The organism is Lysinibacillus sp. GJ-1 (assembly GCF_021166035.1).
In the GTDB taxonomy this organism is placed as follows: Bacteria; Bacillota; Bacilli; order Bacillales_A; family Planococcaceae; genus Lysinibacillus; species Lysinibacillus sphaericus.
Genome location: NZ_CP088912.1, coordinates 3,802,427 through 3,917,769, shown reverse-complemented (window position 1 = coordinate 3,917,769; position 115,343 = coordinate 3,802,427). Strand labels below are relative to the sequence as shown.

Annotated in this window: 99 protein-coding genes, 1 tRNA gene, 1 other RNA gene, 6 pseudogenes and 1 riboswitch (1 of these 108 cut by a window edge); of the genes and pseudogenes, 90 read left to right on the top strand and 17 right to left on the bottom strand. The window is 36.8% G+C overall.

What is annotated here, in order from left to right; translation table 11 throughout:
* On the top strand, positions 1–581 hold the 3' portion of the coding sequence (locus LO754_RS19400) for an ABC transporter ATP-binding protein (RefSeq protein WP_229387674.1). 169 nt of this gene lie to the left of the window's left edge; the window shows 581 of its 750 coding nt (coding positions 170–750); its start codon lies beyond the left edge, outside the window; the stop codon is at positions 579–581.
* Positions 565–1,749: an ABC transporter permease gene (locus LO754_RS19395; RefSeq protein WP_024362288.1), complete on the top strand. Its 1,185-nt coding sequence runs from the start codon at positions 565–567 to the stop codon at positions 1,747–1,749. The genes LO754_RS19400 and LO754_RS19395 overlap by 17 nt, the downstream gene beginning before the upstream one ends.
* A 74-nt stretch (positions 1,750–1,823) precedes the next feature.
* Here the strand turns inward: LO754_RS19395 and LO754_RS19390 are convergent, their stop codons facing one another.
* Together LO754_RS19390 and LO754_RS19385 are read right to left on the bottom strand one after the other, a co-directional pair.
* Positions 1,824–2,984, bottom strand: a complete 1,161-nt coding sequence (locus LO754_RS19390; protein ID WP_024362287.1) for an amidohydrolase — start codon at positions 2,982–2,984, stop codon at positions 1,824–1,826.
* Positions 2,985–3,006: 22 nt separating this feature from the next.
* The gene (locus LO754_RS19385) at positions 3,007–3,525 is read right to left on the bottom strand and encodes an antibiotic biosynthesis monooxygenase family protein (protein ID WP_108031271.1); all 519 of its coding nucleotides are present in this window, start codon (positions 3,523–3,525) and stop codon (positions 3,007–3,009) included.
* Between the two features lie 233 nt (positions 3,526–3,758).
* On the opposite strand from LO754_RS19385, the gene hemE reads away from it, so the two are divergent.
* From hemE to hemY, 3 genes are all read left to right on the top strand, one after another.
* Positions 3,759–4,811 (top strand): uroporphyrinogen decarboxylase, encoded by a 1,053-nt coding sequence (gene hemE, locus LO754_RS19380; protein WP_231785060.1) that lies wholly within the window; start codon positions 3,759–3,761, stop codon positions 4,809–4,811.
* Between the two features lie 127 nt (positions 4,812–4,938).
* Positions 4,939–5,859 carry a ferrochelatase gene (hemH, locus tag LO754_RS19375; protein WP_024362284.1) on the top strand — a complete coding sequence of 307 codons (921 nt, stop codon included), beginning with the start codon at positions 4,939–4,941 and terminating at the stop codon, positions 5,857–5,859.
* A gap of 14 nt (positions 5,860–5,873) precedes the next feature.
* On the top strand, positions 5,874–7,298 hold the full coding sequence (gene hemY, locus LO754_RS19370) for a protoporphyrinogen oxidase (RefSeq protein WP_231786357.1): 1,425 nt from the start codon (positions 5,874–5,876) through the stop codon (positions 7,296–7,298).
* A gap of 309 nt (positions 7,299–7,607) precedes the next feature.
* Here the strand turns inward: hemY and LO754_RS19365 are convergent, their stop codons facing one another.
* The 3 genes and pseudogenes from LO754_RS19365 to LO754_RS19350 form a co-directional block, all read right to left on the bottom strand.
* The gene (locus LO754_RS19365) at positions 7,608–8,438 is read right to left on the bottom strand and encodes a collagen-like domain-containing protein (protein ID WP_231785059.1); all 831 of its coding nucleotides are present in this window, start codon (positions 8,436–8,438) and stop codon (positions 7,608–7,610) included.
* A 483-nt stretch (positions 8,439–8,921) separates the two neighbouring features.
* Positions 8,922–9,642 (bottom strand): annotated as a pseudogene (locus LO754_RS23900) (collagen-like domain-containing protein); the annotation flags it as partial.
* A gap of 315 nt (positions 9,643–9,957) precedes the next feature.
* Positions 9,958–11,043 (bottom strand): glycosyltransferase, encoded by a 1,086-nt coding sequence (locus LO754_RS19350; RefSeq protein ID WP_024363865.1) that lies wholly within the window; start codon positions 11,041–11,043, stop codon positions 9,958–9,960.
* A gap of 183 nt (positions 11,044–11,226) precedes the next feature.
* On the opposite strand from LO754_RS19350, the gene LO754_RS19345 reads away from it, so the two are divergent.
* From LO754_RS19345 to LO754_RS19320, 6 genes are all read left to right on the top strand, one after another.
* Positions 11,227–12,195, top strand: coding sequence for a YncE family protein (locus tag LO754_RS19345; protein WP_229387670.1), 969 nt, complete (start codon positions 11,227–11,229; stop codon positions 12,193–12,195).
* Positions 12,192–12,875: a response regulator transcription factor gene (locus LO754_RS19340; protein WP_024363867.1), complete on the top strand. Its 684-nt coding sequence runs from the start codon at positions 12,192–12,194 to the stop codon at positions 12,873–12,875. Before LO754_RS19345 ends, LO754_RS19340 begins: the two co-directional genes overlap by 4 nt.
* Positions 12,872–14,260: a HAMP domain-containing sensor histidine kinase gene (locus LO754_RS19335; RefSeq protein ID WP_231785058.1), complete on the top strand. Its 1,389-nt coding sequence runs from the start codon at positions 12,872–12,874 to the stop codon at positions 14,258–14,260. Before LO754_RS19340 ends, LO754_RS19335 begins: the two co-directional genes overlap by 4 nt.
* Before the next feature lie 3 nt (positions 14,261–14,263).
* On the top strand, positions 14,264–14,773 hold the full coding sequence (locus LO754_RS19330) for a FixH family protein (protein WP_024363869.1): 510 nt from the start codon (positions 14,264–14,266) through the stop codon (positions 14,771–14,773).
* 123 nt (positions 14,774–14,896) lie between these two features.
* The gene (locus LO754_RS19325; protein ID WP_024363870.1) at positions 14,897–15,466 is read left to right on the top strand and encodes a TetR/AcrR family transcriptional regulator; all 570 of its coding nucleotides are present in this window, start codon (positions 14,897–14,899) and stop codon (positions 15,464–15,466) included.
* A gap of 102 nt (positions 15,467–15,568) precedes the next feature.
* Positions 15,569–17,755 carry a YhgE/Pip domain-containing protein gene (locus LO754_RS19320; protein WP_231785057.1) on the top strand — a complete coding sequence of 729 codons (2,187 nt, stop codon included), beginning with the start codon at positions 15,569–15,571 and terminating at the stop codon, positions 17,753–17,755.
* Between the two features lie 395 nt (positions 17,756–18,150).
* Here the strand turns inward: LO754_RS19320 and yhfH are convergent, their stop codons facing one another.
* Positions 18,151–18,276 carry a protein YhfH gene (gene yhfH, locus LO754_RS19315; protein ID WP_069514604.1) on the bottom strand — a complete coding sequence of 42 codons (126 nt, stop codon included), beginning with the start codon at positions 18,274–18,276 and terminating at the stop codon, positions 18,151–18,153.
* Positions 18,277–18,418: 142 nt separating this feature from the next.
* Here yhfH and lplA point away from each other — a divergent pair, with 142 nt between their 5' ends.
* The 30 genes from lplA (at position 18,419) to LO754_RS19170 (ending at position 46,912) form a co-directional block, all read left to right on the top strand.
* Entirely contained in the window at positions 18,419–19,411 is a 993-nt protein-coding gene (lplA, locus tag LO754_RS19310) for a lipoate--protein ligase (RefSeq protein WP_024363872.1), read from the top strand.
* A gap of 220 nt (positions 19,412–19,631) precedes the next feature.
* The gene (locus tag LO754_RS19305; RefSeq protein ID WP_024363873.1) at positions 19,632–20,336 is read left to right on the top strand and encodes a response regulator transcription factor; all 705 of its coding nucleotides are present in this window, start codon (positions 19,632–19,634) and stop codon (positions 20,334–20,336) included.
* Complete coding sequence (locus LO754_RS19300; protein WP_024363874.1) at positions 20,336–21,319, top strand: sensor histidine kinase; 984 nt, start codon at positions 20,336–20,338, stop codon at positions 21,317–21,319. The genes LO754_RS19305 and LO754_RS19300 overlap by 1 nt, the downstream gene beginning before the upstream one ends.
* 11 nt (positions 21,320–21,330) lie before the next feature.
* A complete protein-coding gene (locus LO754_RS19295) occupies positions 21,331–21,762 on the top strand; it encodes a hypothetical protein (RefSeq protein ID WP_024363875.1) in 432 nt (143 codons plus the stop codon).
* A gap of 12 nt (positions 21,763–21,774) precedes the next feature.
* Positions 21,775–22,551 carry an ABC transporter ATP-binding protein gene (locus LO754_RS19290; protein ID WP_024363876.1) on the top strand — a complete coding sequence of 259 codons (777 nt, stop codon included), beginning with the start codon at positions 21,775–21,777 and terminating at the stop codon, positions 22,549–22,551.
* Positions 22,523–24,463 carry an FtsX-like permease family protein gene (locus LO754_RS19285; protein ID WP_024363877.1) on the top strand — a complete coding sequence of 647 codons (1,941 nt, stop codon included), beginning with the start codon at positions 22,523–22,525 and terminating at the stop codon, positions 24,461–24,463. Before LO754_RS19290 ends, LO754_RS19285 begins: the two co-directional genes overlap by 29 nt.
* Before the next feature lie 141 nt (positions 24,464–24,604).
* Complete coding sequence (locus LO754_RS19280) at positions 24,605–26,152, top strand: fatty acid--CoA ligase family protein (RefSeq protein ID WP_107895448.1); 1,548 nt, start codon at positions 24,605–24,607, stop codon at positions 26,150–26,152.
* Between the two features lie 308 nt (positions 26,153–26,460).
* The gene (locus tag LO754_RS19275) at positions 26,461–27,108 is read left to right on the top strand and encodes a VTT domain-containing protein (protein ID WP_370510660.1); all 648 of its coding nucleotides are present in this window, start codon (positions 26,461–26,463) and stop codon (positions 27,106–27,108) included.
* 498 nt (positions 27,109–27,606) lie between these two features.
* Positions 27,607–28,836, top strand: coding sequence for an EAL and HDOD domain-containing protein (locus LO754_RS19270; RefSeq protein ID WP_024363880.1), 1,230 nt, complete (start codon positions 27,607–27,609; stop codon positions 28,834–28,836).
* 285 nt (positions 28,837–29,121) lie between these two features.
* Entirely contained in the window at positions 29,122–29,970 is an 849-nt protein-coding gene (locus LO754_RS19265) for a YitT family protein (protein ID WP_231785056.1), read from the top strand.
* A 50-nt stretch (positions 29,971–30,020) separates the two neighbouring features.
* A complete protein-coding gene (gene cccB, locus LO754_RS19260) occupies positions 30,021–30,347 on the top strand; it encodes a cytochrome c551 (RefSeq protein ID WP_108031049.1) in 327 nt (108 codons plus the stop codon).
* Positions 30,348–30,574: 227 nt separating this feature from the next.
* Positions 30,575–31,510, top strand: a complete 936-nt coding sequence (gene hprK / locus LO754_RS19255) for an HPr(Ser) kinase/phosphatase (protein ID WP_024363883.1) — start codon at positions 30,575–30,577, stop codon at positions 31,508–31,510.
* Positions 31,511–31,547: 37 nt separating this feature from the next.
* Positions 31,548–32,369, top strand: coding sequence for a prolipoprotein diacylglyceryl transferase (lgt, locus tag LO754_RS19250; protein WP_231785055.1), 822 nt, complete (start codon positions 31,548–31,550; stop codon positions 32,367–32,369).
* Positions 32,370–32,381: 12 nt separating this feature from the next.
* Entirely contained in the window at positions 32,382–33,023 is a 642-nt protein-coding gene (gene ppaX / locus LO754_RS19245) for a pyrophosphatase PpaX (RefSeq protein WP_231785054.1), read from the top strand.
* Between the two features lie 4 nt (positions 33,024–33,027).
* Entirely contained in the window at positions 33,028–33,570 is a 543-nt protein-coding gene (locus LO754_RS19240; RefSeq protein WP_024363886.1) for an acyltransferase, read from the top strand.
* Between the two features lie 651 nt (positions 33,571–34,221).
* Complete coding sequence (locus tag LO754_RS19235) at positions 34,222–35,394, top strand: ATP phosphoribosyltransferase regulatory subunit (RefSeq protein ID WP_024363887.1); 1,173 nt, start codon at positions 34,222–34,224, stop codon at positions 35,392–35,394.
* Positions 35,387–36,010 (top strand): ATP phosphoribosyltransferase, encoded by a 624-nt coding sequence (hisG, locus tag LO754_RS19230; RefSeq protein WP_024363888.1) that lies wholly within the window; start codon positions 35,387–35,389, stop codon positions 36,008–36,010. The genes LO754_RS19235 and hisG overlap by 8 nt, the downstream gene beginning before the upstream one ends.
* A gap of 89 nt (positions 36,011–36,099) precedes the next feature.
* Positions 36,100–37,374, top strand: a complete 1,275-nt coding sequence (gene hisD / locus LO754_RS19225) for a histidinol dehydrogenase (RefSeq protein WP_024363889.1) — start codon at positions 36,100–36,102, stop codon at positions 37,372–37,374.
* 4 nt (positions 37,375–37,378) lie between these two features.
* Positions 37,379–37,978 carry an imidazoleglycerol-phosphate dehydratase HisB gene (hisB, locus tag LO754_RS19220; protein WP_024363890.1) on the top strand — a complete coding sequence of 200 codons (600 nt, stop codon included), beginning with the start codon at positions 37,379–37,381 and terminating at the stop codon, positions 37,976–37,978.
* Entirely contained in the window at positions 37,975–38,607 is a 633-nt protein-coding gene (hisH, locus tag LO754_RS19215) for an imidazole glycerol phosphate synthase subunit HisH (RefSeq protein WP_231785053.1), read from the top strand. The genes hisB and hisH overlap by 4 nt, the downstream gene beginning before the upstream one ends.
* Positions 38,601–39,362: an imidazole glycerol phosphate synthase subunit HisF gene (gene hisF / locus LO754_RS19210; protein ID WP_231785052.1), complete on the top strand. Its 762-nt coding sequence runs from the start codon at positions 38,601–38,603 to the stop codon at positions 39,360–39,362. The genes hisH and hisF overlap by 7 nt, the downstream gene beginning before the upstream one ends.
* Positions 39,359–39,976, top strand: a complete 618-nt coding sequence (hisIE, locus tag LO754_RS19205; RefSeq protein ID WP_024363893.1) for a bifunctional phosphoribosyl-AMP cyclohydrolase/phosphoribosyl-ATP diphosphatase HisIE — start codon at positions 39,359–39,361, stop codon at positions 39,974–39,976. The genes hisF and hisIE overlap by 4 nt, the downstream gene beginning before the upstream one ends.
* 90 nt (positions 39,977–40,066) lie before the next feature.
* The gene (locus LO754_RS19200) at positions 40,067–41,245 is read left to right on the top strand and encodes a tetratricopeptide repeat protein (RefSeq protein WP_435892042.1); all 1,179 of its coding nucleotides are present in this window, start codon (positions 40,067–40,069) and stop codon (positions 41,243–41,245) included.
* Positions 41,229–41,582: a hypothetical protein gene (locus LO754_RS23820; protein ID WP_435892041.1), complete on the top strand. Its 354-nt coding sequence runs from the start codon at positions 41,229–41,231 to the stop codon at positions 41,580–41,582. The genes LO754_RS19200 and LO754_RS23820 overlap by 17 nt, the downstream gene beginning before the upstream one ends.
* Positions 41,583–41,687: 105 nt before the next feature.
* The gene (gene trxB / locus LO754_RS19195) at positions 41,688–42,632 is read left to right on the top strand and encodes a thioredoxin-disulfide reductase (RefSeq protein WP_231785051.1); all 945 of its coding nucleotides are present in this window, start codon (positions 41,688–41,690) and stop codon (positions 42,630–42,632) included.
* 531 nt (positions 42,633–43,163) lie between these two features.
* On the top strand, positions 43,164–43,631 hold the full coding sequence (locus tag LO754_RS19190; protein WP_231785050.1) for an NUDIX hydrolase: 468 nt from the start codon (positions 43,164–43,166) through the stop codon (positions 43,629–43,631).
* Between the two features lie 9 nt (positions 43,632–43,640).
* Positions 43,641–44,528: an RNase adapter RapZ gene (rapZ, locus tag LO754_RS19185; RefSeq protein WP_029747357.1), complete on the top strand. Its 888-nt coding sequence runs from the start codon at positions 43,641–43,643 to the stop codon at positions 44,526–44,528.
* Positions 44,529–44,532: 4 nt separating this feature from the next.
* Entirely contained in the window at positions 44,533–45,504 is a 972-nt protein-coding gene (locus LO754_RS19180) for a YvcK family protein (protein ID WP_231785049.1), read from the top strand.
* Positions 45,505–45,594: 90 nt separating this feature from the next.
* Positions 45,595–46,542, top strand: a complete 948-nt coding sequence (gene whiA, locus LO754_RS19175; protein ID WP_024363899.1) for a DNA-binding protein WhiA — start codon at positions 45,595–45,597, stop codon at positions 46,540–46,542.
* Between the two features lie 112 nt (positions 46,543–46,654).
* Positions 46,655–46,912 (top strand): HPr family phosphocarrier protein, encoded by a 258-nt coding sequence (locus tag LO754_RS19170; RefSeq protein ID WP_024363900.1) that lies wholly within the window; start codon positions 46,655–46,657, stop codon positions 46,910–46,912.
* 168 nt (positions 46,913–47,080) lie between these two features.
* Here LO754_RS19170 and clpP read toward each other — a convergent pair whose 3' ends face one another.
* Positions 47,081–47,668, bottom strand: coding sequence for an ATP-dependent Clp endopeptidase proteolytic subunit ClpP (clpP, locus tag LO754_RS19165; protein ID WP_024363901.1), 588 nt, complete (start codon positions 47,666–47,668; stop codon positions 47,081–47,083).
* 305 nt (positions 47,669–47,973) lie between these two features.
* Here clpP and LO754_RS19160 point away from each other — a divergent pair.
* The 4 genes from LO754_RS19160 (at position 47,974) to LO754_RS19145 (ending at position 50,867) form a co-directional block, all read left to right on the top strand.
* A tRNA-Arg gene (locus LO754_RS19160) sits at positions 47,974–48,048 on the top strand.
* 506 nt (positions 48,049–48,554) lie between these two features.
* Entirely contained in the window at positions 48,555–49,349 is a 795-nt protein-coding gene (locus tag LO754_RS19155) for a basic amino acid ABC transporter substrate-binding protein (protein ID WP_024363902.1), read from the top strand.
* 94 nt (positions 49,350–49,443) lie between these two features.
* Positions 49,444–50,148, top strand: a complete 705-nt coding sequence (locus LO754_RS19150; protein ID WP_024363903.1) for an amino acid ABC transporter permease — start codon at positions 49,444–49,446, stop codon at positions 50,146–50,148.
* Complete coding sequence (locus tag LO754_RS19145) at positions 50,145–50,867, top strand: amino acid ABC transporter ATP-binding protein (protein ID WP_108031045.1); 723 nt, start codon at positions 50,145–50,147, stop codon at positions 50,865–50,867. Before LO754_RS19150 ends, LO754_RS19145 begins: the two co-directional genes overlap by 4 nt.
* Positions 50,868–50,923: 56 nt before the next feature.
* On the opposite strand, the gene LO754_RS19140 is transcribed toward LO754_RS19145, so the two are convergent.
* Positions 50,924–51,538, bottom strand: coding sequence for a spore coat protein (locus tag LO754_RS19140; protein WP_024363905.1), 615 nt, complete (start codon positions 51,536–51,538; stop codon positions 50,924–50,926).
* A 157-nt stretch (positions 51,539–51,695) separates the two neighbouring features.
* Between LO754_RS19140 and LO754_RS19135 the strand changes: the two genes are divergently transcribed.
* The 19 genes and pseudogenes from LO754_RS19135 to ssrA all read left to right on the top strand — a co-directional run bounded on the left by LO754_RS19135 (position 51,696) and on the right by ssrA (position 71,262).
* Positions 51,696–52,277: a LemA family protein gene (locus LO754_RS19135; RefSeq protein ID WP_229387655.1), complete on the top strand. Its 582-nt coding sequence runs from the start codon at positions 51,696–51,698 to the stop codon at positions 52,275–52,277.
* The gene (locus LO754_RS19130) at positions 52,277–53,035 is read left to right on the top strand and encodes a TPM domain-containing protein (protein WP_231785048.1); all 759 of its coding nucleotides are present in this window, start codon (positions 52,277–52,279) and stop codon (positions 53,033–53,035) included. Before LO754_RS19135 ends, LO754_RS19130 begins: the two co-directional genes overlap by 1 nt.
* Positions 53,036–53,275: 240 nt before the next feature.
* Positions 53,276–55,552 carry a S9 family peptidase gene (locus LO754_RS19125; protein ID WP_229387651.1) on the top strand — a complete coding sequence of 759 codons (2,277 nt, stop codon included), beginning with the start codon at positions 53,276–53,278 and terminating at the stop codon, positions 55,550–55,552.
* A gap of 166 nt (positions 55,553–55,718) precedes the next feature.
* Positions 55,719–55,946, top strand: coding sequence for a glutaredoxin family protein (locus LO754_RS19120; RefSeq protein WP_024363910.1), 228 nt, complete (start codon positions 55,719–55,721; stop codon positions 55,944–55,946).
* 368 nt (positions 55,947–56,314) lie between these two features.
* Positions 56,315–56,437, top strand: coding sequence for a hypothetical protein (locus LO754_RS23535; RefSeq protein ID WP_255313811.1), 123 nt, complete (start codon positions 56,315–56,317; stop codon positions 56,435–56,437).
* A 247-nt stretch (positions 56,438–56,684) separates the two neighbouring features.
* Positions 56,685–57,713 (top strand): sugar-binding transcriptional regulator, encoded by a 1,029-nt coding sequence (locus LO754_RS19115; protein WP_231785047.1) that lies wholly within the window; start codon positions 56,685–56,687, stop codon positions 57,711–57,713.
* A gap of 37 nt (positions 57,714–57,750) precedes the next feature.
* On the top strand, positions 57,751–58,767 hold the full coding sequence (gene gap, locus LO754_RS19110) for a type I glyceraldehyde-3-phosphate dehydrogenase (protein WP_024363912.1): 1,017 nt from the start codon (positions 57,751–57,753) through the stop codon (positions 58,765–58,767).
* A 421-nt stretch (positions 58,768–59,188) separates the two neighbouring features.
* Positions 59,189–60,373: a phosphoglycerate kinase gene (locus LO754_RS19105; protein WP_025220485.1), complete on the top strand. Its 1,185-nt coding sequence runs from the start codon at positions 59,189–59,191 to the stop codon at positions 60,371–60,373.
* 55 nt (positions 60,374–60,428) lie between these two features.
* Complete coding sequence (tpiA, locus tag LO754_RS19100) at positions 60,429–61,190, top strand: triose-phosphate isomerase (RefSeq protein ID WP_025220484.1); 762 nt, start codon at positions 60,429–60,431, stop codon at positions 61,188–61,190.
* Complete coding sequence (gene gpmI, locus LO754_RS19095) at positions 61,183–62,724, top strand: 2,3-bisphosphoglycerate-independent phosphoglycerate mutase (protein WP_231785046.1); 1,542 nt, start codon at positions 61,183–61,185, stop codon at positions 62,722–62,724. Before tpiA ends, gpmI begins: the two co-directional genes overlap by 8 nt.
* Positions 62,725–62,726: 2 nt before the next feature.
* Positions 62,727–64,019: a phosphopyruvate hydratase gene (gene eno, locus LO754_RS19090; RefSeq protein ID WP_024363916.1), complete on the top strand. Its 1,293-nt coding sequence runs from the start codon at positions 62,727–62,729 to the stop codon at positions 64,017–64,019.
* A 258-nt stretch (positions 64,020–64,277) separates the two neighbouring features.
* Positions 64,278–64,505, top strand: coding sequence for a preprotein translocase subunit SecG (secG, locus tag LO754_RS19085; RefSeq protein WP_024363917.1), 228 nt, complete (start codon positions 64,278–64,280; stop codon positions 64,503–64,505).
* A 205-nt stretch (positions 64,506–64,710) separates the two neighbouring features.
* Positions 64,711–65,457 (top strand): alpha/beta hydrolase, encoded by a 747-nt coding sequence (locus LO754_RS19080; RefSeq protein WP_231785045.1) that lies wholly within the window; start codon positions 64,711–64,713, stop codon positions 65,455–65,457.
* Positions 65,458–65,494: 37 nt separating this feature from the next.
* A pseudogene (rnr, locus tag LO754_RS19075) lies at positions 65,495–67,938 on the top strand (ribonuclease R).
* A gap of 61 nt (positions 67,939–67,999) precedes the next feature.
* The gene (gene smpB, locus LO754_RS19070) at positions 68,000–68,467 is read left to right on the top strand and encodes an SsrA-binding protein SmpB (protein ID WP_024363920.1); all 468 of its coding nucleotides are present in this window, start codon (positions 68,000–68,002) and stop codon (positions 68,465–68,467) included.
* A 92-nt stretch (positions 68,468–68,559) separates the two neighbouring features.
* The gene (locus LO754_RS19065; RefSeq protein ID WP_231785043.1) at positions 68,560–68,760 is read left to right on the top strand and encodes a hypothetical protein; all 201 of its coding nucleotides are present in this window, start codon (positions 68,560–68,562) and stop codon (positions 68,758–68,760) included.
* A 19-nt stretch (positions 68,761–68,779) separates the two neighbouring features.
* On the top strand, positions 68,780–69,319 hold the full coding sequence (locus tag LO754_RS19060) for an RNA polymerase sigma factor (RefSeq protein ID WP_024363921.1): 540 nt from the start codon (positions 68,780–68,782) through the stop codon (positions 69,317–69,319).
* The gene (locus tag LO754_RS19055) at positions 69,300–70,664 is read left to right on the top strand and encodes an anti-sigma factor (RefSeq protein WP_231785042.1); all 1,365 of its coding nucleotides are present in this window, start codon (positions 69,300–69,302) and stop codon (positions 70,662–70,664) included. The genes LO754_RS19060 and LO754_RS19055 overlap by 20 nt, the downstream gene beginning before the upstream one ends.
* A 242-nt stretch (positions 70,665–70,906) precedes the next feature.
* Positions 70,907–71,262, top strand: a transfer-messenger RNA (tmRNA) gene (gene ssrA / locus LO754_RS19050).
* A gap of 990 nt (positions 71,263–72,252) precedes the next feature.
* Here ssrA and LO754_RS19045 read toward each other — a convergent pair.
* Both LO754_RS19045 and LO754_RS19040 read right to left on the bottom strand, forming a co-directional pair.
* Positions 72,253–72,549 (bottom strand): recombinase family protein, encoded by a 297-nt coding sequence (locus tag LO754_RS19045; protein WP_231785041.1) that lies wholly within the window; start codon positions 72,547–72,549, stop codon positions 72,253–72,255.
* 16 nt (positions 72,550–72,565) lie between these two features.
* A complete protein-coding gene (locus LO754_RS19040) occupies positions 72,566–72,703 on the bottom strand; it encodes a recombinase family protein (RefSeq protein ID WP_231785040.1) in 138 nt (45 codons plus the stop codon).
* 604 nt (positions 72,704–73,307) lie between these two features.
* On the opposite strand from LO754_RS19040, the gene LO754_RS19035 reads away from it, so the two are divergent.
* The 6 genes from LO754_RS19035 to LO754_RS19010 all read left to right on the top strand — a co-directional run bounded on the left by LO754_RS19035 (position 73,308) and on the right by LO754_RS19010 (position 78,762).
* Entirely contained in the window at positions 73,308–73,673 is a 366-nt protein-coding gene (locus LO754_RS19035; protein ID WP_231785039.1) for a type II toxin-antitoxin system RelE/ParE family toxin, read from the top strand.
* 266 nt (positions 73,674–73,939) lie between these two features.
* On the top strand, positions 73,940–74,224 hold the full coding sequence (locus LO754_RS19030; protein WP_231785038.1) for a helix-turn-helix domain-containing protein: 285 nt from the start codon (positions 73,940–73,942) through the stop codon (positions 74,222–74,224).
* A 554-nt stretch (positions 74,225–74,778) separates the two neighbouring features.
* Positions 74,779–74,922 carry a hypothetical protein gene (locus LO754_RS19025; RefSeq protein WP_231785037.1) on the top strand — a complete coding sequence of 48 codons (144 nt, stop codon included), beginning with the start codon at positions 74,779–74,781 and terminating at the stop codon, positions 74,920–74,922.
* A gap of 748 nt (positions 74,923–75,670) precedes the next feature.
* Positions 75,671–77,308, top strand: coding sequence for a DUF2075 domain-containing protein (locus LO754_RS19020; RefSeq protein WP_231785036.1), 1,638 nt, complete (start codon positions 75,671–75,673; stop codon positions 77,306–77,308).
* Between the two features lies 1 nt (position 77,309).
* Positions 77,310–77,648 carry a nucleotide pyrophosphohydrolase gene (locus LO754_RS19015; protein ID WP_231785035.1) on the top strand — a complete coding sequence of 113 codons (339 nt, stop codon included), beginning with the start codon at positions 77,310–77,312 and terminating at the stop codon, positions 77,646–77,648.
* Positions 77,649–77,934: 286 nt separating this feature from the next.
* Positions 77,935–78,762 (top strand): hypothetical protein, encoded by an 828-nt coding sequence (locus tag LO754_RS19010; protein ID WP_231785034.1) that lies wholly within the window; start codon positions 77,935–77,937, stop codon positions 78,760–78,762.
* Positions 78,763–78,944: 182 nt separating this feature from the next.
* Here the strand turns inward: LO754_RS19010 and LO754_RS19005 are convergent.
* A pseudogene (locus LO754_RS19005) lies at positions 78,945–80,128 on the bottom strand (IS3 family transposase); the annotation flags it as partial.
* 260 nt (positions 80,129–80,388) lie between these two features.
* On the opposite strand from LO754_RS19005, the gene LO754_RS19000 reads away from it, so the two are divergent.
* From LO754_RS19000 to LO754_RS18980, 5 genes are all read left to right on the top strand, one after another.
* Positions 80,389–82,149, top strand: coding sequence for a DUF2075 domain-containing protein (locus LO754_RS19000; protein ID WP_231785033.1), 1,761 nt, complete (start codon positions 80,389–80,391; stop codon positions 82,147–82,149).
* Positions 82,150–82,537: 388 nt separating this feature from the next.
* Positions 82,538–83,011, top strand: coding sequence for a DUF1643 domain-containing protein (locus LO754_RS18995; protein WP_231785032.1), 474 nt, complete (start codon positions 82,538–82,540; stop codon positions 83,009–83,011).
* 210 nt (positions 83,012–83,221) lie between these two features.
* Positions 83,222–84,520: a DUF7834 domain-containing protein gene (locus LO754_RS18990; protein ID WP_231785031.1), complete on the top strand. Its 1,299-nt coding sequence runs from the start codon at positions 83,222–83,224 to the stop codon at positions 84,518–84,520.
* Positions 84,521–84,523: 3 nt separating this feature from the next.
* A complete protein-coding gene (locus tag LO754_RS18985; protein ID WP_231785030.1) occupies positions 84,524–86,308 on the top strand; it encodes a GmrSD restriction endonuclease domain-containing protein in 1,785 nt (594 codons plus the stop codon).
* 49 nt (positions 86,309–86,357) lie between these two features.
* On the top strand, positions 86,358–87,131 hold the full coding sequence (locus tag LO754_RS18980) for an alpha/beta hydrolase (protein WP_231785029.1): 774 nt from the start codon (positions 86,358–86,360) through the stop codon (positions 87,129–87,131).
* A 337-nt stretch (positions 87,132–87,468) separates the two neighbouring features.
* Here LO754_RS18980 and LO754_RS18975 read toward each other — a convergent pair whose 3' ends face one another.
* Positions 87,469–89,118: a Sau3AI family type II restriction endonuclease gene (locus LO754_RS18975; RefSeq protein WP_231785028.1), complete on the bottom strand. Its 1,650-nt coding sequence runs from the start codon at positions 89,116–89,118 to the stop codon at positions 87,469–87,471.
* A 377-nt stretch (positions 89,119–89,495) separates the two neighbouring features.
* Between LO754_RS18975 and LO754_RS18970 the strand changes: the two genes are divergently transcribed.
* Positions 89,496–91,307 carry a GmrSD restriction endonuclease domain-containing protein gene (locus tag LO754_RS18970; protein WP_231785027.1) on the top strand — a complete coding sequence of 604 codons (1,812 nt, stop codon included), beginning with the start codon at positions 89,496–89,498 and terminating at the stop codon, positions 91,305–91,307.
* A 96-nt stretch (positions 91,308–91,403) separates the two neighbouring features.
* Positions 91,404–92,255, top strand: coding sequence for an HNH endonuclease (locus tag LO754_RS18965; protein ID WP_231785026.1), 852 nt, complete (start codon positions 91,404–91,406; stop codon positions 92,253–92,255).
* A 399-nt stretch (positions 92,256–92,654) separates the two neighbouring features.
* Here the strand turns inward: LO754_RS18965 and LO754_RS18960 are convergent, their stop codons facing one another.
* Complete coding sequence (locus tag LO754_RS18960; protein ID WP_231785025.1) at positions 92,655–94,118, bottom strand: Sau3AI family type II restriction endonuclease; 1,464 nt, start codon at positions 94,116–94,118, stop codon at positions 92,655–92,657.
* 154 nt (positions 94,119–94,272) lie between these two features.
* Here LO754_RS18960 and dcm point away from each other — a divergent pair.
* From dcm to LO754_RS18935, 6 genes and pseudogenes are all read left to right on the top strand, one after another.
* Positions 94,273–95,523 (top strand): annotated as a pseudogene (dcm, locus tag LO754_RS18955) (DNA (cytosine-5-)-methyltransferase).
* A 267-nt stretch (positions 95,524–95,790) separates the two neighbouring features.
* On the top strand, positions 95,791–97,617 hold the full coding sequence (locus tag LO754_RS18950; protein ID WP_231785024.1) for a P-loop NTPase fold protein: 1,827 nt from the start codon (positions 95,791–95,793) through the stop codon (positions 97,615–97,617).
* A 66-nt stretch (positions 97,618–97,683) separates the two neighbouring features.
* A pseudogene (locus tag LO754_RS23815) lies at positions 97,684–97,800 on the top strand (IS3 family transposase); the annotation flags it as partial.
* Between the two features lie 118 nt (positions 97,801–97,918).
* On the top strand, positions 97,919–98,491 hold the full coding sequence (locus LO754_RS18945) for a branched-chain amino acid aminotransferase (RefSeq protein ID WP_231785023.1): 573 nt from the start codon (positions 97,919–97,921) through the stop codon (positions 98,489–98,491).
* A gap of 86 nt (positions 98,492–98,577) precedes the next feature.
* Positions 98,578–99,090: a hypothetical protein gene (locus tag LO754_RS18940; protein WP_231785022.1), complete on the top strand. Its 513-nt coding sequence runs from the start codon at positions 98,578–98,580 to the stop codon at positions 99,088–99,090.
* A gap of 129 nt (positions 99,091–99,219) precedes the next feature.
* Positions 99,220–100,074, top strand: a complete 855-nt coding sequence (locus tag LO754_RS18935; protein ID WP_231785021.1) for an MBL fold metallo-hydrolase — start codon at positions 99,220–99,222, stop codon at positions 100,072–100,074.
* Positions 100,075–100,135: 61 nt separating this feature from the next.
* Here the strand turns inward: LO754_RS18935 and LO754_RS18930 are convergent, their stop codons facing one another.
* Positions 100,136–101,314, bottom strand: coding sequence for a nucleoside transporter C-terminal domain-containing protein (locus LO754_RS18930; protein ID WP_231785020.1), 1,179 nt, complete (start codon positions 101,312–101,314; stop codon positions 100,136–100,138).
* A 360-nt stretch (positions 101,315–101,674) separates the two neighbouring features.
* Here LO754_RS18930 and LO754_RS18925 point away from each other — a divergent pair, with 360 nt between their 5' ends.
* The 3 genes and pseudogenes from LO754_RS18925 to LO754_RS18915 all read left to right on the top strand — a co-directional run bounded on the left by LO754_RS18925 (position 101,675) and on the right by LO754_RS18915 (position 104,041).
* On the top strand, positions 101,675–102,382 hold the full coding sequence (locus LO754_RS18925) for a DNA alkylation repair protein (RefSeq protein ID WP_231785019.1): 708 nt from the start codon (positions 101,675–101,677) through the stop codon (positions 102,380–102,382).
* Positions 102,383–102,510: 128 nt separating this feature from the next.
* A pseudogene (locus tag LO754_RS18920) lies at positions 102,511–102,960 on the top strand (N-acetyltransferase family protein).
* A 214-nt stretch (positions 102,961–103,174) separates the two neighbouring features.
* Entirely contained in the window at positions 103,175–104,041 is an 867-nt protein-coding gene (locus LO754_RS18915; protein ID WP_229387552.1) for a M23 family metallopeptidase, read from the top strand.
* A gap of 70 nt (positions 104,042–104,111) precedes the next feature.
* Here LO754_RS18915 and LO754_RS18910 read toward each other — a convergent pair whose 3' ends face one another.
* On the bottom strand, positions 104,112–104,483 hold the full coding sequence (locus LO754_RS18910; RefSeq protein WP_231785018.1) for a hypothetical protein: 372 nt from the start codon (positions 104,481–104,483) through the stop codon (positions 104,112–104,114).
* Positions 104,484–104,810: 327 nt separating this feature from the next.
* Between LO754_RS18910 and LO754_RS18905 the strand changes: the two genes are divergently transcribed.
* Complete coding sequence (locus LO754_RS18905; protein WP_108031011.1) at positions 104,811–105,107, top strand: hypothetical protein; 297 nt, start codon at positions 104,811–104,813, stop codon at positions 105,105–105,107.
* 96 nt (positions 105,108–105,203) lie between these two features.
* Here LO754_RS18905 and LO754_RS18900 read toward each other — a convergent pair whose 3' ends face one another.
* Positions 105,204–111,008, bottom strand: a complete 5,805-nt coding sequence (locus tag LO754_RS18900; protein ID WP_231785017.1) for an NPCBM/NEW2 domain-containing protein — start codon at positions 111,006–111,008, stop codon at positions 105,204–105,206.
* Between the two features lie 205 nt (positions 111,009–111,213).
* Positions 111,214–111,300, bottom strand: a riboswitch (cyclic di-GMP riboswitch).
* Between the two features lie 273 nt (positions 111,301–111,573).
* Between LO754_RS18900 and LO754_RS18895 the strand changes: the two genes are divergently transcribed.
* The 3 genes from LO754_RS18895 to LO754_RS18885 all read left to right on the top strand — a co-directional run bounded on the left by LO754_RS18895 (position 111,574) and on the right by LO754_RS18885 (position 114,532).
* A complete protein-coding gene (locus tag LO754_RS18895) occupies positions 111,574–112,572 on the top strand; it encodes a hypothetical protein (RefSeq protein ID WP_231785016.1) in 999 nt (332 codons plus the stop codon).
* Between the two features lie 237 nt (positions 112,573–112,809).
* Positions 112,810–113,844: an ABC transporter permease gene (locus LO754_RS18890; protein ID WP_231785015.1), complete on the top strand. Its 1,035-nt coding sequence runs from the start codon at positions 112,810–112,812 to the stop codon at positions 113,842–113,844.
* A 1-nt stretch (position 113,845) separates the two neighbouring features.
* Complete coding sequence (locus LO754_RS18885) at positions 113,846–114,532, top strand: ABC transporter ATP-binding protein (RefSeq protein WP_231785014.1); 687 nt, start codon at positions 113,846–113,848, stop codon at positions 114,530–114,532.
* 310 nt (positions 114,533–114,842) lie between these two features.
* Here LO754_RS18885 and LO754_RS18880 read toward each other — a convergent pair whose 3' ends face one another.
* Positions 114,843–115,292, bottom strand: a complete 450-nt coding sequence (locus LO754_RS18880; RefSeq protein WP_024364203.1) for an AraC family transcriptional regulator — start codon at positions 115,290–115,292, stop codon at positions 114,843–114,845.
* Positions 115,293–115,343: the final 51 nt, after the last annotated feature.

Sequence of the window (115,343 nt, the reverse complement as noted above, 5' to 3'; positions counted from 1 at the left end):
AAGGCGACATTCGTCTAAATGGCGTAACGTTAAAAGAAAACACGGACAAGTATCGAACAGCATTTTCATATATTCCTGAAACACCAGTTTTATATGATGAGTTAACATTGCGTGAACATTTGGCATTAACCGCGATGGCCTATGGTTTAGATGAGGCTACACTCGCGGCCCGTTCTGAACTATTGTTAAAAGAATTTCGAATGGAAAAGCGTTTAAACTGGTTTCCATCGCATTTCTCTAAAGGGATGCGACAAAAAGTAATGATTATGTGTGCGTTTTTAGTTAATCCAAGCCTCTATATTATAGATGAGCCGTTTGTTGGGCTCGACCCGCTTGGTATTCAATCATTGCTAAATCAAATGGATACAAAGAAAAAAGAGGGGGCATCGATTTTAATGTCCACGCACATTTTATCGACGGCCGAAAAACATTGTGACCGCATTATCTTATTGCATGAAGGAAGAGTGCGAGCGCAAGGAACGATGGCTGATTTACGTAAAGCATTTGCAATGCCTCATGCAACGTTAGATGACCTCTATATTGCTATGACGAAGGAGCGGGACCATGAAGAACATGCGTGATGTATGGTCCTCGCGCTTCATGCACTATATCAGTGAAGTACAAAAATATATGCAGTTTATTTTCACTGGACATATAGCGATTGTACTTGTATTTCTTGTTGGCGCTGGGGGCTATCAATATAGTGAATGGTTGAAAATCGTTGAAACAGATTTTCCGGCGGAAGGGCTCATTGCTTTAATAATCGGTATACTATTAGCATTTAGCCGCCCAACAACATTATTGCGCGAGCCTGACCAAGTATATTTATTGCCATTAGAATCAAAAATGTCACAGTATTTTAAAAAGGCGCTAGCGTGGACATTTTGGTCACAAGTTTGGATTGTGGCAATTGTTTATATCATTAGTATTCCGTTAATAAAAGCTGTCACAGAATTAACAACCTTTAATATTTGGTCAATATTTTTCATTGTCATCGCCTTGAAATTTGTAAGTGTGCAGGGAGAATTTAGTTATCGTTATAGTGAACGTGGTCACTACATATGGGTCGATCGATTAGTACGCGCTATCGTATGTGGTGTAACCGTCTATATGGGGCTTCAAATGCAGCTTCTTTTAGCACTCCTTGTGGCGGTCATCGGATATGTCTATGTATGGGTGTTTCGTAAAAAATGTGCGAATGAGCCTGTACCATATGAACATTTTGTAAAACTAGAACAAAATCGCATGATGAGTTTCTACCGTTTTGCAAATTATTTCACAGATGTACCCCATCTGCATGGAAGTATTAGACGGAGAGCGTGGCTTGACTGGTTTTACAATTTTATTCCCTACCAAAAGGGCAATGCTCAAAAGTATTTAGTGTTCCGTACGTTTATTCGTACAGACGATCATTTTTATTTATGGCTTCGCTTAACGGTTATCTCAGCCGTAATTGCAGCCTTTGTCAATATCCCAGTGGTAACATGGATTGTGGCGGGTGCACTTAGCTTTGCTACGACGGTTCAGCTAAAGCAAGCTTTAATAGCTAGCGGAGAATTCCGTATGGACATGCTGTATCCATTGCCAGAAAATGCACGTAAAGTTGCCGTTCAGCAACTAGTGCGCCTGACTATGATTGCCCAAGCTGTCATTGTTGGTCTTTGTGGCGTGACACAGCCGATGTTTTATGTGACACCAATCATTATCTTTGTAATAAGTGAATTGACTGCCAAGATGTCTAAGTCTTAAAAAAGGATGTTTGTTTGTGGCAATGTTAAAAAGCTCATTTTCCCTATTTTTCGTAGGTAAAATGAGCTTTTTGTTTATTTTACATATTGATATTCGAGCGCAGCGTTTAACATAACTTTTGCTGCGACAAGCATACCTTTTTCATCAATATCAAATTTTGGATGATGATGTGGTGCATATTCAGTAGGAGCTGCTCCTGTGAAGAAAAATGTCCCTGGCTTTTCCTCTAAGTAGTAAGCGAAATCTTCACCGCCCATTGTAGCTGGTATTTCAACAACATCGCAAATATCTTGCGCGATATCTCGAACAAAATATGTTTCTTTTTCATGATTGACAATTGCTGGATAGCCTCGACGGTAATCAAGTTCTATCGTGCAATCTTGAGCAATTTCAGTGCCATGTACAACCCGTTTAAATTCACGTTCCATCGTTTCACGTACCTCTTTGTCAAAAGTACGGATTGTTCCATTTAAATAGGCTGTATCTGCAATAATGTTATCAGCATTCGAAGCAACGAATGAGCCAACTGTAAGAACTGCTGACTCAGTTGGCGCTACACGGCGTGCCACAAGTTGTTGCAAGTTCATAACAAGTTGGGAGCCAATCACAATAGCGTCTTTTGTTTGATGAGGGTGTGCGCCATGGCCACCTTTACCTTGAATTTTCAGTTCAAAACTATCAACTGCCGCCATTAATGGACCAACCCGGTAGCCAATCATACCTGTTGGATGATTGGATGATAGGTGTGTTCCAAATATAGCATCAACCCCGTTCAGTGCACCTGCTTGTACCATACCGATAGCACCACCTGGATCGGCTTCTTCAGCATGTTGATGAATCAGCACATATTCTCCTGCTAAGTCATCGCGCATTTCCCATAACAGTTTTCCTATGATTAATAATGTAGCGGTATGCCCATCATGACCACAAGCATGCATAACACCAGCTACTGTCGATTTGTAAGGGACGTCCTTTTCATCTTGGATAGGAAGTGCATCAAAATCTGCACGTAAGGCAATTCTTTTACCAGGTTTGTTCCCTTTAATGCGCGCGATAAGTCCGTAGCCGCTAACATTTGGTTCAACAGGGACACCAAGCTTTTGATAATATTGCATAATATAATTGGCTGTTTCTTGTTCTTGGAAGCTTAGTTCTGGATGCATATGTAGATGGCGGCGAATCGCCACCATTTCTTCAAAATGAGCATCAATTTTTTCAAGTAATTGTTGATTCATAAATAAGTGCTCCTTTTAAAAATTAAGCCTCTTCTTCTTCTTGAGGGGCAACGCTATATGTTGAAACATAGGAAGCGGCAGAAAAAATATTTTGTTGTCGCACGCCAGTCGGCTCTTCACGTTGGGCATGAGCTGTTTTATAGGCTTGTGAGCTTTTCCATGCTTCAAATGAGTGTGGTCCATTCCATTGTGTCATGACAATATACGTGTCACCATTCAATGGACGTAGTAGTCGGAACGCCACAAAACCAGGCTCGTCCTCAATTGCACGTGCGCGATTTAAAAAACGATGTTCAAATACAGGACGACCTTCATCAGTAACGGGAATATTGTTGAAGACAAAGAAGCCGCGTTCTTCTAATTCGTTTACAGAATCCAATACTTCGAATTTACGTGGGGTTGCAAAAACAGATTTTCCTTCCGTTTCATGTATAAGCACAGAATTTCCTTCTCCATGCAATAAAATCATATGCTCATCAGGGTACTTATTTTTCACCTGTTCCATAAATTCTCCTGTGCCAGAAGTTAAATAAATATACATTATTTTGCCCTCCTTATGAATAGCTAAAATTGCGTGATTAACTCCATTTAAGTGCAAGTCGAACGCTTTGTCAAAAAAGAAGGCGCGTAGAAAGAACAATTTTATGACATTTCATGAGGAAAACTATACAATAGCAGAGGAAGCGTTTACTATTGAAAACGGATATCAATAATAATGGAATAAACAAGTGATTTTTTAAGATTTGAATTTCATCGAGGGGAAGGAAATAATCAATGACAACACTTTTTAATGATACACTTCTACGTGCTGCACGAGGAGAAAGGACTGAACATACACCAGTCTGGTATATGCGACAGGCAGGTCGTTCTCAGCCAGAATATCGTGCAATTAAAGAAAAATATTCATTAGAGGAAATTACACATCAACCTGAGCTTTGTGCGTATGTAACACGTTTACCGGTAGAAAACTACAATGTGGACGCTGCAATTTTATATAAAGATATCGTAACGCCACTACCAGGTATCGGGATAGATGTGAAAATTAAAGCGGGTGTAGGCTCAGTTATTTCTAATCCAATTCGCTCAGTAGCAGATGTAGAAAAATTAGGTGAGTTCAATGCAAAGGAACATACACCTTTCGTATTAGAGACAATAAAATTACTAACAGAAGAACAGCTTAATGTACCATTAATTGGATTTGCAGGAGCGCCATTTACATTAGCGAGCTATATGATTGAAGGTGGACCTTCTAAAAACTATAATAAAACAAAATCATTTATGGTTTCAGAACCACAAGCATGGTTTGCGTTAATGGATAAATTAGCAGATATGATTATTGCGGACGTTTCTGCACAAGTAGAAGCAGGTGCTAAAGCGATTCAAGTATTTGACTCATGGGTAGGTGCTTTAAGTGTTGAAGATTATCGTGTCTTTATTAAACCAGTTATGACACGTATTTTCGGCGAGTTAAAAAAAGAAAATGTACCACTTATTCAATTCGGTGTAGGTGCAAGCCATTTAGTAAAAGAGTGGAATGATTTACCAATAGACGTAGTAGGCTTAGATTGGCGCTTACCGATTAAAGAAGCGCGTGCAAAAGGTATAACAAAACCAGTACAAGGAAACTTAGATCCTTCATTATTACTTGCTGATTGGTCAGTAATTGAAAAACGCACAAAAGATATTATCGATCAAGGCTTAGAGGTGCCAGGTCATATCTTTAATTTATGCCATGGAGTATTCCCAGAGGTTGATCCAGCCGTATTAAAACGTTTAACAACACTTATTCATGAATATAGTGCCCAACAAATTCAAGCACGTTCATAAATATCAACAGTGAAAAAGAGCACATTTTAAATCACACAATTACACTTTATTATGGTGTAGTTGGTGCTAGCGTATAGAAATCAGACAAAAAATATAGTTTAACTATTATTTAGAGGTGAAAAGGACTATGAAAAAAGTTAAAGGTTTATTAGTGATGGCATATGGTACACCCTATAAAGAAGAAGATATTGAACCGTACTACACACATATTCGTCATGGACGTAAACCGTCTGACGAGCATTTAGAAGATTTACGCAGTCGCTATGAGGCAATTGGTGGTTTATCACCACTGGCTGCTGCAACAGAAGCACAGGCTGAAGCTTTGTGTGCACGTTTAAATGAAGTGCAAGATGAAGTAGAATACAAGTTATTTATTGGTTTAAAGCATATTCATCCGTTTATTGAGGATGCAGTGGAGGAAATGGTCGCTGCGGGCATTAAAGAAGCCGTATCAATCGTCTTAGCACCACATTTTTCAACATTCTCTATTAAATCATACAATGGCCGCGCAGCGGAAACAGCAGGTGACCGCCTAACAATTACATCTGTTGAGTCTTGGTATGATGAGCCTAAGTTTATTGAATATTGGAAGGGGAAAGTGAACGAAACATTCGATGCTATGTCTGCTGAAGAACGCGAGAAGGCTTGCTTAATCGTATCAGCGCATTCACTTCCAGTAAAAATTAAAGAACTAGGCGATCCTTACGAAGACCAATTAATTGAAACAGCTCGCCTAATTCAAGAAGCGACGGGTGTGAAAAATGTAGAAGTCGGCTGGCAATCAGCAGGACAAACACCAGAACCATGGTTTGGTCCAGATGTGCAAGATTTAACACGTGATCTTTATGAGCAAAAGGGGTACCGTTCATTTGTTTACACACCAGTAGGATTTGTAACAGAACATTTAGAGGTACTTTATGATAACGATTATGAATGTAAAGTGGTTTGCGATGAGTTAGGTGCTAACTATTATCGTCCTGCAATGCCAAATACACATCCATTATTTATTGATGCGATGGTAGATGCCATTCATAAAAAATTAAGCTAAGCGAAAAGAAAGTGATGATGTTGGTGACTCAAAAAAGACGAAAGGTAGTTGTTGTTGGCGGTGGTATTTCAGGCCTTACAGCTGCGTTCTATATGCAAAAACAAGCGCGTACAAAAGAATTGCCGGTAGATATCGTACTTGTCGAGTCGTCATTACGTCTTGGCGGAAAAATCCAAACGCTTAGAAAAGACGGCTTTATTATCGAGCGTGGACCAGAATCCTTTTTCGATCGTGAAAATCATGTACAAGCACTGGCAAAAGAGCTTAGTATTGAACATGAGATGATTACCGGAGATTCAGGACCGACTTATGTAGCTGTAGGAAGTAAATTGTACCCTATTCCGAGCAGTCTGATGTCAGGAGCAACGCCACATATCTCGTCATTCATTACATCTGGTTTGTTTTCACTTAGTGGGAAAATTCGTGCAGCGGGAGATTTTATTCTCCCGCGTTCTGCACGGGATGACGACCAGCCATTAGGTGAATTTTTTCGAAGAAGATTTGGCGCAGAGGTTGTAGAAAACCTAGTGGAACCTTTACTTGCAGGAACCTTTGCAGGGGATATTGAACAGCTAAGTATGCGCTCTATATTTCCACAGCTTTACGAATTGGAGCAAAAATATCGTAGTTTGCTTTTCGGTATGAAGAAATCAGGGACAAATTTTCTAAGTTACAATCAGATAACGAAGGATAAGGGAATTTTTCAAACCTTTGAAAATGGGCTTGAGACACTTATCGAAAAGTTAGAAGAATCTCTACTTCCAGGGACAGTCATGAAAGGTGCGAAAGTAGAACAAATTGATCATGGTAAAGATGGTGCTGTGCAAGTCGTACTAAATAATTTTTCACATATAACAGCAGATGCAATTATTATCGCAACGCCATTTAATGTGGCACAAAAAATGTTTAGTAAGCATCAACTCTTGACTGAGTTAAATACGATGAAAGCCGCAACTATTGCTACAGTGACGATGGCATTTAAAAAAGAGCAACTTGGAGACTTAGATGCACTTTCGTTTTTTGTCTCTAGAAATAGTGATTTTTCAATAACATCTTGTACGTGGATTAATCGAAAATGGCCGAATACTACCCCTGAAGGCTATGTATTATTACGTAGTTATATTGGTCGTGTCGGTGATGAAACAATAGTTGCCTTATCTGATTCAGAGATTGAAAAGACAGTATTACAAGACTTAAAGAATACAATAGGGCTAGACGGTGAACCCGTGACAACCGTTGTCTCTCGTTGGAAAAACGCTATGCCACAATATACTGTTGGACATGAAGCGAAAATTGCTCGTGTAAAGGAAGAACTTTATCAACACTTTCCAACAGTAAAACTTGCAGGTAGCTCTTTTGAGGGGATTTCAATTCCAGAGTGTGTAGAGCAAGGCTGTAAAGTGGCAAATGAAGTTTTAAGTGATATGTTTAAACAGTAAAAGAGTAGTGCAAATTTACATTTGTACTACTTTTTTTGATAGGATTTTTTTAAGTATTTGTTTAAGTAATGATAGTAGCAATCATTGAAAGCACTTTTTTTGTTCTTCACAGTGTTGGATTACTTAAATGTTGAAATAAAGAAAGGGCGCTTTAAAATTAGCATGGCAATTTTAAGGCGCCAAATAATTAGTATTTATTGAAAAGAAACTGCAATGTTAATCAGGATGGGAGCACAATGGATTAGTAGATTTCCATCTTTCTTAAAAGTAATAGGAGTTGTTGAACATAGAATAGACTATGTCTAGCGATTAAGAAATTCTGTGGCATGACCAAACAATACCACCGGAGTTAGCGCCCCCTAAGGTCAATGCAATGCTTAAGCCATTTGCATCATAAAATAAATCAATCAAATCGCCTGCATTCAAATTGACTTCTCCTGCTAATGTTACAGTACCATTACCGAGAACTGCTCTAATAGTTAATAGGGTAACAGCTAAATTTAATACTGGGAATAAACCGTTTATTAAATTAGTTGTAGTATTTCTACGAATTGTAAATGAGGGGTTAACACCTGCACCAATGCCAAGACTGATGGCAGCTACTGTTGAGTAGTTGATAGTTGCTTCAAAGCAATATCTTCCAGTTGTTGGGACTGTGAATATACCAGTTGTTGGGTTAAATGCTGGTGTTGTGAAATAAGGTGAAGCTACACTCCAGTTAGTTAAAGTAGTAGAGTTACTAACCGCTAGAGTATTTAAAAATGCAGAGAAGCCTTCTGTAAAAGCTGGCCCAGTAGGTCCTGTTGGCCCTGTTGCACCAGTAGGTCCCGTCGGTCCGATAGCACCTGTCGCGCCGGTTGCACCAGTAGGTCCTGTTGGTCCAATAGCACCTGTCGCGCCGATTGCACCAGTAGGTCCTGTTGGTCCAATAGCGCCGGTAGCGCCAGTGATACCCGTCGCACCAGTAGGACCGGTAGCTCCACGGTCTCCTTCTTCACCAGTAGGTCCCGTCGGTCCACGAGCCCCAGTGATGCCCGTCGCGCCCGTAGGTCCTGTTGGTCCGATAGCGCCAGTGATGCCAGTACCAGTAGGTCCGGTAGCGCCCGTGATGCCCGTCGCACCAGTAGGTCCGATTACCAATATCGCCTGTAGCGCCCGTGATGCCCGTCGCGCCCGTAGGTCCGGTCGCCGATGTCGCCTGTAGCGCCCGTAGGTCCTGTTTACCGATGTCGCCTGTAGCGCCCGTAGGTCCGATTACCGATGTCGCCTGTCGCACCAGTGATGCCCGTCACGCCCGTAGGTCCGATTTACCAATATCGCCTGTAGCGCCCGTGATGCCCGTCGCGCCCGTAGGTCCGATTACCGATGTCGCCTGTCGCACCAGTGATGCCCGTCACGCCCGTAGGTCCGGTTGGCCGATGTCGCCTGTCGCACCCGTGATGCCCGTCGCGCCCGTAGGTCCTGTTGGTCCGATATCGCCAGTGATGCCCGTCGCGCCTATAGGTCCGGTCCCGATATCGCCTGTCGCACCCGTGATGCCCGTTGCGCCCGTCGCGCCAGTACCCAGCAGGTCCGATATCGCCAGTGATGCCCGTCGCACCCGTAGGTCCGGTCGGTAATATCGCCTGTAGCGCCAGTGATGCCCGTAGCGCCCGTAGGTCCGGTCGGCCGATATCGCCTGTAGCGCCAGTGATGCCCATCGCGCCCGTCGCGCCAGTTGGTAATATCGCCCGTAGCACCAGTGATGCCCGTAGCGCCCGTAGGTCCGGTCTGCCGATGTCGCCTGTAGCACCAGTGATGCCCGTAGCGCCCGTAGGTCCGATTGGTAATATCGCCTGTCGCGCCAGTGATGCCCGTTGCGCCCGTAGGTCCGGTCTACCGATGTCACCTGTAGCGCCCGTGATGCCCGTCGCGCCCGTAGGTCCTGTTGTACTGATGTCGCCTGTAGCACCAGTGATGCCCATCGCGCCCGTAGGTCCTGTTACCCAATATCGCCTGTAGCACCAGTGATGCCCGTCGCGCCCGTAGGTCCGATTGGCCGATGTCGCCTGTAGCACCAGTGATGCCCGTCACGCCCGTAGGTCCTGTTGGTCCGATAGCGCCCGTGATGCCCGTCGCGCCCGTAGGTCCTGTTGGTCCGATAGCGCCCGTGATGCCCGTCGCGCCCGTAGGTCCTGTTGCCGATGTCGCCTGTAGCACCAGTGATGCCCATCGCGCCAGTAGGTCCTGTTGGCCCAATATCGCCTGTAGCACCAGTGATGCCCGTCGCGCCAGTCGCGCCAGTGGCCCCAGTAGCCCCCGTTGCGCCCGTAGGTCCTGTTGGTCCAGTAGTCCCTGTTGTACCAGTAGGTTTAATAGGCCAAATAGAACAGTTTTGCTCTGGTCTATTAATGCAACGGCATGGATAACTATTACATCTCTTGCAAATGTTATTTAAAATAAAATCGTGGAAATTCATTTATTCACCTCCTCTCTCAAATATCCTATTCATAAAAATGATAGAGGAAGTGGACGGTTAACTACTTTGCTTATTCATATAAGCATTATAAATTGTGTACTAGCTAATCACTATGATCTTATAGGGGAAGAAGCTTAGGAGATAAAGAAGACTTTCTTATAAGAATTGCATTTCCTGATTTTCATAAAGTTTAATAGTAATCTAAGCGTTGTCATTCATCTTTTTTAACAATTGCTCAAAGTAAGTTTTGTTGTGTAAGATTTTTTCATCGTTCGGTAAGTAGCCTCGTGCCAATTCATTATGGGTATTGGCTAATTCGTATTGTTGTAAACGGTCATAGAGGACGCAAAGTTGTATATGAGGTAACCACGTGGTAAAAGTTGTATTTAGAAATGGAGCGTTTGGTTTTGTTTTTATTGTCAATGCTTGTTCATACCAAAAGATTGCCTCCTGATTTTTCCCTTGCTCCATAAAATGATGGCCAAGCCTACAGCATGCCTCTGGACGTGGGATGTCATATTCAAAGCTTCTTAAAATAGAACTTACATTATTTTCTTTATCATTTAAAGTCGAGTAACAATCTGCTAGTTTAAAACAGGATTGAATATTATCTTCTACCCAACCACGTTTTGATGTTAAAAAAAGTTCATAGTAAAAGATTGCATCCTCAATTTCATTATGATCTAGTAATTCATTGGCATAATAAAATGTGTCACGTGGAGTTAATGCTTCACCTGATTGAAGGAGTTTTCTATAAATGGTAATATTCCGCTGGTGGTCATGATGAAGTGGTAAGTGGCTAATAGCGACATCACTTTCGTAAAGATGTCCACTAACCTCTAAATATTCATGAACTGCACCAATCCATTGAAATTGCTTATCTCTTTTAACTAATCGATATCTTCTTAAAAGAGAGTTCACTTTTCCTTCAGCATCAAAGCTTAAATAATAATTCATCGAGACAGCATCAATTTCAGGGGCTAAAGATTCCTTTAAGGCTTTAAATTTCTCCTGATCTTCCGCCAATAACACATCATCAGCGTCTAACCAAAGAATATAGTCCTGTGTAGCTTGTTGGAATGAAAAATTTCGCGCTTGGGCAAAATGATGCACCCACTCAAATTCAAAAATACGATCAGTAAACTGTTTTACAATTTTCTTTGTATTGTCGCTAGAGCCAGTATCAACTATATTTATTTCATCCACTAAATCTTTTACTGATTCAAGACATCTGGCAATGACATCTTCTTCATTTTTCACAATCATACATAAACTAATGGTTACCATAATGTGATTCCTCCTTACGATAATCTTTGTAGTATATGTGTTAATAGGCATTTTTGCGATGCTTAAGTCTTTTGCTATTGATAGTAAAGACGCGCTGTTATCGGCTGGGAATGTGTCATAAATTTACCTTTCAAGTTTCACGCAGATTTCACAAATGTGAAGTATAGTTAGAGGGCAGAGGTGATGATTTTGAAAAAATGGGCATTCTTCATTTTTTCTTTTATACAAATTATTTGGTTAGTAGGGTGTACAGAGAAATCTTTTGAGCCAATTGAACGTAATCAGAATTTTATAGCGTCTCTCAATATTCAAGAACCATCGCTTGATTTTATTGATGATCAAGGTGGAGTTTTTGCATCTTGGACATTTGACAAAGCGTATACAGGCGCAATACTCCTCGATAAGGACCAAATTTTACTATATGGTCATCAATTAGATGAAATAGATGTTTTTGCACTTTCGACAGGTAAAAAGCTCTATTCAAAAAAAGTAGAAATTGGCACGACCAATGTGTATTATGCGCCGAAGTTCAAACAATTTTTTGTTACGAATAGTAAGATGAATACAGTGACAAGCTTTGATGTGGAAGGCAATGAACTTGCTTCACAGCGGCTTGGCAATTATCCGATGTCGATGGCAACGTATAAAGATAAGCTTTATGTGGTGAACTATAAAGACACGAAACTATCAGTGTTATCCATTAAAGATTTAACGATAGAACAACAGTGGCCAATAGAAAAATCGTCACATGGGATTGTCATTATTGAAGAGACAAATGAGTTATGGATTGGTGGACACGGTGAAGGAAGCAAACCGAATAGTTCGGTGAAACGTTATGATCTTACAACGGGTGCTGTTCATGGTGAAATAGAAATGCCTTTAATGCCAGTAGGTTTAACAAAGACGAAAGATAATGTGTTAGTGGTCAGCCATGGGCATAATGAATTATATGTCGTTGATTTTAATGGTACAGTGAAATGGCATAAAGAGGTAGGGGCCAACCCATTTGTTGTAAATCAGTTTAAGAATAATATTGTTGTAGCTGGCTATGACGACCACACATTATATTTTATAAAAGACGGTCAGGTACAAAAAACAGTTGATGTTGGTAAAGGTGCATTTCAACTGTTAGTAAGGGAGGAAGAAAAGTGACAACAGTATTAATTGTTGATGATGAGCAAGATATGCGTAATTTAATCGAGATGATGCTCAATAATTCCAAGTTCGAGACCTTTACAGCTGCAAATGGAACGGAGGCGTACGATATTATTGTGCGGGAAAAAATCGACTTAGTTCTATTAGATGTAATGATGCCACATGAAGATGGTTTTACAGTTTGTCAAAGTATTCGTGCGATGTCGAATGTTCCTGTAATTTTCTTAACGGCACGAGATGCGAATGAGGATAAAGTAAAGGGGCTGACACTCGGTGGAGATGATTATATCGTAAAGCCGTTTACAAATGATGAACTGGTGGCACGAATGCATGCTGTATTAAGAAGAAGCGGTTCTAATATAACCGATTTGCAGCAAAAAATTGTTGTCTTTGGGTCCATTAAATTAGATGAGATTTCTCGGAAAGTTTCAGTTGAAGGGAAAGTAATCCCGTTAACTTTAAAGGAATTTGAATTATTACATTTATTTATGAAAAATCCAGGCAATGCCTATTCACGTGAACAATTGTTAGAGCGTATTTGGGATATAGATTATTTAGGGGGAACAAGAACGGTTGATACCCATATAAAAACATTACGCTTGAAGCTTGGAAAGGAAGCGGCAGGGTATATTCAAACCGTTTGGGGAGTCGGCTACCGCTTTGACCCTGGCGAATGAAAAAGATTTCCACACGTATTTGGCTACTAATATTTGCATTTTTGATTATTACAGTTGTTTTTATGTACGTACTGACTGATTTTTTATATGAACAGCTTTATGTGGAAGATACAGAAAGCATGATGATCGAGGTCGGTACAAAGTTACAAACAATGTATACGAGTGGCAAAGTGACAGATGAATTTATTGCTGATATTGAACATTATAATAATTATTCTAATTTAAATATTTTTGCTGTTAGAAATCCACGTGAGCTTAGTGCATGTGTTCCGTTTGATATTGATTATGAAACATTGATAGGTGCAGAAGAACGAGAACAATTGCTAGAAGGTAATTATGTGCAAAAGATTGGCTATGAGCCTCGGTTCGATCGACAACTTATTTCAGTTGTATTGCCTTTAGTAGATCAAAACAGGTTAGAGGGCATTATTTATATTTACTTCCCATTAGCAAAAATCAGTGAGTTAGCAAGTCAAGAAGTCATTTTCTTATTTTTGAGCGCATTTGTCTTTTTGATTGTGATGAGCTTCTTTGTATATAAAGGTATTCAACGTATTATGCGTCCATTAAATAACTTACAAAGAGCGGTGGAGCAAATGTCGTATGGTCATTATGAAACACGAGTGCCGGTTAAATCTAGTGATGAAATAGGTAAACTATCCAGTACTTTTAACGGTATGGCGGAGGCTATACAACGTGAAGATGAAGTACAAAAAACATTTTTAGCAACTGTTTCTCATGAATTACGAACACCTATTAGCTATGTAAAAGGGTATAGTGAAGCAATGCAAAATGGTATTATTGCAGAAGAGCAAAAACAAGAGACTATTCAGTTGATCGTGCGAGAAGCAAATCGTATGGAACGTTTAACAAATGAGCTTCTTCAACTTGCTCGGATGGAAAATGAACAGAAGGATATTGCCCTTTATCCGATTCCACTTGCAGAAACATTACGAGAAGTACGAAAAATTTTAATGCATCAAGCTCAAAAAAAGAATATTACGTTGCATCTTAATGTAGATGATGAACTAATTGTCAAAGCGGATGAAGTGAAGCTTAAGCAAATATTTATTAACATTATCGAAAATGCTATTAATTACTCTTATGAACAGTCAAAAGTGGACATTGTGGCAGTTGAAAATAATGGAAATGCACTTATTACGATAAAGGATGATGGCATTGGTATACCGCTGGAAGATTTATCGCATGTGACAGAGCGTTTCTATCGTGTTAATAAAGCGCGTAGTCGTGCAGATGGTGGCAGTGGCTTAGGTCTATCTATAGTGGAACAATTATTAAAGCAGTTACATGGTAAAATTGAAATCGAAAGTGAATTAGATAAAGGTACAAAAGTAAAGATTACGATGCCGTTAATGGAGGAATAGAACATGAAGAAATGGATTTTGACATTGTTAGCTGTACCCGCATTATTAGTTGGGTGTGGGGAAAAGAAAGAACCGGCTACAACTTCCACATTAGAGGAGCCTCAAATGTTGGAAGTAGAAATTTTAACGTCAAAAGAAGTAGCAATAAATGCTCCGATAGAGCTAGCTGCTCACGTTACCCAAGGTAAAGAAAATATTGATGATGCAATCGTAGAATTCGAAGTGTGGGAATCAGGTAAACGTGATGAAGGTCAAATGTTAGAAGGTAAATTAGAGAAAGATGGCGTCTATAAAGCTCAGACAACATTCGATCATGACGGCGTATATTATATGTTTGCTCATACTACAGCTAATGGCATTCATAATATGCCGAAACAGCAAATTACTGCTGGTACACCTGATATGACAAAAGTAATTCAAGAAGATGAAAAAGCCAATATGAGCATGCCAAATCAGGGTACAGATTCATCAGAGGACACAGAGCAACAAGAAAATGAAAAAAATCATCATTAAAAGCTTGCATTATTTTTAAAATAGGAATATTATAATGACCAGATGACCGAAATGGTTTTCTGGTCATTATTTAATTTCAGTGTACAAAAGGTGTACATAACTTAACAGGAAAGGATGTCACAAATGGATCGTAGGCAGGAAATTATTGAAGCAGCTGCAAAATCATTTACGTTGTTTGGCTACAAGGCAACGACGATGGAACAAGTGGCGAAAATTGCGAATGTCGGTAAAGGAACGATTTATACATTCTTTGCAAATAAAGAAATTTTATTTCAAGAGATTGCGATGTCACTTGTACGTGAGATGAAGGCGGAAGCGGATGCAGTGTTGGATGTATCAGCAAGCTTTATGGATAATGCGCATCATGCTTTGATGAAAATGCTACAGTTCCGTGAGAAGCATCTTTTATTTGCGAAGTTAATAGAAGAAGAAAAAGAATTACGTACGCCAGCGGTCAAACAAGTTCTAATTCGCATTGAGTCTGAAATATTATCTTATATGGCAACATTAATTCAACGACGAATTGATAAAGGTGAAATTCGAGATTGTGATGCGGAGTTAGTAAGCTACCTGTTATTAAAAGCGTATTTAGCGTTCGTAGTAGATTGGCATGAGCTACATGGCGACATGATTCCAGAAGAGAAGATACTAAATCTTTTTAAGGAGACAATCTTTCGAGGGCTCGTTCTTTAAGAAAAAATCTACAAATTTTACACATGATGAAGTTTGCGATTTTTTTGCAGTAAAATGACCAAATGACGTTTTCGGTCAATTAGTATAGGAGTGAGAAAAAATATGATTAAAGCTGAATGGCTGAAAATCCTTAAAACAAGAAAAATGCTTGTTTCAATAATCGCTGTTCTATTTATTCCGGTCATGTATGCAGGCATGTTTTTATGGGCGTTTTGGGATCCATATGCAGGCATGTCTAATTTACCGGTAGCGATTGTTAATGATGATAAGGGTGCAGAAATGGATGGAGTGAAGTTAGACTTAGGAGATACCTTAGTCGATAAACTCGTCGATAGTAAGCAATTTGACTTTATAGAAGTGTCAAAAGAAGAAGCGGAAAAAGGATTAAATGGTCGAGACTATTACATGATTTTAGAAATCCCAACAAATTTCTCAGAGCATGCTACGACTTTACTTGATGACAAACCTTCTAAATTAGTCATGAATTATATTCCGAATGAAGGCTTGAACTTCTTAGGAGCACAAATTGGCGAAACAGCAATGGATCGCATTCGTGCGGAAGTAAATACGCAAGTTTCTGCTACATATGCAGAGAAATTATTTGATTCTATTGCCACATTAGGAGATGGCTTTACAGAAGCAGCTGATGGTTCTGTTAAGTTAGACGAAGGCGCTAAAAAAGTAGCAAATGGAGCGAAAGATTTAAAAGGATATTTAGAACAGTTAGCTTCTAGCACAATTGAACTTTCTGATGGTACAGATAAAATTACCAAAGGTGCAACGCAAGCAGCTAATGGTGCTAACGACTTATCAACTGGTCTTGTGAAATTAGAAAATGGTACAGTGCAGTTACAGCAAGGTGCACAGCAGGCAGCTGCAGGTGCAACAAGTCTTCAACAAGGTCTATCTCAATACACACAAGGTGTAGCGAAAGTAGAAGCAGGCCTAACAACAATAACTGAAAAACAACAGCAAATTATTGCTGGTGCAACATCTGTTGCTGAAAATGCTGGTAAGCTAAACAGTTCAGCAAATCAGTTATCTAATGGTTCTGCACAAGTAGAAGCGGGTATTGTGGCTCTAACAGCACAGTTAAAAAGTACAATTGATGCAATGCCAGCAGAGCAAGCCGCTGCTTTAAAGCAAACGTTAGCTGAGCTACAAGCTGGTAGTACCAATGTGCACAATGGTTTAAATGCATTAGCAGCAGGTACTGAAAAATTACAAGCTGGTGCTAACCAAGTTAGCGGTGGTGCATCACAAATTGCTGCAGGTCAAAAAGATGTTTTAGCTGGTGCAAATGCATTAGCAGCAAAAAGCAATGAACTAGTTCAAGGTGCACAAAGCCTTCAAGCTGGTAACGCCACTCTTGCTAGTAAACTAGGTGAATTACATGCAGGTGTAAACACAGCTGTTGCTGGTTCACAAACATTAGCTTCAGGATTAAATGACTTAGCGAGTGGTACAACAACATTGAATAAAGGTACTTCAACACTTGCTTCAAAATCTGGCGAGTTAGCAGAAGGCTCTGCAACACTTGCTGATGGGTCAACTGAACTTGCCGATGGTACAGCGACACTATCTAGCAAATTAGGTGAAGCTAGTGAAAAAGCAAACGAAGTACATGCAAATAATGACACATATGATATGGTCGGTAGTCCGGTTGAAGTAGAAAAAGAATCAATCAACCATGTTCCAAACTATGGTACAGGTTTCGCACCTTACTTTATTTCACTTGGATTATTTGTTGGAGCACTGCTAATTTCAATCGTATTCCCACTTGTAGAACCTGCAATTCGTCCGAAAAATGGCGCATCATGGTTTACAAGTAAAGTGACAGTCCTTGCATTCGTAGGTTTAGTGCAAACATTATTAACAGTAGCCATTGTAAAATGGGGCTTAGGTCTTGAAGTACAAAATTTAGGTTACTTTGTACTAACGGCGTTACTAACAAGTTATGTGTTCCTAGCTTTAATTCAAATGTTAGTTTCTATTTTCGGTGATCCAGGTCGTTTCATTGCCATTGTTGTACTGATTTTACAACTTACAACAAGCGCGGGTACATTCCCACTTGAACTGATTCCGTCACCATTGCAAGTATTTAATAAATTATTGCCAATGACATATACTGTTCAAGCATTTAAAGCAAGCATCTCAACAGGCGATATGACGTATTTATGGCAAAACTATGGTATGTTATTTGGCTACCTAATTGTGTTCTTAGTCATTACTTTTGGTTATTTCATGTTATTACACACAAAACGTTACTCAAAAGTAGCGGAAGATTAAAAACACTTTGCACCCATCATTTACTTGGTGGGTGTTTTTTAGTGCCAGTCACTCAAACAATTTAGTACCTAGCATAATATAGGCTCCTAAATCGTAAAAATCCACTTCGCTTTTCGCGGGCACAGTGTAAGCAACAACCCTCGCTGTCGCGCGGTTTGTTACGTCTTACAACTTGCGCTGTTCCCGCCCTAATGTCATGGCTGGCGCATATGCAAAGTGCCAGTCACTCAAACAATTTCAGTTTAAATGTAAAACAGCAGCTGATATGAGCGTATCAGCTGCTGTTTTGTGTAAGTGTAAGAGATTTAATTAATGGTTCATCATAAATGTATGATGAGTGGTGTCATTATTAGTTCGTGTGGGGCACGAAATGACGTTACAGCATAGGCAAATGCTTATAGGCAGTTACATTTTTCACAAGTGTTGCTGTAGCATTCGCTTTGTTCTTCGATCTTTTCACCGCATTCTGTGCATTGTTTTGCAGGTAAGTTCTTGAAAAATTCAACTACGTTTTCTAACATTGTGGACTCCTCCTTTAAGTTCATCTGTACTATTACTGTTTTATTATTTTCTAGTGTATTATAACAGATGCGTTTCGTCAACACAAAATGCCTAATTTACGTTAAAATAAAATATGGATATTTTGTGAAGGAGGAAACGACTATGATTTTCGTTGATAATAAAGGGATTCATGATCCACGCATTAACCTTGCCATTGAGGAGTATTTACTAAAGACAATGGATGTAGAGAAGGAACCGGTGCTGTTATTTTACATAAATCAGCCATCTATTATTATTGGTAAGAACCAAAATACGATTGAAGAGATTAATACAGATTATGTTGAAGATAATGGTATCATTGTTGTGCGCCGCCTTTCTGGTGGGGGTGCGGTGTATCATGACCTTGGAAACTTGAACTTTAGCTTTATTACGAAGGACGATGGCGATAGCTTTATGAATTATAAAAAATTCACACAGCCAGTTGTCGACGCGCTTGCAAAAATGGGCGTAAATGCGGAGTTATCGGGTCGTAATGATATTTTAGCTGAAGGGCGTAAAGTATCTGGTAACGCGCAGTTTTCTACTAAAGGTCGCATGTTTAGTCATGGGACATTACTGTTTGATACAGAAATAGATGCAGTTGTATCTGCATTGAAAGTAAAGAAAGATAAAATTGAATCAAAGGGTATTAAATCCATTCGTTCACGTGTAGCAAATATTTCTGAGTTTTTAAAGGATAAAATGACCGTTGAAGCATTCCGCTTAGAAATTTTAAAATCTATTTTCGGTGGAGAAGAAAACATTCGCTATCATGAGCTTTCAGAAGAAGACTGGGCAAATATTCATCAATTATCTGCTGAACGCTATCAAACTTGGGAATGGAACTACGGGAAATCCCCTCGCTTTAATATTCAAAAAACACATCGTTTCCCTTCAGGCGGGATTGACATTCGCTTAGAAGTGAATCATGGTGTGATTGAAGAAGCACATATATTTGGTGATTTCTTCGGTGTAGGCGATATTGCAGATGTTGAGCAACGCTTAGTTGGTACAAACTATGATCGTGCTGCGATTGCGATGTCATTAGCGGATATCAATATCCCAACATACTTTGGAGGCATTTCTACAGAAGAGTTTTTACAATTAATTTATTAACAGTAGACAAAAAATAGTTGGCTAATGCCTTTTCCTAAAAAAGATATTTTAGCCTAACTTGGCGTATAATGTAGGCGGTAATACTGTGGAAAAATTAAAGTCTAAACATGATGGAACCGTTGAACTTGAAGTTACCAATATATTCACAATAAATAGGGCACGCGCAATTAGGGCGCGTAGCCTTTTTTTGGTACAATATATGATAGAAAGGAGTGTCATTATGGAGAAGCATCGAATATTTATTGTCGAGGATGATGTGAAAATTGCATCATTGCTTGCAGAAACACTGAGAAAATATCAATACGAAGTGGAAACGATTCAAGAATTTGAACACTTAATAGAAGAATTTACAGCCTTTAATCCACATATGGTATTGCTTGATATAAATTTACCTGCGTATGACGGCTATTACTGGTGTCGTCAGCTACGTCAACATACAACATGTCCCATCATTTTCATTTCAGCGCGCTCTGGCGAAATGGATCAAATTTTTGCGCTTGAAAATGGGGGTGACGATTTTATTACAAAGCCATTTAATTACGAAATCGTTCTCGCTAAAATCCGTAGTCACTTGCGTCGTACATATGGAGAATATGCCGCTAGACAAGAAGAACGGACGATTAAACAAGGACAGCTTGTACTGCATTTAGAGCGTATGGAGCTGCACAAAAATGATTTAGAAATTCCATTACAGAAAAAAGAATGTATTATTTTAGAATTGTTAATGGGCCATGCACCCAAAGTAGTAACACGTGAGCAACTGCTAGAGGAGCTATGGGACGATCAAGCATTTGTCGATGAAAATACGTTAAATGTGAACATGACACGCGTTCGCAAGAAGCTAGCCGATTATCATATTGCCTCAACAATTGAGACGGTTCGTGGAGCAGGCTATCGTTTTATATTAAGTGCGGGTGAGTTGTAATGGGCTGGAAATTATTTTTACGTGATTATGCAACATTTTTTATTTTTCAACTGATTTTAGTCGGTTTTATTATGGTGTTGTACTGGCTCGATGGCTTTCGTAACGTCGATACGGCTATTTATTCTGTAAGTATTAGCTTAGTATTACTATGCTCTTTTTTACTTATTCGTTATTTAATGCGCCAAAGTTATTTGGGTAAAATATTACATCTTCCAAAATCAATGGAAGATGTGTTACAAAAAAATGCCAAAACACCAGAAGCGGTGCAAGTAGAAAAATATATGCATGAACTGTACCGACTGTATCAGCATGAGCTTCATTCCTTGTATGCTAGCCAAAAGCGCCACGATCAATTTATGAATCAATGGGTACATCAAATGAAAACGCCTATTTCTGTCATTGAGATGCTATTGCAGGATGAACGCCCTCTTGATAAAAAGAATGTGCAAGAAGAAATAGATCGTTTACGTAGAGGATTGGATATGGTGCTTGTTAACGCGCGTCTAGAAAACTTTGAAGAGGATATGCAAGTCGAACAAATTCCGTTAAAAACAATTGTTACTGCAACTGTTAATGAAAATAAACGTTTATTTATTACGAATCGTGTTTTTCCAGAAATCCATATTGAGGACGATATTATCGTAGCAAGTGATTCAAAGTGGCTTCGATTTATCATCGGGCAATTTGTAACAAACGCAGTTAAATATACATTTGAAGAGAATAAAAAGATCGTGATGTCTGCTATTAAACAAGATGATCATATTCAGTTAGCGATTTGTGATGAAGGAATTGGTATTCCCGCTTCTGACCTTTCACGTGTGACCAAAGCCTTTTTTACAGGTGAAAATGGGCGTAAAACTGGAGAATCCACAGGTATGGGCTTGTATTTAGCAAAGGAAATCTGCGGAAAACTAGGGCATCAATTGGACATTACATCAGAAGTAGGCAAAGGGACGATTGTCACCGTGACATTTACAAATTAGGGGGAGCAGAAATGGGAGAAGTACGGATTGAAGACTGGGTATTAAATATTGAATTAGATAAAACGAAGGAGTTGTACGCGTCACACACAGAACTATGTGATTGTTTGTTTTGTGAAAATTTCCGTCAGGCAAGCTTATTCCTACAAGATGAAGTTGTGCATTTTTGTGATGCACTTGGGCTAAACTTACATAAACCAAGTCTCCTAAATGCTTTCCCAGTTGAAGGCGAGCAAGTGATGTATAGTGGGCACTATGCAGTTTATGGTGAAATAATTGAAGGTGAGTTAGATGCATGGGATGTCGTAGTTGGAGAGCATTGCTTTAGTCTAGTGCAAGAAGAAGCGAAGAATGCTTCAGCCGAAATAGAACCACACTTTCAAATTGGCTTTGAGGTGGTATTCAATTGGCTTTTACCAAAATCTATGGAATTAATCGAGAAATAAGGTGAACAAAGTATGCCTATTTTAGAAATAAAGGATGTTACGAAAGTATATGAGGGCAAGGTGACGCATCGTGCACTCAATCAATTAAGCTTTGAGGTTGAACAAGGCGAGTTTTTAGCAGTAATGGGTCCATCAGGAAGCGGCAAGACGACGTTATTAAATATTATTTCTACGATTGATGAACCAACGAGTGGGGAAATCATTTTAGATGGCATGAACCCGCATAAGCTAAATGCTACTGAGCTTGCTTATTTTAGAAGAAGACAACTCGGCTTTGTATTTCAGGATTTTAATTTATTGCATATGCTTACGGTTGAAGAAAATATTGTATTGCCGTTAACGCTCGATCAGCAGCCGTTAGAAGTAATGGAGGAGCGTCTTGCAGGTATTGTAGAAAAGCTTGATTTAACGTCCTTTTTGCATAAACGTCCCAATGAAATTTCAGGTGGACAAGCACAGAGAACCGCCATTGGACGGGCACTGATTCACAATCCGAGCCTTATTTTAGCTGATGAACCAACAGGGAATTTAGATTCGAATTCCTCGCGTGATGTCCTTGAACTATTAACAAAAATTAATAAAGAAAAACAAACGACAATCGTGATGGTGACACATGATCCAATCGCCGCAAGTTATTGTGATCGTGTGCTCTTTATTAAGGATGGGGAATTTTTCAATGAGATTTATCGTGATGATCGACGTCAAATGTTTTTCCAACGAATTTTAAATGTATTGAGCTTACTAGGAGGAGGGCAAGTAGGTGACCTTTCGACAATTCGCTTACCGTAATGTCGTACGGAACAGCCGTATTTACGGTGCCTTTTTTATGGCAAGCTTTTTTTCTGTGGCTGTATTTTTTATCTATTCAATGCTGATGTTTCATCCAGATATTGAACGAGGTATTTTAGGAGAAGTATCGTTAGTCGGCATGATTGGTGCAGAAATCGTACTTGTCCTCTTTACTTTGTTCTTTTTATATTATTCCATGAGTGCCTTTTTAGAGGCGAGATCCCATGAGTTCGCTATATTATTGCATCTTGGGATGGAAAAGCGCCAAATGAACAAACTTGTCTTTTTAGAAACGATGATTATTGGCTCTGGTTCGATTATTGTGGGCATTATTTTTGGCTTCTCATTTTCAAAGTTTTTCTTTATGATTGTTCGAGAAATTTTACATTTAGAGAATTTACCGCTCTATGTATCTTGGCAACCTTTTTTACTTACGATAGGCGTCTTCACAAGTGCTTTTGTGGTTATTTCGTTTATTAGCGTATATTTTACACGTGAGAGAAAATTGCGAGATTTAATCAAAGGGAATGATTATTTAACTAGTGTGGCTAGTTATTCAAAGATTCGCGCAACATATGGTGTTATTTTGATTTTAGCAACGTATGCATTGGCAGTTATTGTTTCCCATACGACGATGATAGGTTTAACTTTATTGATTCCTTTCTCGGCAACATTTGGAACGTATTATTTTTTTAGTGATTCAGTACCGTTCTTTTTAGAAATTGCTCGTGGGAAACGTAAATTTCATTGGCGACGTTATCGCTTATTATCTTTAGCCGAGCAGACACATATTATGATGGATAATGTGAAAATGTTCTTCGTTGTTACAATGGTTTCGACACTGGCGTTTTTATCAGTCGGTGTTTTAGCTACAATGTCTTCTTATACGACGCAATATGACCGATTAAATCCATTAGGGCTTATTTATAAAGGAGATATTAATAATCCGTTTGAGGCTGAGCATATCAATTCTTTGCGTATGCAGTTAGAAGACAAGGGTTTATCCTATCATTTATCCCGTTTTCTTGTTGTCAAGCAAACATCCTCCTTTACACACAATGAGGTGGAAGTATTCCGCGAATCTGATATGAATGTTTTGTTGTCTTCTTTTAACTATCCGTTAATTGATTTGGCGTCTGGTGAAGCAGTGTTTATACCATATTCCGAAGAGTCTTTGAAGAAACTTAAAAATATAGTAGTCCATACAATTTTAGAAGAAAACGAAATTCCAATTACCATTGATAGTGTATATCCTAAAATCGTATTCCCAGGTTCCATTGTTAGTGTAAACTCAATTGTGATCAGTGATGAAGACTTTGGGAAGCTTGTAAAGCCGATTACTAGTAAGGACGCTTTGCAACCCGTCTATCATTTATTTACATTCGATATTCCACAGTGGATGGAGACGAAGGAAATTGGCAAGGACATAGTGGATGATGCCTCAACGGAATATTTTTATAGTATAAAAAAGGGCAAGCATAGCCCATTTTATTTTGAAAATGCAGGATTAAATTATTCTTATATATTAGCTACCTACTCATTATTTACATTAGTTGGTGTTTTAGTGGCCACTGTATTTTTACTAGCTGCTGGTAGTTTTATTTACTTTAAATTGCATACCTCACTTGAACGAGAAAAGCGGAAATTTGATGTGTTAAAACGCATGGGCTTAACAGATATTGAGTTGAAAAAGCTAGTCAACCGTCATTTATTCCCACAATTTTTCTTACCGTGGGGCGTTGCTATGATGCACAGTGGCTTTGCTTTCTTTATGGTACAAGGCATTTTAAAGGACATTGCCAATATTTCAATTGTTAAAGAAGTGTTCTTTGCATTTGGCTTTTTTGTCCTAATACAGGTTATCTATTTTTACTTAATTCGTTGGCGTTACATCTCCCATATCCGTTCTTAAAAATACGTACAAAAGAGAAAAAAGTGAATTTTTTAAAGGTAATATTGACACGAAATAAAAAGTTTCATTGTTTTTTAGATATATTTCTTATATAATATTACTGAATAACGATTCATTTTATACGATAAGGGGATGGTGTAATTGAATTTAGTTTCATGTGTTCGTCAACAAGCAGCAGAGCAGCCGGAAAAAATTGCGTATCATTTTATGGGGAAAGATACTTCATATGGGGAATTTGAGCACACAGTTGGCCGTTTTGCACAGGGGTTACAAGATTTAGGGGTACAAAAAGGGGACCATGTGGCGTTTTTACTCGGCAACACGCCACATTATTTAATCGCTTTATATGCAACGATGCGTCTAGGAGCAACAGCAATTCCTGTGAATCCAATCTATACGCCAGATGAGATATCTTATATTTTACGAAATGGCGATGTTAAGGCGGTTATTGCACTTGATGCATTGCTTCCATTAGTAGAAGTAGGTGTACAGGCATTCCCAGAAGTAGTGACATTTGTCGTTTGTGAAACAACAGCAGATGTAGCTGAAAAAATAGCGGCTTTATCGGAAGAGGCAAAAGCGAAAACACATTTATTTTCGCATATTGTTGCAAGTGCCACTGGATCGTTAGAACCGGTAGACATCGCACAAGATGATACGGCTATTATATTATACACTTCGGGAACAACAGGCAATCCAAAAGGTGCCATGCTGACACACGGAAATGTTTATTCAAATGCACGTGATGTCTCAACGTATTTAGGGTATCAAGCAAATGATCGAATTATTGCAACATTACCAGTTTTCCACGTGTTTGCATTAACAGTCGTAGTCAATGCACCATTGATTAGTGGAGCAACCGTTTTACTTACACCTCGCTTTAGCCCAAGTGAAATTTTCACATTGGCGAGAGAGCAACAGGCGACTGTCTTTGCGGGTGTGCCTACGATGTATAACTTTTTGTATTTATTACCAGAAGGCAAACCGGAAGATTTTTCAACAATTCGTTTAGCCATTTCAGGGGGCGCATCATTACCGGTTGCACTATTACATAATTTCGAGAAGAAATTTAATGTACGTGTATCAGAGGGCTATGGTTTATCAGAAGCTTCACCGGTAACATGTTTCAATCCATTAGACCGTGAGCGAAAAGCTGGCTCTATCGGTACATCGATTAATAACGTTGAAAATAGAGTGGTCGATGTTAATGGTATAGATGTTCCTGTCGGTGAAGTTGGTGAGTTAGTTGTTCGTGGTCCAAATGTCATGAAAGGCTATTATAAAATGCCTGAAGAAACGGCGATGGCAATTCGTGATGGTTGGCTTTACACAGGGGATCTTGCAAAAGTTGATGACGAAGGTTATTTCTATATCGTCGATCGCAAAAAGGATATGATTATTGTTGGCGGTTATAATGTTTATCCGAGAGAAGTAGAGGAAGTTCTATTTGCTCATGATAATATCGTAGAGGCGGCAGTTGTTGGCTACCCAGACCCTAATTTTGGTGAAGCAGTACATGCATATATCGTACTCAAGGAAGTAGCGGCTACGACAACAGATGATATTTTGGCATATTGTGCAAAGCATATGGTGAAATATAAAGTGCCAAAAGTTGTGGAAATATTAGATGAGCTTCCCAAAAATACAACAGGTAAAATTTTGCGTCGTACTTTAAAAGAAAAAGTATAAACGAATTAATAAGTCAGGCCCACCACAAAAAAATTTGTGGTGGGCTTGTTGGTTTTGGAACAGCTGCCTTTTAAATTATCAGAATTGTTTGGGTGTCTGGCACTTACGGTGAAATAAGTTGAGTGCATTGAGCTGGAGTGATAAAATCAGTCATGTGTAATCCTTCTACATACTTTAAAAGGGCTTGTCATATAGTAGGGGAGTAGTAACTTGTATACTTTGTTGTATTGTTTTGGAACCCTTTTGTGCGCAACAACGTCCAAGCTATTAAGAAAAATTAAATTGAAAGAGAGCATACAAAACCAATGATAGGACTCATCCAAGAGTTAATAAGTTTTATAATGCATATTGATGTGCATTTGGAAGAAATCATTCGTGATTTTGGTAATTGGAGTTATCTTATTCTATTTGCCATTGTCTTTGTTGAAACAGGTGTCGTGATTTTCCCATTTTTACCGGGTGACTCATTACTTTTCGCAAGTGGTACATTAACAGCTGCAATGGGCGCCTTTGACTTATGGATACTAATTCCTGTATTTTTGGCAGCAGCAATTTTAGGGGATACAATGAATTACCATATCGGTCATAAAGTTGGGACATCGATTCCTCCGAAAAGTTTTTTAGGTCGGATTGTTAAAAAAGAACGTATGGAAGCAGCGGAGAAATTTTTTAACACGCATGGTGGCAAAACAATTGTAATTGCTCGTTTCATGCCTTTCATTCGTACGTTTATTCCGTTTGTTGCAGGGGCAAGTAAGATGCATTATAGCTACTTTTTACTGTACAACATCGTAGGCGCTGTTTTATGGGTATTCAGCTGTACACTCCTTGGATATTTCTTTGGTAATATTCCAATTATTAAAGATAACTTCTCAGTAGTGCTTATTTTAATCATAGTTATCTCAGTTATTCCGGCTGTTATTGGCGCTTTTAAATCTAAATTTGGTGGGAAATAAAAAGATGCCTCAGATAACATTTGCAGGCTGACACTAAAAGAAAATTATGTTAAGCATCATTTACACAGGCTAGCCCTACCACTATTTTTGGTGGTAGGGCTTTTTGTTATTTCCATGGTAGGAGGAAAATCTATGTTAACTTTAAAAAATCTCAACTATAGTGTCCGGCATCAATATGAAATATAAAATCTTAAAAATTTACTATCACAATGCAAAAATGTAGGATGCTATTGTCCAACCTGTTACTTTTGAAAAATCAGTATAACACCCTTTTTAGTAAATGTTGCGCAAGGTAAGCAAGTAAAAAGTAAAAGCAAATTTTTAATATAGATGCATAAAGTAGTAATGCTTTATCTTTTTTAGTCATAAAATGTAAATTATATAGGTAAATGCTAGTTTCTCAATAAGAAAAATTTATTATAGTGTTGAAAAAATAAGCGTAAGGTAATGAAAAGTGCTATAATAATTACTAGAAAATGGTGAATTGGAGGCAACGAAATGGAAGTATTCATCGGAAGACAGCCAATCTTTAATCTTCATGAACAGGTCGTTGCATATGAGTTGTTATATCGAAACAAAAATGTAAATTCATTTCCTGATGTCGATTCAGATGCTGCAACAGTGGATGTGTTAGTGAACTCATTTTTATCAATTGGTATTGAAGAGGTAACGAAAGGTAAGCCTTGTTTTGTTAATTTTACGGAAAACTTGCTTATGAGTTCAATCGATGAATTTTTAGATCCTTCGCAAGTAGTAATCGAGATTTTAGAAGATGTACCACTAACACCAAATCTAGTTAAGCGTGTCATTGAGCTGAAGTCGCATGGGTTTAAAATAGCGTTAGATGATTTTATTTTAAAAGGAAATGTACCAATATATGATACGCTTTTCCCGCATATTGATTTAATTAAAGTGGATTTCTTAATATCTTCTTTAGTTGAAAGAATGGAAATAGAAAATATGGTAAAGGAAAATTTCCCCCATATTAAATTGCTTGCGGAAAAAGTGGAAACACAAGAGCAATATAGAGTCGCCAAGCATTCAGGCTATGAGTTTTTTCAAGGTTACTTTTTTGAGCAACCTCAAATCATTAAAGCGATGGATATTCCCGCAAATGCCATCCAATATTTTCATATAATTTCGCTCTTAAAGGAAGAAGAACCGAACGTTCATCTGTTAGCAGAAAATATTGAACGGGACATATCGTTGACGTATAAATTATTACAAATGATTAATAATTCTAGTAAACGTTCAAAATCGAAAATACGCTCCATTAAGCAAGCCATTTTATTACTTGGCTTAGCAAATCTTCGCAAGTGGATTTATTTACTAGCTCTGCGTGAATTCGATGGTAGGGCAGATACAGATCTTTTTCAAGAGTTGATGCAAACATCTTTGTTCAGAGCAAAGGTTTGTGAAAAATTAGCCAAACGCAATTATAAGCAAAACTTTTCTGAATACTTTTTAGTTGGGATGTTTTCGTTAATTGATGCGATCTTACAAAGACCGATGAATGTTATTTTGCAACAATTACCTTTCTCAGAGGCGATTACAGAAACAATATTAGGTGGTCAAACAGAGATGACACCTTATCTTGAATTTAGTATTGCGCTTGGAAAATTAGATTGGCAACGATTAGAAGAATTAGCACCACAAATTAATATTGAAATGGCAAGTATTGATCTTTTATATAATGAAGCACTAGAATGGGCAGAAACATCATTATAATTAGGGAAAACGACAGCTTATAGGAGTTGTAGCAAGAGGCGACTCCTAAAAGGTATTCCGCACGCAAAAAAGAGGTATGTGTCCTTACAGTGCGGAAAGTGCACCTGTAGCGGACATCAACGGCTGAGAAAAAGTGTTAGATTGATTGGGATCAATCTAGCACTTTTTCTCATTTATTCCAACTACTTTCTCTTTATCAAGATGAAGTTCTCAACGTGAAAACTATTTGCTATAATCATGTCGTCATCTTTAGAAAAATCTGATAGTTGAAGTGGGCGTGAGGAAATGAATCAAACACAAGATGTAAGGGCAAGTATTGTGGAATATGTTTATGTGATTATTGGTGCCGCAGTTGTGGCAATAGGTTTTAATGTATTTTTACTACCAAATCAAGTAGCGTCAGGTGGAGTTAGTGGCATAAGTACCATTTTACATGGTTTATTTGGCTGGAATCCTGGCATTGTACAATATGCATTTAATATCCCATTGTTTCTAGCAGGAGTAATAATACTTGGTAAAAAGTTTGGCGTCAAATCTTTTATTGGGACAATAACATTACCGTTGATTGTGTTATTGACAAATCACTGGGAGCCGTGGACAGATAATCCTTTACTTGGTGCGCTTTTTGGCGGAATTGTTGTAGGCTTAGGAATAGGACTTGTCTTTAAGGGGAATGCTTCTACTGGTGGCACTGATTTACTAGCCCAAATTATTACAAAGTATACCGGATTATCGCTTGGTACAAGTGTACTATTAATTGATGGAATTATCGCAATTAGTGCGGCAATTGTTTTTGACTTAGAAAAAGGGCTCTATGCGTTAATTGGACTGTACGTCACAACGAAAACGATTGATATTATCCAGTTAGGTTTTAGTCAATCAAAAATGGTTTATATTATTACGTTAAAACAAGATGAAGTGCGTGATGCGATATATGCTGAAATTGATCGTGGTGTGACAAAGTTACCTGCAATTGGCGGTTATACAGGAGAAGCACGACCCGTTTTAATGGTCGTTGTCTATCAAACAGAGTTCACAAAGCTGAAACAACTCATTAAAAACGTTGATCCATCAGCGTTTGTCATCGTTTCTGATGCTTATGAGGTGTTAGGTGAAGGTTTCAAACGTGCATAATTTTGGTATAATAGCTTGGAAAGATATTCATTTACTTAGGAGGGGTACTAATGAAAAAAGCAATGTTAACATTAGTGTTCGGTTCAGCGATTTTCTTAGCAGCATGTGGTGGTGGCGGAGATAAAGCAGCTACAGATAACAAAGATACTGCTGCTGAACCAGACGGTAAAGCAATCGCAATGAAATCATGTGTTTCTTGTCACGGTGGCGAGCTACAAGGTATGGGGAATACACCTGCACTAAACAATGTAGGTTCTCGTTTATCTGAGCAAGAAATTTTAGACGTAATTAACAATGGTCGTGGGGCTATGCCACCTGGACTTATTAAAGGTGCAGATGCTGAAGCCGTTGCAAAATGGTTGGCTACACAAAAATAATACAATGAAAAAAAACTAGCGGTTCTGGAGACCGCTAGTTTTTCTATTTTTATCATGTGCATAAGCTTTCTGAGATAGTTTTACATTTGTTATGTACAACCTTTAACTAGAAGTAAGTATAATAGTGTTACTAATCATCATGCACACAAGTGTAAATTCATTTCTTTTATACATAGGCATGCTAAAATAAAACAATATTCAATTCGTTTGAATGGAGGCTGCAAATATTGGTCGTAGTATTGACAAGAGATGTAATGGAAAAATTTAAGCTAGAGTTATTAGGCGGCGAGGAAGGTATAGGAAGAACAATTACCACAAGTGATATTTCTAGACCGGGGCTTGAAATGGCTGGTTATTTTACGCATTATCCTGCTAATCGAGTACAGCTACTAGGGAAAACAGAGCTTTCCTTTTTTGAAATGTTACCAGCGAATGTTAAACTTGAGCGTATGCGATTGCTATGTTCACAGGATACGCCTGCTATTATTATTTCGCGTGATTTAGAAGTACCAGATGAGCTTATTCAAGCTTCAAACGAAAAGCATGTACCTGTATTTAAAACTCACATGACAACAACGAAATTTTCGAGTAGGTTAACCAATTATTTAGAGGGACGTTTAGCACCTATGACAGCGGCACATGGTGTGTTAGTCGATGTATATGGCATCGGTGTGCTTATTATCGGAAAAAGCGGGGTTGGGAAAAGTGAAACAGCTCTTGAACTAGTAAAAAAAGGGCATCGATTAGTTGCAGATGATTGTGTGGAGATCCGTCAAGAGTCGGAGAACTTTTTAATAGGGAGTCCGCCACCGCTGTTAGAGCATTTATTGGAAATACGAGGTATTGGTATTATCGATATCATGACACTGTTTGGGGCAAGTGCTGTACGACCATATAAACGTATTACCTTAATTATTGAGCTAGAAATATGGGATCCAGACAAGGTTTATGATCGTTTAGGTTTAGAAGAAGAAAAAATGAAAATCATTGATACGGAACTAACAAAACTCACAATTCCAGTACGACCTGGACGAAATGTATCTGTAATCATCGAAGTAGCGGCGATGAATTACCGTTTGAAGAAAATGGGTGTCAATGCAGCGGAAGAGTTTTCAAGACGCTTAGATGAAGTCATTGCTTCATCAGATGAGTTAGATGATTAATGGAAAACGGATTGTAACATATTGAGAGGAGCATAAGATGGATTTATTACTATTAGACATTAACCCGGTCGCCTTTCATTTAGGGCCAATACCTGTACGATGGTACGGACTTTTAATTGTGTCGGGGATAATATTAGCATATTTTGTTGGACAACGAGAGGCGGTAAAACGCGGATTACCTGAGGATTTTCTAGCTGACTTATTATTATGGGCAGTGCCGATTTCCATCGTTTGTGCGCGCATCTATTATGTTTCTATGCGTTGGGATTATTATAGTGAAAATCCAGGCAATATTATTGAAATTTGGAATGGTGGTATTGCGATTCATGGTGCGTTATTAGGTGCATTTGCGACGGCTTACATATTTACGCGGATAAAAGGGGTAAGCTTTTTACGAGTAGCTGATATTGCAGCACCAAGTATTTTGATTGGTCAAATTATTGGTCGTTGGGGCAACTTTATGAATCAAGAAGCATTTGGCGGCCCGGTGTCACGTTCATTTTTAGAAAACCTGATGCTACCGGATTGGATTATTAATCAAATGTACATTGAAGAACTAGGCACATATGTACATCCTACATTTTTATATGAGTCTGTTTGGAACTTCATCGGTTTATTAATATTACTGGTATTACGTAAAGTGAATCTAAATCGCGGTGAAATTTTCTTTAGCTATTTAATATGGTATTCAATTGGTCGCTTCTATATAGAAGGTTTACGTACGGATAGTCTTTATTTAGTAGGAGACTTGCGTTCGGCTCAGGTTGTTTCCATTATCGGCATTGTGATAGGTCTTGCGGCAATTATTTACCGCAGATTGAAGGTAAAGCCTGCTGTGAAATATTTGGACAATAAGTAAGGAGTGGAAAGTATGGCTGTAAAGGCATTGCTTTTTGATTTTGATGGTACACTATTAAATACAAATGACTTAATCATACAATCATTTATGCATGTGTTAGAAGAGAGATTTCCCGGGCAATATTCGCCAAAAGATTGCTTGAAATTCATGGGTCCGTCATTAAAACAGACATTTAGTGTTTTAACGCCAGGAGAAGAAGATGAAATGATAGCAAAATACCGCGCTTGGAATGAACCGCATCATGATGAGCTTGTCACAGAGTTTCCTGATGTTGTGTCAACTTTAGAGCAATTAAAGTCAATGGGGATTAAATTAGCCATCGTCTCAACAAAGCGCAATGCGATGATTGACCGAGGGTTGAAGATCCTAGGTGCTAGTCATCTATTTGAGGTGATCGTGGGAACTGATGATGTCCAACATGTGAAGCCTGATCCAGAGCCAGTTTTACTTGCTCTTACACGTCTTGGTGTCGCAAAGGAAGATGCCATTATGATTGGTGATAATTCACATGATATTGAAGCTGGACACAATGCGGGTGTAAGAGCTGCGGGTGTCGCATGGTCAATTAAAGGGGAGCAATATTTACAGCAGTTTAATCCAGAATATCTATTGCACCATATGAAAGATTTACTTGCTATTGTGAAAGAGGGGTAAAGGCATGGCGCGTAAAACGGAAAGATATCGTGTCGAAGGAGCAAATTCGCTATGGAATGTATATGATACGGTGTCCTTTTGGAAGGTGATGAAGTGCTTCATTGTCATTCAAATTGGACGCTTCACACCTTTTTTACGCGTGAAGAACTGGCTGTATCGCACTTTTTTAAAAATGAAGATTGGTGACCAAACGTCTTTCGCTTTAATGGTCATGCCAGATACGATGTTCCCAGAACGTATTCATGTCGGCAATAATACAGTGATTGGCTTTAATACGACAATTTTAGCGCATGAATATTTAATTGAAGAGTATCGTTTAGGAGATGTTCATATTGGCAATGAAGTAATGGTTGGTGCCAATTCAACCATTTTACCAGGAGTGACAATAGGTGACGGTGCTATTGTGTCTGCGGCAACACTCGTACATAAGGATGTACCAGCAGGTTGTCTAGCAGGTGGCAATCCGATGCAAATTATTTACACTGCGGAACAGATGGCGGAGCGTAAACGAAGTGAAGTTGTCCAATGGTGCACGCCGAAAAAGTAAAGAAGATGAAAAGTGTTAGATTGACTGCAAATCAATCTAACACTTTTTTGCTATGGCGTTATTGTACGCTACGGCGGTGCTTTCCGCTCAGCACAGTAAGCCGCAACCCTCGCTAACGCGCAGAATGCCAGCGTCTTACGTTGTGCGCGTTCTGTGCAGGAGTCACCGCCTTCGCTACCAACAACTAGTGAACACTTCTAATTTATTGCAAAAGCAAGAATAGCTAAGTTCTCCATATAGCGAAAATTTATGAACACCTTTCCTCTGTTCTTTAAATTTTTTAGTAATGTCCCAACCTCTTTTTTTGCTATGCCGTTATTGTACGCTTCAGCGGTCCTTTCTACTCAGTACACTAAGGCTGCAACCTTCAACTCATTTCGCTTGCAATTATTATATTTTTAAAGCAAGAACCAAGAACAGCTAAATTTAAAGTAATGTCCGCATTTTGATGTCCCCTACATAAGTGAGGCAATAGTCTCGATAAACATTTCACTTTGTGTAAATAGGTGTATAATTAACAGAAGTATTGAAATTATTTGTGAATTTAATGTGTAAAACATTGACTGAACTGAAGGAATGAGTTAAAATACTTTCATATTCTAATTCTCTAATACTCTAGTGAATTAAAGTGAAACGTAAGGAAGTGTCCACATGTCGTCGATTAAAATGTTCGAAAAGCCACTTGGTATGCGTGATAAATTTCCGCAAATTTATGAAAAAGTAGAAGCTGTAAGACATACAGGTCGAAATTTTTTACGCTCAAGAGGCTATGAATTTATCAAAACGCCTACAGTAGAGTATTTCGATACGGTAGGGAAAGCATCTGCAATTTCCGATGCGCATTTATTTAAGCTTGTAGATAGTCAGGGCAATACGCTCGTCCTACGTCCTGATATGACAACACCGATTGCTCGAGTAGCCACTTCAAAATTATTGAAAGAAATGATACCGCTGCGCTTAGCTTACTTTGCAAGTGTATTCCGTGCACAGGAAACAGAAGGTGGACGTCCCGCAGAATTTGAGCAAATGGGTATTGAGTTAATTGGTGATCATTCCGTGTTTGCGGATGCAGAAGTAATTGTTACAGCAATGGAGTTATTAAAACAATTTGGATTAGAAAATTTCAAAGTCACAATAGGACATGCAGGTGTCTTGAATTGTATTTTACAGGACTATACAGAAAGCATCGAACAAGAAGATGTCCTGCGTACACTGCTTGTACAACGTAACTATGTAGGCTTTGAGGAGGCAGTTGCATCATTTGATTTACCAAAAACAAAATCAGATGCATTGTTACAGTTTATTGAAGAGGCAATGACCTTAAAGGAAATTCGTGATATTGAAAAATATGTGCGTAAAAATGACGCATTAGAATATATGCAACAACTTGCAAAATTATTAGAAGTCGCTGATCTTGCACAGTATGTCGCGTTTGATTTTACTCTTTCAAGCCATATGAGCTATTACACAGGTATGTTATTTGAAGTATTTGCTTCAGGCAGTGGTTTCCCATTAGGAAATGGTGGCCGTTACGATGGTTTGCTTGAAGTATTTGGATCAAAGGTCGGTGCTACAGGCTTTAGCATTCGTGTAGATAGATTATTAGAAACGATTACTGCACAAGCTTCGGACAAGGAAGAAGCCATTGTGGTGCTATTCGAGGAAGAAAATTTTGAAGAGGCTCTAGAAAAAATAGAGGCTTTAAGAGCAGCGGGTAAACAAGCGACTTTACAGTTGAGAAGTAGTTTAGTTGATGAAGCAGCCTTTTTAACGCATTTTACAAAGGTAGTTGTTGTTGGACAGGAGGAAATTCGCGGTGAATGAATTAACCATTGCTATGCCGAAAGGGCGCATTTTTGAAGAGGCATACCAAATGCTTATTGAAGCGGGCTTTAATTTACCAGAAGAGGTTGAAATGTCGCGTAAATTAATGATCGAAATCCCAGAAGAAAAAATTCGTTTTATTCTAGCGAAACCTATGGATGTACCTGTTTATGTTGAGCACGGTGTAGCCGATATTGGAATTGCTGGAAAAGATGTTTTACTGGAGCAACAGCGCGTGGTACATGAGCTTCTTGATTTGAAAATAAGTACTTGCTATATTGCTTCAGCTGGCTTACCGAATACGACGATGAACGAACTTGCGCCACGCATTGCGACGAAGTATCCGAACATTGCGATGAAGTATTATAAAGGGATTGGCGAACAAGTAGAAATTATTGAATTAAACGGGTCGATTGAGCTTGCGCCAATGATTGGTTTAGCAGATCGTATTGTGGATATCGTATCGACTGGACGTACGTTAAAAGAAAATGGCTTAGTTGAGTATGAGTATATTACAGAAGTTTCCTCACGCTTAATTGCCAATCCCGTAAGTTACCGCATGAAAGGTGACCGCATAATCGATTTGGTGAAACGTTTAAAGAAGTGTGTCGACTAATGAATGTTGTTTCATCGTAATAACTGCAAAGACGCAAGTTGCGAAAAGGAACTGCACGAATAGCTAGAAATTTAAAGGAGACTTTTTCCATGAAAATCACAAAGTTAGCAAAAGGTATTTCCTTGAAACGACCACTTGAAGGTGGCAACGAAGAACAATTAAAAATTGTACGACAAGTATTGGCAGATGTGCGAGCACAAGGTGACAGCGCAATACGTACATATACAGAAAAATGGGATGGCTTTGCTCCAGACAATTTACGTGTTACAAAGGCAGAGATTAAAGAGGGAGTAGAGGCAATCGACGCGCAATTATTTGCAGATTTAACAGAAGCTGCCCACAATATTCGCGTTTATCATGAGCAACAAAAACGTTCTGGCTATCGTTTGGAATTAGCAGATGGCTCTTGGCTTGGGCAACGGATTACCGCACTCGATGCAGTAGGTCTTTACGTTCCTGGAGGAACAGCGGCCTATCCTTCTTCCGTGTTGATGAACGTTATTCCTGCTCAAGTAGCGGGTGTTGAGCGAATTGTTATCACATCACCTGCGGGGCGTGACGGGAAATTACCTGCTGGTGTACTTGCCGCCGCTCATATATTAGGTGTGGAAGAAGTATATAAAATTGGTGGGGCACAGGCAATTGCAGCACTTGCCTATGGAACGGAAACAATTCAAGCCGTCGATAAAATAACTGGTCCAGGTAATATTTACGTTGCACTTGCTAAACGCGAAGTATTTGGTGAGGTCGCGATTGATATGATTGCTGGACCAAGTGAAATTGCCGTAATCGCAGATGATACAGCTTTTGCAGATGAGGTAGCTGCAGACCTATTATCACAGGCAGAACACGATAAGATGGCCTGTGCTATTTTAGTGACAACGTCTGAGCAACTTGCTCACAATGTGGCGCTGGAAGTAGAAAAACAATTAGCGACTTTACCACGTGAAGAAGTAGCACGTGCCTCAATCGAAAATTTTGGCGCGATTTATATTGCTGAAACGATGTCAGATGCAGTGGAGGCAATTAATTCATTAGCCCCTGAGCATTTAGAAATCGTGACCAAAAATGCCGAAGCGGTGGCAGAGCAAGTGCGCCATGCAGGTGGTATTTTCATCGGTCGATATAGCTCCGAGCCTGTTGGAGATTATTTTGCTGGCACAAACCATGTGCTACCAACAAACAGCACAGCGCGTTTTGCAAGTGGCTTAAATGTGGATGACTTCGTAAAAAAATCGAGTATCGTTTATTATACTGAAAAAACTTGGGCAACGAACGCCCCGAAAATTGCACGCTTAGCTCGGATGGAAGGCTTAGAGGGCCATGCTCGTGCTGTAGAATCTCGTGGATGGGAAAAGGAGTAATACGATGACAGAACAGAAACGCTACGCAAAGGTAGAACGCAAAACAAATGAAACACAAATTTCAGTTGCCATTGAGTTAGATGGCGAGGGCAAGGCGGATATCCAAACAGGTGTTGGCTTTATGGATCACATGCTGGATTTATTTATTAAACATGGTCTATTTAATGGCACAATTCAAGCGAATGGTGATACGCATATTGACGATCACCATACAACGGAAGACCTTGGCATTGTATTAGGACAAGCCATTCGTCAAGCGCTCGGCGATAAGAAAGGTATTAAACGTTATGGTAATGCCTTTGTACCAATGGATGATGCACTGGCACAAGTTGTTGTCGATTGTTCAAATCGTCCACATTTAGAGTATCGTGTGCCTGAACTAAAAGAGAAAGTAGGAACTTTTGATACGGAGTTAGTGCATGAGTTTTTATGGAAATTTGCGCTTGAAGCAAGAATGAATGTCCACGTTATCGTACCGTATGGTCATAATACACACCACATTATCGAAGCTATTTTTAAAGCATTAGCTCGTGCCATTGATGCGGCAGTTGAAATTGATCCTCGCGTTAAGGGTGTACCTTCCACAAAGGGGCTGTTAACGTGAAAATAGGTGTGATTGACTATGGGATGGGTAATTTATTTAGTGTTGAACAAGCACTAAAACGACTTGGCTGTGAAGTCATTGTAACAGCACAAGAACAGGAACTAGATGAAGCTGATGCCCTGTTACTGCCAGGTGTGGGCGCTTTTCCCGATGCTATGAAACGTTTAGCTGAAACAAAATTAGATTGCTATTTACAAAAGGTACAAGCGGAAAATCGACCATTGCTCGGTATTTGTTTAGGCATGCAGTTATTATTTGAGGAAAGCGTAGAGGTGACACCAACGAAGGGACTAGGTTTCTTCAAAGGCAGCATTCAACGTTTTAGCGGCATTCAAGGGGAGCAATCTTATCGAGTACCTCATATGGGGTGGAATGAATTAATTGTGATGAATCGACCAGCATGGCTCAAAGACGAGGCACCTGCCGATCACGTTTATTTTGTCCATTCTTTTTATGCGACGAATATTGAACCGACAGAACTAGTGGCCTATGCTGACTACCATGGCATTGAAGTCCCAGGGATTGTTGCCAAAGGCTCGATCACAGGTATGCAATTTCATCCTGAAAAATCAGGTGAGTTAGGCGTGTACTTATTAGAACAATGGTTAAAAGGGGTGGCGGCGTGCTAACGAAACGTATTATTCCATGTCTTGATGTGAAGGAAGGACGAGTTGTTAAAGGTGTACAGTTCGTATCATTACGTGATGCAGGAGATCCGGTAGAGCTTGCAAAGTTTTATGATGAACAAGGTGCAGATGAGCTTGTTTTCCTAGATATCTCAGCATCGCATGAAGGCCGTGACACAATGGTCGATGTAGTGCGCCAAACTGCGGCGACACTAGCCATTCCATTTACTGTTGGTGGCGGTATTCGCTCGTTAGAGGATATGAAGCGTATTTTACGCGCAGGTGCTGACAAAGTATCTGTTAATACTTCTGCCTTAGAACGCCCAGCGCTGATTAAAGAAGGTTCTGACTATTTCGGAGCACAATGTATTGTTGTTGCAATTGATGCGCGCTATAGTGAAGAAGACGGCACGTGGATGGTCTATACACACGGTGGTCGCAACAAAACATCTTGGCAAGTAATAGAGTGGGCAAAAGAAGCTGTCCGCTTAGGTGCTGGCGAGATTTTATTAACAAGTATGAATCAAGACGGTGAAAAATCTGGCTTTGATTTAGCTTTAACGAAGGCTGTACGACAGGCCTTGACAGTCCCAGTCATTGCAAGTGGTGGTGCAGGGAATGCCGAACATTTTTACGAAGTATTAGCGGACGATGTAGATGCAGATGCAGCACTTGCAGCATCCATTTTCCATTACAAAGAAACGAGTGTAGCGCAAGTAAAACAATACTTACGTGAAAAAGGAGTGGCAGTAAGATGATAGAGAACATTAAATTTGACGATAAAGGTCTTGTTACAGCAGTTGTGCAAGATGCCAATACAAAAGAAGTATTAACTGTAGCTTATATGAATAAAGAATCATTAGAAAAAACATTAGAATCAGGCGAAACTTGGTTTTACTCACGTTCTCGTGAAGCGCTTTGGCATAAAGGAGCGACGAGTGGTAACGTACAAAAAGTAGTGTCCATTAAAGCCGACTGTGATGGCGATGCATTAGTTGTAGAAGTACTTCCTGCTGGTCCCGCATGCCACAATGGCACAACATCTTGCTTTACGACAGTACTGCAAGAAAAAGCAAAAGTTGGTTCGGTTAGTATTATCCCTGAGCTAGTCAAAGTCATTGAAAAGCGTGAGCAAGATATGCCTGAGGGTGCATATACTACATATTTATTCGATAAAGGCATCGATAAAATTTGTAAAAAAGTTGGGGAAGAAGCAACAGAGGTAGTTATCGGTGCAAAAAATCGTGATGCAGAAGAAGTAAAATGGGAAGCGGCTGATTTAATTTACCACTTACTAGTTTTACTGCAAGAACAAAAAGTAAATGTTTTTGACGTATTACATGTGTTGGAAAAACGTCACGAGGAGAAATAACAGCATATCGCTTATTGTATGGTATAATATGAGTTACTGTAAAAAGGAACGTATAATGCGTTCCTTATTTCTTGTTTCGGAGGAAATATTTTGGAAAAGAAACGTCAAAAAGAGAAGCAAACGAATGTCGTATCGTTCATTCCAACAGGCGACTATTATTATAAAAAATCAATTCAAGCGATGAATAGTGGTCAAATGGATAAAGCCTATAAATACTTACAACGTGCTGTAGATTTAAGTCCAGATGATCCTATGATTTTATTGCAATTAGCGATTGTAGAGTTAGAAGGTCAAGGTTTTGAGGAAGCCTATGATCTGCTTCGTCGTGCCTATCAATTAGACCCAAATGAGCCAGAAATTATTTTTTATATGGCTGAGGTATCAGGATGTGTCGGCATTATTCAAGATGCCAAACGCTTTGCAGAGCAATACTTAGAAATGGAACCTGAGGGTGCATATGCGGATGAAGCGGCAGAAATATTAGACTTTGTTGCTTTTGAGCACAATGAATATGAAGAGCTGGAAGGCAGTGGCGAGGATTTATATCGGCAGGAGCAAGCACGTCGTTGCATGGAAAAGGGTGACTTTCCAGAAGCAATCAATATTTTAGAACAATTAGTAGAAGATAGACCGGAATTTTGGTCAGCATACAATAATTTAGCTTTAGCTTATTTTTATGTAGGTGAAGCGGAACAGGCTAAAGCGATTTTGAACACGGTTTTGCGTGAGAATAAAGGGAATCTCCATGCATTGTGTAATCTAACGGTTATTGCCTACTATGAGAAAAATGATGAGGAATTAAATGCTCTTTTAGAAGTATTGGTGAAAATTCAACCTTATGCTTGGGATCATCGTTACAAATTGGGCGCAACGCTTGCACTGATTGGTCAATATGAAACTGCATTTAAATGGCTACGAAGCATGCAGAAGCGTGGTTATTTAGGAGATCCAGGGTTTTACTTTTGGTTATCTCATGCGGCCTATTTTTCTGGTTACGATGATATTGCCAAAAATGCTTGGGAGCAGTTGCTTGAGTTAGATCCAGATAAAGAAGGTTTTGAACCTTGGCGTCAGCAGGAAAATACATATGAGCTTGACGCATTAGAGCATGATCGTGACTTCATTGTAGCGAAGCTTGAAAGTGAGTATATAAGTGATCGTTTATTTGGCTTATTTTTATTACGAGGAACAGCGCATAAGCAGGAAATCATTGCGCATCCTAAATGGATAGATGTAGAGCAATTTGGTGCTTTTGAAAAGCTTTTTTAGCTTATGCACTTACCATCAGTTTGATGAGAAAAACAAAGTAGAGGCAAGTTTTTTAAGAGCCGTACGTGTACCCGAGATTTTGTTGGAGCACTATGGAAAGTTGACGACAATCGTCGCACCAATGTTCCAAATGTGGTTCGTGCTTTGTGAACAAGCACTTAGTCAAAATTATCGCTTTACAAATCCGGCTGCTATTGCAGGTGCAAATGACTTTTTATTCCGCTCATCTCGCATGTTGAAGGTGACGAAAAAAGAAATCGCAGAGCAATATGGCATATCTGTAGCAACATTATCGAAATATATAGATGAAATATTAATGTACTTACCAACGAGTTAAATTGAAGTTGTGAGCAACTTAGTTGAATAACTTCATGCTTTCACATACGATGAACATACTGAACGTTATTATAAAAAAGTATTACGAGTTTAGGAGGAAGTAAGTATGTCAGAAGAAAAAATTTATGATGTTGTAATTATTGGTGCAGGTCCTGCCGGAATGACTGCGGCTGTTTATACATCACGTGCAAATCTTTCAACATTAATGATTGAACGTGGTATCCCTGGTGGACAAATGGCGAATACGGAAGAAGTAGAAAACTATCCAGGATTTGATACTATTTTAGGGCCTGAGCTATCTACTAAAATGTTCGAGCATGCGAAAAAATTTGGTGCTGAATATGCTTACGGTGATGTCTCAGAAATCATTGATGGTGAAGAATATAAAACGATAAAATCAGGTACTAAGGAATATAAAACACGCTCAATTATACTTTCTACTGGTGCAGAGTATAAAAAAATGGGTGTACCTGGTGAAAAAGAGCTTGGTGGACGTGGTGTCAGCTATTGTGCTGTATGTGATGGTGCATTCTTTAAACAAAAAAATCTCGTTGTCGTAGGTGGCGGAGATTCTGCTGTTGAAGAAGGTGTGTATTTAACGCGTTTTGCTGATAAAGTAACAATTGTTCACCGTCGTGATAAATTACGTGCACAAAAAATTCTACAAGATCGTGCATTTGCAAACGACAAAATTGATTTCATTTGGAATGCAACAGTGAAAGAAATTAACGAAGCTGATGGTAAAGTAGGCAGCGTTACATTGCAATCAACTGTCGATGGCACAGAATCTGAATTTGCGGCTGATGGCGTATTTATTTACATTGGGATGTTGCCATTAACAAAACCTTTTGAATCACTAGGCATTTTAAATGAAGCTGGTTATATTGTGACTAACGACAATATGGAAACAAATGTACCAGGTATTTTTGCTGCTGGGGATGTGCGTGAAAAAACGCTTCGTCAAATCGTTACTGCGACTGGCGATGGCAGTATTGCGGCGCAAGCAGCACAACATTATGTTGAAGAATTACTAGAAAAAATTAACGCATAAAAAGCGTTATACCAGTGATGGTCTCAAAAATCTTAGAAGTGCATTGCAATTTAGTTATTACCGGAAAAAATACAAATTTTTAATACGGTTTTAATATTGCTGTAACTTGAATGACATATAAAAGGTGTAATATAAAGACTGTAATTAGCAATCCCCCTTTTATTTTTTTAGTAGGTTGTTTCCGCCTAAATTAGGTGGGAGCAACCTATTTTTAGTGCCAGTCACTCAAACAATTCTGAATTTTTAAAGCGTTGCAAGTAGCTTATTTTACGTAATAGTAAGCCTAATGCTAATTATTTTGGATATGTCATGTCTTACAGTAGAAAACTGTATACTATATGTAGAGGGAATAGTGTAAAATAATGGTTATTGAAAGATGCGTTGACCTTTTCTGCATGCATTTGAAACCTTTGGGATAAGTTGATTTAATCATTTTTTTGCGCAAGATTCCATAGTTGTGAAATGAGGACAAACTCTGATAGGTCTTGCTATAATAAAAAATAGAATGCAAAAGAGATTAGAGGTGTGCCTATGCAAAGAATTGCAAACTTAATCGCCGTAAAAGACGGCCAAGTATTATTACTTCAAAAGCCGAGACGTGGCTGGTATGTAGCACCAGGCGGGAAAATGGAGAGCGGTGAGTCTATTTATGAGTCTGCTTTACGTGAGTTTCAGGAAGAAACAAATGTAATCCCATTGAAAGCGCATTTAAAAGGTGTCTATACGATGGTTATTAAAGAAGATAACGTTAAGGTAGATGAATGGATGTTGTATACTTTTGTAGCGAAGGATATAGAAGGTGTACCATTCGAAGAAACAAGAGAAGGTAAGCTTGCATGGCACCCAATTGAGGATTTGAAACATTTGCCAATGGCTGAAGGTGACCGAACAAATTTACAATTTGCTGTATCACAATCAGGCATTCAGTACGGTACATTCGAATACACGAAGGATTTTGAATTACTTCATGAAAAAATACAAATATCAATAGAACAATAAAGGAGCTGCATGACAGTGGTGGTTGAAAGTCAACAACATGAATTGGTCATTATTACAGGAATGTCTGGAGCTGGAAAAACGGTAGCTATTCAAAGCTTTGAGGATTTAGGGTATTACTGTATTGATAATTTACCACCAGCGTTACTCACAACTTTTTTAACTTTACTTAGAGATTCAGGTAAAAATATTACACGTATTGCCGCGGTCATGGATATGCGTGGCGGTGACTTTTTCGATTCGCTCATTGGTGCGCTTGACCATATATTAAAAGAAGGCGATATTGTTGCGCGGATTTTATTTTTAGATGCTGATGATCAGACGCTTGTAAGACGATATAAGGAAACAAGACGTGCACACCCATTAGCTGTAACCGGTTTACCTTTAGATGGTATTAAACAAGAACGTATACTTCTATCTGAAGTGAAGGGCCGCGCTAAATTTGTTTATAATACCTCCAACATGAAACCAAAAGAGTTACGCGAGAAAATTGTCAATGAATTTGCAAGCGATGCAGATCATACTTTTTCAATTAATATTATGTCCTTTGGATTTAAACATGGTATGCCAATAGATGCAGATTTAGTATTTGATGTGCGCTTTTTAAAAAATCCATATTATGTGGAGGAATTGCGCCATAAAACAGGTTTGCAAACAGAAGTTTCTTCTTATGTATTAGCGTTAGAGGATACACAAATCCTAATTCAAAAACTAACGGATTTGTTTGAATTTATGGTACCGCTTTATAAACAAGAGGGGAAATCACAACTTGTCATTGCTTTTGGTTGTACAGGAGGACAGCATCGTTCGGTGACGTTGGCAGAATATTTTGGTGCTTGCTTAGCCAAAAATGAAAATGCTGTGATATCGCACCGTGACATCAATCGAAGAAAGGATTGAGTGAATGGGGAAAAAGCATACAAGGCTAGTTGTAATAGGTGGTGGTACTGGCCTTTCCACGTTACTGCGTGGTTTAAAGCATCACCCGTTTGATATCACTGCAATCGTAACAGTTGCGGATGATGGTGGTTCCTCAGGACGTCTACGTGATGACTATGATATTCCCCCACCAGGGGATGTCCGCAATGTCATCGCTGCATTATCAGACGTGGAGCCACTTGTTGAGCAAATGTTTCAATATCGTTTTTCTGTATCAGATGATTTGAACGGTCATTCTTTAGGTAATTTAATGTTAACGGCTTTAACAGATATAACTGGGGATTTTAGCCATGCTATTAGTGAGATGGGAAAAGTGCTAAAAGTACATGGGCGAGTGATTCCAGCTGCTAATAAAAAGATTACTTTACATGCCGAGTTAGAAGATGGCGTAATAATTGAAGGTGAGTCTAAAATCCCGACAGCATCAAAACGCATTAACCGCGTTTTTTTAGTGCCTGAAAATGTGCAACCGCTACCAGAAGCAATACGGGCAATTAATCGGGCAGACTATATTTTAATAGGACCTGGAAGCTTATATACAAGTATTATTCCGAATTTGCTTGTGAAAGCAATTGGGGAGGCCTTTGTAAAAGCAAGGGGTCGCAAAATTTATGTATGTAATTTAATGACTCAAAAAGGTGAGACAATTTCCTATACAGCAGGTGACCATGTGCAAGCGATACACAAGCATGTTGGTAATTCTTTTATCGATTCTATTTTAGTCAATGATGAGCAACTGCCACATCCTGTAAAAGAACTATATAAAGAAGAATGTGCAGAGCCTGTAACATTTGATGTAGGAAAGCTTGAAAGTATGGGATTAGAAGTTATTAAACGAGATATTGCAACCATTCGACCTGATGGGACAGTTCGCCATAATGCGGCAAATGTTGCAAAATGGCTTGTGGATTATGCAAAAATCTTACCCAAAAAGTAAGGAAGCCTACAATAGAGTCCTAAAGAATGCTTGTTGTATATGGTAAGATGAACATATACATAGAAATAAAGGTCGAAAGGGGGGCGTGCTATGTCATTTGCTTCAGAAACAAAAAAAGAGCTTACACAGGTAGAAGCGGACGACTACTGTATGAAAGCGGAAGTATCCGCGTTAATTCGTATGAATGGTTCGTTATCTTTTGCTAACAAACAACTTAGCTTAGACGTGCAAACCGAAAATGCTGCAATCGCACGAAGGCTTTATACGATAATGAAGAAGTTGTATCCATATAATGTGGAGCTACTTGTACGTAAGAAAATGCGATTGAAAAAAAATAATGTGTATATATGTCGTGTACGTGAAGGTGCACGGGAATTGCTCATTAATTTAGCTATTATTTCAGATGATTTTCAATTTAATCATACGATTTCTAAAGAGCTGATTAAAAAGAGTGGTCATAAAAGAGCCTACTTACGTGGAGCGTTTTTAGCAGGTGGCTCGGTAAATAATCCAGAAACGTCTGCCTATCATTTAGAAATTTATTCTTTGTATAAAGAGCATGGTGAGGCATTAATGGATTTAATGAACGAATTTGAATTGAATGCAAAAACCATTGAACGCAAGAAGGGCTTTGTGACATACTTAAAGGAAGCGGAAAAGATTTCCGACTTTTTAAATATTGTCGGAGCCCATCAAGCCATGATGAAATTTGAAGATGTTCGTATATTACGCGATATGCGCAATAGTGTGAATCGTATTGTGAACTGTGAGACAGCAAACTTGAATAAAACAATAGGTGCTGCACTGCGTCAGGTAGAAAATATTCGATTTATCGAAAATTCCATTGGCTTGGATCAGTTGCCTGAAAAACTGCGCGAAATTGCACGCCTACGTGTGGAATATCAAGATGTGACGTTAAAAGAACTTGGTGAAATGGTATCAAGTGGAACGGTTAGTAAATCAGGAGTCAATCATCGATTGCGTAAAATAGACGAAATAGCAGATGCATTAAGAAGAGGTGAAAAGATAGGCGGTTAAGTTTTCATGCGTATTCGATATGAAAGCAAGCACAATCGCTTATTGTTCTTCTGCTGTTAAGTGAGGTAATATAATACTAATAGATGAACGGTAGTGAAGGGGAGTATTGCGAATGACTGAAAAAACAGTCCAGGTAAAATTAAAATTAGGACTTCAAGCTAGACAAGCAGCGTTGTTTGTACAGGAAGCAAATCGTTTCAGCGCTGATATTTTTCTTGAGAAAGACGATAAAAAAGTAAATGCCAAATCCATTATGGGTGTAATGAGCTTAGCCATTGCAAAAGGCACGAAGGTTGTTTTAAGCAGTGAAGGTAGCGATGCAGAGCAAGCGGTTTCATCCTTAGCTGCGCTTATTGAAAAGGAAGACTAATCAAAAACCTCTAAGTCACAAGAGCTTAGAGGTTTTTGATATGGCCGTTGGGCGGACACATATGAAAGTTGCGACTCGCGCTAGTGAGCGGATGTTTTATGTCTTACGTGAGAGCCTAGCACCCATTAAAAAAACCGCTAAGCCATTTGAGCTTAGCGGTTTTTCTAATTAGCGTTCGTTACGTACAAAAATATGGTCGATTAAGCCGTATTCTTTCGCACGTTCAGCTGTCATGAAGTTATCACGGTCTGTATCTCTTGAGATGACTTCTAATGGCTGACCTGTACGTTCAGATAAAATACCATTTAATTTTTCACGAAGGAATAAAATGCGTTTTGCCGCAATTTCAATTTCAGTCGCTTGACCTTGTGCACCACCAAGTGGTTGGTGAATCATTACTTCTGCATTCGGTAATGCATAACGTTTACCAGGTTCACCAGCAGCAAGTAGGAAAGCACCCATAGATGCAGCCATACCAATACAAATTGTTTGTACTTTTGGCTTGATGAATTGCATTGTATCGTAGATTGCCATACCAGCTGTAATCGAACCACCTGGTGAGTTAATGTAAAGAGAAATATCTTTATCTGGATCTTCTGCTTCTAAGAATAGAAGCTGTGCAACGATTGAGTTTGCAACGTTGTCATCAATCGCACTACCTAATAGGATAATACGGTCTTTTAGTAGTCGTGAATAAATGTCATAAGCACGTTCACCACGACTTGTTTGTTCAATAACTGTAGGAATTAAATTCATGTTAAATCCTCCTTAAAAAACTAAATTCGAATACTTTTACTGAAATCATCCATTATATTTCAGTTGTAACCTTATCATACACATTATAGTCAGGGAAGGTCAAATATTAACGCTGATATTAAGAAATAAAATATATAACAAAAATAAAAATTTATAGTTGAAAAATGGGCAAGACGTTTGTATAATGGAAAGGTCGTAAGTTAAAGTACAGTACACTATTTTGCAGGTATGCTTCTGAAATGAGGATTATCTACATGATGCTTTACCGTAAAGCCTTAGAGTGAGTACTTTTTTTATGTTCAATTGCCCTCGTGGTGTAATGGATAACACGTAAGATTCCGGTTCTTGCACTGGGGGTTCGATTCCCTCCGAGGGCGCCATTTTACTGATTATTTGATATACTTTTATAGCTCGTTCTCCTATAAGTAGTTTAGCAGCCTGCTTAGGGGAGAAAGAGAGGAATAGGGGGGAATATTGTCCCGTAGGCATTATTCCCAGATTTATTCCTTTCTAAACCTTCAAAAAGCAACAACTCCAAAAATTTTTTTTAGTGAACATACCGAACGTGAGGCTAGCATGCTAGCCCAAAAGAAGAATCCTATCTGAGGGGATTCTTTTTTTGTGCTCAAAAATATCTAAAATCTGTATAAAAACGATCTTAAAATTGCATAAGTATACATTTTGTGACAAGTATCTTGTTTTTATTACATAATTTTTCTTCATTATGCTTAGTAAAATTCATTTTTATGAAAAAATAATCACTTTTATACGAAATCGTATTGTATATCAACTCTATTGACACTATAATTGACCTAATAGTCTAACATTTCCGAATTGAGAAAAATGAAGTGGTCGGAAAATGATTAAATGTTTAGGGGGAAAAACTATGAAAAAACGTTTTTGGACGTTATTGATGATCGTGGCGGCATTTACGCTTGTGCTAGCGGGCTGCGGTGCTAAAGAAGACACATCTACTGGTGATGCACCGGCTGATGGTGGCGCGAAGGACAAGGTGTATAAGGTAGGAACAGAGGCTACATTTGCACCGTTCGAGTCAATTGACGATAAAGGCAATATTGTAGGATTAGATGTCGATATTTTGCAAGCGATTGCTGATGAAATGGGCTTTAAAGTAGAATGGGAAAACATTGGCTGGGAGCCAGTATTCCAAACAATTAAAAATGGTGAAACACATATCGGTGCATCTGGTATTACGATCAATGAAGAACGTAAAGCATCATTTGATTTTACAGAACCATATTATGAATCTCAATTATTAATCGTTGTAAAAGAAGATTCTGATATTAAGTCATTAGCTGATTTAAAAGATAAAAAGATTTCAGTACAAATTAATGCAACGGGTCATATGGCAGCAAAAAAATTACAAGGCGATGCAAGTACAAACATCATGGCATTTGAAAACCAACCAGTTGCTATTCAAGAAATGTTAAACGGTAACGTAGATGCAACAATTGGTGACAATGCAGTTATTTACGAATATATCAAGGCAAATCCAAATGCAAAACTTAAAGTAATTGAAGATGATGCATTTGAAAAAGAATACTATGGCTTTATGGTGAAAAAAGGCAATACGGAGTTATTAAAACTATTAAATGAAGGTCTACAAAAAATTAAAGACAATGGTAAATTAGCAGAAATTACTGGTCAGGACTTTAAGTAATAAACGATGCCGTTAGCCGAATCATGCTAGCGGCTCATTTGATTTACTAGGGGATTTAATAGTAGAGAATTTGAATGGGAAAGTAGGGGTTCTGATGGACATCTTTGATTTACAATGGGACATAGTTTGGAACTACCGTGATATGTTTATACGTGGTATAGGTATAACAATCATTTTAACACTCAGCGGTTATTTTGGTGGTATTATTTTAGGCTTACTATTAGGTTTAGGAAAACTATCGCAAAATAAGTTAATTTACTGGCCATCTAAACTATATGTGGATTTATTCCGTGGAACACCAATGCTTGTGCAAATTTTACTAATTCATTTAGCGGTTATTCCAACAATTTTTGGTCATTCATTAGGTTATATGGTTTCTGGTATTACAGCACTTGTATTAAACTGTGCTGCTTATAATGCAGAAATTTTTCGTGCGGGTATTCAGAGCATTGATAAAGGGCAAATGGAAGCAGCACGTTCACTTGGCTTAACACACAATCAAGCGATGAAAAAAGTAATTTTACCACAAGCCTTTAGACGTATGATTCCACCACTTGGTAACGAATTTATTGCGTTACTAAAAGATTCTTCTCTAGTAACGGTTATTGCAGCACCAGATATTTTATATGCAAGTAAAGTAGTAGCGGGTGCGAGTTTCCGTTTCTGGGAACCGTATATTGTCGCTGCCCTACTATACTTGGTTTTAACATATGTTGTAACAAAGGTAGTCGCATTTATAGAGAAGCGATTTAGCAATAGTTATGTCCCTCGTAAAGCAGAAGGGAGAGAAGCAAGATGATTAAAATTGAAAACCTACACAAATACTTTGGGAAGCTCGAAGTATTGAAGGGCATTGATTACGAAATACAAGAGAAGCAAGTCGTTTGTGTCATTGGTCCTTCAGGGTCAGGGAAAAGTACTTTTTTACGTTGCATCAATATGCTGGAAGAAGTAACGGACGGTGCCATTTATATAGAAGATATCAAGATAAATGCACCAAAAACAAATATTAATGCCATTCGAGCAGAAGTCGGGATGGTATTCCAACAGTTTAATTTGTTCCCTCATATGAATGTCATTGATAATGTCACGATGGCGCCGATGCAAATTCGCAAAATGAGCCGTTCAGATGCAGAGCAACTAGGTCATGAGCTTTTGAAAAAGGTCGGTCTTGATAGCAAAGCTTATAGCTATCCTGAGCAGCTTTCAGGTGGACAACAACAACGAGTAGCGATTGCTAGAGCGTTAGCGATGAAACCAAAGGCTATATTATTTGATGAACCAACTTCTGCACTTGACCCAGAAATGGTGAAAGAAGTATTAGATGTTATGAAAAATCTAGCTTCTGAAGGGATGACAATGATTGTAGTCACACATGAAATGGGCTTTGCACGAGAAGTGGGCGACCGTGTTGTGTTCATGGATGGTGGTTTTATAGTAGAGGAAGGTACGCCAGAAGAGATTTTTGGTAATCCACAAAATGAGCGAACAAAGGCTTTTTTAGGGAAAGTTCTTTAATTTTTAATAATAGGAAAAACCATTCATCGCATTTCGCAATGAATGGTTTTTTGTTATTAATGGAGGGGATTTGTAGTAGTGCCGTACGAATCAAGCAATGCACGCATATCTTGTTGTGAGTATTGCGGCACTTGATAATAGCCATGCTTATTTTGGTAAATAGAAAGTTCGTATGCCATTTCGATACAGTTGGGAATACTATCAGCAACAACACGACGCACAACTGGATTTGTTGTTTCTGTCGCTGCTGCCGTTAAACATTTAGCAGACCCTTTATGTGCACCAAGCAAGAAGCCAGAAATGATTTCATCATTAATCTCACTCACATTTTGCATTGGCTTTTTCGGCTGTGAAGGCGTAATGCCATATTGGAAGTTGTTTCCTGTTTGCATTTCATAACGACCTGTTGGCACAGATGGATCATGTCCTGTTTTAAATGACTCCACAATCGTATTGTACATACCGAGTGTGAAATTATATTGATTGTCCAAAATGCTAAGTAATTCTGGATCTTTTACTTGCGGACGTAAAAGCATGGATTGATTCAGACATGCAATAATTTCGCCAATTGCTTCATGCATGTCCATTACTTCATGTCCACCGTGGTTTAGGCTTTGTTGTTGATTAGATGATGTTACATCATTTGATTCATTATAAAAAGATTGTGACAAAAAAAACGCCTCCTGAATGTATAGTTTGTTGCAGTAATTAGTATGTCTTGTTCGCCATATTTCATACGACATAAAACTGTTTGCATATATTTAGCATAGCGATGTTTTTTTGCAACACATTAGAGGTATAAGAAAAGAAAGTAAGGAGGCTGTAAAATTGAAAAAAATTTTTGGACCTGTCGCAATCATTATCATTATTTTAGGTGTATTCGCTTTATTATTTATTCCAAAATATAATAGCCTTGTGACGGCAGAGGAAAATGTGGATTCGAAATGGGCTCAAGTCGAAAATCAGCTACAACGCCGCTACGATCTAATTCCGAATTTAGTGGAATCGGTCAAAGGATATGCAAAACATGAGCAAGAAGTCATTGCCAGCATAACAGAGGCACGTGCACAGTTAGGTAATGCACAAACACCAGAGCAACAAGCGATTGCCAATGATGCGTTAAATGGTGCGCTTGGTCGATTGCTTGTAGTGGTAGAAAATTATCCGAATTTAAAAGCAGATGCGAATTTCCGCCAATTAATGGATGAGCTTGCAGGCACGGAAAATCGTTTAGCAGTAGCACGAGAAGATTACAATAATGAAGTACAAGGCTTTAATAAAATAGTAAAACGCTTTCCAGGTAATGTAGTAGCAGGTATGTTTGGCTTCGAGCAAAAGGAATACTTTAAGGCAGCAGCTGGGGCTGAAAAAGCACCGGCAGTAGATTTTAGTGATTCAGGTAAACAATAATGAAGCGTTTCACCGTAATACTTGCTTGTTTCATGTTTTTTGTAACAGTCGACAATGCATATGCCCAGTTCCCAACACCGATGAAAAATACGTACATTCATGATTTCGCTAATGTACTATCAACGTCTGTAAAGGAAGAACTCAATTCTTATTCAGAGCAGTTAGATAAAGGCACTGGTGCTGAAATTATGATTGTAACGGTGGATAGTATTCATGGGCAAGAAGCTAAAATGTATGCTACCCAATTGATTCGTGCTTGGGGCATTGGTGATGCGCAGAAAAACAACGGCGTTTTGCTACTGGCTACATTTGGGCAAGGGCAAGGAAAAAATGATGTGGTGATCGCGGTGGGCCAAGGGCTTGAGGGCGCGTTACCAGATGGGAAATTAGGAAGGATATTGGATTCTGCTTTTTATCCTTCTGCAAGTAATGGTGAAATTGACCAAGCATTTCAAGCGACGTATACAGCATTGTATCAAACTGTAGCGCAAGAATATCATTTGGAAGGTCAAATGCCAACTCAATCAGTAGAGGATGAATCGATGCCCACTTGGATGTTTGTACTACTCGTAATCCTCGTACTCGTCGTCATTATCTTCTCCAATGGAGGAGGCGGACCACGTTCAAGAGGACGGGGAAGAGGAGGTTATCCAGGTGGTTTTGGTGGAGGTTTTGGCAGAGGCGGCTCCGGTAGCGGAGGATTTGGAGGCTTTGGCGGAGGCTCATCTGCTGGAGGTGGCGCTAGCCGAAAATGGTGACCGAAAATGGTGACAGGCACCCAAACAATTTTGTCACTAGAACCGCAGTGGATTGACACGTTTTCGTAATAAAATAATTTACTAGCTAAAAGACTCTTCTTCATACGAAGAGTCTTTTTATTTTGGATAAAGAGGATAATTAAATAAGTTTTATCATTTATTGACAAAAAAACTAGATTTGTTATAATTTCTTTGTATCGACTAACGATATAACGCACACTGATATAAGGAGGAATCATTTTGAAAAAAAGATTTTTGTCAGCATCTTTAGCGGTCATTTTAACAGCTTCTGTTGTCTATCCTGTTTCCATTCAGGAAGTACGAGCTGCAAATGAAACGAGCAATGTAATTGTTGCACAAGAGGAGCGCCTAACAGCAAAAGAATTTCTTGAATTGGCTGTGACTTCTTTAACTTTCCAACATGGGTCACAAGCAATGCGTCAAGAAATCATGGATAAGTGGGTTAAAGAGGGAGAATTACAAAATTTAAGTACTGCCATTAAACGTGATGAAGTTGCTCGAATTTTAGTAAGAGCTCTTGATAAAGAGGAAAAAGAAGCATCATTAGCAGACTATTTAGAAAAAGCGAATAAGCTAGGCTTATTTAAAGGTATTTCTGAAAATAGTGAAACCATCTCAAAACAAGATGCTACTAAAATATTTACAACGTTTAAGTCTATAAAAAACGGAACGAATAACGAAGGGGTAAAAGAAATTTCTGTAGAGGATTTTATGAAAAATCCAGGAAACTTCGGTTACCAATTGTCACCAGATGGTAATTACATTACATTTGCTTCAGCATGGGAATCTCGTTCAAATGTATTTGTGAAGAAAATGAATGACGATAGTGAACCTGTTCGTGTATCAAGTTCAAAAGATCGTGATATTTCAGGATTCTTCTGGAAAGACGATACATTGCTTTATGCAAAAGATAAAGGCGGCGATGAGAACTTCCATATCTATTCATCTTCATTTAATGGTAGTGAAGAAAAAGATTTAACACCTTACCCTGGTGTAACTGTAGGGGTATTAAGTAATTTACAAGGTGTTAAAGATGAAATATTAATTATGATGAACAAAGAAGATGCGAAAGTTTTCGATGTGTACAAGCTTAATGTCAAAACAGGCGAAACAAAACATGTTGCAAAAAATCCTGGGAACGTATCGAATTGGGTAGCGGACCGTGATGGCAATATTCGTATCGCTGTCGTTTCTGATGGTGTAGAAGGTACAATTTTATACCGAGAAACAGAAAAAGATGAATTCAAACCATTTATTGAAATGGCTGCAGGAGATGAAGTAAATCCGCTTGCCTTCTCTAAAGATAATAAATATATTTACGCTACTTCTAATAAAGGTCGAGATAAAGTACAAGCTGTGAAATATGATCTTGAAGGTAAAGAAGAAGTAATTATGTCGAACGATGAAGTAGACGTTGCAGGCGTATTATATAATAGCGAAAAAGATAAAATTTTATACGGTGCATATATGACTGATAAAGTACATTATCAATTCTTTGATGAAGATTTTGAGAAACTATTCCGCAAAATTCAAAACAAACTAGGTGTTGAAGAAAGCGAAATAGGCATCAATGACTACAATAAAGAAATGACTAAGTTTATCGTCAGCGTGTCAAGTGACACTGTATACGGCAAATATTATTATTATGACTCAACAACAGATGAAATAACAGAACTAGCAACATTAAGTCCTTGGTTAAAGTCAGAAGAACTTGCTGAAATGCATCCAATTTCGTATAAGAGCCGAGATGGACTGACAATTAACGGTTATTTAACATTACCAAAAAACAAAGAAGCAAAAGACTTACCGCTTATCGTGAATCCACACGGCGGTCCATGGGCACGTGATATGTGGGGCTTTAACCCAGAAGTACAGCTTCTTGCAAACCGAGGATATGCTGTGCTACAAGTGAATTTCCGTTCTTCAACTGGATACGGAAAAGAATTTTTACAAGCTGGTAATAAGCAATGGGGTCTAAAAATTCAAGATGATATTACAGATGGCGTGCAATGGGCAATCGATCAAGGCATCGCGGACCCTGACCGTATCGGTATTTATGGTGCATCATTCGGTGGCTATGCTACATTAGCTGGTATTACAAAGACACCTGATTTATATGCTGCGGCAGTTGACTATGTTGGTGTATCAAATATCTTCACATTGCTTGATACAATCCCACCATATTGGGAAACAATGCGTAACATGTTCTATGAGCGTGTAGGGCATCCAGAGACAGACAAAGAGCTATTAACAGAAGCTTCTCCTGTTTTCCATGTTGATAAAATTAAAACACCATTATTTGTTGCGCAAGGTGCAAACGATCCACGAGTTAATCAGGCAGAATCTGATCAAATCGTAGAAGCATTACGTGCTAGAGGTGTGGAAGTAGAGTACATGCTGAAAGAAAATGAAGGGCATGGCTTCCAAAACGAAGAAAACCGCATTGAATTCTATAATGCAATGGTTAAATTCTTCGACAGCCATTTAAAAAAATAACAAACGATGAGACTGTGCAAAAGTTACCTTGCACAGTCTTTTTTCATTTAAAATAAAGAAGATGACACGGTCACGGTCGTTGATTTACGCCAAGGTCACACGTAAATCGAAATTGTTTGCGAATTGTTTGCGTGCCTGGCACCATAAAGTAAAAGGGGTTGGTAAAATGGACGTGAAATTTTTTAGTCGTTCCCAGTGCGAGCTTTGTGTGGAAGGATTACGCACATTAAAACTTGTTCAAGAAGAGTTAGGTTTTACCATTGATATGATTGATATTGAAACCGATGAAGCGATACATGAAAAATATATGCTGATGATACCGGTAGTGGAAAAGGATGGAGAAGTTATACAGTATGGCAATTTAGATTATGTAACATTAATGGAACGTTTGTGACAAATCAAAGAGCCATTACGTGAGAAGAACATAACTATTTTAGCCAACTAAATTATCATTCACTAAATGAAGTAATATCGAATGAGGTAAAAGGTTATAAATAAAGCGAAAAAATTCGTTATTCTCTAGCCGAGAGAATAGCGAATTTTATATTTTTAAACCTGTATATTCACGTTATTCACAAATTGTTCAATGAAAGCGTTATGAATATGAACAGTTTGTGAAGACCTTCACACAAAGCTTTATTTTTTAAAAAATAGGAGTAGAATAAGAATCAAGTAAAGGTTGTTATAAAACAGATTAGAAAAAGTATCACATTTTTACGTGGTTGTTATATTACAAAAATAAACTTAAAGGGAGATTTGACTATGTGGGTTATTACAGTATTTGAACAAAAGGACGTTCGTATTTTTGAATACACAAACAAAACGGAAGCTACAAAAGCTTTAGCAGGTTTCAAGAAAAACGCAGTATTGTCTTTCACTAAATAAGAACAAAGCCATCTCGCAATCAGAATGAATGATTGCGAGATTTTTTGTGCCAACAAAACAGTACAGCATGTCATTTTTGCTTTGCTAATAATGGGTGTCGCTGTGTATAAAGGTTGTACTAGCAACACATACCATTAATTACTTGCTCTTTTTTATAAAGCATATTATAATTAAATTGTAAGTGGGACATTATTTAATACAGTGGGATAAAAATTACCCCACTATAGGTGAGAGGGAGTAGATAGATATGTTAACTGTACCTGAGGCACAGCGAAGACTACTTCCGGAAATGAATCCGCTTCTACAATCGAGATATCGTATTCTACAATCGGTACAGCTGATGCAACCAATTGGTAGACGAACGCTGGCAGAGTCACTAAAAATGACAGAACGTGAAATCCGTAAAGAAACAGATATTTTACGTGAGCAAGGGTTATTAGATTCCCAAAAGTCGGGTATGGTATGTACGAGTGATGGCGAATTAGTGATTGAACAGTTAAGAGCATTAGTGTATGAATGGTCGGGCCTTACTCAACTAGGCAAAGCGCTCGAACAACAATTAGGATTGCAACATGTGCTAGTCGTACCAGGTGATTACAACGATGACGAAACCGTTTTAACATTGCTCGGAAAAGAAGCGGCACAGCAATTTCTTTCGACTATTGCCAATGAGCAAGTAGTGGCTGTTACTGGAGGGAAATCAGTTGCCTCCTTAGCGCAGTTTTTACAACCAGTCGATCATCAGCAAAACATTACATTTGTTGCTGCTCGTGGTGGTATCGGTCATGAAATGCACATGCAGGCCAATACACTGGTTGCTACGTTCGCTATGCAAATGGATGCCCAGCACCGTACATTATTTTTACCAGAGCATTTAAGTGAACAGGCTTATCAAGCGATGTTAACAGAGCCTATGGTAACAGAAATAATGGCTTACTATGACCGCGCTGACTGCGTTATTCATGGTATCGGCTCTGCTGAAGAAATGGCGATTCGTCGTAATACATCTGCCGAAGATTTACGTATTCTCGAAGAAAAAGGTGCTGTTAGTGAAGCATTCGGCTATTATTTTAATGCCGAAGGACAAATTGTGCATCGTATTCGCACGATTGGTATTCAACTTGAACAAGTTGAAAAATGTAAGCATATTATTGCGGTGGCAGCAGGCAAACAAAAAGTGAATGCCATGCTATCTTATTTTAAGGTAGCACCGAAGCAGACGATTTTTATAACAGATGAAGCTGCAGCAAAGGCAATCGCTGAACGTTTACTGTAAAAATAAATCAATGAAAACATTATTGGAGGAATTGACAATGGCATTAAAGTTAGCAATTAATGGATTTGGACGTATTGGTCGTTTAGTATTTCGTGAAGCAATGAAGCATGATGAATTTGAAGTAGTTGCAGTGAATGACTTAACAGATGCTGGTCAGCTTGCACACTTATTAAAATACGATTCTGTACATGGTATCTATGATGCTGATGTAAATGCAGATGAAGATTCTTTCGTAGTGAATGGAAAAAAGGTTAAAGTATACGCTGAAAAAGACCCAGCGCAGTTGCCATGGGGCGAGCTTGGTGTAGATGTTGTCCTTGAATGTACAGGTCGATTCCGTTCAATGGAAGATGTAGGGAAGCATATTGAAGCAGGTGCTAAAAAAGCCATTTTATCTGCACCAGCTAAAGGAGATATGCCGACATTCGTAATGGGTGTGAATCATGAGGATTACAATCCAGAAACAGACGATGTCATTTCAAATGCATCTTGTACAACAAACTGTCTTGCACCAGTAGCCAAAATTTTAGATGAAAAATTTGGCATTGAACGCGGTATGATGACAACAATCCATTCTTATACAAACGACCAACGTATCCTTGACTTCCCGCACTCTGATCCGCGTCGTGCGCGTGCAGGGGCAGTGTCAATGATTCCAACAACGACAGGTGCAGCAGTAGCAGTTTCCAAAGTATTACCTCAATTAAAAGGTAAACTAGATGGATTTTCTATGCGTGTTCCAACACCGAATGTATCATGTGTGGATTTAGTGGTAGAACTAAAAGCAGATGTTACAAAAGAGTCTATTAATGCCGCTTTAAAAGAAGCTTCAGAAAATGAGCTAAAAGGTATTTTAGGCTACAATGAACTACCATTAGTATCAATTGATTACAATGGTAATCATCATTCTTCAACTGTGGATGGCCTTTCTACAATGGTTTTAGAAAATAGTATGGTGAAAGTTCTTGCTTGGTACGATAACGAAATTGGTTACTCTACTCGTTTAATGGATCTTGCATTATACATTGCTCAACAAGGGTTAAATCATAAATAAGTGTCATAATTCGCAATTTGAAGTAAAAAGTGTGACATAATACGGCTTTTTACGCAAAAATAGTATAGCCTTTATAATATCGAAAAGATATAATATACAAGGGTAATAGGAGTAAGGGATGTACCCTTACTCCTTTTTTTAATAAATATATTTAGAGCGCATGGCTTGTTATAACGTACACAGATATAGGAGATGTTAGATGCAAGACATCAAACGGTACTTTTGCTACTATTAAAATTGGTAAAGGTATACTTTCACTTGCTTGGACATTTTGCCATTCGATAAGCAAAGGAATTTTACAAGCATACTCGAAAAATCTTGTTACCAAAACTGTTATTCGCCAATTCAAAATGTGAACAGCCAAGATGGGTGAAGCACATTTTATTATGTCCGTACTACGAACTTTGAAGGGGGTTTCTTCATGTTAAATAAGAAAACAATGAAAGATATTGATGTAAAAGGTAAGCGCGTCTTCGTACGTGTTGATTTTAATGTACCAATGGCAGATGGGGTTATCACAGACGAAACGCGTATTCGTGCAGCCATTCCTACGATTGACTATTTAGTCGAACAAGGGGCAAAGGTGATTTTAGCATCTCATTTAGGTCGTCCTAAAGGTGAAGTAAAAGAAGATATGCGTTTAACAGCAGTCGGTATTCGCCTAGCTGAAATCATTGGCAAGCCTGTTACTAAATTAGACGAGTCCATCGGTCAAAACGTAGAAGCGACTGTCGCGAACATGCAAAACGGCGATATCGTTCTGCTTGAAAATGTACGCTTCCATGCTGGTGAAGAGAAAAATGATCCTGCATTAGCGGAACAATTTGCTAAAATTGCGGACGTTTATGTGAACGATGCATTTGGTGCTGCTCACCGTGCACATGCATCAACAGAAGGCATTGCTAAGCATGTTCCTGCTGTATCAGGTTTTCTTATGCAAAAGGAATTAGATGTGCTAGGTAAAGCATTATCAAACCCAGAGCGTCCTTTCACAGCTATTATTGGTGGCGCAAAAGTGAAAGATAAAATCGGTGTGATTGAGAGCTTACTTGAAAAGGTCGATCATTTAATTATTGGTGGGGGACTATCATTTACCTTCATTAAAGCGCAAGGTCATGATATCGGTAAATCTTTATTAGAAGAAGATAAAATTGAACTAGCAAAATCTTTCATTGAAAAAGCACAGGCAAAAGGCGTGCAGTTACATATGCCAATTGATGCGGTAGTAGCAAATGAATTTTCGAAAGATGCAGAGACAAAAATTGTCGATGTTGATGCTATTCCTGCTGATTGGATGGGTCTTGATATTGGACCGAAAACAGCTGCGCATTATGCAGAGGTGATTGAAAAATCTAAGTTAATCATTTGGAATGGACCAATGGGCGTATTTGAAATGGAACCATTCGCAAATGGTACGAAAACTGTAGCAGAGGCAATGGCAACAACTGCTGGTTACACGGTAATCGGTGGCGGAGATTCTGCAGCAGCAGTCGAAAAATTCGAAGTAGCTGATAAGATGGATCACATTTCGACAGGTGGCGGTGCTTCACTTGAGTTAATGGAAGGCAAAGAGCTTCCTGGCATTGTGGCATTAAACGACAAATAATAGCGTTTATTAAAGTAATCTTTTTAGCAAACATAATAGATAGGAGGCATAAACGATGCGTAAACCAATTATTGCAGGTAACTGGAAGATGTATAAAACATTTGAAGAGGCAATACAGTTTGTCGAAGCTGTGCAGGATAAACTACCTTCAAATGACAACGTAGATGCAGTTATTTGCGCACCGGCACTATTCCTACCAACGCTTGTGCAAATTGCTAGTGAATCTGAATTAGCAATTGGCGCACAAACAATGCATTACGAAAATGAAGGGGCGTTTACTGGCGAAATTAGCCCTGCGCAACTTGCGAGCGTTGCTGTGGACTATGTCATCTTAGGCCACTCTGAACGACGTGAGTATTATAACGAAACAGATGAAGCTATTAACAAAAAGGTGGCTGCAGCACTTTCGCATAATATCGTCCCAATTATTTGCTGTGGTGAAACATTGCAAGAACGTGAGGCTGGTACGACAGAGCAAAAGGTAGCTGGTCAAATTACAGCAGCACTTGCCGGTTTTGCGGCACAGGATGTGGAGCATATGGTACTTGCCTATGAACCTATCTGGGCAATCGGCACAGGTAAAACAGCAACGGCAGAAGATGCCAACCAAGTATGTGGTGCTATTCGCGCAGTTGTTGAAAAATTATACGATACCGCAACAGCACAGGCTGTTCGTATTCAATACGGTGGTAGCGTAAAGCCTGATAATATTGAAGAATTGTTATCAAAAGAGCATATCGATGGTGCGTTAGTCGGTGGTGCGAGCTTACAAGCCGAATCATATTTAAAATTATTGGAGGCGGCAGCAAATGCCTAAAAAGCCAGTAGCATTAATTATTTTAGATGGTTTTGCATTTCGTGATGAAACATTCGGAAATGCAGTTGCGCAAGCAAAGAAACCAAATTTTGATCGTTTTTGGAATCAGTTTCCACATGCAACATTAACAGCGGCAGGTGAAGCAGTAGGGTTGCCAAATGGTCAAATGGGGAACTCTGAAGTAGGGCACTTAAATATTGGTGCCGGTCGTATCGTCTATCAAAGCTTAACACGTTTAAACAAGTCGATTCGTGAAGGAGACTTCTTTAAAAACCAAGCATTTTTAGATGCTGTAGCGCATGTGAAAGCACATGGGTCGAAGCTACATGTAATGGGTTTACTATCAGATGGTGGTGTTCACAGCCATTATGAGCATATGTTTGCGCTGTTAAAGCTAGCGAAGGAACAAGGCGTAGATGAAGTATTTGTTCATGCATTTTTAGATGGTCGTGATGTAGGTCCAACGACAGCAATCAACTATATTGAAGAAACTGAAAAACAAATGGCTTCGATTGGCATTGGTAAATTCGCTTCGATTCATGGTCGCTATTATGCAATGGACCGCGACAAGCGTTGGGATCGAGTGGCATTGACGTATAATGTGCTGGTGGATGGTGTAGGACAAACAGCGGACAGCGCAATTGCCGGTGTGACGGAGTCCTATGAGCGTGAAGTAACCGACGAATTTGTTATTCCATTTAGTGTGCAAGAACATGGTGAAGCCGTTGCGACAATTGCAGATAATGACGCGGTTATTTTCTTTAATTTCCGACCTGACCGCGCAATTCAATTATTAAAAGTATTTACAAATCCAACATTTGACGGGTTTGCGCTCTCTGCAAAACACCCGCAAAATGTAAAATTCGTATCGTTCACTCATTATAGTGATGAAGTGAATGCGCAAGTTGCTTATGAAAATGACAACTTAAAAAATACGATTGGTGAAGTGTTAGCCTCTAATGGGAAAACACAGCTTCGTATTGCAGAAACAGAAAAGTATCCACATGTTACATTCTTTATGAGTGGTGGTCGTGAGGAGAAATTCGCTGGTGAAGAACGTATTTTAATTGCTTCTCCAAAGGTCGCAACATACGATTTAAAACCTGAAATGAGTGCATATGAAGTAACAGAAGCATTGCTTGCAGAGATTGCAGCCGATAAATTTGATGGCATCCTTCTAAACTTTGCGAACCCCGATATGGTGGGACATAGTGGCATGTTAGAGCCAACAATCAAAGCAATTGAAGCAGTGGATGAATGTCTTGGGAAAGTAGTAGATGCTCTGCTGGCAAAAGGCGGTGCAGCTATTATTACAGCTGACCACGGTAACTCTGACGAGGTTGTTACGTTAGAAGGGGAACCGATGACAGCTCATACAACAAATCCTGTTCCAGTAATTGTGACAAAACCAAATTTAATGTTAAGAAATGGTGGCATTTTAGCCGATTTGGCGCCAACCATGTTAGAATTATTAGAGGTGTCACAACCTATTGAAATGACAGGGAAATCATTAATCGAAAAAGAGGAGAATTAGTTATGCCATTTATTACACAAGTTTATGCGCGCGAAGTTTTAGACTCACGTGGGAACCCAACAGTAGAAGTTGAAGTATTTACAGAATCAGGTGCTTTTGGTCGCGCAATCGTGCCATCAGGTGCCTCTACAGGTGAATACGAAGCGGTAGAATTACGCGATGGTGACAAATCACGTTACCTAGGCAAAGGTGTATTAAAAGCTGTCGAAAATGTAAACACAATTATTGCACAAGAATTAGAAGGTAATTTCTCAGTTCTTGACCAAGTAGTAATTGACAAAGCTTTAATCGAGCTAGATGGCACAGAAAACAAAGGTAAACTAGGTGCGAACGCAATCCTAGGTGTATCAATGGCAGTTGCACATGCTGCAGCAGATTATTTAGATGTACCTCTTTATCAATATCTTGGCGGTTTCAACTCAAAACAATTACCAGTACCAATGATGAACATCTTAAATGGTGGTGCTCATGCAGATAACAACGTAGACATCCAAGAATTCATGGTAATGCCAGTTGGCGCAGAAAACTTCCGTCATGCATTACGTATGGGTGCTGAAATTTTCCACAGCTTAAAAGCAGTATTAAAAGACAAAGGCTACAACACAGCTGTAGGTGATGAAGGTGGTTTCGCACCGAACCTTGGTTCGAACGAAGAAGCAATCACTGTAATCCTTGAAGCTATCGAAAAAGCTGGCTACAAAGCTGGTGAAGAAGTGAAATTAGCAATGGACGTTGCTTCTTCTGAATTATTTAATAAAGAAGACGGCAAATACCATTTAGATGGTGAAGGTGTTGTCAAAACATCTGAAGAAATGGTGGACTGGTATGAACAGTTAACGGCTAAATACCCAATCATCTCAATCGAAGACGGCTTAGATGAAAACGACTGGGCTGGTCATAAATTATTAACAGATCGCATTGGCGCTCGCGTTCAATTAGTAGGAGACGATTTATTCGTAACAAATACGAAAAAATTAGCTGCTGGTATTGAGCAAGGCGTTGGTAACTCAATTTTAATCAAAGTAAACCAAATCGGTACATTAACAGAAACATTCGAAGCAATCGAAATGGCGAAACGCGCTGGTTACACAGCTGTTATCTCTCACCGTTCTGGTGAATCAGAAGATGCGACAATCGCTGATATCGCAGTTGCGACAAATGCTGGTCAAATCAAAACTGGTGCGCCATCTCGTACAGACCGCGTTGCGAAATACAACCAACTTCTACGCATCGAAGATCAACTTGGTGCAACATCAGAATACCTTGGTTTAAACTCTTTCTATAACTTAAAATAAGGTGAATCGCTAGTACTAGCTGTTCCTTTTTGAAAATTGCCTCCAAAGCATGAATGTGCTTTTAGAGGCAATTTTTTTAGGCGAGTGCTAAAATTGTGTGAGTGCCTGGCACTGACGTGCGACATAGAGATTTTTTAGTATTATAAAATTCTGAATTGTTTCGGTGCCTGTCACCCTATATTCTGTGTTTGTCATGAGAACCTTTATTTGTTATAATATAGTATGTTGTGATGTTTCAAAGTTCGGGAGGTGCAGTGTATGCATACAGCAGTATTAGTAGCTTTAATTATCGTATCATTAGCATTGATTGTCGTAGTCTTATTACAATCTAGTAAAAGTGCAGGCTTGTCAGGTGCCATCTCGGGTGGAGCTGAACAACTATTCGGCAAGCAAAAAGCACGTGGTATGGATTTAATTCTTCACCGTACAACAATTGTATTATCCATTTTATTCTTTATTTTAGCAGTTGCGATTGCAAAACTATAATAGTTGAAGATATGCCGCCTAACCTCGAATGGTTGGGCGTTTTCTTTTATCTTTTAGTTCAAAGCGTAATGTAGATATTATGTACATAGTTAAACGAAGATAAATTAGGTATGAATTATACTAAATATGCACTAAAATAAGCCAATGTATCATGGATATGGCTATAATAGAGAGTATATGTTTTACAGTGAAGGAGAACTTGCGAATGAATAAATCATTATCACAGCCATTTTTCTTTCAAGCAGGCCTTCGTGCTGTGTTATTATTACACGGCTTTACAGGTAGCTCGGCAGATGTGCGTATGCTTGGTAGATTTTTAGAGAAAAAAGGGTATACTACATTAGCGCCGCATTATAAAGGCCACGGTGTGCAACCTGAAGAACTCATTACAACAGGTCCAGCCGATTGGTGGCAAGATGTCAAAGCGGCTTACCAACAATTACAAGATGCTGGCTATCAAGAAATTGCGGTGGCAGGCTTATCACTTGGCGGTGTGATGGCTTTAAATGTAGCGCTCAACAATCCTGTACAAGGTATTGTGACAATGTGTGCACCAATGACCATGCGAACAACAGACGTAATGTTCGAAGGCGTCTTAAAATATGCAAAAGACTATAAAAAATTTGAAGGTAAAACTGAAGCGGAAATTGATGCAGAAGTGGCGTTAATTGCTGACAAAGGGATGCCATCATTACAAGAACTTCGTGAGTTTATTGCGCAGACTCGAAAAGAAATTGATATGATTTATGCCCCTATATTTGTCGTACAAGCGACAAATGATGAGGTTATAGAGACAGAATCTGCCAACATTATATATAATCAAACTGAGTCACTAGAAAAGTATATCAAGTGGTATGAAAACTCAAAACATGTCATTACATTAGATCAAGAAAAAGATCAACTACATGAAGATATTTATCGTTTTTTAGAAGGGCTAAATTGGGCACACTAAAAATGAATAAGGATTTTTATATGAGGGAGGGAATAGTATGACAGACAAAAAAGATTCACTACAAAGTCGTTTACTCGATTTTTTCGGTGAAGAAGAATATAAACCGTTAACCGTTGGAGAAATCGAAGACGAATTCGGGTTTGAAGATGCAGAAGAATTTAAGGAGCTTGTCAAAACGCTTGTGCGAATGGAAGGGCAGGGCTTAGTTGTTCGCTCACGCTCCAATCGATATGGCTTACCGGAGCGCATGAATTTACTCCGTGGTAAATTTATCGGTCATGCAAAAGGATTTGGCTTTGTGACACCAGATATTGAAGGGATGGATGATGTATTCATTCCACCGCACGAAGTAAATGGTGCCATCAATGGCGACACGGTCCTAATTCGCGTATTAAAGGAATCCTTTGGCGATCGCCGTGAAGGCACTGTGACAAAGGTTGTGGAACGCGGACAAACAACATTTGTAGGCACATTCCAAGCAAATAGAGGCTTTGGCTTCGTCGTATTGGACGATAAAAAACTACCAATGGACATCTTTATCGCAAAAGGCGATACATTAGGTGCGGTTGATGGTCACAAAGTTGTCGTGGAAATTGCTACATGGCCAGAAGATTTAAAATCAGCAACAGGCTATATTACAAAAATTTTAGGGCATAAAAATGATCCAGGTGTCGATATTTTATCGATTCTGTATAAACATGACATTCCACCAGAGTTTCCAGAAGAAGTCATCGCTGCTGCACAACGTGTGCCAGATGAAATTTCACCAGCCGATTTAGAAGGTCGTCGTGATTTACGCCATGAAACCATCGTTACTATCGATGGTGCAGATGCAAAAGATTTAGATGATGCGGTAACAGTGACAAAAAATGTAGACGGTACTTACAAGCTTGGCGTACATATTGCAGATGTCAGCTACTATGTAACACAAGGCTCTGTAATTGATATTGAAGCATATGACCGAGCGACAAGTGTCTATTTAACAGACCGCGTTATCCCAATGATTCCACACCGACTGTCAAATGGTATTTGTTCATTAAATCCGCAAGTAGACCGACTAACGCTATCATGTGAAATGATTATTGATGGCAATGGGAATGTGATTGCACATGAAATTTTCCAAAGTGTCATTAAAACGACAGAGCGTATGACGTACAAAGATGTTTATAAAATTCTAGAAGAACAAGATGAAGCACTAATTGCTCGCTATGAGTCGCTTGTACCGATGTTTAAAAACATGGCAGAGCTATCGAAAATTTTACGTCGCAAACGTGAGTTACGTGGTGCTATTGACTTTGACTTTAAAGAGTCGAAAGTAATCGTCGATGAAGATGGCTGGTCAGTCGATATTGAACTGCGTGAACGCACTGTAGCAGAGAAGTTAATTGAAGATTTCATGCTTGCTGCCAACGAAACAGTAGCAGAACATTTCCACTGGATGAATGTACCGTTCCTATACCGTATTCACGAAGATCCAAAGCCAGAAAAACTACAACGCTTCTTTGAATTCGTTACGAACTTCGGTATTTTAATTAAAGGTACAGGCAATACGGTGCATCCAAAAGCATTGCAAGATGTGTTAACAGCCATTGAAGGCATGCCAGAGGAGCCAGTTATTTCGACGATGTTACTACGCTCTATGCAACAAGCGAAGTACTATCCAGAAAGCATTGGTCACTTCGGTTTATCGACAGATTTCTATACCCATTTCACATCACCAATTCGTCGTTACCCTGACTTAGTTGTCCACCGTTTAATTCGCACGTACTTAATTAATAAAGATACGTCGAAAGAAACGCTTGCACAATGGGCAATGGCAATGGATGAAATTGCCGACCATACATCTGAACGCGAACGTCGTGCAGTTGATGCAGAACGCGATACAGACTCGCTGAAAAAAGCACAATATATGTCTGATAAAATCGGTGAAGAATTCGAAGGTATTGTGTCTTCTGTTACGAACTTCGGTATCTTTATTGAGCTACCAAACACGATTGAAGGACTTGTGCATATTAGCAATATGACGGATGATTACTATCGCTTCGATGATCGCCAAATGATGATGATTGGGGAACGTACAAACCGCCAATTCCGCATCGGTGATGAAGTCAAAGTACGAGTTGCAAACGTCATTATCGAGGAGTCATCAATTGACTTTGAAATCGTAGGAATGGTAACTTCTTATGGAAGAACAAGAAAAGCCACACCTACTGTTATTCATGCACGTAAAAACTATAGCGACAACAAAGACGGACGCAGTAGCCGAAGCAATCGTTCAGGCGGTGGCAGAGGTCGCCGTGACGAGGAAAAACCAAGCCATGGCGACTCTTCAAAACGCAGAGAACGCGGTGACAGTGATCGCGATCCACGTGGTAACGCAAAGATAGCTCAAGCCCTGCCGAAAAAGGCGTAAAACAAAAACAAAAGTTTTACGAAGGCATCGCTAAAAAAGGCAAAAAGAAAAAAACAAAACGTAAATAATGAAAAAATCCAGCGTGAGCAGGCTAAGTCCTGCTCAACCTTTGAATAGAGGGTGAACTAAATGGCAAAAGGTACTGGGAAAGTATTAGCACAAAACAAAAAAGCGGGACATGACTACTTTATTGAAGACACAATTGAAGCGGGCATGGTACTAACAGGCACAGAAATTAAAGCTATTCGTGCAGGCAAAGTCCAATTGCGCGACTCGTACGTTCGAATTACAAACGGCGAAGCATGGATTAGCAATATGCACGTTAGCCCATTCGACCAAGGAAACCGTTTCAACCACGACCCATTACGCGCCCGTAAATTGCTCCTACATAAAAAGCAAATCGGCGAACTAGTCGGCGCAGTCAAACGCGACGGTTACACCATTATCCCTTTAAAAATGTACATTAAAGACGGCTACGCCAAACTACTAATCGGCGTCGGCAAAGGGAAAAAAGACTACGACAAACGCGATGACATGCGCAAAAAAGAAGCAAAACGCGAAATGGAACGCACCTTCAAAGCAAAAAATCAATACTAGTAGATTATGAGGAAGGCTCACCACTTGTTGTGGTGAGCTTTTTTCAATGATGTTCGCAGGTATTTGAGAGGGTGAGGAGGTTTACCCGCGGAATGATGGAGAATACCCGCGAAATGGGGTGGTTTATCCGCGAAACGAGGGAAAATACCCGCGAAGAGAGGAGGTTTATCCGCGGAATAAAGAGAAATACCCGCGAAGTAAGATGGTTTACCCGCGGAACAAAAATAATATCACCTAAAGAACAAAAAATTTTCCATTTACTTGAGATTTTATTAAAGTTTTTACGTTGTTAAAGTAAGGAGGTGGGGTCTCATGGATATGCAGCTGATACAAAAAATCATTGCCGGGGATCAACAAGCTTTTCGCATCATTGTTGATACATATAAACAGCCACTTGTCAGCTATTTAACATATCAAACGAATGACGAGGAATTGGCGAAAGATATTGCACAAGAATCATTTATTAAATGCTATGAAAACTTACTTCATTTTAAAGGTGGATCTTTTAAGGCATGGCTTTTTCGTATCGCGATTAATCAACTGATTGATTTTAAAAGAAAGCATAAGGAAGATGCAACACCACTTGAGGAAACGCCCTCATTAGAAACACCTGAAGTATTAATAATCAAAAAAGAACAGAACGCGTTACTTCAGCAATGGCTTGCAACATTGGAACACAAAACGCACCAAGTTTTCGTCCTAAAGTATGCCAGTAATTGCTCTTATGAAGAAATCGCTGAGACACTTAATATTCCAATATCCGAAGTACGAAACCGACTGCATAGAACAAAGAAACGGCTAAGAAACGCTATGTTGAAGGGAGAGATTAATAATGAACTGCTTATCAACTGAAGAAATGCACGATTTTATCGATGGACGAATAGAAGATAACAAAATGATGCAAATGGACAAGCATATTCAATCATGTGCAACTTGCTCTGCATTATTGGATGAACAACTTGAAACTGAACAGCTACTAAGCTCCCTGTTTCCTCCGGTACATGTTGACGATTCATTTACAAATCAAGTGATGAATCAATTACCAAAGAAAAAGACTTCACTTACAAAAAAGCGAGACTGGCGAGCAACTTTTGTAGCAGTCGCATTCGTCACAGCGGCATTATTATTTCTAGTATTCTCGACTATGCAGCAGGAGCCAACAACTAGTTCTACACCCATTACGATAAAAGTAAAAGACGTTAAGCTCACAGACGCTTACATTACAGTGACTCTAGCTACATCTGGCTACAATGGTGATGAAAATTTCTTCAATGAAGCAACCGTGGGAGATGTAGCACTCGTACTACCAAGCGGAAAAAGTGAAATAGCTAGTTATTCTGCAGAGCAATCAATGAATGAAATTAAATTTGAGTTCCCCTTATTTAATGTGACACATGATGAATTTAAACTTCTTTTTAACTATCAACACATTTATGATGTAGATGGTCAGTGGACGTTTGAAGTACCGATTGATCGCAAGGAATTGTTAGCTCAAACAGAGACTGTCACGCTACGTTCTGCGTTTGAAAAAGACGGCGTTGACGTAAACTTTATCCGTGCGCAACATGGACCACAGAACTCTCTCTTTAAATTTGAAACGAAATTTACGGAGGACATGGCAACATTTGTAGAGCAACAAGTAGAAAAGTTTACAGCTGATTTACCGCTAGCAGAAAAAGAAGCTTATGCAGGTTATAATGCACAAATATTATATGACGTTATTGACGCTGATGGACAAAAATTACAACGCTCGATGCCTGAAGATAACGTCAATATTCAAAATGATCGTTACGCTCATACTGAAACATTTAGTGCCTATCCAAGTGTAAAAGAAGGCGGCTATATAGCTGTTACTGGTGCCAAGTTTGAGTTGCCGACGAATGTCCGACATCCGCTAACTTTGGACCAATTACCTTACTCCTTTACTTATAAAGATACAGTATATGAAGTAAAGCTCTTACCCAACCAACGTCTTGAAATTTCCTCAGACGCAAAGGCTACGACGATTAACGACTGGCATATTACAGTGAATAATAAACCAGCATGGGATACAGCCCGTGTTCGAAAAGATAAAGAAAAACAGTATACAACAATCACATTCGAAGAGGGTATTCAATTAGATTCGTTTATCCTTTACGGTCAAACAGAATTACAATATGTTTACTTTGATGAACCAATTCGTGTAGATATACGATAACCTAAAAACACCTTTTTATTAATAATTTTCAAAAGGTGTTTTTCATTTGCTATGCTTTTGGCGTTGAAAGGGGACCTATCTATCTGTAAATAAGGCACTATACTTGAAGTACAGCTTGGTTTGTTTTATAATATGAATTGTTAATGCCAGATGTATTGAAGCGTAGTACTACTCTTCAACCGTACTAGAAGCAATTCTAGCTCTTTGTTTGATCGTGGTCACGTGCCTCGCATCATATTCAAGGGGACGTTACGGATTCGACAGGGATGGTTCAAGCTTTGGTCGCGCGTCGGAGGTCTCGGCTCCGTCATCAACGGAAGTTATATAATAACTGGCAAACAACAAAACTTAGCTTTCGCAGCGTAAGCTCGTAAGCGCTCTGCCTCTCTATCGCCCATGTAGAGTACGTAGGGCACAACTTTAGTGGGATACGGTCGATGGTGCCACCTGAGTCACCGGCAAGAGATTTCCAGGTTAGCGTACAGGACGCCTGTTTGTCGGCATAATGCTACGCGAAACGCAAATGGACAAACTACACGCGTAGAAGCTGAAGTATTGGAGTCTTTGGACGCGGGTTCGACTCCCGCCGTCTCCATACATAATTTATCAGTAAAATACTGTTAAATTGTGCCGTAAAGCATAAATTTCCCGAATGGAAAGTTTATGCTTTATTTTATTTTATTTATTTTAGTAAATTTTATAGTTGAATATTCATCTTAGGTAATCCAATAAAATGGTGTACTATTAAAAATAAGTAGTTTAATCGGCAATCGGGCCATTTTCTTGAGTAACTCATTTAAAGAAAATTGATATGGAGCAAAGAAATTGTGTAGATTTTCACTTAAATTAAAGAAGCAGTTTAGTTAATAGAAACTAGGTTCATTTGGTGAAATGATACAATTTTTAGTAATGACACAATGGTTATGGGTATTGGTTATTGGTTATTGTGTTTAGCGTACTAGAATGGATTTCAATCCCATTCATAGGTGCATTTTAACTATATCAATTAATTGATGGCATATTAATAATAGCTTTTATTATTTACCCATTATTTTTCATTACATCTCTTTTACTATTACAAAAGGGAATTAAATAAATTGGTTCAGTAATTTTGCTTATTCCATTAATCGCGTATGCACCCTTGCTAATAGGGCTTCAACCGTTGCTAAAAAAATGTATGTATTACTAATTGAACTAACGGGTGATTTAGGTTAAGAAGAAATATGCTTATGATCTTCCACAATCGGGCACTACCAATCAGCGCTCGTTTTCATTAAAGGGCTAGATTGTTGAGTATTGATTAGTTTAAAAACATCGATAGGAGAGATGCCTATGAAAAAAACACCAAAACTTTCAAATGCAAAATCCCTTATTTCTGTTGTATCAGAAACACTTTGGAATGGAGAGTAGCTGGTATCGCCGTAAGTGCTGAATATATTAGAGAATAGTAAGTCGTCAAAGGACGACTTTTTTGTTTATCATATTAAATTGTTTGGTTTAGTCTTTAAATCACACAGCTACAACTATAAATACCTGAATAAAATCCCCAGTAAAGTCGAACAATTCTTATTTGACCATAATTCGAGAGTCATTTTAAATACGAACATTCATTTTTCGTTATTTCTCTTTTTATAGCATAGATAGTGTTTCTAGCAAACCCTGTTTCACGATGAATGTTCATGACTGACTCATTCTGTTTTAAAAGACATACAACCTCATTGTAAATTATTCGATCTTTATTGACTTCAGCATGATATTTTCTAGGCTTCCCTTTGAAAGCTCCACGCTCTTTTGCAATAGCAATTCCTTCTCTCTGTGCAGTTTTAATTCGATTGCGTTCTTCTTCAACCACCCATGAAAGAAGTGTCAAAACTAGATCAGACACCAGTTACCCACAACATCTAATTATATTTTCGTGTATCAAGAATCGGCATATTTAAAACCACAATATCAATTTCATCTTCGATTATTTGTTTCCACTTGTTAATTAATTCTTTTTTACTACGGCCAAAACGGCTTAAATCGTGGACTACTAACACATCTCCGAACCAAATTTTTATCGCATTTCATGATAAACTGAACGTGAAAAATCTTTCTCTGACTTTTTTTCAGTGTATATTCTGTCGCGTCCAAAAGCTTCAAGCTCCTTCAGCTAGCAATCTAAATTTTGTTCAACAGAACTAACCTACGCATAACCAAAAATCATTATGTATCGACACCTTTAAATGAACAACTTATAAAGAACTATATAGCTTACTTAAAATGAACAGAAAATAGAATTATCATATACATACTATGATGCTCATGGAAATGCTTTAAGAGTGGCAACAAAAGAAAGCAGAAGAAAACAAGGGAAAGTTAATGTATCCAATCAGGTTCACGAAAGGATCAAGCAACAGCCAAAAGATGATAAAACATGAGAGAGTAAATAATTCAGATGTATTACATTTACCTTTATTAGATTTCTTTAAAAATAATTAGCCCTATACTATTAACAAAAAGCTAAAGTTGTTTTTTTGTGTATACCTAATAGTTGAAAAAGATTCCAATGTCGTTTATTATGAAATCATCATGATATCTCCTCAGATATCACATTTTTTTAATAATTTAAAAACAAATAGAGATAGAAAGAAGGGCTTTGCTGTGCGTATTATTCTTGATGCGATCGGTGGAAGCCAAAGCGTAAAAAGTTGGGCAGGAATAACAAAAGTATCTGAACCATCAGTCTACAAAAGATTCAGATACGAATTAGATTACCTTGAATTGTTTGGCGTACAATTACAAAAAGGTACTTGTAAAGAAACTGAAACAATAAAGAGACTAAAAGATACAGACGACATCTGGCAACTAAGAGTAAATGATTATCGAATTTTTTATTTTTACTTAGATAACGAAACCATCGTCATGACTAATTGGTTCAGAAAGAAAACAAATAAAACGCCAAAAAAAGAAATCCAAAAAGCAGAAACGATAAAATTAAAAATCCAACAAAAATACGCTTTGGTTTAAACCAATTATTCCGATTTCCCAGCTATACAGCTGGGGACATTCGGAATAAATCGAATCAAAACACGGCAAATAATAACCCAAGGAACATTTTACTTATTACTGACTAAATTTAGTCAAAACACCACATTCTAAAAGAACAAGAACTAAGGGAGGGTAAAAATGAAAAAACGTGGATCAAATAGTTAAACTTAAAGCTATTTACAGACAATGTAAATTTAAATTATTGATTTAAAGTAAGCATTAAATACTTTTTAGGAGTGACCAATATGTACACGTTAAAAGAAATACGAAGAGAAGAAGCTGCACAAAACCCAGAAGCTTTTTTAATTGAAAGTCTTATTGGTAAAGTTCGTGCTTATCGCATCTTTTTTGGTATATCTCAACGTGAACTATCTAGAATATCAGGAGTCACACAAAATATTATTTCTCGGATGGAAAATGGTTTAATTACACCACATATACAAACGATTTTTAAGCTTCTGAATGCTCTAGATTTAGACATTGAAATAAATGTCCAACCACGTAAAACCGAAAGGGATGAATTTAGATAAGCAAGGTGAAATAAAAATATATAAAAATGGAATCAAGAAGATATCTCTTGATGATGAAGAATCATCAGACATTGATAGTTAAAATTAATTAAATAAATATAAAAAGCATTAAGAGATATTCGTAAAATATAAGTTATACGAACATCTAACTTAATGCTTTTTTATTTCTAAACTCCATTTGGTCCAGTCCAAATTATTTAATCACTGGTTCCATCACACTTAGACTTTCAGGGTGTAGTTTATAAAAAAGATTGATCATTTAAATAGAGTTTGTTTAATATCCTGTGTTGATATATAGACTTTTTTCTTATTCCACAATAGGGAGGCGCTATAATTAAGATTGGCAATTTAAAGATTCTTGGATATATGGTTAACATTTCTTTTATAACGGTTTTAAAACGTTTGAATTTTTATATTTTTTCCTCTATATGTCTACAATAATATGACTTCAAATCTCCTAAAAGGATTTTGGTGTTTTTTGTTGAATAAGGGTTATATAGGATATAGTTGTTTTGAAATGTAATCAAATTTATTTATCTATAGGAGGAGTATAAATGGAGTTTTCACAAAAAATTCAAGCTCTTAGAAACAAAGCACAAGAAACTCAAGCAGCAAATAAAATTATGGATATGTTAACAGATTTAAAGTTGAAAAATGATGCATCTACATCATATAGATGGATTTGGGAATTAATTTAAAATGCAAAAGACGTAGTTAATTCAAGTGGAAAAGTTGATATATTAATTAATTTAGATCAAGTAAAACAGACAATTGAGTTCAAGCATAATGGGAAATTATTTACAACAAAAAATCTTGTTTTTCTTATAGAGCAAGTTTCTACTAAAGATAGAAATTTAGAACAAAATAGAGTTAATAGAACTACAGGGAAATTTGGAACAGGTTTCTTAACGACACATTTACTATCAGATAAGGTCACTGTATTTGGATTTTTACAAGATTTAGATGAATCTGCATGCGCTTTTAACATCCTTCTGGATCGATCTGGTAAAACTAAGGAGAATATAATAAAAGCCATCCAAGAAAGCTGTTTACAATTAGATAAAAACACCAAAATGTGTACAGAACAAATAAAAGAAACAAATTTCAATACTTGCTTCTCATATAGTTTAGATGAAAAAGGTATACAAATTGCAAAGGATGGGTTAAATAATTTAACTATTTCTGCTCCGTATGTTTTTGCATTTGTGCCAGAAATAAATTCAATTACAGTTCAAGGAGACTCCTATAAGCAAGTAATAACACGTGGCAAAATTGAATAGTAAGGCTATATTAGCTAAATTTAAATTATATAGAATGTAACCAGCGTCTAGAGAAATAAAGGATGGACGAAGCTATTAGTTTTTCAAAGTTGATGAATCCTAATACAGTTGATTATTTTTTAGAAGTGTTAATAAATTGCTATACAAAATGATAAGGAGTAAAGAAATGACAGCTATCGAAATACTATCATGGCCTTTTATACAAGAAAGCATCAATCAAATCAACAACAAAGAGCAGTATTTAAATTATCCAGTTATTTATGTTTTGAATGGCAATAAAGAAGCTTATATTGGTGAAACGGTTTATTTTAAAAATCGTATGAAAGCTCATTTAAAAGCACGTAAAAATATTCAACAAGTAAATTTGATTAAGCACGAACACTTTAATCGATCAGCAACCTTTCATCTAGAGACAAAACTGATTAACTATTTCCTTGGTGATGAAAAATTTACGCTTCAAAATAAAAGTAAGACGGCTAACGATTTTACTCATAACTACTACAATAAACCTTATTACGATCAACAACTATTTAAAGAACTTTGGCAAAAACTATATGAACAAAAGCTTGTTGACAATGAGTTATATGTAATTGAAAACAAAGATATTTTTAAATTATCTCCTTTCAAAGATTTATCTTTAGAACAACTTGAATTAAAAGATAAAGTACTCGAGTTTTGTGAGGAACGAGTTACTCAAAACACAAGTGAATATGGAAGTCTATTAATCATTGAAGGTGAAGCGGGCGTTGGAAAAAGTGTTGTGTTAAGTTCTATTTTCAATACGATTCAAGAAAGAGTAGAAGAAGCATCTTCAAATTTATATCGTACAGAAAATTATTTAGCTGTGAACCATGAGGAAATGTTTAAAACATATAAAAATATAGCAAAACAAGTGAAACATTTAAAAGGGAAAAACTTTGCAAAACCCACATCTCTGATTAATATGTTGCAAAAAGAGGGAAAAAGGGCTGATATCATTTTCGTTGATGAAGCACATTTATTGCTAACAAAGCCAGATACTTATAATGGTTTCCATGGAAATAATCATTTAGAGGAGTTTTTGAAGCTAGCAAAGGTAGTTGTCATTATCTATGATCAAGATCAAGTATTAAAACTGAAGAGTCTATGGGGAGCAGCAACATTAGAAGGGCTTAAGAAATTAAGTACTTTTCACGAAGAATACCAGTTAACAAACCAATTCCGCATGCAAGCAAATGATGACGTAATCAATTGGATAAATGAATTCAAGCGAAAAAAATTATTGCCCCTTCCTAAAGATAAAAACTATGAATTTAAAGTATTTGAATCTTTGAAGGACATGCATGATGAAATTAAATACAAAAATACACAGCACGGTTTAAGTCGTGTTGTATCAACGTTTGATTATATACATAAAAAAGATGGTGGGACCTACTACGTGAAAGAATCAAATGGTGAATACCAACTGCCATGGAATACAACAAGTACGAAATATACATGGGCAGAAAAAGCAGAAACCGTTCACGAGGCTGGATCAATTTATACAATACAAGGCTTTGATTTAAATTATGTTGGTGTCGTGCTTGGGCCATCTGTTCAATATGACGCTGTTAAAGATGAAATCAGCATTGATACGAGTAAGTATATGGATAAAGGTGCATATACAGGTATGGACGGAATTGAAAATGTAAATGAAGCAAAGGAAAAAATCGTCCTAAATTCAATCAATATATTGATGAAGCGTGGAATTAAGGGTCTTTTCATTTATGCAAGTGATGAAGCATTACGCAATAAACTTTTAGAATATCAAAAAGTAGGTGAATAGTATGAGTGAGTTAGAGCAACTACGTGAAAATATTTTGCAATTTCGAGACCAACGTAACTGGCAGCAATTCCATAATCCTAAGGATCTAGCGCTCTCCTTATCACTTGAAGCAAGTGAATTATTAGAGCTGTTTCAATGGAAAACGGGTGAAGAAGCAGTTGAAAAGAACTTAGATAAGATGAAGGATGAGCTAGCAGATGTTTTGATTTATGCGATATTATTTGCTAATGAGACGGATATGGACTTAGTAAAAATAATAAATAATAAACTTCAAAAAAATAATGAAAAATATCCTATTGAAAAGTTTGCTGGAAAAAATACTAAATACAATGAGATATAAATAATATACAAATATTTACGTGAAAAATTGATATGATTTTTGGATTAAAGTTACCGCTTCATCAATATTTTTTTATTTAAGGATGTGTAATTTAAAATGAATGCTGCATTTCTTAAAACATATCATCTAATGGGAGTTTACCTAACGTATTCTGATATTTATGATAGAAAACCTACGCTTTATGAAATGGAATTGTGCATTTCTTAACTTTACACAAAAAAATGTTTAGCTTAGCAATAGATCAGACAACAGTTACTCTAAAACAAAAATAACATCGGAGGTATTTATGGAAAAATTAGAAAGCCACCTTTTTCATATAAAAAGTAATTTATTAAATATGGCCTTTTTTGGAGGGCATTTATGTAATGGGTATATAAACAATGATGATTATGCTAAATCTAGAGCTGTATTAACATATTTAACTAAAGAAATATTTTCGATTCACAGATTTCCAGGCTTTGATGAATATTATCTGTCTACAAATGGTTATCATCTTAGAAAAGCATTTATGGAATTGACTTTGGAGGATATACAAAAAGCAAAAGATGAATTAGAAAAACTGTATATTCATACACAGACTTATTTAAAAGAAAAATTCCCATCAAAAAGTTCTGTAATTTTAGGTAGATCATTGAATTATGAGGAGGTAAAACAAGTTACTAACCGATTGCTTGACAAAAATGTTAAAGATGATGACCATATTCAATTTGAAACTAACATAATTCTTTCTTTTGCAGACAAGAACTTCCTTGGATCTTATGGTAGTAATGTATTTTTAAAAATGGATGTTTCATTTGACCAAATACTTATGCATTATGATTGTATTTATTATCCAGATGGAACAACAGGGGAAGAAAAAGAACATGAGGTATGGGTAATTAACAATAACTTATTTGGTAGAATAACACAGCCTAAAGGTAACTTTAAGTCAGAAAATTTAAGAAAAAGTGATAGCCATTACTTAACTGAATATGATTTCCCTTTGGATTTCCAACCTGAAAATAGTAACTTTTATAGCTATGATTATGCACTCCAAAGGCATTTTAATGTATGGAATGACCCATGGGTGCAAAGTGTAATAAAACTAAGAAGGAAATTAGGAAAAATAAAATAGATAGTGTTGAATATTAAAAAATTAATAAAAAATGGATGTTTGCCGTTTTTTTATAATCGACTACACGATACGTAGAAAAATATAGTAAATAGATGAAATACAAATATTAAGTTTAATTCACCGATGATTTTTATCAAATTTGAATAGCTATAAATAAAAATTGGTTACTGAATTCCGATTTCAATCCCAAAGAAATTCTCCATCACCGAGTTGTCATAACAGTTGCCTTTACGTGACATACTTTGCACAATGCCTTTTGATGCAAGTGCGTGGCGGTATTGCTTCATTTGATAATGCCAGCCTTGATCGGAATGCTTCAGTAATTGGTGTTCCTATGGTAACTTCTCTAATGCTTTCTCCAACATTTCTGAGACAAGTGAATACGTTGGTCGATGACCAATTGTGTAAGTAATAATTTCTCCGTTAAATAAGTCTAAAACAGGGGATAAATAGAGTTTTTCACCAAACAATTTAAACTCTGAAATATCTGTTACCCACTTTTGATTAGGGGCTTCAGCTGTAAAATTGCGGTCTAAAATATTCGGTGCGATTTTACCGACTGTCCCTTTATATGATTTATACTTTTTCATTCTGACTACGCACTTTAAACGAAGTGTTTTCATGATACGTTGTACCTTCTTATGATTCACTCTTCGTCCACGATTTGCGAGTTCATCACGAATGCGACAGTATCCGTAACGGCCTTCATGTTCGTTATAGATGGATTGAATTTCGGCATTTAAGTCGGTATCTGGATTGGGACGATTCAGTTTCTTCACTATGTCATAATACGTACTACGTGGAATCTGTGCGAATGCGACAAGTGCCTTCACCGAGTATTTATGCCTTAATTCATAGATGACCTTTACTTTGTCTTCTTTGGTGATGTTTCCTTGGCTTGAACTAAGGCGTTCAACTTTTTTAAATACTCGTTTTCCATTTCAAGCTGCTTGATACGAGCTTGAAGTGCTTCTGGTGAGACTTCTACTGGTGTTTGTTTTAGTTGTTTGTTGGTTTCTTTTTTCATGGATGGACGCCCCTTTTCCTTTGATTGAAGGGCATCGAATCTTTTTGTTTCAAACTGTTTTCGCCAATGAATAATGGACGATGGAGCTGCTATGCCAAAGATAGCCGCTGTTTCTATTAAGGACGTACCGTGGTCAATCATGAAGTTTAATACGTCTAGTTTAAACGGTGCTGTATAGTGTGTATACGATTTTATAAACGCTTTTACACCGTTATACTCATATTGTTTAGCCCAATTAAGAATAGCCTTATGATCTGTCCCAATCGATTTAGCAATTTCATGTGAACTTTCTTTGCCTTCTAAGTATCGTAAAGCTGCTTGTAATTTTTCCTCTGCAGTTCATATCAAGGGTTTTTTATATTCATCTATATATGATATGTTCTGTAATCAAAATAATAACGTTATCAGAAAGGGATTCACCTGTTACAATTAAGGATAAGAATTACATGATTTGTAGATAAATGTGGAGAAGTGCTTATTTACTCATATGTCCTGCCTGATAATTTACCGAAATTACTAAGTGATTTATGATAGATATATAATTTTTAAAGCTTTGGTAAAAAAGAAAGATACTTAAATGAATGAGGTGTATTAAGGTAGTGGCTAAGTATAATTGCATAACATTAAATATAAAGAATGGTGAAATAGAATATTTTGATAAACTTCGTCAACCTGAACAAAATATCCTTAAAAATGGTAATGTTGTATACATATATAGAGGAACTAAATCTAAGAAAATTTATATTGGGCAAACTAAACATTTTATTGAGAGAAATAAGCAACATTATAATGGTAAAGAGCAAAAGTTTAATATAGCAGCCTTTGACCAAGTAAGCATTCTGATCTCATCTTATTTCAATGGTTCAGCTTTAGATGATGTAGAAAGCCAGCTTATTACCAACTTTATTGCAGATAATCCAAAGTCTAAAAGTCAGTTAGTTCAGTATGATAATGATGAAGTTATTAATCGGAACAATGGTAATAGTGTAAATGACTACCGAGAAAGAGAAAAAGTTGCTTTAGAAGTTATTTTGCCTTTCTGGGAAAAAGAGCTATACCCAAATGGATGGGTAAGTACACCGACTTTGAAAGAACTACGTAGAGGAGCCTTAGTTAAATATAGTCCAATCAAACAATTAACAGACGAACAAGTCGCTTTACTTAAGGAGATTAATTCAAATTCAGATAAAAGTTTTGTGATTAATGGTGATGCTGGAACTGGAAAAACCGTCTTATTGACGCATTTGGTAGCTATGCTATTAAACGAGCAACCTAATAAGAGAATAGCAGTTGTTTTACAGCCTAATTGGATAACAACAGCAAAAGATATTTTTAGAGTGTACGGAATGAATAGTAATAACCTAACAATTGCAACCTCAACTCAATTAATTAATGCCAATAACAATTATGATGTTGTTATTGTTGATGAATCCCATAAGCTGTCTAGAAAGTTCTCTAAACAAATGGCATCTTTCAATGAGGTTTATCAAGGCAGATTTGTTAATGATAATAACCATTTAAATTGTTTGAAAAAAATGGGCGGTCAAATTGTCTTAATGTATGATGTATTACAAGCTATTCGACCTGCCAATATAACTCGTACTGATTTCAATGATGCCACAATTAATTTTGAAAAGAGATATTTAAAGACGCAGTTTAGAATTCAAGCTCCTAAAGGAAAAAACTATACATCTGATGATTTTATGAATGGTATTAAATATCTTTTATATAAGGATACTGGCTTATTAGAGGAAACGAATTTCGACCCTCAATTTGATAAATCTATATTCCATGATTCAGAGTTAGATTCTTATTTTGGCTATTTTGAAACAGAACCTTTAATGAATTTGATTGACTGGGTAGAGGAAGACAATAATTTTAATCCCGAACATGTTAATAGAATATTAGGGGGATTAGTTGAGCCTTGGAAACAAGCTCATGGTAAAGACCCATCAATTACACATTGGCATGAAGGTGATATTAAACGAAGATGGAATTCTACGCAAGAAAATTGGATTTATTCGGATGATGAAGATGCAGAAGAGCAAATTGGCTCTGTTTTTGCAGTACAAGGAATCGATTTAAATAAAGTTGGTGTTTTAATAGGAAACGATCTTCAAGTTGATGCTGAAGGGCGATTATACGGAGAACCAAAAAATTTCCATAATGTAAACGGTAAATTTTCTAAAAAAGATGACAACCCAGATAATCCATACGAGTTTACTTTATTCGTTTTGAATATTTATTATATTCTAATGACTAGAGGCATTGATGGGGTTCGAATTGGCTTTTGGAAAAATGAATCATTTAAAGAATATATGAAGAAAACTCTTGAAATTGATTACCTAATTACTAGTTAAAAAATTCTGTTGTAAAATTAAAATAGACATTGAGTGTGTGTTTCAATAGAAACCCGCACTTTTTTATTTCTAAAAAAATTTTAAAAGACAACAAAATTATTATTTATTTGAACCATTCCATGATGTTTTGACCATTGAAATAGAAGCATAATTTATTATTAAAAATAAAATATACTGTATATTCTAAAAATAATAACAAAAGTATTCGGGATATTTATAATTTCTTCATTAACAAAAATCATATAGTTAAATAGATTAAATATTTACCCCATAGATAATTCATATATAGAGGAGGGGCAGTTATGGAAAGAGTAAAAAAAGAATTTTTTACTATAAAGATGAATATGTAAAAAATGTTCAATTAGTACATTATGATAGTGCTACTAATATGAGATATCGGTTAGATATAGAATTGAAGAATGGGGATAACGAAAAAGCTGTCCATTTAATGATGATCAATCCAAGTAAAGCAAATGAGGAATTTCCCGATAACACGCTTAATCGTATTATCAAATACGTTTCTTTAAATAACTCTGTTAGTGATTTACAGGACATAGGGAAAATTATTATTACTAATCTTTATGTAGTATGTGAGACATATCCAGAAAAAGTGGATGAATATATTTCAGTACAAAGTTTGGATTTTATTAAAGGAATAGATGCTGACGGAAAATATAATAATGATACGATAATTGAAATGGCTAACAAAGAGGCTCAATTGATAATTATTGCTTGGGGGAAAGGTAACATATTTGATTATGACAATAGGATTCAAGAAGTTTTTAGCTTAATGAAAAACAAGGAAATATATCAAATGGAAGATTTGACACAAGAGGGATATCCAAGGCATACCCGGGCTTAGGCTTATTCTTGGAGATTAAAAATAATCAATCTGAGTTTCAGGATTTTATTATGTAAACCTTAGCTGAATATTTGGAATGATATAGCCATTTCCTCTGAGGTGGTCTTTTTAATTTGCAAAGTAAGTAATTTCACTTTGCTCCTCCTAGTCCAAACGACATGTGGGTGCTATCATTAAAATGATGTAAAACTTTGTCGGGGGGATTTAATAATGGCTCTACTGCAAGAAGAGTTGAAAATAACGAGGATGAAAGACTTACTTGGTATGAAATTAGCGTTACCGTCATATCAACGGCCGTATAGTTGGAGTGTGCAATCCACGAATACGCTTTTTTTTGATACGTATCAAGCTTATCAAGAAGGTATAGAAGAATACAGAATTGGTTCTGTTATTTTACATAAAGAGCATGAAAAATATAATATTGTCGATGGCCAGCAGCGATTGACAACCCTTTCGATTCTTCTTTACTGCTTAGGTGATGAAGCGCAAGGGCTATTACAAGAAAAATATAGTCAACTATCGAATGATGTCATCGTAACAAATTATAAAATTTTAGAGAAGCGGATTAGTGAATTTACTGCAGATGAGCAAGATAAGTACAAAAAGTATTTACAAGAACATTGTAGTGCAGTGCAAATTGTTACAAATAGTGAGCAAGAGGCTTTTCAATTTTTTGATTCCCAAAACTCGCGGGGGAAAGAGTTAGATCCACATGATTTATTGAAGTCGTATCATTTACGAGAGATGGAAGATGCGGATGAACATCAAAAGGTCAATATTATTAACAAGTGGGAAAATCAAAACCAAAATCATTTAAATGACTTATATAAAAATTATCTTTATCCTTTAACACAATGGTATAAAGGAAAATATGGTGTCGATTATTCTTCAAGTAAAATAGATGTCTTTAAAGGGATTAAAAGCTCGAATGTGTTTAATTATGCAATCTATCATAAAGCAAGTAATCTTTTTATCGATCAGTTTAATGCAAATGGAAGTAGTGAACTACTAGCAACTAGAGCTTTAAATCAATTTCAATTAACACAGCCGCTGATAGCTGGCAATCGATTTTTCAATTATACGCTGCACTACAGCAAGCAACTTGAGCAAATCCAAAAATTAATTAAGAAGGTACATACCGATGAACAGGTCCCAATAAGGGGTTCGGGCAATCTTTACATTAAACAGCTATATGAATGTGCGTTATTGTTTTTTGCAGATCGTTTTGGCTTGGAAAGCCTAACGGAAGGTGTAAGACAGCAACTATATTCATGGTGCTATTCCTTAAGACTGACGATGGAATCTGTGCGTCTGCAAACAATCAATAAATATGCAAGAGGAAAACATGACCGTTTAAATAATGGTTTGAAGCTGTTTTCAATAATTAGTGAAATGAACCATCCTGAAGAATTAAAGTTGATCGTTTTAGAGCAACCTGATTTTGATAATAAAAATAAAGACAAGTACAAAGCGGTGTACACTTTACTTTGTAAATGGAATAGGTGGTAGGCAGTGGATAAAAATTTAAAAGTCATCCCAGTATCAAGTATTTTTGCTAATTGCAGTTACATCGTGCCAATTTATCAGCGCAACTATGCTTGGGGAGAAATGCAAATTGAACAATTAATAGAAGATATTTTAGGTTCTAGCAAAGACTATTTTCTTGGCAATCTTATTGTCAATCAGACAGATAATCATGTTTATGAAGTAATTGATGGACAACAACGATTGACAACATTATTTCTTTTAGAAAATTATCTCGGCATAAAATTTGCGCATGATGCGTTAAAATTTGAAGCACGTGATAAGTCAAACCGTACTCTTACTATGTTAAAAAAAGGCGATAGGGAAGAATTATTTGAGGAATTATCTTCCAGTGAAATTTTAATGGGATATCAAATTATTGATAACTATTTTAATACGAAAGAAATAGACAAAAATGGGTTGATTGAAAAACTACAAAAGGTTTTTCTTGTTCGTGTACAAGTCCCACAAGATATCGATTTAAATCATTATTTTGAAATTATGAATACTCGTGGAGAGCAACTTGAGCTTCATGAAATAGCAAAATCAAAGTTTTTAGAAGTTTTGGATACTAAACACGATAAAAAAACGGCAGCATGGATTTGGGATAAGTGTGCGGATATGGACTCGTATATCCAAATGAACTTTGATCCTACTGTTAGAAACGCACTTTTTACAAACGATTGGACGAGCCTTAAGGATAGCATGATTAATTTTGATTGTATTAAAATGTACGTTCCGACTGATGAAGATGACAATACAGCAGTTCCTCTAATTGATATTTTAAAAGAAGGCAAATTTCGTCATACTACAGTAAGTAATGATGAGGTGGAGAAAGAACGTTTTGAATCAACGATTTCATTCCCAAATTTTTTACTGCAAGTAAATGCCGTTATCGCTAAGTTAGCAGAAGAAGATTCAACACTTGATGATAAACACTTTTTAAATAATTTATCTTGGGCATGGGCTGATGCAGAGAAAGCAAAGAACTTTTTATACCATATGCTGAAATGTCGTGTGCTTTTTGATAAATATATATTGAAACGTGAATATGCTAAAAGCTATAAGGAAGAGGGAAGATGGTCATTACTACGTTTGGAGAAATATAGTGAACAAAGGGGAGCCAATCCTAAACCCAAATATGTAGGTACATTTGGTGATGACAATAGTCAGAACAATAAACAAATAAGAACGCTGCAATCATGCTTACGTATAACGTATACATCTCCTAAGACGATGCACTGGATTTCACTAGTTTTAACAAATTTGTTAGCAGATGAATCGTGTAACATGATTAAAATTCTCGATGACTACTGCACAACAAAAATTAAGAAATCTGAATTTGAACATAGTAGTGGATTTGGCTTTGAACGAATCGTATTTACGTATCTTGATTATTTATTATACAAAGATGGTTATTCATACTTAAATAAACAGCTTATCCAGCCAATGCGCGACGATTGGCAATTTCAATTTAGAAGTTCCATCGAACACTTCTATCCACAAAATCCAGTGGAAGGCGAACCTTGGAAATCAGATGACCTCCATGGATTTGGCAACCTAGCTTTAATCACAGTATCAGGAAACTCGAAATTTTCGAATGTATCGCCAGAGGGCAAAATAACCACGTTCCGAAAAGTCATCTACCAAAGTTTGAAATTAAAAATTATGAGCGAATTAGTCAATCTTGATGATAAAAAATGGACCGAAGAAAAAGCAAGCGAACATAAAGAGGAAATGTTTAAGATTTTAAGGGCTAGTATTAATGGGTGAAGTAGATATTGTGAACAATTAAAACATTTTTGTAAAGGTGAAAATAATAATGAGGATAGGAGGATATACGATTAAACCAAAGAAAACTGTAAAGTTTAAAATTTTCACGGGAATTTTTGCTTTGCTAATATTGCTTGTTGCGGGATTTTTTATTTATGTAAGTTCATACTATAAGGACAGTTCGTTGGCGTTGGATAGTTTGAAATCTGATGCGCTCGTCAATGTAGAAGATAATGGCGATATTTTATTTGAACCCGTATCGAATGCTAAAAATACCGGTTTTATTTTTTACCCAGGCGCAAAGGTAGAAGCATCAGCATATGCTCCTATAGCTAAGGAGATTGCTGCAAAAGGTTATACTGTTAGTATCGCGAAAATGAGCTTTAACTTAGCCATTTTTTCACCGAATAAAGCAGACAGTTTAATAAGTAATCATAAAGAAATTGATACTTGGGTGATTGGAGGACATTCTTTAGGAGGCGTCATGGCAGCAGATTACGCACTAAAAAATGAGAAAATAAAAGGTTTGGTACTATTAGCATCCTACCCCAAATCAAAAACAAATCTAAGTAGTCAACCAATCAAAGTCTTATCACTATGGGGAAGCAATGATAAAGTTGCTGACTTAACCAAAGTAAAGATGCTCAAAAGATTATGCCAAGTGACGCACGTTTTTATCGAAATAAATGGTGGCTATCATGGAGGCTTTGGCGATTATGGTCATCAAAAAGGTGACGGCGAATCTTCCATTACAAACAAACAGCAGATGATGGAGACATCACAGTATATTGTAGAACTGTTGGATAGTTTAGATCAGCAATAATTTGAAAAAAGAACTGCACCCCAACCATTGGAGGTGCAGTTCTTTATGGTCAAGAAATGTGCGGAACAAGCTTTTGAGCGTTAGTTGACAGATTTCAAAATAACTATGGCTAGTGTGTTCGAAAAGTGCCGTTCGTATATATTCACAAGTAAGATTATGATTCAGTAGTATATTGAAATATAAATTTACATTTATATAATAAAGCAGCTTTATTAAATATTGTACATTTTAGTTATATTCAAAATGGCAGTCGTTCTATAGATTCCTATTATAATGAAATAAATACAGTAGAAGTAATAAAAAGCCACCTTTTCGGTAAGTTTGAAAAAATATTATTCTACAACAAATCTTTAATTTGTTCATAAATGTATTCTTTACTGAGCCACCAAGCTTGTTTAGTCATATAATCATCTGTATAATTATCTTTTTCACTCTCTGGTCGATTTATCCATTTTACTGGGTGAGGTAATTTCCTAGAATTATTCATTGACTTACTCTTGGCAATGCCTTTATCTAAAATGATTTTATTGTAGTGTGGTCTGTATTGTGCAACTTGGGCATCAGGGCGGAGATGTAAAATATGGTTAAGAGATGGTTTAATAAAATTATTATTTATTTTAATTTCATTATTTTCAAATTTAGTAAATGTTAGTTCAACACCGTTTTTTAGCTTTTCTATCTCCGTTTTCCAAACTCTTCTTACTGGTCCATCTATATCGGAAATGGGCATATTCCAAAATTTAGCGCCTATAAAAATGATTTTTTCAGGATTTGTTTCGTACGAGTTACTTCCATTTTTCTTAATATTAAAATCATTAAAAACTAGCAACAAAAATTTCTGACTATCTAAAAAATCATACACTTTAGATTCTTCCCAAGACTCCTTTACCAGTTCTATAAATGAAGGAATTCCCATGAATTTAAAATGCTCTTTCGGTTGCCCTCTTCTTAAAGTTACTGTTTTTAAACGAATTTCTGCTTTTTCGATTTCTTCAGATGTGACCTCCTCTGTAGTAGCTGGCAATTTAAGGATTCCACGGATTATCATGTTATTAATATTTTTTTGTGAACTCTTATCTACTTTGATATTAAGGCTATGAATCAATTCACTTTGTTTCATACCGTAAAAGGGAGTAAAACGGGAGAGTATAATTTCCTCAAGAGTTTTCTTTTCTAGTTCACTAACATCTTTCACAATACTATTAATTGCTTCGGTATGGTCATGTCCAATAATATGATTATTTATGAGTTTATTAATGAATTTTGCTTTAAATGAATAGGCTCTAGGTTTTGCAGAAACATTTGTATGCTTCTGTTTTGTAAAAACATCACTAGTTGCTGACTTGGTACATGCTCCTAGATAATTTGTAAGCCCTTCTGATAATTGTTCAGCTTTATTAGAGTTAATATACTCAGATATCTTTAGCCAGTCTTGCTTAATGATTTCTAAATCTTTCTCAGGTATTTCTATTACAGTATCTTTAGACAAGCCAAAATCTTTTAACTCCGTCATTGAAAGTAGATTTGCATATAATACTTGGAACTGTGTCTTATCTTCAATTAGTTCTCCGCTAGAAATTTTTTTCTTATGCGAAACATCCCGTCTATAATATTGAATTAATTCAATTAGTTTATTCTTATGCCAAAAAGAACTTTGTTCAAATGTTTTACCATATTCATTTTGGTAATTAATTACATTTAAAACTAGTCTCTCCCCAGCAATTAATTTAGTGACCTTTTTCTTTTTTACATGCTTGGTTTGCTTATCTAGGGGGGTAACTTTTAGTTCTACTCCGGCTTTTGGGAAATCTGGTTCTGCATTATTATCTGCTGGATGGTTAAACCAGACCTGCTCGATTACATTGCCTGGATAAGATTTATTTTTCACGTTCTTAGTGCCCTTCACATCAATTGCTCCAAGTGTTTTGCCAACCGCTTCTAATGCTCTTGCATGTACTTTCTCCTTTGTATCATATACACTACTCAAATCATTCCGCTCCTCTAAAATAACGAACAATATTTATTTCATATAGTATATCAATGACTTGGCATTTGTTAATACAATTGCAATTAATCTCTAAATTTAGGTATAACTGATACTATTATTAAGCGTAATTAGCATTGTTCTGCATGATATTGACAAGTGGAAACTTTATTAGATTACATAATATATAAATTTACTAATCAATTATTAGCAATTCACTTTAAATAACAATAGAATGGACTGTCAACATTTTAGGAAGAAGTGTATTAAATTATGGAGGATAATATTAGATATCCTGATGTTTGGATATAGAATTCTATGTGGTATCGGTGCTTTTATTGGTATAATATTACTATTATAAATAGGTGGGTGATTAGAGAATGGGAATGGATGTAACTCCAGATAAACAAAATATAAATACTGTATTTTCAAATACAACATACTATATTGATTTTTATCAGCGAGAATATAAGTGGTCAAATGAACCTGTTTACAGATTATTAGATGATGTTTTTTATAAATTTAATATGGAGTATGAAAAACATAGTAGTAGTGATATTCCACTAAACCAATTAATAGAGGAATATGGTTGGTATTATTTAAATACATATGTAACTAATCCAGTAGGAGGAAAGTTATATATCGTTGACGGACAGCAAAGGTTAACCACTATAACATTGATTTTAATTAAACTTATGCATCTCGGAAATCAACATCATTCATCTTTGGTTGATTGGTTATCTCAAAAAATAGTAGGATTTAACGGATTTGAGAAAGAGTTTTGGATGAAACATGAACAGCATTTATCAACAATGAAATCCTTATTTGAAGGGAAAAATCTCTCGGATATAAGTACTTCAAGTGGTATTACAGCAGTAAACATGGTAAAGAATTTTTCTGCTATTTCACAATTTCTTGATGAAAAATTACAAGAAAAACATAAGTATGAGAGTTTTGTATTCTATTTTCTAAAAAGATTGGTTTTAATAAACTTAAATGTGGAGCAAACAGATGTACCAATGGTGTTTGAAGTAATCAATGATCGTGGGGTAAAGCTAAAGCCTTATGAAATCTTAAAGGGAAAGCTTCTTGGACAGGTAGATAAAAAAGAACTGGAACATTTCAAACTTAACGAACTATGGGATACGAGTATTGGTGAAATAAATCGAGAATATAAAGACGAAGTAGATGAATTCTTTATGTATCTTCTTCGAGCAAAGTTTGCAAACTCTATAGGTGACTCACGAAAATATGATAAAAATAATTATCATAAAACAATTTTTGAAAAAGAAGTTCATGCAAAGTGGAAGTTAGACCATAATCCAAAAGCCGTTAAAGAGTTTTTAATGAATGAGTTCAATTACTTCACTTCTCTATATAAAAAAGTTTTAAATTATTATTCGAATGAACATGAGGAATATATTGAAGTTTACTACAACCGTTTAACTGAAATGGATAGTCAGTTTTTACTAACGCTTTCAGTATGTAAATTAAATGACCCATCTGAGAATGAGAAGATTCAAAAGATTTCTTATGAGGTTGATAGGTTCTATTCTCTTTTACAGTTACAAAAGGGCTACGACAGTAATGATTATAACGAAGCAATTTATAAAATCAGCCAAAGTATTAGAGAGCAAGATGACTTGACATATATAAGAAAAGTATTTGATGAACAATTAATTTCGATGTTGTCTGAGAACCGTGGTTTAGATATTAAGGAACCAATTAGTTATCAGTTATTTAAAGATACTGGGTTTGAACTAAATAAAAGGTTTAAAAGATACTTTTTTGCTAGAATTGAAAAGTTTATAGCAGTGGAAACAAAAATGCAAATGAAACAGACCTTATATGATTTAGTTTCTAATACCGGTGCTGTCAATGGATTTCATATTGAGCACATACTTTCTGTGAACAAGGAAAACTTATCTAAGTTTAACAATGATAATGACATTTTTGAGCGTGAAAGAAACAGACTTGGTGGACTGCTATTGCTAAAAGGAAAAGATAATATATCGAGTAGCAATGAAAGCTATAAAGAAAAGTTAAAGACTTATGCCAACACACTTTATTGGAATGAGACACTAAGAGACGATACCTATAAAACTAAAATTGACTTTAAACAGATGATAAATAACCTGCAATTAGATTTTGAACCGATGGATAAATTTTACCGAGTTGGAAAAGAGACATAAATTACTCTATGATATTATAAAAATAATATGGAATTAAATTCTCATAATAAGCCCAATCAATAGTAAGAACCTAGTGGATTTTGAAAGAGGTATACAATGATATTCCGAAAAATTACAGCTACTGATGAGGATTTTATACTAACACGAACTAAGTATAAACTGATTTATGATGAATTTCGACAATTCGCAGAGTTATTAACAGAACAAGCTGGAAATGCTATAAAACCTAGTGGGAAGTCAAGTTCATATGCTAGATATTTAATTAGATTTGTAATCTTGTACGAAGAAATTTATAAAGAGACGATTGAAGAACTTGCTAGTTTTAATGCTTTAAAAAAATTCGAAAAGTTAAGTTCTTTGCAGGACTTTAAAGAATATAATCAAAGAGAAAATAGATTTCCAAGTGCTACAATTGCGTGTTTTAGAGCTTATGTAACATCTAAGCAAATGATGGAAGAAGAAAATAATGACACAGAACTTAATAGCATTCTAAATTCTACATCTTCAATTAAAAGTAATATGAATGAAAATAACATAGGGTTAATTTCTGAGCCTAAATTAAAATCAGAAAAGAAGAAAACGCAAAATGGCTTCAGTTATCCAAGAAACCCAGTTGAAAGTATTGCCGCTAAGGAAAAAAGTAACTATAAATGTGAAATGGATAATAGTCATGTCACATTTATATCTGCAAAAAATCAAATGCCCTATATGGAAGCACATCACCTAATACCTATGGCAGCGCAAGATTATTACGAAAATACAATTGATTTTGCAGATAATATTGTTACGCTTTGTCCAAACTGCCATCGGAAAATTCATCATGCATCGTTACAAGAAAAAGCAGTTATGATTGACTATCTTTACAAACAGCACGAAAAATTATATGAATCTCATGGTATAAAAATTAATAAAAAAACGTTAATGAATTATTATGGTATTCTTCTCTAAATGCCGACTTAAGAATATTAATATATTTAATTAGTAATCATTTAATCACTTTAAGGAATATCTGAAGATAGTGGATCTTATAAAAATCGTAGTGTACCATTGAATTAAAGGCAGGTGATTCAATGAGTACCCCGAGAATGGAAAATATATTAATAACACTAGTCATAGCTATTATAATTCAAATGTTTGCTGATGAAATTTCATATTTTGCGGTGTTTGTTAAAGCGAATATAATTGATTATTTATTGCTATTTGGAATAAGTATCATTATTGGATTATTAATTTATAAACGTAAATAGAGCCTATATTGGTGTATTCCAGTTTACTCAAAAAAGTAAGCGTAGCAAACAATTTGCTACGCTTACTTGCATTATTCAATCACTTTAAGTATTACAGCGTCTACTGTTTTAATTCCTCATTCAAGATACTAAGGATATAAGTGTTATTTAACCAAAAACTCTGTTTCGTCATAATACGTCCATCTGGTAAGGTGTCGCCATAAACAGAGTTATTTCCGATGACTTCGCCAGTTTCAAAAACGTAATAACGTTCTGTTGTATGGGGGCGTATATGAATTATCCGATTATCACTTTTCTTTGGAAAATTGTTTTTTACTTCAAAGTTGATACCATCTTTTTTGAATTTCTTATATAGTAAAGGTCCTTCTTGCGTTATTTTTTGTATACTTGCCCATCCTTCTCGTGCTTCTTCTAAATCTTCATAAGGCATATTCCAAAGTTGGCAGCCTTTTAACACATAGTCATTACCTAACTTTTTGTATACAACAAATAAATAACGTTTCGAACTTAAATCATTATAAAAAGCAGATTCTTCCCATTCTTCGTTCACCAGTTCATTAAATTTAAAAGAAGGGAATGAAATGCTTTCAACCATTTTTCCGTTCTCTTCAATTCGGATAGCCTTTACTTCGATATTTGCTTTAATAAACTCTTCAGCACGATTCGATTTTATACCCAACATGCGGTAGGCTAATGAACTATAGAAATTTTTAGAACCAGGTATTACATTAAATTCTTTACTAAGTTGAGTGCTTGTTTTTCCTTTATGTTCATTTATTGTATTAACAATTAGCATTTCGAAAGTTTGGCTGCTGGATTGATTTACATTAGCCAAAATAGACTCGTATGTATTCACTTGATTCAGAACATATTTGTTAAACATGTAGGTCATATAAGACTGTTTAAAGCAAAATGCTCGTTTTGGTGCTTTAATATTAGGTGCGTAATATTCTTGAGGAACTAAGCTTTTACTAGCGGTAGATCCCTTAGTACATGCCCCTAGATACATCGTTTCACCTTCTGACAATTCATGAGCTCGACCTTCTCTTACTTTTGTAATAATTTTCTCATAATCTTGTTGAATGATTATTAAATCTTCTTCAGGTGGAGAAAAAAGTGTTACAAAATTGATAGGATAGTCAACTCTAGGTATATCGCGATTCCTTAAGTAATGAATTAACAGTGTTAAACGAAATTTGCTATAGGCATGTGATTTAAAAAAGTCTTCTTCTATAGGGTCTTTGTAGCTAATCATTGTGATGACTAAACGTTCTCCTGCTGAATAGCCTCCTTTTTTTCCTATTTCATAGGGAGTAACCTTTAGTTCTACTCCTGCTTTTGGAAAGTCAGGTTCTTGATCACTATTAATCTCATATTCGAAATGGTATGTCTCAATTAAATGACCCATTCCACCTTTATACCTTGGATTATTCACCTTTTCTATCGTTTCCTGTTTTAATTCTTCATCGATGGCTGCATTATTTATTACATCGAAAAATGTTTGACCGATTAATAACTCGCCGTATTCTTTAATGCTTATTGGATTTGTATCATCATACTTCAAAATAGGTTTACCTCCATAATTTGGGTGACTTATTTAAATGATAGCTTAACGCTAGTAAAAATACATTAAATTGATCTCTTAGTAAAACTTAAAAGTTGATCTTTTGGGCTACATGATTTATAATACGAATATGTAGAAAGGGAGTTCGTATTTTATGAATAAAAACCTAAATGTTGTGGAATTATTCGCAGGTGTTGGTGGTTTTCGTCTTGGTTTAGAAAAAGTAGACAAAGAATTTTTCCAAACAGTATGGGCCAATCAATGGGAGCCTTCAAAAAAGGCCTAGGATGCTTATGAATGTTATATAAGTCACTTTACTGAAGGTGAAGCAAGTAATGATGATATTACAACAGTAGCTAATAGCAAGTTCAGCTCGTTACACATAGATTTATTAGTTGGTGGTTTTCCATGTCAAGACTACAGTGTGAGTCGCTCGTTGAATAATGAACAGGGTATAAATGGTAAAAAAGGTGTTCTGTTTTGGGAGATTAAACGAGTACTTGAAAACAGTCATCCGAAATATGTACTACTAGAGAATGTAGATCGTTTGATTAAATCGCCATCGAAACAGCGTGGACGAGATTTCGCCATTATGTTAGCAGTATTCAGAGACTTAGATTATATTGTTGAATGGCGAGTTATTAATGCGAGTGAATATGGAAATGCACAACGTAGACGTAGAATTTTTATTTTTGCATATAAAAAAAACCTCAGCTTTGCTAATCAGCAGAAGAAGTTAGCTAAAGAAGCTATTTTATTTAAAGAAGGATTCTTTGCACGTACGTTTCCTGTTACAAATGAACCGTATAAAAATCGTCGTGCATCTGTTGAATTACCTAGAGATATTGTTGAAATTTCGGATAATTTTTCATTTGGTTTTCATACAGCGGGTATTATGATTGAAGGTCAGGTTCATACCGTTCAACCGGAACCAATCTTAACAACTCCTATCCCATTGAAGGATATTTTGCTTCCAGAAGAACTAGTTGATGAAGAATATTACTTAAATGAAGCGGTCATTGAAAAGTTTAGCTATCTACGTGGACCTAAAAAAATTGAACGAACTTCTGCTGAAGGTCATAAATATATTTACTCTGAAGGTGGTATGTCACCTACGGATGATTTAGATTTACCTGGACGAACGATGCTGACAAGCGAAGGGACTGTTAATCGAAGTTCACATATAGTTGAAGTCAATGGTAGAAAACGTTTTTTAACCCCGCTTGAATGCGAGCGTTTAAATGGGTTTGATGACAATTGGACGGAAGGCATGCCTAAGCGTATGCGCTACTTTTGTATGGGGAATGCTCTTGTAGTAGACTTAATTACAGATATGGGTAAGAAGATTATGGAAATTGATTTACTGGAGCAAGAAAATGTTACACAAATAACTTTAGGGATTTAATACACAGAGTTTTCTCTGTGTATTTTTTTGTACCCTTTGCTCTCTTTTATGATGAATCCTGTGACTATGAAGGATAATAGCTCTTATTACAGAGTTACGTCCAAACTACCGTTTGTTTTTTATTTAATAATTATATAGCTTATCCGTTGTATGATTTGTTATGATTATTTAAATGGTAAATTTAGGTTTTTTAAGTAGGGTATTTCGTTATAGTTTGTAACCAATAAAGACCTAGAAGATTTCCAAATAAGAATGGAGTTGGGATTAATGGAGACAAAATTAAAAAATATAGGAATTCATGACTTACCAATTTTTGATGATAGTTTAGATTTATTTGAAGTAATGCCTTATATTGAGGCTCTAAGCGATTTTATTAGACAAAGTGCTACACCAATTACAATTGCATTGCAAGGAGGTTGGGGAACAGGAAAAACTTCTTTTATGAATTTAATTAATCGTCAGTTAGAACCAGTGAAACGATTAGGAGAGGAAACTGGAAGTATAGTAAATACTGAATCTCCTGTTGTCACTGTAAATTTTAATACGTGGCAATATACTCAATTTAACCTTGAACAAAATTTAGGCATTTCTTTTTTAAGTTACATAATAAATAAGCTGACAGAAGATTTGAAAGGCGATGAAAATAATTTTGTAAGCGAGGCTTCTAAGGCAATTAAAGGTCTTGCAAAATTTGGTGTTAATGTTGTTCTTGCTCAGGCTGGAATGCAACCAGTAAGCGATGAGGAATCTAAAAATGATGAGGTAATGGATCCAGCACAGGCAATTGAAACTCTAAGAGAATCTTTGGGGGAAATTGTTAAGAAAATAGCGAAGAAATATACCGTTAATGGTGAAGATGCAAGATTAGTTGTGTTCATTGATGATTTAGATCGACTTAAACCATCTATAGCAGTTAGTCTATTAGAAGTAATTAAATTATTTTTAGATATAGAAGGGTGTATTTTCGTTTTAGCTGTTGATAATCGTGTTATTGAAGAAGGTATAGCAGAAGTGAAGCAAACTTCTATAGCCAAGACGAAAAGTTTCTTAGATAAAATGATTCAAGTTCCTTTTAAAATTCCAGTTGAAATATATAACTATAAAAGGTTTTTAACTGACAATTTAGGCGTTCTTTCTGAGAATGATGAGCTTTCAAATGAGCTACAAAACTTAATCCAGTTCAGTGTGGGCAGTAATCCTCGTGCAATGAAACGGCTTATAAATAACTTCTATTTAAATAATAAAGTAAATATGATTATTGATAATCAAACCATTACATCCCAAAATGATCAGTGCATTTTAATTGCAATTATCTGTATGCAACTTGCTTGTCAACCATTATATATTACTATGAGATACTCTGATTCTAAATTAGAGCTGTTAAATAAAGTAGTAGAAGAAGGACTGTTTGTAGACTTTTTACGAGAAGAATTTATAGAGTTAGAAAGTCTGAATTTATTTGAGGAAGATACAGAAAATAGTATGGATTCTTATGATCGCTTTTTAGATTATTTAAGAACTATCTTATTACTTACTGTAAATAAAGATAGGAATGGTGTATTAGAAGAAGCAGATTTATCTGTCTATAATAAAATTTTGAAACGTTCAGATATGACGAATGTTTCACAGTCGCAAGTTAAAATGAATAATGATGAAGATTTAGGTGAGATTGTAAATGTGAAATTACTAGACTTCATTAATAATATTAAGAAATATCAATTAGAAAAGAAACAAACCTTAGTTTATAAAAATAGTCTTAATGATGGAATCTATAATATGAAGGAAGGCTTCCAAGTTATTGTTAATGACGCTGTAAAAGGCAAAGAACATATTGAAAAATTAAAAAGTGTAGATGGACTTAAAAATAGTAATATAGCAAGAACTATGTACTTCCGATTACTTCCAGAGTCTGAGTGGAGTGATGCAGAGAAAAAATATAAAACATTGGAGTTCGGAAACCAAGAAATTGGTACAGTTAAATTAGGGCATAGTTTCGGTAATGCTGAATCAGCTAGACAATTATATAGAGTATTAAATTATTTAAATTCGGATATTGTCAATGATATATACCTTCGTGCGCGACCTGTTGAGTAAAAATAATGAACTTAGTTTATTTGCCCTTTGAATGTTAAAAGGTGAGTAAAAATTGAAGGGCGTTAGGGTTATTGCCGTATTCGTGACAAATTTGCAAACCGTAACCAAAAAGTAAATCAAAAAACGGTACAACGCATTATGAAAGAGCTTGGTTTAAATTCCTTTTATGTAAGAAAAATTTAAATCTTAGCGAAAATGGTGGAGATATTACTTTAATTAATAGTCGTAACATATTTCCCCATACTCCACCCTTCCTAAGCTATACTTATACCTAAACCAATCGAATGGAGCAGGATACTAAGTGTTAAAAAATCAAATTGAATCTTTAATAAATGAGCAAGTCCATAGTAAATTACTAGATGTAGAAAAGACATACGCCCAAAAGCACGAATTGTTAGACGAGGATGCAGCGGTAGAAACGATTTCTTTGTCATTTGACGTGATTGAACGTTGCCATAAGGAAACGGAAGAATTACTAGGGGAAGAAACAGCTTCTTTTCTAACAAAGCCTGTGCATTATTTAAAAGAGCATGCGAATGAATTTATGTATGTGACGTCTGAACGTTTGGATGTGATCCGTGTGGATTCGTTTGCGCTTGAATTTGATGGGGCGTTTGGTGTGTACAGTGCCATGTTTGGACTGCGATTGCAAAAGAAGTATAGTGCGTTTTTGCATTCCTATTTTACAGCACATTTGCAACATAAGCAGATGACCTATAGTGTGGCATTTTCTGGGGAAGATGGGCTTTGGGAAGTGAATCTTGCGTTAGATGCACTCGATGGATTTAGTGAGCAGCAGTCTTTTGACGAAGTGTTAGCACAATTATATTGTCTTGTTTTTGGGCTTCTTGAAGAACTTGAGGCGAGCGTATGATGCATACAAAATGGCCGTTAGAATTTTGTATCCCAGCATAATATATTGGGTTTTAAACAAAAATACATGGTGAGGGAGAAGGAAACATGAACATCGTTACAAGTCGTGAGGATATCCAAAAATATGAAACCTTATTAGAAGAAAAGTTAAAACAGTATGTTGGGACAAAAGAAGTAAAAGGTGTCACTGTGGCTGTTGCGCATGGAACGGGCGAAACGAATGTATGGCAAGTGCAAGATTTAGGTTACTGGTTTGTGAAAAGGAAAGTGGATATAAACAATAAATGGTGGAATTCCTTTGGTTTTACATTAGACGATAAATTTATAGAGTTTTGCGAAGTCAATGTACCTCTTGAAGGTGTTAATTCAAAAATTGCAGGAGCATTTGTTGAAGCGGATGGTAAGGTGTATCTTGTTCATAAAGGTTCAAATATTGCTGGGATGAAAAAAGAATATGTTCATAGTCATTATCAAGGTGAAACAGTAGCAATTACTAACAATGACTATCGCCTAGTTGTAGCTGAAATAACGTCGTCAAATGCGCCTGTTCAGATTGGAAAATTTTTAAAAGAAATAAAGCGCTTAAAAGAAGCGTATTGAATTTTTTAATTGAAGCAGTCCTTTGTGACAAAATCCTATTCACTTCCTTTTTATAATAAAAAAATTCTTTCAAAGAGTAAATTGCCCTTTTTTGAATTAAACTATTATAAAAAGGGGGGCTTATCCATTATGCATTCAATAAATAAAATAGGTGATTGTTTTTGGTATATGACGCCTATAGCGGAAACGGATCGTCCCATTTTAGGGATGGTAGTTGGTCATAACAAAACATTAATGATCGATGCAGGGAATTCGGAGGCGCATGCACATTATTTTCAAGAAAAACTTTTAAAAATGGGCGTTCCTAAACCTGATATGGTCGTTTTAACGCATTGGCATTGGGATCATATTTTTGGACTTTCTGCATTATGTCAAATGGTGTCTATCGCTTCGGAAAAAACAAAAACGGCTATGGAGCAATTAATTCCATTTTCTTGGTCAGATGAGGCACTTGATGCACGTGTGAAGGAAGGGATAGAAATTGAATTTTGTGCCAGAGCTATTAAAGAAGAATTCAAAGATCACCGAGATATTCAGATTGTTTTGCCGAATGTCACGTTTGATAAACGGTTGGAAATTGACCTAGGTGGTGTCACTTGTATCCTTCAACATGTTGGAGGGGATCATGCGGCTGACTCGGTTGTGGTTTATATAAAAGAAGAAAAAATTCTGTTCCTTGCTGATTGTATTTATCCTAATCTTTATGCTGAAAAAGAACATTATACAGTTAAGGAAACGCTTCGTCTGTTGGCTGAATTAGAACAATTTGATGCGGATACATATATTCCTTCGCATCAACAGCCAATAACAAAAGAAGCGTTTAATCAAGAAGTAGCGATGCTTAGAACGATTGCTACATATACCGATAGTTGTGATGGAGATTCACAAAAAATTATGCAAGCATATAAAAAGCATGTAAAAAGAGAACTAACAGAAGATGAAATTGAAACTATCTCTGACTTTGTCAATGGTTATTTACAATAGTCAGAATTGTTTTAGTGCCTGGCACAAGGAAGTGGAGTATACCACTTCCTTTTCATTTTCTTTATAAAATTAAGCTTACGATAATACCTGAAAGGACACTTACAAGGGTAGCGCCAAATAATAATTTTAAGCCAAAGCGTGCGACAACATTTCCTTGTTTTTCGTTAAGACTTTTTACAGCACCGACAATAATACCAATTGAAGAGAAGTTGGCGAAGGACACAAGGAATACGGAAAGAATGCCCATTGTCCGTTCACTAAAGTGATAATCGCCTCCAGATAAATCCAACATCGCTACGAACTCATTTGTTACTAGCTTCGTCGCCATAATGGATCCGGCACTAACCGCTTCCGAGGAAGGGATGCCCATAATAAAGGCAACTGGCGCAAAGATATAGCCTAGAATCGTTTGGAAAGTAACGCCGAACAGTAATTCGAAGACACTATTAAATCCTGCCATCAATGCAATAAAACCGATTAACATGGCACCGACGATAATCGCTACCTTAAAGCCATCCAAAATATATTCGCCAAGCATTTCAAAGAACGATTGCTTTTCGTGCTCGATTTCTAAAATATCTTCTTTCGGGTCAATGTCGTATGGATTCATAATTGAAGCGATGATAAAACCGCCAAATAAATTTAAAACTAAAGCCGTGACAACATATTTTGGTTCTAGCATCGTCATATATGCACCAACGATGGCCATGGATACAGTGGACATCGCTGACGCACAAAGTGTATATAAGCGCTGTTTTGACAGCAGACCAAGTTGTTTTTTTAATGTGATGAAAACTTCTGATTGACCGACCATTAATGAGGCAACGGCATTATAAGATTCCAATTGTCCCATGCCGTTTACTTTACTTAATACCCAGCCAATACCTTTCATAATAAAGGGGAGGATTTTCAGATGTTGAAGAATACCGATTAATGCTGAAATAAAAATAATGGGTAGCAATACGGTTAAAAAGAACGGCGCTTCTCCCTCATTGGCTAAGCCGCCAAATACAAAGGTAACCCCTTCACCTGCATATTCCAGTAATTTGTTAAAGACAGTAGCAATTCCCTTAATAATAATTAAGCCAAATTGTGTATTTAACAACAGTAATGAAAATAAAATTTGAATGATTATCATTGTAATAATTGGTTTGAATTTAATCTCTTTTCGATTGGAACTAGCAAGCCAAGCGAAAAACAATACAATGAGAATGCCTAAAATAGAAATAACGTATTGCATATGTAACCTCCTGATGTTGAAAACATGATGTGATAATTACCTTTTGCATAGTACCTTTATTAATTGTGAGTGTTGTCTTGAATATGTTGTCCAAATTACTAAAAAAGAACCGCACTTATTTAATATAAATACCCTTTGTTGAAGAAAGGTAACATAGAGATATTAATAGAAAGTTATTAAAAAAGCAAAAAAATATCTATTTTACTGAAATTTCGATAGGCACTAGGGAATAAAAGTAAGGATTATACTTTTTTTTACAATATAGAGCTAGCTGGCAAATGCCATAGTGATATAGCATAATGAAAATAAATTGAAGATGGGCAATCGTAACAATAGCTAACGTAAGGGAGTGCAGTGAAAATGAATGTTGAAATGGTGATGCAAGAGCTTGAAGCACTTGGGAAAGAGCGCACGAAAAAAATATATATGTCAAATGGTGCACAGGAGCCACTTTTTGGGGTGGCTACGGGGGCGATGAAGCCGATAGCTAAGAAAATCAAATTGAATCAACCATTAGCGGAAGCCCTTTATGCCACAGGAAATTATGACGCAATGTATTTTGCAGGCATTATTGCTGAGCCAAAAGCTATGACAGAGTCGGATTTTGAGCGCTGGATTGATGGGGCGTATTTTTATATGTTGTCAGATTATGTGGTGGCAGTGACGTTAGCGGAAGCGGACATTGCGCAACAGGTTGCCGATAAATGGATTGCTAGTGGGGAAGAACTAAAAATGTCTGCTGGCTGGAGTTGTTACTGCTGGCTATTAGGTAATCGTCCCGATGTTGAATTTTCCGAAAGTAAAATGGCTAATATGCTTGAAATGGTGAAAAGTGCGATTCACAATTCACCTGAACGAACAAAATCTGCTATGAATAATTTCCTCCATACGGTAGGGGTCTCGTATATCCCGTTACACGACAAAGCGTTAGCTACAGCACAACAGATAGGTCCTGTAGAACTTAAAAAGAATAATAAAAAAAGTAGTTTCCTCCACGCTTATGAAAGTATTCAAAAGGAAGTAGAGAGAGGCAGAATTGGCTTTAAACGCAAATATGTAAGATGTTAAATCCTAGCAAGTACCAAATTAAGCGATTCCCTGTGGATATCGTGGCGATAACACAAAATTACATGGCGATTCCAGCGTATCTTCCGTGGAATAAGCATATTCCATCTCTATAAAAAGGAGGCACAATAATGACGCAACAAAAAATAATGATTATACCGTACAGGCCTGCATTTGCTGAGCAAACAGTAGCGATGTGGCGAGATAGCAAGGAACAGGCTATTGGTCAGAAAGAAATGCATAGCGTTGAAAATCATGTGTACTTTCTAAATCATCTATTACCAGAACAGTTTCAAATTGAGTTAGCGATTATTGATGAAACAGTTGTTGGTATGATTGCTTATAACGATAGTGAAATAAGCCAACTGTATATTCATATAAACTATCAAGGGCTTGGTATCGGGCAAACATTGTTGGAGAGAGCGAAAGCCCAATCAAGTGGAAAATTAATTCTATATACATTTGAAGTAAATGAAAAGGCCTAACGTTTTTATGAAAAACACGGATTTAAGGTGATTGGTAGAGGGCATGAAAATGAAGAAAATTTACCTGATATTTTATATGAATGGATTATTGAATAACGAGAGAGCGAAGAACAGGAGCTTGTCCTGCGTTTAGTTTTCTGTAATAAAACAAGCAAGAGAATAACAATCTTTTTGCTTGTTTTATTTCGTCTGCGATTTTTTATTGCAATGCGTCCTTAGTCCTTTATCTGATTTTAAAATGGTAAATATTGAAACTTATTATCCAATCAAACGTATAAGTAATATAGTCAGCGTAAAGGGGATGTTTAGAATGCGAGTTAGTTCAAGTGAAGTAACACCTCAAAATTTCGGGATGTTTTTTTTGCAAGAAAGATTTGATGAAATTTATAACCAATGTCATGCAACGTTTCAAGAGATGGTTTCGAATGAGCAATTTAATGAAATAGCTCAATCTTTTAATGCCAATGTACAAAACTATGAGTTATTTAATAAATCAACAATTGCTCATTATCATCAATATGTTTGGTTGGACGATCGACAAGAGAAAGCGATTCAGGTAACGATGGATTCAAGTAATATTATTCATAGCTTATTAATTAAGCCTTATGTGGTTTTTCCAGAAAGCGATAAAAAGTATAGTCAAAATACATATATAATGCCTATAAAAGAGGAGTGGTTTGTATTTTGGGGAGGGGTTAATGAGTTTGTCAATTACCATTACGCATATGAAGCACAAAGATATGCATATGACTTGGTGATTATGAAGAATGATTCGACCTTTAAAGATTCTCCTAACGTCAATGAAAACTATTATGCCTTTAATAAAGAAGTTACTGCACCTGCAGATGGGAAGGTAATTAAAGTTGTCAATCATCTAGAAGATAATATCCCTGGAGAAATGTATGAAATGGAGCCAGCAGGAAATGTAATTATTATCGAACATACCAATCATGAATATAGTATGGTAGCGCATTTAAAAAAGAACTCTTGTCTTGTGCAACAAGGAGATACGGTTAAACAGGGTGATGTGATAGCGCTTTGCGGAAATTCAGGAAATTCCTCAGAGGCACATATCCATTTTCAAGTGATGGACGCACCAGACCTTCTTAATTGCCAATCTTTACGCATTCGTTTTGCGGATGGTTTAGAGCCCATTCAAGGTGATGTTGTAAAATAAAATAAAATAGCTAAAGAACCGATGAGCGAATTTCCCGTTCATCGGTTCTTCTTTATAGGACTAATCACCATTAAATACTTTGAATTAATTCGCTATATTTTAGGGAAAGTAAGTTTAATGAATAGTTTTTAATTTTATCGGTTGCAATAATACCCGTTAGGATACATTCAATCATTTCTTTATATTGATAGATTAAATGGACTTCCTGCATAAAAGATGAATCAATCGTAATGCCGTTCGTCATCGTTTTTAAAATTACTTGTTGCTCTTCATATAAGTAAATTAATTCAAATTTTGAATTATGTATTAATGTCGTAATTTCGGGAAAAATAGTAGCATCGTTTAAAGCCGCTAAAATATCGTCGACCGGCTTTACACCTTCTATTGATTGTAAATACGAGAAAGTTTCTCTTAGTTTTTCTTCTAAAAAATCAGTACTCATTGAAAAATGCTCCTTCGTGTTTTGCTTTATCCATTTTAATCATTTTATGATTATTGTATGCCTATTTTAGTGGTAAAAATTATTAAAAAAACTTACTTTTTTTTGAATTAATCGGGATAATTTCATTTTAAATAAATAATTTATAGTAGTAAATACTATTTAGATAAAATCGTAAATATGGACTATACTAATGATTGTTGTTCATTTTATTAGGAAAAATGGTTTGGTTAATGCGCATTTATTTAAAAATCTATTATTTTCGGTTTAAAATAAAAGTAGTAAAATATAAAAAATAAATTTTCACAGCATTTTATGGAGGTGCAGAGTATGAATTATGTTAGGGTCGAAATAATTGATACTGTGGGGTTAAATCCAAGGGAAAGAAAAATGTTGCAAAATACGGTGTTAAACTTTGTTGCGATGAGCAATGCGTTAATTTTGAAAGAAGATGTCGTGATGAACCCGTTGGAACCCAACAACGAAAATATTGGGGTTATCCTAATTTATGCCAAATCACTGAATGAAGAACAGTGTAAGACAATAACAGAGGCATTGTCCAATCGATTCACCACGTATTTTAAAATGACTGAGTTGGATTTGGAAGCGCAAATTAGCGTTTATTGAACGATGCGACGTGCAGTCTTTGTATATAAGCTAAAACGCCCACGGGAAAAATCCGTGGGCGTTATTTATTAGATTATTTATGCTAAAGCACAATGCTTAATTTTTTACATAATAAGTTAATTGAATCCGAGTGTCTTCGTTTAATTTATAAGAGATGATGAGCATATATGTGCCTTGTTCTTCGTGTGAAAGATCGATTGTAAAGTGGTCTGTATTTGGTGTAAGTTGTTCCACATCTACGTAGATTTCTTTCATTGTTTTCGTATTTCTTAGACCGATTTGATAAGGGTTTAAGTATTGACCATCCAAACCTTTTACTAAGTTCTCAACCGTCGCTATTGGACCTGTTAAGCTTGATACTTCCACAACTTGGGGCTGCGCAGTGATAGTATCCAATGCACCTAGACTTTGCAATGGTGAGAAATCGGTAATACTATTCGCCGAAATATCGAGAGATGTTAAATTTTTAGCATATTGTAAGCCGTCTAGATTTGTAATACGGGCATTGGGTGCATGTAGACTAGTTAGTGTAATCATATCACCTAATGTGATTTCCCCAGACAGCCCCAATGTTTGCTGAATTGCCTGTTTAAGATTGTTATCTGCAATCGGTATGATTTGAGTAAAGTCAATAGCGATAAGGGCAGCTTTAGTGCGTGTTAATTCCTCTAACGCTTCATCGATTTGTGCTTGAGTTGCTTGAGGGTTGGCAAGTACTTCCTCAGCTTTTGCTATACTCGCTTGTAATGCTTGAATGGACTCCGCTATATAGTTTTCTATAGGAATGGCTTTGGCATCCTCTAGTGCTAGCGTTAATGTTTGCGTAAAAACGCGCTCTGCATTAGCGAAATGTAATTTAGTATCTCCCCATGAAGCATGGTCTGAACCGTTGCCATTGCCGCCATCAGTTACGACCAGTTTTAGTTCTTTGGCCTCTGTGATGCTTACTTCAATGTATTGTTGAGGGTCTCGCGATTGCATCAAGCCACTGTCAAATTGCTTCTCTCCATCAACAAACACTTGGAATGTAACAGAGCCAACCGTACCGTACATTTGACGGTCTACACCAACAAAGGCAGTAAAGAAATCGGCATTTTTATCGCTTAAATCATAGATAATTGTAGAGTTTGAATGGGCGCCAATACCTCTTTCGTATGCTTTTTCACGACCATCATCACCTGTTAGACGAATGGCATTGTGACTAATAGAAACATCTTTTAATGGTGCTGTATAGCTGTTTTGTGTAGAGTGCCATTGAAAATCAGTTAAGTAATGATAATCATCCATGTTAACTACTGAAATCATGCGTTTTTTCGATACTTTATTGCCATCACTGTCGACAACCGTATACGTAATGTCATAACGGCCAGCGCGATCGAAGTTTACTTGATCTAAGCCCGTTACTTGTACTTGAGATGTTAAATCGCCATCTTCAGCATCAGTTGCCACATAGCTATCGTCCATGGTAATAGGTGTTCCAACTTTTGTTGCGATTGATTTTGCAATTGTTAGTTCTGGTATCCCGTTTGATACATAGAACTTAGCATCAGCAAAGTTAGCGTGATCGGATGCATTACCATTGCCAGAGTCATGTGCAATCAGTTTTAACTCGTTAACACCTGCAAGTGGAACTCTTACTAATTTTGCTTCTGTTTGATATTTCATCACGCCGCTGTTATATATTTCTTGTCCATCAGCAAGTATTTTAAATGTTACGCTAGAGTTAGTGTTTTCAGCTATGTTGCGGTCAATGCCAACAAGTGTTTCGAAATAATCATAGTATTTGCCTGTTAAATCGTAAACAATTTCAGAATTCGCATGCGTACCAATACCTTTGGCAAAAGTTTTTACTTCACCATTCGTTAATACTTTAATTGAACCGCCTGATGATGCTTTGTCTTTGTTGACGGTACTATACGCAGTTTGTGCCGATTGCCAACCGATGTCAGAGGCGAATTTTTCGTCGCTATAAACATAGACAGTTCTTGTTGCTGTGACGACATTATGATCACTATCTGTTACGGTATAGTCGACGTGGTAAGTACCTGTTTTCTTCGTATTAAAACCGTTGGCAGTGACTTGGATTTGATTACTAACATCACCATCTTCGATATCAGTTGCTGTTACATCGCTTAGTAAATCGAAATCACTGTTTAATTTCACCATCGTCAAATCTTCAGGTAGCGTTAAAGTAGGTTGACTCGAGTCTTTACCGAACTTAGCATCAGCCCAAATCGTATGGTCTGAAGAATTGCCACTATCATTGGCATCTGTTGTAATGAGCTTTACTTCCTTTGCTCCTGTAACAGGGATATGGATGTAGCCGTGATCTGTATTTGCTTTGAATACATCACTGGCAAATTTCTTCTCGCCATCGACCCAAACTTCAAACGTGGCAGATGAAGCTTTGCTTTTTGCCACTTGATCAATACCGATGTAACTTTCAAAGAAGGTAAAGCCTTTACCTTCTATGTTATATACGATTTCTGCGTTTGCGTGTGCACCGAGTCCTTTGGCATACGTTGCCTCAACACCTTGTCTTAATAACGTAATGGTGCCACCTGCAACAGATTTATCTTTTTGTAATGAACCCCAACCAACTTTGGCAGAGCTAGCTGTCATATCAGAAATATACTGCATATCACTTACGACATTGACAGTCATAGTTTTTGTTTCTTGGATGCCTTCATCGTTGATTTCATAGACAACTTCGTAGATTCCTTTTTTTGTCATATCTACTGTGTTCGATTTAATAACGACCGTATTCGTGATATCTTTGCCACTATAGGAAATTGCTTTAACATAATCCATAGGATTGAATGTTTGATGTAGCTTGACTGTAACCTTATCTTCAATAGATAGGGTAGGGGTAAATGCCTTTACTTCTACTGGTTGAAGTGCAGTTAATTGTTTATCATAGCCAACAACCTTGTACGTGTAATTTTTTGTACTATCGATATGTTGATCGATAAATTGTTGAGTACTTGTAAAGCCGATTAATTCATTATCTCTAAAAATTTCATAACCTAAAAAGTCATCTTGCTTTTCTTTATCAACGGATAAATAGAGCGTATTTGTTTTGGTAGCTTGGTTGGATGCCAATGTTACGTTTACTGCTTTTCCTTTCAAACCATTCCCTTTATAGTCGACCGCACTATTATTTAAATACCATATTTTTTTATCTGGTTTTGGATACTTACTTGTTTTTGCTCTTGTTTCGTCCGTTACGACAAAGCCATGACGAGCAAAGTGTTCACTTAAATCTAAACCGAGCGCTTCAGAAGAAAACTCGACTAAATATTGTTGTTTAGAACGTTCGCCATCTGTTAGCGTGACATTTTTTTCGCGGTAAAGAGCGTTTAATTTTCCCCAATAGCCAGGGCTATACATTTCAAGTTGCCAGTAAACGGCTAGTTTTTCAAACAAACCTTGATCGTTATAATCTTTTGTGTTTTCTTTCAATACGTTTTTATAAACGTTCGCTTCATATGGAATGCGTCCATCGATTTTCCCGTAAAGTGCTGACATATGCTGTGGAAGCATATTGTTTGTTACTTCGCCGATTGTTCGTACACCTATATCCATACGATGACCGATTTCATGGATAAGCCCCCATGAACCGCCTTTTTCTTCTATCGGAACTAAAATATCAGCCACAACATCATCCAGTGTGCCAATATGATCGCCAGCTGCATACATGTACGCATAAGGCTGTGCAAGTCGTACGTTTTCTCTTATTAATTTTGGATCATGTTTTTCACTGCGCCCATCTAAACCGTAATACTTAAATAATTCGTCCATAAGGCGATTATACGATTCAATGGTTTGGAGCGGGCTATAGCCATTTTCTATATAGGTTTTGTAAGCACCTGTTGCAGTACCTGTCCAAAATAAATGGTCACCAACGACTTCTACAATATCAAGCACTTTGCGATCTTCAACATTTGGATGTTTCGCTATATCTTCATCAATTTTTTTCTTATAGTTGATTAAAAATTGTTTGAACTCCTCTACGTTTGTAGACTTTGTTGCAAATGGAATTCTCTCAACACCTTCGAATCTTAAGGTCGGTGCTTTACCTTGCTGTTCCGCTGTATAAGGATTTTCAATATAGATTGTGCCACCAGGTGTAACGGCCTTCTTATTATAAGAAGTTTTAGGGATGGCAGGAACAGTGATGACGTTTTTACCGACTTTTAAGCTGACACCTTGTCGCCAACTATTCCAAGCACCTTCTTGTTGTGAAAATGCCAAGCGTGGTAACGGACCAGTTGTTGATGCGTCAACGTAAACGGTAATTTGATCACCCGGTTGGGCAGCAAGGCCAGTTGGTTGTAAATTGTTACCGAAGCCGAATTTCAATTGTTGATTGGCATGTTTGACCATATCCCCGTGTTGCTCGGCTACTATAATTCTTCCTTCTGTAACCACTTCACCGTTCATTATTTTTTTAGCTAATTCGATATTGTCTTTATAAGTAGCATATAGTGGATGTGTTTTCGCTTCTTCTTCTAATGCGTTCATATGTTCGATGCTGTTGAATGCAGGGGAAACTGTATTCATCGTTCCGTCAGTAAATAACTGCGCCATTTTATCGTCTAATGCATCTTCTTTATAGAAGGCTAATTCACAAAGTGTTGCCCAATTTTGATTGGATTTAGTGAATTTAAATTTCACCCGTTTAAATGTCGTCGGTGCAAATTTTGCCTCTACTAATCCTGCGACCATGTTATGTTTACCTGTTGAGACAAGTTCATAGGTTTCGCCTTTTGACGTTTGGGAAGCGTAAATTTCAAATTCCTCGGCAAAGCCTTTACGGTCAGAAGGTCTTGCTCCATAAATAATACGATTTAATGTAACAGGTTCTATAAATTCAACTTCTACTTCATTTGAGAATGTAGCTGTGTTGCTTTTATTTGTTTCCCAATATGTATGAACATCGCCATCGATGGCATTTTTGATAACGGCGCTCGCATAGTGTCCGCCATTGTTGGTAATTTCTTTAATGTTTGCCTTATCCATTCTAAATAACTTTGAATACGCTTCGTTGGCATAATGGCTAAATGACGAAGTTAGTGCAGTTGTCGCTGTAATTTTTTCATTGCTTAGCAGTGCTTTCGCATTGTCAATATCTTCTTTGAATTGTACGTAGAAGGGGTGGCCTTGGGTTTCGACCTCTAATTGATTGATAGCATCTATGGTGTTGAATTTGTCACTTACAGCGCTCATTGTATTATCTGTAAAGAGTGTCGCCATTTTGTCAGAGACAGAATCTTCTTTATAAAATTGAAACTCGGATGCACTTGCCCAATCTTGGTTTGCTTTCGTAAAAACAAATTTTAGTCGTTTAAATTCTGTAGGGTTGAATTGGATTTCGACGATATCTCCAGTAGAACCTGTATATTGTCCTGATGAAACGAGTGTAAAATCATCGCCTGTATCTGTAGTGGAGCTATAAATTTCAAACTGCTGTGCAAAACCTTTTCCTTTTGTAGAAGATTGACGAGCTGCATAGACAATTCGATTTAATGTAGATGCTTCATGGAACTGAATGATCACTTCATTAGTGAAGGAGGTACTATTGGGTTTCCCTGTTTCCCAATGGCTGTTTATATCACCATCAATCGCTTTATCTATAGTAGAACTTCCATATTTTCCGCCGTTGTTCGTAATCGATTGAATGTTTGCTTTCGCTATTTTAAATACGTCATCGTATGCTTTTAAAATATCTGTTCCGTACAATTCAAATTTTTTCACCGAAGCGATGGAATAATTAGTACGAGCTTCGGCTGAAGTTTTAACTATATCTCCACTTGGATTTTCAGTGGCTAAAACATTCATTGGACCACCGACTAAATTTAAAGCAAGGGCAGATACTGTTACAATCTTTACTACTTTCATCTAAATTCCTCCTTAAGCATTTTTCTTACAGAGTACATAAAAAAGCTACTCAAAAAAGAGTAGCTTTATTTTAAATAAGGCAATCATAAAAAATCCCACATTATAATAAATAGCACTAAAAAATGCCTTTCGTAAATTATATTAATATATAATTATCAGTGGGTTGTGTGTTACGTCCTTACTAAACAAAAAGTAGTATGTACTCTTCGGCAACTGGCAGACATAGTTATTAAAAACCTTAGTCCCTATAGCTTTGCGTCCCTAAATTTCTTTAGGTTTGCCTATTCAATTTTCTACAATAAAGAATAGCATAAGGAAAATCATTGCCAAAGTACAATTTGCACTATATTTTACCACCTATAATTCGGGTAAAATGGCGAGGTTTTTTTTATTGGGCGAAAAATAATGTCATTTAATGGTGGTTCATTTGTTATGTGTAAAAGACTTTAGTAAGAGAAAAATGGTTTATCTGTAAACTACTTATGTCATGGGTACTGATATTGAAAATATTTACAATAGGTGAAATAATAGATTTGATACTATTTAATGAAAGGAAATGGTCTACATGTTATATAAATTAAATAAGTCCTCCTGGGATTATGAAAAGGTAAAAAGAGTGAGTCTTGATGCGATTGGTTGGAAAGAGAAGGATTTAGAAAGGTTAGTATCTAAACATCTGCAAGATTTTATTTCTAGCAAAGATTTAATGACAATATTTAACGAGCGTCCAAGACAAGAAGAACCCGATATTTTAGCAGTTGATAAAGATGGCGATTTATATATATTTGAATTGAAAAGATGGGGTTCAAATCAAGAGAATTTGCTACAAGTATTGAGATATGGTCAATTATTCGGTAATAGTAGTTACGATGAGCTCAATGAAAAATACCTCAAATATAGCCAAGGCAATATATCGTTAATGGATGCCCATAAGCAGTATTTTGATAAAGATGCAAGTAATCAAATTACCCAAGAGATGTTTAATAATAAGCAACATTTCATTGTTATGACAAATGGCTTAGACCAACAAACGGTAGAAGCAATTATTTATTGGAAGAAGAACGGTTTGACTATTGATGCCATTGTCTACTGGATATTTGAAGTGAATGGTGAACATTATATTGAATTTAATATGTATTCGCCAATTGAAAGTTATTTAGAATATGAGAGTAGCGCCTACGTTTTAAACACGAATCATAACAATAATCCACTAACGACAGATGAAATGTTAACTGGAATGAAAGCAGCGGCTTATCATAAAGGATGGCAAGAAAAAATAGAAAAGATTCAAAAGGGCGATATCGTATTCCTTTATAAAAGCGGCGCTGGCATTGTAGGATACGGAAAAGGTTCCGGTAAATATAACAAGCAAGATTATAATGGCTATGCTAATGCAGAGACAAATACACCTTTACAAGATTTTTGTATATTAAAACGTCCATTAAGTGCTTCTGAAATGAAAGCTATTTGTGGACAAGGTTTTAACTTTAGACAAACGATGTTCTCAATTAGTGAAGAAAATGCCAATAAATTAATGCGAGTAATTCAAAAACATTACTTGTAACATTTTAGGAGCGATATTCTAGCCGTTTAGCGTTACCGCGGTTAACGAGCTTCCATCACCATTTACACAATCTTCTACGTCATTATGCGTAGGAGGTTTTTTATTTTTGTTTGAATAGCAAGCGGCAGCGATATTGAACTGTAATGTTTAGTTCATCTTCCGTTCATTTTCAGTTCATGTTGTGTTCATGTTGACTCTATATTCTAAGAATGTAAAAAGAAATAGGAGGGGTTTAAAATGAACCTAGCTTTAAAAGAAATGAAGAAAAATAAAGTGCGATTTGTGATTTTAGGTTCGATTGTTTTTCTGGTGAGTTTATTAACCTTTATTATTTCGGGTTTGGCAAATGGATTATCGCAAGACAATGCTGCGCTTATTAAAGATTTGCCAGCGGGGCAGTTTTACATGAATGAAGATGCAGATGAAACATATAATCTGTCTAGAATAGATAGCAGTACCCAAGATGAAATTTTAAGCAAACAAAAAGATGCTGTTGCCTTTTCTATTCAAATGGGCTTTATCAATGATAAGGCAGGAAAGCAACAAAGCGTGGCATTTGTAACAGCTACCGATTCGCCGTTATTTGCAAATGTTAAACATGAAGAAATTATTTTAGATAGCTCATTAAAGGATAAAGGTATACAGATAGGCGATACAGTAACGAACAATCAGTTTAGTGGCAAGTTTATTGTAAAAGATTTTGTTGAACAAAAGAAATATAGTCATGCGCCAGTTGCCTATATTAGTATGGAAGATTACCAAGAAATTTATCGAGTTAAAGAAATGCAATTAGTGTTTACACCAGATGGGGATGCCTCACAAGCGTATACAGGATTACAAGCTTTTTCAAAAAGTGATTTTTTAAATACGATACCGAGTTATAGCGCAGAACAAATGTCTCTTAATATGATTGTCTGGTTTTTAGTTGTCATTAGTGGCATGCTGTTTGCAATCTTTTTCTATATGATGAACGTTCAGAAGATTGGCTTATACGGTATTTTAAAAGCAATTGGTTTAAAAACAAGTAAGTTATTCAAAATGATTTGGACACAAATGATTGTGATTACTGTGATTTCTCTGCTGCTATCTATTACACTAAGTCAAGTTTTTAATCAGTTTGCACCACAAGGAATGCCATTTAGTTTAAGTTTTGCTACAATAACGCAATTGTCGATTGTATTCCTTATTATTGGATTTATCGGGGCTACCATTTCAGGGATCCAAATTAAAAAAATTCAACCATTACAAGCGATACAACAAGGAGAGGTCTAATATGACACAATTTACAATGGAGAATGTTAGAAAAACGTTTACAAATGGTGAAGTGCAGGAAGAAATATTAAAAGGCATTAACCTGACCCTGAAGGAAGGTGAAGTAACAGCATTAGTGGGAGCTTCAGGTTCTGGTAAAAGTACTTTGCTAACGATTGCAGCAGGTTTGCAACCTACAACCGATGGGCAGGTAATCTTTGAAGGGAAAAACATGACGACATTAAGTGCAGATCAAGTTCGACAAGTACGGGCAAGTAAATTTGGCTTTGTCTTTCAATTTGCACATTTAGTTCCGTTTCTTACAGTAGAAGAACAGCTCCTGCTGATGTTGGAAGTATCTGAAACGCCATTAAAGAAACACGAGCAGCAAAGAGAGGTAGAGCGTATTTTAAAATTAGTAGGGATGGATCATCGCAAAAATGCCTATCCTTCTTCATTATCAGGTGGGGAAAAGCAACGAGTTGCGATTGCCCGAGCGATTATTCATAAACCGAAAGTGCTCTTTGCAGATGAGCCAACAGCAAGTCTCGATTCGAAACGGTCGAAGGACGTAATGGAGTTAATTCGAAATCTTACTAAAACATTAAATATCACGATGTTAATGGTTACACATGATGAAGAAATGCTTATGTATACAGACCAAGTCATTAAAATGAATGACGGTAAAATTTTGCAAAATGTAAATTAAAAAAATGCGCAGAAAGTGTTAGATTGATTAGCTTCAATCGAACACTTTTTTGCTGCGCCGTTGTTGTCCGCTACGGCGGTGCTTTCCTTTCGCGACCGTCGCTAACGCGCAGAATGCTCGCGTCTTATATCGTGTGCTGTTCTGAGCTAGAGTCATCGCCTTCGCTCCCAACTACTAGTGAACACTTCTAATTTTTTATTTTTGCAAAAGCATTAATGGCTAAGTTCGTATAATAAAAAATTTATGAACATCTTTCCTCTGTCTCTTATTTTGCAGTAAGCGTTAATCCTGAGAAGTCAATTCGAATACTTTACTGAATCGGAACTAATATTTCGCATAAATGATTATCAATCATTTGCGACGTATATCTTTCAATTATTGGTTCTTGTCTCATGATTAGCTGATGTTGCTCGATTTCTGAAAAGACAGTGCTCCAAAATGTGCTGATTGCTTCTTTAGTATGGTCGAGCAAGAAAACAGCGTATTTCCCGCCACTAAATGTACCAACATGTGCAGGTTTTGACACATGGAAATTTTCATGAATCATTATGCCAACATCATAACGGCATTGCTCTTTAGGTGTTATTTCGGGATTATCTTGCGCTATGCCGAATATGGCTGATTGGTTCAACAAGTCATTTAAATGTGCCCATTGTTTAAAAGACTCCATTAACCCTTTGTTTTGCCGTTCACCATATTGACCAACGTTTCTAAAAAAGGCAATTTTTGAAGCGGGTAATTCTTCAATTGTGATTTTCATTGTATCGTCCTCCTTCTTTAGCTAAGGTAATATGATTAAAAATGTTTCTCA

What these genes read in the sequence shown, in the direction of transcription:
- LO754_RS19390 (WP_024362287.1), bottom strand. Translation starts at nt 2,984, where the DNA reads ATGAATCAACAATTACTTGAAAAAATTGATGCTCATTTTGAAGAAATG.
- LO754_RS19080 (WP_231785045.1), top strand. Translation starts at nt 64,711, where the DNA reads ATGAATAAATCATTATCACAGCCATTTTTCTTTCAAGCAGGCCTTCGT.
- whiA (WP_024363899.1), top strand. Translation starts at nt 45,595, where the DNA reads ATGTCATTTGCTTCAGAAACAAAAAAAGAGCTTACACAGGTAGAAGCG.
- LO754_RS19180 (WP_231785049.1), top strand. Translation starts at nt 44,533, where the DNA reads ATGGGGAAAAAGCATACAAGGCTAGTTGTAATAGGTGGTGGTACTGGC.
- LO754_RS19320 (WP_231785057.1), top strand. Translation starts at nt 15,569, where the DNA reads ATGATTAAAGCTGAATGGCTGAAAATCCTTAAAACAAGAAAAATGCTT.
- LO754_RS18980 (WP_231785029.1), top strand. Translation starts at nt 86,358, where the DNA reads ATGAGGATAGGAGGATATACGATTAAACCAAAGAAAACTGTAAAGTTT.
- LO754_RS19060 (WP_024363921.1), top strand. Translation starts at nt 68,780, where the DNA reads ATGGATATGCAGCTGATACAAAAAATCATTGCCGGGGATCAACAAGCT.
- secG (WP_024363917.1), top strand. Translation starts at nt 64,278, where the DNA reads ATGCATACAGCAGTATTAGTAGCTTTAATTATCGTATCATTAGCATTG.
- LO754_RS18895 (WP_231785016.1), top strand. Translation starts at nt 111,574, where the DNA reads ATGTTATATAAATTAAATAAGTCCTCCTGGGATTATGAAAAGGTAAAA.
- LO754_RS19190 (WP_231785050.1), top strand. Translation starts at nt 43,164, where the DNA reads ATGCAAAGAATTGCAAACTTAATCGCCGTAAAAGACGGCCAAGTATTA.
- LO754_RS19290 (WP_024363876.1), top strand. Translation starts at nt 21,775, where the DNA reads ATGCCTATTTTAGAAATAAAGGATGTTACGAAAGTATATGAGGGCAAG.
- hisD (WP_024363889.1), top strand. Translation starts at nt 36,100, where the DNA reads ATGAAAATCACAAAGTTAGCAAAAGGTATTTCCTTGAAACGACCACTT.
- LO754_RS19270 (WP_024363880.1), top strand. Translation starts at nt 27,607, where the DNA reads ATGGAAGTATTCATCGGAAGACAGCCAATCTTTAATCTTCATGAACAG.
- LO754_RS19395 (WP_024362288.1), top strand. Translation starts at nt 565, where the DNA reads ATGAAGAACATGCGTGATGTATGGTCCTCGCGCTTCATGCACTATATC.
- LO754_RS18970 (WP_231785027.1), top strand. Translation starts at nt 89,496, where the DNA reads ATGGGAATGGATGTAACTCCAGATAAACAAAATATAAATACTGTATTT.
- LO754_RS19330 (WP_024363869.1), top strand. Translation starts at nt 14,264, where the DNA reads ATGAAGAAATGGATTTTGACATTGTTAGCTGTACCCGCATTATTAGTT.
- LO754_RS18940 (WP_231785022.1), top strand. Translation starts at nt 98,578, where the DNA reads ATGAACATCGTTACAAGTCGTGAGGATATCCAAAAATATGAAACCTTA.
- rapZ (WP_029747357.1), top strand. Translation starts at nt 43,641, where the DNA reads ATGACAGTGGTGGTTGAAAGTCAACAACATGAATTGGTCATTATTACA.
- LO754_RS19155 (WP_024363902.1), top strand. Translation starts at nt 48,555, where the DNA reads ATGAAAAAACGTTTTTGGACGTTATTGATGATCGTGGCGGCATTTACG.
- LO754_RS18885 (WP_231785014.1), top strand. Translation starts at nt 113,846, where the DNA reads ATGACACAATTTACAATGGAGAATGTTAGAAAAACGTTTACAAATGGT.
- LO754_RS19235 (WP_024363887.1), top strand. Translation starts at nt 34,222, where the DNA reads ATGTCGTCGATTAAAATGTTCGAAAAGCCACTTGGTATGCGTGATAAA.
- LO754_RS18950 (WP_231785024.1), top strand. Translation starts at nt 95,791, where the DNA reads ATGGAGACAAAATTAAAAAATATAGGAATTCATGACTTACCAATTTTT.
- LO754_RS19170 (WP_024363900.1), top strand. Translation starts at nt 46,655, where the DNA reads ATGACTGAAAAAACAGTCCAGGTAAAATTAAAATTAGGACTTCAAGCT.
- LO754_RS19335 (WP_231785058.1), top strand. Translation starts at nt 12,872, where the DNA reads ATGAAAAAGATTTCCACACGTATTTGGCTACTAATATTTGCATTTTTG.
- LO754_RS19010 (WP_231785034.1), top strand. Translation starts at nt 77,935, where the DNA reads ATGGAAAAATTAGAAAGCCACCTTTTTCATATAAAAAGTAATTTATTA.
- LO754_RS19265 (WP_231785056.1), top strand. Translation starts at nt 29,122, where the DNA reads ATGAATCAAACACAAGATGTAAGGGCAAGTATTGTGGAATATGTTTAT.
- hemY (WP_231786357.1), top strand. Translation starts at nt 5,874, where the DNA reads ATGATGTTGGTGACTCAAAAAAGACGAAAGGTAGTTGTTGTTGGCGGT.
- gap (WP_024363912.1), top strand. Translation starts at nt 57,751, where the DNA reads ATGGCATTAAAGTTAGCAATTAATGGATTTGGACGTATTGGTCGTTTA.
- ppaX (WP_231785054.1), top strand. Translation starts at nt 32,382, where the DNA reads ATGGCTGTAAAGGCATTGCTTTTTGATTTTGATGGTACACTATTAAAT.
- hemH (WP_024362284.1), top strand. Translation starts at nt 4,939, where the DNA reads ATGAAAAAAGTTAAAGGTTTATTAGTGATGGCATATGGTACACCCTAT.
- LO754_RS18890 (WP_231785015.1), top strand. Translation starts at nt 112,810, where the DNA reads ATGAACCTAGCTTTAAAAGAAATGAAGAAAAATAAAGTGCGATTTGTG.
- LO754_RS19345 (WP_229387670.1), top strand. Translation starts at nt 11,227, where the DNA reads ATGATTTTGAAAAAATGGGCATTCTTCATTTTTTCTTTTATACAAATT.
- LO754_RS18915 (WP_229387552.1), top strand. Translation starts at nt 103,175, where the DNA reads ATGCGAGTTAGTTCAAGTGAAGTAACACCTCAAAATTTCGGGATGTTT.
- hemE (WP_231785060.1), top strand. Translation starts at nt 3,759, where the DNA reads ATGACAACACTTTTTAATGATACACTTCTACGTGCTGCACGAGGAGAA.
- LO754_RS19015 (WP_231785035.1), top strand. Translation starts at nt 77,310, where the DNA reads ATGAGTGAGTTAGAGCAACTACGTGAAAATATTTTGCAATTTCGAGAC.
- LO754_RS19240 (WP_024363886.1), top strand. Translation starts at nt 33,028, where the DNA reads ATGGCGCGTAAAACGGAAAGATATCGTGTCGAAGGAGCAAATTCGCTA.
- tpiA (WP_025220484.1), top strand. Translation starts at nt 60,429, where the DNA reads ATGCGTAAACCAATTATTGCAGGTAACTGGAAGATGTATAAAACATTT.
- LO754_RS18925 (WP_231785019.1), top strand. Translation starts at nt 101,675, where the DNA reads ATGAATGTTGAAATGGTGATGCAAGAGCTTGAAGCACTTGGGAAAGAG.
- yhfH (WP_069514604.1), bottom strand. Translation starts at nt 18,276, where the DNA reads ATGTTAGAAAACGTAGTTGAATTTTTCAAGAACTTACCTGCAAAACAA.
- eno (WP_024363916.1), top strand. Translation starts at nt 62,727, where the DNA reads ATGCCATTTATTACACAAGTTTATGCGCGCGAAGTTTTAGACTCACGT.
- LO754_RS19305 (WP_024363873.1), top strand. Translation starts at nt 19,632, where the DNA reads ATGGAGAAGCATCGAATATTTATTGTCGAGGATGATGTGAAAATTGCA.
- lgt (WP_231785055.1), top strand. Translation starts at nt 31,548, where the DNA reads ATGGATTTATTACTATTAGACATTAACCCGGTCGCCTTTCATTTAGGG.
- LO754_RS19145 (WP_108031045.1), top strand. Translation starts at nt 50,145, where the DNA reads ATGATTAAAATTGAAAACCTACACAAATACTTTGGGAAGCTCGAAGTA.
- LO754_RS19150 (WP_024363903.1), top strand. Translation starts at nt 49,444, where the DNA reads ATGGACATCTTTGATTTACAATGGGACATAGTTTGGAACTACCGTGAT.
- LO754_RS18930 (WP_231785020.1), bottom strand. Translation starts at nt 101,314, where the DNA reads ATGCAATACGTTATTTCTATTTTAGGCATTCTCATTGTATTGTTTTTC.
- LO754_RS19350 (WP_024363865.1), bottom strand. Translation starts at nt 11,043, where the DNA reads ATGGTAACCATTAGTTTATGTATGATTGTGAAAAATGAAGAAGATGTC.
- LO754_RS18995 (WP_231785032.1), top strand. Translation starts at nt 82,538, where the DNA reads ATGAGATATCGGTTAGATATAGAATTGAAGAATGGGGATAACGAAAAA.
- LO754_RS19385 (WP_108031271.1), bottom strand. Translation starts at nt 3,525, where the DNA reads ATGTATATTTATTTAACTTCTGGCACAGGAGAATTTATGGAACAGGTG.
- smpB (WP_024363920.1), top strand. Translation starts at nt 68,000, where the DNA reads ATGGCAAAAGGTACTGGGAAAGTATTAGCACAAAACAAAAAAGCGGGA.
- LO754_RS19025 (WP_231785037.1), top strand. Translation starts at nt 74,779, where the DNA reads ATGGAGTTTTCACAAAAAATTCAAGCTCTTAGAAACAAAGCACAAGAA.
- hisIE (WP_024363893.1), top strand. Translation starts at nt 39,359, where the DNA reads ATGATAGAGAACATTAAATTTGACGATAAAGGTCTTGTTACAGCAGTT.
- LO754_RS19065 (WP_231785043.1), top strand. Translation starts at nt 68,560, where the DNA reads ATGATGGAGAATACCCGCGAAATGGGGTGGTTTATCCGCGAAACGAGG.
- LO754_RS18935 (WP_231785021.1), top strand. Translation starts at nt 99,220, where the DNA reads ATGCATTCAATAAATAAAATAGGTGATTGTTTTTGGTATATGACGCCT.
- LO754_RS18990 (WP_231785031.1), top strand. Translation starts at nt 83,222, where the DNA reads ATGGCTCTACTGCAAGAAGAGTTGAAAATAACGAGGATGAAAGACTTA.
- LO754_RS18965 (WP_231785026.1), top strand. Translation starts at nt 91,404, where the DNA reads ATGATATTCCGAAAAATTACAGCTACTGATGAGGATTTTATACTAACA.
- LO754_RS19120 (WP_024363910.1), top strand. Translation starts at nt 55,719, where the DNA reads ATGGACGTGAAATTTTTTAGTCGTTCCCAGTGCGAGCTTTGTGTGGAA.
- LO754_RS18910 (WP_231785018.1), bottom strand. Translation starts at nt 104,483, where the DNA reads ATGAGTACTGATTTTTTAGAAGAAAAACTAAGAGAAACTTTCTCGTAT.
- LO754_RS19115 (WP_231785047.1), top strand. Translation starts at nt 56,685, where the DNA reads ATGTTAACTGTACCTGAGGCACAGCGAAGACTACTTCCGGAAATGAAT.
- LO754_RS19030 (WP_231785038.1), top strand. Translation starts at nt 73,940, where the DNA reads ATGTACACGTTAAAAGAAATACGAAGAGAAGAAGCTGCACAAAACCCA.
- LO754_RS19300 (WP_024363874.1), top strand. Translation starts at nt 20,336, where the DNA reads ATGGGCTGGAAATTATTTTTACGTGATTATGCAACATTTTTTATTTTT.
- cccB (WP_108031049.1), top strand. Translation starts at nt 30,021, where the DNA reads ATGAAAAAAGCAATGTTAACATTAGTGTTCGGTTCAGCGATTTTCTTA.
- hisB (WP_024363890.1), top strand. Translation starts at nt 37,379, where the DNA reads ATGACAGAACAGAAACGCTACGCAAAGGTAGAACGCAAAACAAATGAA.
- lplA (WP_024363872.1), top strand. Translation starts at nt 18,419, where the DNA reads ATGATTTTCGTTGATAATAAAGGGATTCATGATCCACGCATTAACCTT.
- LO754_RS18900 (WP_231785017.1), bottom strand. Translation starts at nt 111,008, where the DNA reads ATGAAAGTAGTAAAGATTGTAACAGTATCTGCCCTTGCTTTAAATTTA.
- clpP (WP_024363901.1), bottom strand. Translation starts at nt 47,668, where the DNA reads ATGAATTTAATTCCTACAGTTATTGAACAAACAAGTCGTGGTGAACGT.
- trxB (WP_231785051.1), top strand. Translation starts at nt 41,688, where the DNA reads ATGTCAGAAGAAAAAATTTATGATGTTGTAATTATTGGTGCAGGTCCT.
- LO754_RS18880 (WP_024364203.1), bottom strand. Translation starts at nt 115,292, where the DNA reads ATGAAAATCACAATTGAAGAATTACCCGCTTCAAAAATTGCCTTTTTT.
- LO754_RS23535 (WP_255313811.1), top strand. Translation starts at nt 56,315, where the DNA reads ATGTGGGTTATTACAGTATTTGAACAAAAGGACGTTCGTATTTTTGAA.
- LO754_RS18905 (WP_108031011.1), top strand. Translation starts at nt 104,811, where the DNA reads ATGAATTATGTTAGGGTCGAAATAATTGATACTGTGGGGTTAAATCCA.
- LO754_RS19020 (WP_231785036.1), top strand. Translation starts at nt 75,671, where the DNA reads ATGACAGCTATCGAAATACTATCATGGCCTTTTATACAAGAAAGCATC.
- LO754_RS19105 (WP_025220485.1), top strand. Translation starts at nt 59,189, where the DNA reads ATGTTAAATAAGAAAACAATGAAAGATATTGATGTAAAAGGTAAGCGC.
- LO754_RS19295 (WP_024363875.1), top strand. Translation starts at nt 21,331, where the DNA reads ATGGGAGAAGTACGGATTGAAGACTGGGTATTAAATATTGAATTAGAT.
- LO754_RS19055 (WP_231785042.1), top strand. Translation starts at nt 69,300, where the DNA reads ATGAACTGCTTATCAACTGAAGAAATGCACGATTTTATCGATGGACGA.
- gpmI (WP_231785046.1), top strand. Translation starts at nt 61,183, where the DNA reads ATGCCTAAAAAGCCAGTAGCATTAATTATTTTAGATGGTTTTGCATTT.
- LO754_RS19130 (WP_231785048.1), top strand. Translation starts at nt 52,277, where the DNA reads ATGAAGCGTTTCACCGTAATACTTGCTTGTTTCATGTTTTTTGTAACA.
- LO754_RS19325 (WP_024363870.1), top strand. Translation starts at nt 14,897, where the DNA reads ATGGATCGTAGGCAGGAAATTATTGAAGCAGCTGCAAAATCATTTACG.